Annotated in this window: 107 protein-coding genes, 2 tRNA genes and 4 pseudogenes (2 of these 113 cut by a window edge); 58 read left to right on the plus strand and 55 right to left on the minus strand. The window is 66.6% G+C overall.

What is annotated here, in order from left to right:
- From AU197_RS15545 to AU197_RS15580, 7 genes and pseudogenes are all read right to left on the minus strand, one after another.
- A protein-coding gene (locus tag AU197_RS15545) for an ATP-binding protein (RefSeq protein WP_064403577.1) crosses the window boundary here: on the minus strand, positions 1-1,228 show its 5' portion. 752 nt of this gene lie to the left of the window's left edge; 1,228 of the gene's 1,980 nt are visible here — the first part of the coding sequence; the start codon lies at positions 1,226-1,228; its stop codon lies beyond the left edge, outside the window.
- Positions 1,229-1,342: 114 nt separating this feature from the next.
- Complete coding sequence (locus AU197_RS26830; protein ID WP_353612132.1) at positions 1,343-1,600, minus strand: type IIL restriction-modification enzyme MmeI; 258 nt, start codon at positions 1,598-1,600, stop codon at positions 1,343-1,345.
- Positions 1,601-1,642: 42 nt separating this feature from the next.
- A pseudogene (locus AU197_RS26835) lies at positions 1,643-2,267 on the minus strand (type IIL restriction-modification enzyme MmeI).
- Between the two features lie 89 nt (positions 2,268-2,356).
- Entirely contained in the window at positions 2,357-2,632 is a 276-nt protein-coding gene (locus AU197_RS15565) for a hypothetical protein (protein ID WP_064403581.1), read from the minus strand.
- Positions 2,633-2,651: 19 nt separating this feature from the next.
- The gene (locus tag AU197_RS15570; RefSeq protein WP_064403582.1) at positions 2,652-2,885 is read right to left on the minus strand and encodes a type II toxin-antitoxin system Phd/YefM family antitoxin; all 234 of its coding nucleotides are present in this window, start codon (positions 2,883-2,885) and stop codon (positions 2,652-2,654) included.
- Positions 2,886-2,970: 85 nt separating this feature from the next.
- On the minus strand, positions 2,971-3,411 hold the full coding sequence (locus AU197_RS26305) for a hypothetical protein (RefSeq protein WP_156434435.1): 441 nt from the start codon (positions 3,409-3,411) through the stop codon (positions 2,971-2,973).
- Positions 3,408-4,223, minus strand: a complete 816-nt coding sequence (locus AU197_RS15580) for an RNA polymerase sigma factor (protein ID WP_064403583.1) — start codon at positions 4,221-4,223, stop codon at positions 3,408-3,410. Before AU197_RS15580 ends, AU197_RS26305 begins: the two co-directional genes overlap by 4 nt.
- Positions 4,224-4,431: 208 nt before the next feature.
- On the opposite strand from AU197_RS15580, the gene AU197_RS15585 reads away from it, so the two are divergent.
- A complete protein-coding gene (locus AU197_RS15585) occupies positions 4,432-5,241 on the plus strand; it encodes a CAAX protease (protein ID WP_231744950.1) in 810 nt (269 codons plus the stop codon).
- Positions 5,242-5,472: 231 nt separating this feature from the next.
- On the opposite strand, the gene AU197_RS15590 is transcribed toward AU197_RS15585, so the two are convergent.
- From AU197_RS15590 to AU197_RS15600, 3 genes are read right to left on the minus strand one after another with little or no spacing between them, the layout of a single operon-like run.
- Positions 5,473-8,046, minus strand: coding sequence for a DEAD/DEAH box helicase family protein (locus tag AU197_RS15590; RefSeq protein WP_064403585.1), 2,574 nt, complete (start codon positions 8,044-8,046; stop codon positions 5,473-5,475).
- Positions 8,039-9,706: an Eco57I restriction-modification methylase domain-containing protein gene (locus tag AU197_RS15595; protein ID WP_064403586.1), complete on the minus strand. Its 1,668-nt coding sequence runs from the start codon at positions 9,704-9,706 to the stop codon at positions 8,039-8,041. The genes AU197_RS15590 and AU197_RS15595 overlap by 8 nt, the downstream gene beginning before the upstream one ends.
- On the minus strand, positions 9,703-10,338 hold the full coding sequence (locus AU197_RS15600) for an N-6 DNA methylase (RefSeq protein ID WP_231744955.1): 636 nt from the start codon (positions 10,336-10,338) through the stop codon (positions 9,703-9,705). The genes AU197_RS15595 and AU197_RS15600 overlap by 4 nt, the downstream gene beginning before the upstream one ends.
- A 165-nt stretch (positions 10,339-10,503) precedes the next feature.
- Here AU197_RS15600 and AU197_RS15605 point away from each other — a divergent pair, with 165 nt between their 5' ends.
- A complete protein-coding gene (locus AU197_RS15605) occupies positions 10,504-12,582 on the plus strand; it encodes a GmrSD restriction endonuclease domain-containing protein (RefSeq protein WP_064403588.1) in 2,079 nt (692 codons plus the stop codon).
- A gap of 206 nt (positions 12,583-12,788) precedes the next feature.
- Here the strand turns inward: AU197_RS15605 and AU197_RS15610 are convergent, their stop codons facing one another.
- Positions 12,789-15,911, minus strand: a complete 3,123-nt coding sequence (locus tag AU197_RS15610; protein ID WP_064403589.1) for an MMPL/RND family transporter — start codon at positions 15,909-15,911, stop codon at positions 12,789-12,791.
- 328 nt (positions 15,912-16,239) lie between these two features.
- Positions 16,240-16,875, minus strand: coding sequence for a TetR/AcrR family transcriptional regulator (locus AU197_RS15615; protein WP_064403590.1), 636 nt, complete (start codon positions 16,873-16,875; stop codon positions 16,240-16,242).
- Between the two features lie 104 nt (positions 16,876-16,979).
- Here AU197_RS15615 and AU197_RS15620 point away from each other — a divergent pair, with 104 nt between their 5' ends.
- Positions 16,980-17,849, plus strand: a complete 870-nt coding sequence (locus AU197_RS15620; protein ID WP_064403591.1) for a metal-dependent hydrolase — start codon at positions 16,980-16,982, stop codon at positions 17,847-17,849.
- 130 nt (positions 17,850-17,979) lie between these two features.
- Here AU197_RS15620 and AU197_RS15625 read toward each other — a convergent pair whose 3' ends face one another.
- The 3 genes from AU197_RS15625 to AU197_RS15635 all read right to left on the minus strand — a co-directional run bounded on the left by AU197_RS15625 (position 17,980) and on the right by AU197_RS15635 (position 20,748).
- Complete coding sequence (locus AU197_RS15625; RefSeq protein WP_064403592.1) at positions 17,980-18,870, minus strand: alpha/beta fold hydrolase; 891 nt, start codon at positions 18,868-18,870, stop codon at positions 17,980-17,982.
- A 58-nt stretch (positions 18,871-18,928) separates the two neighbouring features.
- Positions 18,929-19,381 carry a PaaI family thioesterase gene (locus AU197_RS15630; protein WP_064403593.1) on the minus strand — a complete coding sequence of 151 codons (453 nt, stop codon included), beginning with the start codon at positions 19,379-19,381 and terminating at the stop codon, positions 18,929-18,931.
- 170 nt (positions 19,382-19,551) lie between these two features.
- Positions 19,552-20,748: a cytochrome P450 gene (locus AU197_RS15635; RefSeq protein ID WP_064403594.1), complete on the minus strand. Its 1,197-nt coding sequence runs from the start codon at positions 20,746-20,748 to the stop codon at positions 19,552-19,554.
- Positions 20,749-20,821: 73 nt separating this feature from the next.
- Here AU197_RS15635 and AU197_RS15640 point away from each other — a divergent pair, with 73 nt between their 5' ends.
- Positions 20,822-21,418 carry a TetR/AcrR family transcriptional regulator gene (locus AU197_RS15640; RefSeq protein WP_064403595.1) on the plus strand — a complete coding sequence of 199 codons (597 nt, stop codon included), beginning with the start codon at positions 20,822-20,824 and terminating at the stop codon, positions 21,416-21,418.
- Entirely contained in the window at positions 21,415-22,464 is a 1,050-nt protein-coding gene (locus AU197_RS15645; RefSeq protein ID WP_064403596.1) for an LLM class flavin-dependent oxidoreductase, read from the plus strand. The genes AU197_RS15640 and AU197_RS15645 overlap by 4 nt, the downstream gene beginning before the upstream one ends.
- A 48-nt stretch (positions 22,465-22,512) precedes the next feature.
- Here the strand turns inward: AU197_RS15645 and AU197_RS15650 are convergent, their stop codons facing one another.
- The 3 genes from AU197_RS15650 to AU197_RS15660 form a co-directional block, all read right to left on the minus strand.
- Positions 22,513-22,977, minus strand: coding sequence for a DUF6188 family protein (locus AU197_RS15650; RefSeq protein WP_064403597.1), 465 nt, complete (start codon positions 22,975-22,977; stop codon positions 22,513-22,515).
- Positions 22,978-23,055: 78 nt separating this feature from the next.
- Positions 23,056-23,727, minus strand: coding sequence for a TetR family transcriptional regulator (locus tag AU197_RS15655; protein ID WP_064403598.1), 672 nt, complete (start codon positions 23,725-23,727; stop codon positions 23,056-23,058).
- Positions 23,724-24,239, minus strand: coding sequence for a PaaI family thioesterase (locus AU197_RS15660; RefSeq protein ID WP_120271088.1), 516 nt, complete (start codon positions 24,237-24,239; stop codon positions 23,724-23,726). The genes AU197_RS15655 and AU197_RS15660 overlap by 4 nt, the downstream gene beginning before the upstream one ends.
- A gap of 100 nt (positions 24,240-24,339) precedes the next feature.
- Between AU197_RS15660 and AU197_RS15665 the strand changes: the two genes are divergently transcribed.
- From AU197_RS15665 to AU197_RS15675, 3 genes are all read left to right on the plus strand, one after another.
- A complete protein-coding gene (locus tag AU197_RS15665; RefSeq protein WP_013471001.1) occupies positions 24,340-25,032 on the plus strand; it encodes a TetR/AcrR family transcriptional regulator in 693 nt (230 codons plus the stop codon).
- Between the two features lie 478 nt (positions 25,033-25,510).
- Positions 25,511-25,858, plus strand: a complete 348-nt coding sequence (locus AU197_RS15670) for a YegP family protein (protein ID WP_231744957.1) — start codon at positions 25,511-25,513, stop codon at positions 25,856-25,858.
- Between the two features lie 9 nt (positions 25,859-25,867).
- Positions 25,868-26,746: a TIGR02391 family protein gene (locus AU197_RS15675; RefSeq protein ID WP_050597092.1), complete on the plus strand. Its 879-nt coding sequence runs from the start codon at positions 25,868-25,870 to the stop codon at positions 26,744-26,746.
- Positions 26,747-26,815: 69 nt separating this feature from the next.
- Here the strand turns inward: AU197_RS15675 and AU197_RS15680 are convergent, their stop codons facing one another.
- The 3 genes from AU197_RS15680 to AU197_RS15690 all read right to left on the minus strand — a co-directional run bounded on the left by AU197_RS15680 (position 26,816) and on the right by AU197_RS15690 (position 29,698).
- Positions 26,816-28,126, minus strand: coding sequence for a hypothetical protein (locus tag AU197_RS15680; protein WP_030133892.1), 1,311 nt, complete (start codon positions 28,124-28,126; stop codon positions 26,816-26,818).
- Between the two features lie 128 nt (positions 28,127-28,254).
- Positions 28,255-28,587 carry a helix-turn-helix domain-containing protein gene (locus AU197_RS15685; RefSeq protein ID WP_064403599.1) on the minus strand — a complete coding sequence of 111 codons (333 nt, stop codon included), beginning with the start codon at positions 28,585-28,587 and terminating at the stop codon, positions 28,255-28,257.
- On the minus strand, positions 28,577-29,698 hold the full coding sequence (locus tag AU197_RS15690) for a tyrosine-type recombinase/integrase (RefSeq protein WP_030133894.1): 1,122 nt from the start codon (positions 29,696-29,698) through the stop codon (positions 28,577-28,579). The genes AU197_RS15685 and AU197_RS15690 overlap by 11 nt, the downstream gene beginning before the upstream one ends.
- 262 nt (positions 29,699-29,960) lie before the next feature.
- Here AU197_RS15690 and AU197_RS15695 point away from each other — a divergent pair, with 262 nt between their 5' ends.
- Together AU197_RS15695 and AU197_RS26040 are read left to right on the plus strand one after the other, a co-directional pair.
- Entirely contained in the window at positions 29,961-31,196 is a 1,236-nt protein-coding gene (locus tag AU197_RS15695) for a hypothetical protein (RefSeq protein WP_064403600.1), read from the plus strand.
- 120 nt (positions 31,197-31,316) lie between these two features.
- Complete coding sequence (locus tag AU197_RS26040) at positions 31,317-32,201, plus strand: hypothetical protein (RefSeq protein WP_082696697.1); 885 nt, start codon at positions 31,317-31,319, stop codon at positions 32,199-32,201.
- A 14-nt stretch (positions 32,202-32,215) separates the two neighbouring features.
- Here AU197_RS26040 and AU197_RS15700 read toward each other — a convergent pair whose 3' ends face one another.
- The 4 genes from AU197_RS15700 to AU197_RS26655 all read right to left on the minus strand — a co-directional run bounded on the left by AU197_RS15700 (position 32,216) and on the right by AU197_RS26655 (position 35,522).
- Complete coding sequence (locus AU197_RS15700; protein WP_064403601.1) at positions 32,216-32,677, minus strand: hypothetical protein; 462 nt, start codon at positions 32,675-32,677, stop codon at positions 32,216-32,218.
- An 87-nt stretch (positions 32,678-32,764) separates the two neighbouring features.
- Complete coding sequence (locus tag AU197_RS15705; RefSeq protein ID WP_064403602.1) at positions 32,765-34,327, minus strand: AICE element replication initiation protein; 1,563 nt, start codon at positions 34,325-34,327, stop codon at positions 32,765-32,767.
- Between the two features lie 134 nt (positions 34,328-34,461).
- Complete coding sequence (locus tag AU197_RS26045) at positions 34,462-34,659, minus strand: helix-turn-helix transcriptional regulator (RefSeq protein ID WP_082696698.1); 198 nt, start codon at positions 34,657-34,659, stop codon at positions 34,462-34,464.
- A 506-nt stretch (positions 34,660-35,165) separates the two neighbouring features.
- Positions 35,166-35,522: a hypothetical protein gene (locus tag AU197_RS26655; RefSeq protein ID WP_064403603.1), complete on the minus strand. Its 357-nt coding sequence runs from the start codon at positions 35,520-35,522 to the stop codon at positions 35,166-35,168.
- On the opposite strand from AU197_RS26655, the pseudogene AU197_RS26660 reads away from it, so the two are divergent.
- Positions 35,433-35,840 (plus strand): annotated as a pseudogene (locus AU197_RS26660) (tyrosine-type recombinase/integrase); the annotation flags it as partial. The gene AU197_RS26655 and the pseudogene AU197_RS26660 overlap by 90 nt on opposite strands.
- A 209-nt stretch (positions 35,841-36,049) precedes the next feature.
- Here the strand turns inward: AU197_RS26660 and AU197_RS15715 are convergent.
- The 4 genes from AU197_RS15715 to ponA2 all read right to left on the minus strand — a co-directional run bounded on the left by AU197_RS15715 (position 36,050) and on the right by ponA2 (position 41,118).
- Positions 36,050-36,123, minus strand: a tRNA-Pro gene (locus tag AU197_RS15715).
- A 388-nt stretch (positions 36,124-36,511) separates the two neighbouring features.
- A complete protein-coding gene (gene cds1, locus AU197_RS15720; protein WP_064403821.1) occupies positions 36,512-37,618 on the minus strand; it encodes an L-cysteine desulfhydrase Cds1 in 1,107 nt (368 codons plus the stop codon).
- A gap of 11 nt (positions 37,619-37,629) precedes the next feature.
- Complete coding sequence (locus tag AU197_RS15725) at positions 37,630-38,592, minus strand: metallophosphoesterase (RefSeq protein ID WP_064403604.1); 963 nt, start codon at positions 38,590-38,592, stop codon at positions 37,630-37,632.
- A 72-nt stretch (positions 38,593-38,664) separates the two neighbouring features.
- A complete protein-coding gene (gene ponA2 / locus AU197_RS15730; protein WP_064403605.1) occupies positions 38,665-41,118 on the minus strand; it encodes a transglycosylase/D,D-transpeptidase PonA2 in 2,454 nt (817 codons plus the stop codon).
- A 295-nt stretch (positions 41,119-41,413) separates the two neighbouring features.
- Between ponA2 and AU197_RS15735 the strand changes: the two genes are divergently transcribed.
- Positions 41,414-41,770, plus strand: a complete 357-nt coding sequence (locus AU197_RS15735) for a WhiB family transcriptional regulator (RefSeq protein ID WP_064399335.1) — start codon at positions 41,414-41,416, stop codon at positions 41,768-41,770.
- Between the two features lie 21 nt (positions 41,771-41,791).
- Here the strand turns inward: AU197_RS15735 and bagB are convergent, their stop codons facing one another.
- Both bagB and bagA read right to left on the minus strand, forming a co-directional pair.
- Positions 41,792-42,919: an ATPase BagB gene (gene bagB, locus AU197_RS15740; protein WP_064403606.1), complete on the minus strand. Its 1,128-nt coding sequence runs from the start codon at positions 42,917-42,919 to the stop codon at positions 41,792-41,794.
- Positions 42,919-43,938: an ATPase BagA gene (gene bagA, locus AU197_RS15745; protein WP_064403607.1), complete on the minus strand. Its 1,020-nt coding sequence runs from the start codon at positions 43,936-43,938 to the stop codon at positions 42,919-42,921. Before bagA ends, bagB begins: the two co-directional genes overlap by 1 nt.
- 104 nt (positions 43,939-44,042) lie before the next feature.
- On the opposite strand from bagA, the gene sp36 reads away from it, so the two are divergent.
- From sp36 to AU197_RS15755, 3 genes are read left to right on the plus strand one after another with little or no spacing between them, the layout of a single operon-like run.
- Positions 44,043-44,204, plus strand: coding sequence for a Sp36 family protein (sp36, locus tag AU197_RS26310; RefSeq protein WP_156434436.1), 162 nt, complete (start codon positions 44,043-44,045; stop codon positions 44,202-44,204).
- Complete coding sequence (locus tag AU197_RS15750; RefSeq protein ID WP_064403608.1) at positions 44,201-44,656, plus strand: RidA family protein; 456 nt, start codon at positions 44,201-44,203, stop codon at positions 44,654-44,656. The genes sp36 and AU197_RS15750 overlap by 4 nt, the downstream gene beginning before the upstream one ends.
- A complete protein-coding gene (locus tag AU197_RS15755) occupies positions 44,653-45,429 on the plus strand; it encodes an MBL fold metallo-hydrolase (RefSeq protein WP_064403609.1) in 777 nt (258 codons plus the stop codon). The genes AU197_RS15750 and AU197_RS15755 overlap by 4 nt, the downstream gene beginning before the upstream one ends.
- A 31-nt stretch (positions 45,430-45,460) precedes the next feature.
- Here the strand turns inward: AU197_RS15755 and crp are convergent, their stop codons facing one another.
- A complete protein-coding gene (gene crp / locus AU197_RS15760; protein ID WP_064347819.1) occupies positions 45,461-46,135 on the minus strand; it encodes a cAMP-activated global transcriptional regulator CRP in 675 nt (224 codons plus the stop codon).
- Positions 46,136-46,223: 88 nt separating this feature from the next.
- Entirely contained in the window at positions 46,224-46,517 is a 294-nt protein-coding gene (locus AU197_RS15765; protein WP_082696711.1) for a hypothetical protein, read from the minus strand.
- 259 nt (positions 46,518-46,776) lie between these two features.
- On the opposite strand from AU197_RS15765, the gene nth reads away from it, so the two are divergent.
- Genes nth through marP form a run of 4 tightly spaced genes read left to right on the plus strand, consistent with a single transcriptional unit; the run spans position 46,777 to position 50,095 of the window.
- Positions 46,777-47,457, plus strand: coding sequence for an endonuclease III (gene nth, locus AU197_RS15770; protein WP_064403611.1), 681 nt, complete (start codon positions 46,777-46,779; stop codon positions 47,455-47,457).
- A 21-nt stretch (positions 47,458-47,478) separates the two neighbouring features.
- Complete coding sequence (locus AU197_RS15775; RefSeq protein ID WP_064403612.1) at positions 47,479-48,138, plus strand: TlpA family protein disulfide reductase; 660 nt, start codon at positions 47,479-47,481, stop codon at positions 48,136-48,138.
- Entirely contained in the window at positions 48,135-48,911 is a 777-nt protein-coding gene (locus AU197_RS15780) for an NUDIX hydrolase (RefSeq protein ID WP_064403613.1), read from the plus strand. The genes AU197_RS15775 and AU197_RS15780 overlap by 4 nt, the downstream gene beginning before the upstream one ends.
- The gene (marP, locus tag AU197_RS15785) at positions 48,908-50,095 is read left to right on the plus strand and encodes an acid resistance serine protease MarP (RefSeq protein WP_064403614.1); all 1,188 of its coding nucleotides are present in this window, start codon (positions 48,908-48,910) and stop codon (positions 50,093-50,095) included. The genes AU197_RS15780 and marP overlap by 4 nt, the downstream gene beginning before the upstream one ends.
- Here marP and AU197_RS15790 read toward each other — a convergent pair.
- The gene (locus AU197_RS15790) at positions 50,092-51,033 is read right to left on the minus strand and encodes an alpha/beta fold hydrolase (RefSeq protein ID WP_064403615.1); all 942 of its coding nucleotides are present in this window, start codon (positions 51,031-51,033) and stop codon (positions 50,092-50,094) included. The two genes, marP and AU197_RS15790, sit on opposite strands and share 4 nt — an antisense overlap.
- Entirely contained in the window at positions 51,034-51,543 is a 510-nt protein-coding gene (locus AU197_RS15795) for a phage holin family protein (RefSeq protein WP_064403822.1), read from the minus strand. It lies immediately after the preceding gene.
- Between the two features lie 231 nt (positions 51,544-51,774).
- On the opposite strand from AU197_RS15795, the gene AU197_RS15800 reads away from it, so the two are divergent.
- Positions 51,775-52,443 carry a chymotrypsin family serine protease gene (locus tag AU197_RS15800; protein ID WP_064403823.1) on the plus strand — a complete coding sequence of 223 codons (669 nt, stop codon included), beginning with the start codon at positions 51,775-51,777 and terminating at the stop codon, positions 52,441-52,443.
- Between the two features lie 17 nt (positions 52,444-52,460).
- Here AU197_RS15800 and acs read toward each other — a convergent pair whose 3' ends face one another.
- Positions 52,461-54,428 (minus strand): acetate--CoA ligase, encoded by a 1,968-nt coding sequence (gene acs, locus AU197_RS15805; protein WP_064403616.1) that lies wholly within the window; start codon positions 54,426-54,428, stop codon positions 52,461-52,463.
- Positions 54,429-54,554: 126 nt separating this feature from the next.
- On the opposite strand from acs, the gene AU197_RS15810 reads away from it, so the two are divergent.
- A complete protein-coding gene (locus AU197_RS15810; RefSeq protein ID WP_064403617.1) occupies positions 54,555-55,313 on the plus strand; it encodes a Fic family protein in 759 nt (252 codons plus the stop codon).
- 448 nt (positions 55,314-55,761) lie between these two features.
- Here the strand turns inward: AU197_RS15810 and AU197_RS15815 are convergent, their stop codons facing one another.
- Positions 55,762-56,619 (minus strand): HAD-IB family hydrolase, encoded by an 858-nt coding sequence (locus tag AU197_RS15815; RefSeq protein ID WP_064403618.1) that lies wholly within the window; start codon positions 56,617-56,619, stop codon positions 55,762-55,764.
- Between the two features lie 417 nt (positions 56,620-57,036).
- Between AU197_RS15815 and ssd the strand changes: the two genes are divergently transcribed.
- From ssd to AU197_RS15850, 7 genes and pseudogenes are all read left to right on the plus strand, one after another.
- Positions 57,037-58,098: a septum site-determining protein Ssd gene (ssd, locus tag AU197_RS15820; protein ID WP_064403619.1), complete on the plus strand. Its 1,062-nt coding sequence runs from the start codon at positions 57,037-57,039 to the stop codon at positions 58,096-58,098.
- Positions 58,095-59,261 carry a TadA family conjugal transfer-associated ATPase gene (locus AU197_RS15825; protein ID WP_064403620.1) on the plus strand — a complete coding sequence of 389 codons (1,167 nt, stop codon included), beginning with the start codon at positions 58,095-58,097 and terminating at the stop codon, positions 59,259-59,261. The genes ssd and AU197_RS15825 overlap by 4 nt, the downstream gene beginning before the upstream one ends.
- Positions 59,258-60,034 (plus strand): type II secretion system F family protein, encoded by a 777-nt coding sequence (locus AU197_RS15830; protein ID WP_064403621.1) that lies wholly within the window; start codon positions 59,258-59,260, stop codon positions 60,032-60,034. Before AU197_RS15825 ends, AU197_RS15830 begins: the two co-directional genes overlap by 4 nt.
- The gene (locus AU197_RS15835; RefSeq protein ID WP_064403622.1) at positions 60,031-60,600 is read left to right on the plus strand and encodes a type II secretion system F family protein; all 570 of its coding nucleotides are present in this window, start codon (positions 60,031-60,033) and stop codon (positions 60,598-60,600) included. The genes AU197_RS15830 and AU197_RS15835 overlap by 4 nt, the downstream gene beginning before the upstream one ends.
- Before the next feature lie 29 nt (positions 60,601-60,629).
- Positions 60,630-60,830 carry a DUF4244 domain-containing protein gene (locus AU197_RS15840; RefSeq protein ID WP_064403623.1) on the plus strand — a complete coding sequence of 67 codons (201 nt, stop codon included), beginning with the start codon at positions 60,630-60,632 and terminating at the stop codon, positions 60,828-60,830.
- A 41-nt stretch (positions 60,831-60,871) separates the two neighbouring features.
- Complete coding sequence (locus AU197_RS15845) at positions 60,872-61,153, plus strand: TadE family type IV pilus minor pilin (protein WP_082696702.1); 282 nt, start codon at positions 60,872-60,874, stop codon at positions 61,151-61,153.
- Positions 61,154-61,163: 10 nt separating this feature from the next.
- A pseudogene (locus AU197_RS15850) lies at positions 61,164-61,496 on the plus strand (Rv3654c family TadE-like protein); the annotation flags it as partial.
- On the opposite strand, the gene AU197_RS15855 reads toward AU197_RS15850, so the two are convergent.
- Together AU197_RS15855 and AU197_RS15860 are read right to left on the minus strand one after the other, a co-directional pair.
- The gene (locus AU197_RS15855) at positions 61,493-62,521 is read right to left on the minus strand and encodes a PAS domain-containing protein (protein ID WP_064403625.1); all 1,029 of its coding nucleotides are present in this window, start codon (positions 62,519-62,521) and stop codon (positions 61,493-61,495) included. The pseudogene AU197_RS15850 and the gene AU197_RS15855 overlap by 4 nt on opposite strands.
- 159 nt (positions 62,522-62,680) lie before the next feature.
- Positions 62,681-65,008, minus strand: coding sequence for a DEAD/DEAH box helicase (locus tag AU197_RS15860; RefSeq protein ID WP_064403626.1), 2,328 nt, complete (start codon positions 65,006-65,008; stop codon positions 62,681-62,683).
- Positions 65,009-65,285: 277 nt separating this feature from the next.
- Here AU197_RS15860 and AU197_RS15865 point away from each other — a divergent pair, with 277 nt between their 5' ends.
- The 3 genes from AU197_RS15865 to topA all read left to right on the plus strand — a co-directional run bounded on the left by AU197_RS15865 (position 65,286) and on the right by topA (position 69,153).
- On the plus strand, positions 65,286-65,489 hold the full coding sequence (locus AU197_RS15865) for a cold-shock protein (protein WP_006243848.1): 204 nt from the start codon (positions 65,286-65,288) through the stop codon (positions 65,487-65,489).
- 130 nt (positions 65,490-65,619) lie between these two features.
- Positions 65,620-66,210 carry a hypothetical protein gene (locus AU197_RS15870; RefSeq protein ID WP_064403627.1) on the plus strand — a complete coding sequence of 197 codons (591 nt, stop codon included), beginning with the start codon at positions 65,620-65,622 and terminating at the stop codon, positions 66,208-66,210.
- Between the two features lie 135 nt (positions 66,211-66,345).
- Complete coding sequence (topA, locus tag AU197_RS15875) at positions 66,346-69,153, plus strand: type I DNA topoisomerase (protein ID WP_064403628.1); 2,808 nt, start codon at positions 66,346-66,348, stop codon at positions 69,151-69,153.
- Between the two features lie 27 nt (positions 69,154-69,180).
- On the opposite strand, the gene AU197_RS15880 is transcribed toward topA, so the two are convergent.
- Positions 69,181-70,824: an adenylate/guanylate cyclase domain-containing protein gene (locus AU197_RS15880; protein ID WP_064403629.1), complete on the minus strand. Its 1,644-nt coding sequence runs from the start codon at positions 70,822-70,824 to the stop codon at positions 69,181-69,183.
- Positions 70,825-70,912: 88 nt separating this feature from the next.
- Between AU197_RS15880 and AU197_RS15885 the strand changes: the two genes are divergently transcribed.
- Both AU197_RS15885 and AU197_RS15890 read left to right on the plus strand, forming a co-directional pair.
- The gene (locus tag AU197_RS15885; protein WP_064403630.1) at positions 70,913-72,121 is read left to right on the plus strand and encodes a DNA polymerase III subunit delta'; all 1,209 of its coding nucleotides are present in this window, start codon (positions 70,913-70,915) and stop codon (positions 72,119-72,121) included.
- 84 nt (positions 72,122-72,205) lie between these two features.
- Positions 72,206-72,281: transfer RNA gene (locus tag AU197_RS15890), tRNA-Thr, on the plus strand.
- A 12-nt stretch (positions 72,282-72,293) separates the two neighbouring features.
- Here the strand turns inward: AU197_RS15890 and AU197_RS15895 are convergent.
- The 6 genes from AU197_RS15895 to AU197_RS15920 all read right to left on the minus strand — a co-directional run bounded on the left by AU197_RS15895 (position 72,294) and on the right by AU197_RS15920 (position 82,016).
- On the minus strand, positions 72,294-72,665 hold the full coding sequence (locus AU197_RS15895; protein ID WP_064403631.1) for a carboxymuconolactone decarboxylase family protein: 372 nt from the start codon (positions 72,663-72,665) through the stop codon (positions 72,294-72,296).
- Between the two features lie 24 nt (positions 72,666-72,689).
- Complete coding sequence (locus AU197_RS15900) at positions 72,690-74,480, minus strand: hypothetical protein (protein WP_064403632.1); 1,791 nt, start codon at positions 74,478-74,480, stop codon at positions 72,690-72,692.
- A complete protein-coding gene (galE, locus tag AU197_RS15905; protein WP_064403633.1) occupies positions 74,464-75,441 on the minus strand; it encodes a UDP-glucose 4-epimerase GalE in 978 nt (325 codons plus the stop codon). Before galE ends, AU197_RS15900 begins: the two co-directional genes overlap by 17 nt.
- Before the next feature lie 64 nt (positions 75,442-75,505).
- On the minus strand, positions 75,506-76,783 hold the full coding sequence (locus AU197_RS15910; RefSeq protein WP_064403634.1) for a lipopolysaccharide biosynthesis protein: 1,278 nt from the start codon (positions 76,781-76,783) through the stop codon (positions 75,506-75,508).
- Positions 76,780-78,111 carry a M1 family metallopeptidase gene (locus AU197_RS15915; protein ID WP_064403825.1) on the minus strand — a complete coding sequence of 444 codons (1,332 nt, stop codon included), beginning with the start codon at positions 78,109-78,111 and terminating at the stop codon, positions 76,780-76,782. The genes AU197_RS15910 and AU197_RS15915 overlap by 4 nt, the downstream gene beginning before the upstream one ends.
- Positions 78,108-82,016: a Pls/PosA family non-ribosomal peptide synthetase gene (locus AU197_RS15920; protein WP_064403635.1), complete on the minus strand. Its 3,909-nt coding sequence runs from the start codon at positions 82,014-82,016 to the stop codon at positions 78,108-78,110. The genes AU197_RS15915 and AU197_RS15920 overlap by 4 nt, the downstream gene beginning before the upstream one ends.
- A gap of 290 nt (positions 82,017-82,306) precedes the next feature.
- Here AU197_RS15920 and AU197_RS15925 point away from each other — a divergent pair, with 290 nt between their 5' ends.
- Both AU197_RS15925 and AU197_RS15930 read left to right on the plus strand, forming a co-directional pair.
- Complete coding sequence (locus AU197_RS15925; RefSeq protein ID WP_064403636.1) at positions 82,307-83,314, plus strand: TerC family protein; 1,008 nt, start codon at positions 82,307-82,309, stop codon at positions 83,312-83,314.
- Between the two features lie 45 nt (positions 83,315-83,359).
- Complete coding sequence (locus tag AU197_RS15930) at positions 83,360-83,749, plus strand: hypothetical protein (protein ID WP_064403637.1); 390 nt, start codon at positions 83,360-83,362, stop codon at positions 83,747-83,749.
- Positions 83,750-83,831: 82 nt separating this feature from the next.
- Here AU197_RS15930 and AU197_RS15935 read toward each other — a convergent pair whose 3' ends face one another.
- Together AU197_RS15935 and AU197_RS15940 are read right to left on the minus strand one after the other, a co-directional pair.
- Entirely contained in the window at positions 83,832-84,353 is a 522-nt protein-coding gene (locus AU197_RS15935) for a 2-oxo-4-hydroxy-4-carboxy-5-ureidoimidazoline decarboxylase (RefSeq protein ID WP_231744958.1), read from the minus strand.
- Positions 84,354-84,435: 82 nt separating this feature from the next.
- Positions 84,436-84,921, minus strand: a complete 486-nt coding sequence (locus tag AU197_RS15940) for an inorganic diphosphatase (protein ID WP_064403638.1) — start codon at positions 84,919-84,921, stop codon at positions 84,436-84,438.
- A gap of 116 nt (positions 84,922-85,037) precedes the next feature.
- On the opposite strand from AU197_RS15940, the gene dacB reads away from it, so the two are divergent.
- The 5 genes from dacB to AU197_RS15965 are packed head-to-tail and all read left to right on the plus strand — an operon-like array spanning position 85,038 to position 91,256.
- Entirely contained in the window at positions 85,038-86,417 is a 1,380-nt protein-coding gene (dacB, locus tag AU197_RS15945) for a D-alanyl-D-alanine carboxypeptidase/D-alanyl-D-alanine endopeptidase (protein WP_064403639.1), read from the plus strand.
- Positions 86,405-87,475, plus strand: coding sequence for an Rv3626c family coenzyme F420 biosynthesis-associated protein (locus tag AU197_RS15950; RefSeq protein WP_064403827.1), 1,071 nt, complete (start codon positions 86,405-86,407; stop codon positions 87,473-87,475). Before dacB ends, AU197_RS15950 begins: the two co-directional genes overlap by 13 nt.
- Positions 87,454-88,440, plus strand: a complete 987-nt coding sequence (tilS, locus tag AU197_RS15955) for a tRNA lysidine(34) synthetase TilS (protein ID WP_064403640.1) — start codon at positions 87,454-87,456, stop codon at positions 88,438-88,440. The genes AU197_RS15950 and tilS overlap by 22 nt, the downstream gene beginning before the upstream one ends.
- Complete coding sequence (hpt, locus tag AU197_RS15960) at positions 88,427-89,017, plus strand: hypoxanthine phosphoribosyltransferase (protein WP_064403641.1); 591 nt, start codon at positions 88,427-88,429, stop codon at positions 89,015-89,017. Before tilS ends, hpt begins: the two co-directional genes overlap by 14 nt.
- Before the next feature lie 19 nt (positions 89,018-89,036).
- Complete coding sequence (locus AU197_RS15965) at positions 89,037-91,256, plus strand: molybdopterin-dependent oxidoreductase (RefSeq protein WP_064403642.1); 2,220 nt, start codon at positions 89,037-89,039, stop codon at positions 91,254-91,256.
- Positions 91,257-91,292: 36 nt separating this feature from the next.
- Here AU197_RS15965 and AU197_RS15970 read toward each other — a convergent pair whose 3' ends face one another.
- From AU197_RS15970 to AU197_RS15985, 4 genes are all read right to left on the minus strand, one after another.
- A complete protein-coding gene (locus AU197_RS15970) occupies positions 91,293-92,042 on the minus strand; it encodes an SIMPL domain-containing protein (RefSeq protein ID WP_064403643.1) in 750 nt (249 codons plus the stop codon).
- Between the two features lie 16 nt (positions 92,043-92,058).
- Complete coding sequence (locus AU197_RS15975) at positions 92,059-93,078, minus strand: zinc-binding dehydrogenase (RefSeq protein ID WP_064403644.1); 1,020 nt, start codon at positions 93,076-93,078, stop codon at positions 92,059-92,061.
- Positions 93,078-94,040: an alpha/beta fold hydrolase gene (locus AU197_RS15980; RefSeq protein ID WP_064403828.1), complete on the minus strand. Its 963-nt coding sequence runs from the start codon at positions 94,038-94,040 to the stop codon at positions 93,078-93,080. The genes AU197_RS15975 and AU197_RS15980 overlap by 1 nt, the downstream gene beginning before the upstream one ends.
- A 90-nt stretch (positions 94,041-94,130) precedes the next feature.
- Positions 94,131-95,336, minus strand: coding sequence for an IS30 family transposase (locus AU197_RS15985; protein WP_064403645.1), 1,206 nt, complete (start codon positions 95,334-95,336; stop codon positions 94,131-94,133).
- A gap of 243 nt (positions 95,337-95,579) precedes the next feature.
- On the opposite strand from AU197_RS15985, the gene ftsH reads away from it, so the two are divergent.
- The 17 genes and pseudogenes from ftsH to AU197_RS16070 all read left to right on the plus strand — a co-directional run bounded on the left by ftsH (position 95,580) and on the right by AU197_RS16070 (position 112,006).
- Positions 95,580-97,883, plus strand: a complete 2,304-nt coding sequence (ftsH, locus tag AU197_RS15990) for an ATP-dependent zinc metalloprotease FtsH (RefSeq protein ID WP_064403646.1) — start codon at positions 95,580-95,582, stop codon at positions 97,881-97,883.
- A gap of 28 nt (positions 97,884-97,911) precedes the next feature.
- Positions 97,912-98,520, plus strand: a complete 609-nt coding sequence (gene folE / locus AU197_RS15995; RefSeq protein ID WP_064403647.1) for a GTP cyclohydrolase I FolE — start codon at positions 97,912-97,914, stop codon at positions 98,518-98,520.
- A gap of 20 nt (positions 98,521-98,540) precedes the next feature.
- Positions 98,541-99,357, plus strand: a pseudogene (gene folP, locus AU197_RS16000) (dihydropteroate synthase); the annotation flags it as partial.
- Entirely contained in the window at positions 99,358-99,708 is a 351-nt protein-coding gene (gene folB / locus AU197_RS16005) for a dihydroneopterin aldolase (protein ID WP_502687888.1), read from the plus strand.
- Positions 99,705-100,217: a 2-amino-4-hydroxy-6-hydroxymethyldihydropteridine diphosphokinase gene (gene folK, locus AU197_RS16010; protein ID WP_064403649.1), complete on the plus strand. Its 513-nt coding sequence runs from the start codon at positions 99,705-99,707 to the stop codon at positions 100,215-100,217. Before folB ends, folK begins: the two co-directional genes overlap by 4 nt.
- Positions 100,217-100,693 (plus strand): DUF3180 domain-containing protein, encoded by a 477-nt coding sequence (locus tag AU197_RS16015; RefSeq protein ID WP_064403650.1) that lies wholly within the window; start codon positions 100,217-100,219, stop codon positions 100,691-100,693. The genes folK and AU197_RS16015 overlap by 1 nt, the downstream gene beginning before the upstream one ends.
- Before the next feature lie 77 nt (positions 100,694-100,770).
- Positions 100,771-102,087 carry a DUF6779 domain-containing protein gene (locus AU197_RS16020; RefSeq protein WP_064403651.1) on the plus strand — a complete coding sequence of 439 codons (1,317 nt, stop codon included), beginning with the start codon at positions 100,771-100,773 and terminating at the stop codon, positions 102,085-102,087.
- Positions 102,088-102,176: 89 nt separating this feature from the next.
- Complete coding sequence (locus tag AU197_RS16025) at positions 102,177-103,136, plus strand: Rossmann-like and DUF2520 domain-containing protein (protein WP_064403830.1); 960 nt, start codon at positions 102,177-102,179, stop codon at positions 103,134-103,136.
- Positions 103,133-104,065, plus strand: a complete 933-nt coding sequence (panC, locus tag AU197_RS16030) for a pantoate--beta-alanine ligase (protein ID WP_064403652.1) — start codon at positions 103,133-103,135, stop codon at positions 104,063-104,065. The genes AU197_RS16025 and panC overlap by 4 nt, the downstream gene beginning before the upstream one ends.
- The gene (panD, locus tag AU197_RS16035) at positions 104,065-104,472 is read left to right on the plus strand and encodes an aspartate 1-decarboxylase (RefSeq protein ID WP_064403653.1); all 408 of its coding nucleotides are present in this window, start codon (positions 104,065-104,067) and stop codon (positions 104,470-104,472) included. Before panC ends, panD begins: the two co-directional genes overlap by 1 nt.
- A 4-nt stretch (positions 104,473-104,476) precedes the next feature.
- The gene (locus tag AU197_RS16040; RefSeq protein WP_064403831.1) at positions 104,477-105,292 is read left to right on the plus strand and encodes a type III pantothenate kinase; all 816 of its coding nucleotides are present in this window, start codon (positions 104,477-104,479) and stop codon (positions 105,290-105,292) included.
- 102 nt (positions 105,293-105,394) lie between these two features.
- Positions 105,395-106,903, plus strand: coding sequence for a lysine--tRNA ligase (gene lysS / locus AU197_RS16045; RefSeq protein WP_064403654.1), 1,509 nt, complete (start codon positions 105,395-105,397; stop codon positions 106,901-106,903).
- A gap of 121 nt (positions 106,904-107,024) precedes the next feature.
- The gene (gene lsr2, locus AU197_RS16050) at positions 107,025-107,366 is read left to right on the plus strand and encodes a histone-like nucleoid-structuring protein Lsr2 (RefSeq protein ID WP_064347878.1); all 342 of its coding nucleotides are present in this window, start codon (positions 107,025-107,027) and stop codon (positions 107,364-107,366) included.
- Between the two features lie 272 nt (positions 107,367-107,638).
- Complete coding sequence (clpC1, locus tag AU197_RS16055) at positions 107,639-110,182, plus strand: ATP-dependent protease ATP-binding subunit ClpC (RefSeq protein ID WP_064403655.1); 2,544 nt, start codon at positions 107,639-107,641, stop codon at positions 110,180-110,182.
- A 246-nt stretch (positions 110,183-110,428) separates the two neighbouring features.
- A complete protein-coding gene (locus tag AU197_RS16060; RefSeq protein ID WP_064403656.1) occupies positions 110,429-110,647 on the plus strand; it encodes a CbtB domain-containing protein in 219 nt (72 codons plus the stop codon).
- 19 nt (positions 110,648-110,666) lie between these two features.
- Positions 110,667-111,464, plus strand: coding sequence for a CbtA family protein (locus tag AU197_RS16065; protein WP_064403657.1), 798 nt, complete (start codon positions 110,667-110,669; stop codon positions 111,462-111,464).
- Positions 111,461-112,006, plus strand: coding sequence for a histidine phosphatase family protein (locus tag AU197_RS16070; RefSeq protein ID WP_064403658.1), 546 nt, complete (start codon positions 111,461-111,463; stop codon positions 112,004-112,006). The genes AU197_RS16065 and AU197_RS16070 overlap by 4 nt, the downstream gene beginning before the upstream one ends.
- A gap of 36 nt (positions 112,007-112,042) precedes the next feature.
- Here AU197_RS16070 and AU197_RS16075 read toward each other — a convergent pair whose 3' ends face one another.
- From AU197_RS16075 to mhuD, 3 genes are all read right to left on the minus strand, one after another.
- Positions 112,043-113,185 (minus strand): beta-propeller fold lactonase family protein, encoded by a 1,143-nt coding sequence (locus AU197_RS16075; protein WP_064403659.1) that lies wholly within the window; start codon positions 113,183-113,185, stop codon positions 112,043-112,045.
- Between the two features lie 88 nt (positions 113,186-113,273).
- Entirely contained in the window at positions 113,274-114,641 is a 1,368-nt protein-coding gene (locus AU197_RS16080) for a serine hydrolase (RefSeq protein ID WP_502687884.1), read from the minus strand.
- Entirely contained in the window at positions 114,628-114,951 is a 324-nt protein-coding gene (gene mhuD / locus AU197_RS16085) for a mycobilin-forming heme oxygenase MhuD (RefSeq protein WP_064348188.1), read from the minus strand. Before mhuD ends, AU197_RS16080 begins: the two co-directional genes overlap by 14 nt.
- Positions 114,952-115,005: 54 nt before the next feature.
- On the opposite strand from mhuD, the gene AU197_RS16090 reads away from it, so the two are divergent.
- Positions 115,006-115,343: the beginning of an alpha/beta fold hydrolase gene (locus tag AU197_RS16090; protein ID WP_064403660.1), read on the plus strand. 448 nt of this gene lie beyond the right edge of the window; 338 of the gene's 786 nt are visible here — the first part of the coding sequence; the start codon lies at positions 115,006-115,008; its stop codon lies beyond the right edge, outside the window.

Raw genomic sequence — 115,343 nt, forward strand, 5'->3', positions numbered from 1 at the left:
GTTTCAGCAGTCGCGCGAGTTCATCGACACGCGACTTCGGCAGCCGAGCCAGATCGGACAGGATGGGCAAAAGGGCCTCGGGATCGGTTTCGAATGTCTCCTTGAGCAGCCGTAGTGCCATTGCCTTCGACTGCCCGCTCTTGCTTTCGTCGAGCGTCCGTGACGCGGCCAGGGCTACGACCTTGAACGTGTCCCGGGTTGCCACCTCGACAGGAGTCTTGGGCTCCTTCTTGTAGGGCCACACACCCTCTTCGCGCCAACGTTGGATCGTGGCGGCCTCGCGGAGCCGCTGTCTCTCCGCGAGGTGGTCGCGCAGCGCGTCCCGCGCCGCTGCTATTAGGCGACCTCGTGGTGTGTCGGTGTCGTCTTCCAGGCCGACCGGGTCGCCGCTGACGAAGCCATCCCACGTGAGATAAGCGGTGAACTCGGAGCCAGGTGCCTGGATTCGTGCCTCCACCTCGTCGAGGACGCGAGCATCTGCGTCGCAGAGGAATATCGACCGCCGCACGTTCTGCAGGTTCCACTCGATCACTGTGAGGGTGGCTTCGCCTTCCCAGCCCTCAGGGTCAATCAGCGCGATGGCCTTGCGATGCACCTCAACTGACGCTGCGTCGACGTCCTCGCCGAGGAAGCGGATCTGGAAGTCCTTGTATCGCTCGAGGTGAAGCGCGAACTCGGTCAGAATTGCGTGTCGCAGGTCGTCCGGGGCGTCAAAGCTCGACACCGCCGCCGGTCCGAGCTGGTAGACGGTGACGACGGTCCCAGACTCGGTGACGACGTCGGGGTCCACATCGATCGCCTCAATGTCGAAGGTGTCGAGGGACGATCGGTTGCCAGTCACCTGGACGACCCCGAGTCCGCCCTCCACGCGCTCGGATATGGAGACCCAGCGAACCAGGTTCCCCAGCGCGAATGCGGCGTAACGGCCCCGCCCATGCCGGCCGTGGACCACTCGTTGACCGCTGCTGCTTCGAGTGCCCGGCATCAGCTTCCAACTGTCGCCGACACGCGAGAACGCGTGCTCTGCTCGCTCGCGGTTCATGCCGTTACCGTCATCTGTGACGAGGATTTGTTCGATCCCGCCCAAGTCGTTGTACTCGCAGGTCACCGTGACGTGGTGCGCGTCTTCGTCGAAGGCATTCCAGATGAGTTCGGTCAGCCCGGTGGACGGCTTCTTGACATAGCCCTCCAGGATGGACTGGCCCGCTTGGACCTTGACCGTGGTCATGGATGCATCGTTCCACGGGCGACCGACAGCGACGCGGCCTTCGGCTTCAACCCCAGCCGTGCCGTCCCTCCTCCACCACGGCGGCGGGACGACCTGACCCCCGACATCGAGTCCTCAGCCTTTGTTCGCCTTGGCGGTCATCGCTGCGTATCGCTTGAACAGAAGCTGCTGTCGGGCGGTTTCATCAACTGGGCCACCGACCCCGAAAACCGCGTCGATCACCTTGTCCAGCGCCTCGTGCGCAGCGCAGACATCAGCTGGTGTCCGGTCGGGGTTGTACGGGTCAGCCAGTGACATGCCGGGGTGGTTCTCGCGGTTGGCGATGATCTGCGCCGAGGCGTCTGTGACGCTCTGCCGCTGTTCCGCGGTGATAGCTGGAAACGGAAATGTGTTGTATACGAATGTGTTTGAAAATCACAGATCCGACTTGATACGTCCGCCGATGGCACGCATCCACGCAATGAACATTGAGGACGACAACACACCGAGGACGAAGCCATCAGGGTCGGCAGCCAGAAAGTTCGCGTCACTGCAGATGGTGGCGGGGGTGAGTCGGCGGGCAGTGAAGTACCGCCGCTGCTCTCCGACGTGCCGTGGGATCGCGAGATAGTCGACGTCCGGGTGGCGGCGCTCGTCGAACAGGTGCGGTGTTGCGGCCTTCTTCACCGTTGCGGCCTTCGAGCTCGCCTCGCATTTCCTTGACAGCTGCTACCCGATCGCGCAGCACAGGGCTCGCCTTGATGTCTGCCGCTGAAGCTCCCACCAGCCACAGGCACCAGCGCGACAGGTCATGGATGAGCTCGCGTACACCGACGAACTGACGGAGGTAGCGAGCCGCGATCGGATCGCTCGCGACGTCGTCGTGCTCGCCGGGGACGACCACCAAATTGCCGCCGTCAGTTGGCTTATTCCCATATACACGGCGGGCCTGGCGCCCATTGCCCTGAGCTACTACAACCGCGGCCTCTGCAGCTCCTACGTGATCAGTCCGGCCGTGGGACAAATGAGCCGAAAATGTTGGCCGCCGCTTTCGCCACACTGCAGGCGGTCTCTGAACGCCTACTCGCTGCTCTCTGGAGGTAGCGCGGGCGCGGTATGGTGAAGGAAACCCCCTGCGGTGCTACGTGTTCAGATCAGCCGAGGGTCGCCGTCTTCGTCGAGGATGATGTGCCGGTCGCCGCGCTGGAGCGAGTCGAGCGTGAGGTCTATCTCGTGGACGGCGAGATCGGTGATGCGGCTGGGGCCGAGGACGATGATCTGCTCAGCTTGATCAGCGCCTCCGCCGGCCGCGAGTCCGACGTACTCCGAGTTGGGCGCGACGACGAACTGCAGATCCCAGCCGATGTCGCCTCCCACCTTGCGCGCGCGTCGGTCGAGAGCTTGCACGTCGTCGTCAGTCAGCACGCGATGCCCCTCCCCGTCATCAGGTGTTGTAGGAGTTGTTGCGGCGCAGGGTGTTCAGCTCGTCGAGCAGCTGCTGATAGTGCTGGATGGACATGACGACGGCCGCGGGCTTGCCGGCAGTGTCGGCCAGGACGACGTTGTCGGTGCCGGTGGCCACCAGATCGATCAGGTGCTGATGAAGCTCGCGGGCAGGAATCAGCTCACTGGGGACGGCTTGCGCGCCGCCGAGGGCTTCAACGGTGGTACGGATCATGGGATTGCCTTTCAAAAGTGATCGGTCTGGTGTCCCCTCGGCCCGTCGGTCGAGCCGAGGGGACACCGCCGAATCCGGTTGATGCTCAACCGCGTTCGGTGACCGTGGTGTTGGGGTGACGTGCGGCCGTGGAGCCCTTCACGAACTTGCCGGTGACGGCACTGCGGTGATGGGTTCCACTGCTGCGGTTGGCGCCCCGTTCGGTGACCGTGGTCTTGGGGTTGCGCGCCGCGGTGGACGCCTTGACGTAGCGACCGGTGGCCGCGCTGCGGTGATGTCCCTTGGCCATTGTTTTGTCCTTTCGTGTTGTCCGGCCCGGTGTTGAGCCGGATACCGGTCTATAAGTGCGCTGATCGGCTCGACCCCTGAATTTCTCGGAGTCGTCGTGCCTAAGGCCGCCCTCGGCGGCACGCCGGGCCAGTGCGTCGCCTTCGGCGGCGGTCACCGACTTGCGTGCTGCCCGCGCGCCGCGGGTGCCCAACGAGCTGGCGTTGATGAGTGCAGTGAGGTGCTTGATGGTGGTCACGACGTCCTCTTTCGGAGTTGGCGGAGTTGATAGCCGATGAGGTTTTCCACGCTCTTGGCGTCGGGCAGGCCCATCTCCTCGGCGATCTCGTGCTGGGTAAAGCCGTGCTCCTGCATGAACAGCGCGCGCCGCGCCCGGTCGGTGCTCAGCAGCGCCATCGCCTCGGCAACCGAGTCGTTGGCGACGATGGTCTCCTCGATGCCCTTGATAATGTCGAACCGGTCCTCGGGCAGCTCGGCCATCGGCGTGGTGGCCTCCTGGACGCGCTCTTTCTCGGCCCGCAGTGCGCTGCGGTAGATGTTGGCGAACTGATAGAGGCACTGGCCGATGAAGAAGGTGCCCAGCGACGCACCTCCCGAGGACTGCCAGCGGTGGGTCATGAGCACCTTGTCGCGGAAGTAGATCAGCGCGGCGACCACGGTGTCGGTGGCGATGTCGTCGATGGTCTGGTCGTCGGGCCAGCCCTCGATGCGGCCCAGACCGTACCCGGTCAGCGCCTTGGCCTTGCCGTAGATGGTGCCGTGTCGGATCCAGGCCCGCAGCACACCGAGGCCGTAGCGGGTCAGCTCGCGGGAGAACCGTTCCCACAGCCGTCCGGTGAACTGCTCCAACTGCAGCGCCAGCAGCAGCTCCTCATCGGCTTGAAGACGCCGGAGCCGTTCCAGTTCGTCAGCGAGTTCGGCGGCCAGATCAGGGTCGTCGAGCCAGGCACCAACCAAGCCTTCGTCGACGTCCTGGAGGTCGCCCTGGTTGTCCGGTTGTAAGCGCGCGGCATCAACGGGCGGGCCGGGGCGGCGTGCCGGTCGATCCATGGCTACATCTCCAGGAGGCGAGAAAGAGACAACCGATCCCTACGGTTGTCGCTTCCTCTTAAGTCCGCGCGTACCGCCTACCCCTGAAACCTGGAAAAAGTTTTTCCAGGCAAGCGGTCGCGGGCCGTGCTGCGACCATTGTCCCAGGTCGAACCGACAAGTCTCCGCATGGAGGAGGGCCCTGAGGGCCCGGACCACGAGACCGAAGGTGGCCTTTCAGCCGCAGACAGCGCTGTTCAAAGCAAAGAGCCCGGGTCGGTCGCAAGGACCGAATACCGGGCTCTTCCTGGCTTTAACCGGGCACGCGCTACACGTCACACCGGCCTATATGCACTCAATCGTACGTGGAGCCCTGATAGAACTCAACGGTGACGGCACCGGGCCCTGGGTTGAACAATGGTTGAGCCCGCAGCGATTCCACACGTACATGCTCCTGGCCGGTGGGGACCGCACCCGTGCTCTCGACCTGCACGAATGGAACACGCAGCTCAATGCCGGACTGCTGCACGACTTCGCCCACCTCGAAGTTGGCCTCCGCAACTTCTACGACCGGGCGCTCATGAACGCCGTCCAGCCAGGCGAAGCCCATTGGACCGACCCAGCTTCGTTCACCGCGCTATTCCCGGCGGTAACGGGCAACGACGCCCGCACCCACGCCGACCTGGCCTCCGCACGCACCAAGGCCGGCGGCCCGTCCGCCCCTCCCGGAAAAATCCTTGCCGAGCTGACCTTCGGGTTCTGGGTCTTGCTGACCAGCTCGCGGCACACGACGCTCCTCTGGACCCCGCACTTGGAAGCCCTCTACCCGGCCGGTTCGCAGCGGCGCAAAATCCACAACGGCCTCGATGACATGCGCAAGGCACGCAACCGGGTAGCTCACCACGAGCCCGTCCGTGTCTCGGACGTCAACAACCTGATCCGCCGAATGCGCCGCTACGCCGGTTACGTCTCAGCCGATCTTGGGCGCTACATCCGACAGACCAGCACCGTCGACGCGCTGCTCCACTCTCGTCCTTGACGTGACGCATGGCGGGCGAGGGGAGTACAGCGAGTCCGCGACTTTCTGCACTCGCGCAGCAAGGGGACGCTCGGACTTCTTGCTGGCGCCTGACGCGAGGTGCAAAGACGCATCGCGCACCGGACTGGTCGTCGAGATATGAGGTGTTTCGCTGTTGTGCAGAAAGCGGGCGCTAACTGTCGGCGGTGGACTCTCAATCAGGAAACGTTGCGGCAGAGTCGATCGAGGCGACTAAGCCGTCCCTGCGACCTGATCGGCCGCGACTACCGTGTCGTAAAGACCATAGTGGGATAGCCCTTTGTGGGACTCAATCCCGGTGTACGAAAGCGACGAGTCTTCGTAGCGGCGGAAAGCGAATACCGCCTGGTTCATATGGGTCGCGTTGAAGACGCCGAGATTCACCAGTAGGTGGAAATCCGCGACGCTTAGCCCTGTAACTGCCTTGAACAGATCAGGTTCGAGCTTGGTGATGACATCCTGAAGTGTGTTCTCGCGGAAGTCGGTGAGATACATAAACGCCGGTATGCGAGTGGCGAACTTGATCAGCTTCTCCTGGATCTGCTTCCGCTTAGACTTGTACTCTTTCTCCTCAGCGGAAAGTTCCGTCTTCTCTGCCTTTGAGAGATTCTCGCCCTTCTCCTTCTTTGTCTGCTTGACCGCCTCGCTCTTATTGACGACCGTCTCGAAGATGGCGCTCCCGAGCGCGCGGAAACCCTCGATGTTCATTACCGCCGCCATTGCGGCCTCGCTGTTCATAATGCGACGCAGAGTGTCGTTGTCGACGTTCACGAGGATCGCCGATTCCCACTTGCGCGCGAGCAGGGTAGCGGAGGTACCAGCCATCGCGATATCGAGGATGCCGCCGGCGTCGACTTGGGTCATATTCGACCCGTCATACGCGAGCACGGGTAGGAAGCTCACCAACTCCTCTACCGCGTGCTCAGGATTCGGTGTCTCTGGTGACAGGCCTGCGCCGTAGTCGGCGATCTGCCGCAGGGCGCGGGTGGGCGCAAAGTCGAAAACGAAGCAAACGGGCTTCAATACGACCTCGGCGTTGGGGTCATCACCGTCGGGATTCTTGATGGACCAGGGTGATTGGACCCGGAACGCTGCCTGGAAGTACGTCTCGGGGGAGTTGAGATTGCGCAGCATGAGGATCGATGCCCACTGTTTGACGGTGACGCCTGTGGTGAGCTTGCCGCATGACAGGGTGATGGTCTTGGTGTCGTGGCCATCACGGATAGCATCACGCACTGGTGGCAGTGCATTCAGCCCGATACCCGCGTGCGGTCCCGCCACCCTAAGAACCTGATACTCATGCCAAAACACGTTCTGTGGCTCCGCGAGAAGATTTGCCATCGCGTCACACGCGGCGACGTTGGGTAGAAACCAGAACGAATGCTGCATGTAGGGGAGCAGGCGCGCGTCGGAGTAAGGGAAGGGCGGCCGAGTGCTGGCCTTCAAAGCGCCTACTTGCGTGGGCAGGTGCCCGCTGCGGATGATGTCCAGCCACTTTTGGACGTCCGTCTTATGAGTGAAGTGCGCATCCTCACCGGACCCGGTGGCGTCGAAGAAGGCGTTGAGGTCGAACTCATCGAACTCGCCCTGGCGTGCTACCGCGATCAATTCGTCCGGCATTTGGTAAGTGAGGAGACGCATCTCAGGAAGAGCGCCGTAAGGGTTCCACCGGTCCGGATGGTCCCGACTGAACTCTGCTTTGGCGCGTTGCTCGTCGGTATAGGTCCAGTTGAAGATCTGTTCTTCTATGAATTCGCCGGTCGCCAGCGCCTTGAACGGTGTGCCGGACAGATACAGGTAGGCGCGGGTCGTGATTGGGAGGAATGCATCCTCGTCATTGCCGAGTTCGTCGAGTTCTTCTTCGAATGAGTCGAGGCTGTCGTTGTACTCCGCGGCGAGCTCCTTTTTCTTGACGTTCTCGTCTTCCCCTTCGAACAGTTCTTTTGCGTTGTCTCGCCAGGCGCCGAAGTGGTATTCGTCGAATATCACCAGGTCCCAGTTGGCGGTGTGCACCCATTCGTTCTTGGGCTTGATAAGACCGGTCTGGCGATCGCGACCGAGCAGGTCCTGGAAAGAGCCGAAGTAGACCAGGGGTTTTGCGGGGTCGGCTGATGACGGTTCACCGCTGCGATCAGCGGAGAAGTACTGCCAGCCGTCGAAATCTGCATGGGATTCGAGGTCGGTTTGCCAGGCGTCGGCGACCGCTGGCTTGAATGTCACCACCAAGATGCGCTTGGCATCAAGGCGCTTCGCCAACTGGTATGCAGCGAAGGTTTTTCCGAACCGCATTTTGGCATTCCACAGAAACCGCGGTACCGCTTTCGGGTCTTCGGCCCAGATCGACTGGTAATAGTCGTGGGTTTTCTTGACGGCTTGCTCCTGTTCAGGCCGAGGCCGAAACGTTTCGTGATGGGTGCCTGTGAGCTTCTGCCCTGTGCGGAGTTCCGTGATTGCGGTGAGCACGTCCGCCGGGGTGCAGCGGATCCATTCGCGGGCAGATCCGAAGATCGGATTCTCGAAGCCCTTCTCGACGAGCCGTTGGCGTACGTCCGAGTCGCGAAATACGGTGCCGTCGTCTCGCTCGGCCAGCTCGTCGACGTGGAGGGTATACGCCTGCTGCATTTGTCCTTGGGACTGGCGGATCCGCGCATTTACGTCGGGCTTGGTGGTCTGGCCGACCTTGATGAGGCCGGCGTAACCGCTAGGGGGGTCGTTCGGTGACCAGGCATATATCCGCAGCCGGGCCGCGGGCTTCTCTGGCAGAAGTTCCTCGATCGACCTACCCATCGGCGTCCTCGGCGTCGCTGACGTCCTCGCCGTCGTTGGAGTCGGAGTGCTCAGCGACCTGGGACTCGATGAACGCGATCTCCTTTGGAGTCAGGCCGTAGCGTTCGTAGAGCAGCGCATCGGTCCACTCGCGGTCGAGCGGGATATCCGGTACGAATGAGTACACGTCGCGCGTCGCGTGCTGCGTCGACTTGCGCAAGGACACGAGAAAGCGCACCAAGCGGGTGCGGAGGTATCCCGCATACCGGGAAGCTTCCGTCTCAGTGGTAAATCTTCCTGCCACGAGATATGTCTCGCTGCACGCCGTTCCAGGCCCGGCGAGAATCGGTTTCGACAAGAACTTTGTTTCGACGGCCGCGCTTGTACCTTGGACTGCCGTCATTAAAACTTTCCACTCGTCGATCCATGCGTCATTCTGAGGAATTTCGCTTCGGTTTACCCATGAGATTCTGCGCGATCCAAACAGCTGGACAGGCTGATTGAGGCCCCGCGGAGTCGCCTTCCCGTGAAAGTTGGTCGGGAGGCCGAAAGGCTTCCGACTAGATACACGCATTTCCAGCGACGGCTCCTTCTTCGCTCGCACCTTCTCGAGGATCGGGACAGCTTCATTGCGCCGGACAAGGACGTCGTAAGTATCGAGGTAGCGGGCGACCGGTTCGCCGACTGGTTTTCCATCCCACATCGTTTGGACGGTGCATGGTCCGTCGTATTCGCGGTCCCATAGGAAGTACGAGACCCCGCCTCTGATCTTGACCCCGGGGAATGCCTCGTAGAGCTTGGGGTAGTCCACGATCTCGCGCAGCCTGTGGTCACTGAGCATCGACTTTCGATAGTCGTCGAGTCCTTTGCCACCTGCGAACCACCGCGAAGGCGTGACGAAGACTGCGAACCGCGGATCTAGGCCTAGGGCCTTTGTTACGAACATCTGGTAGATCGGGGCAGCCGACGTGCCATATCCACCATCGCTCAGCTGATACGGGGGGTTGCCGATGATGACGTCGAATTGCATTGCTTCTCCAAATATCTCGGCGATCCGAGCCTTGATGTCGTCGGTGTGAATGAACGCGTAGGCGTGTGTTTCGAGGTCCTCGCCGCGTGCGTAGTTTTCTTCGCTGGCGCCGCAGTAGGTGCACCTGCGCTTGGTATAGATGACAATTTCGTCGCCGGTGAGTGGATCGGCTCGGAACTCCCGTGTGCCGCCAGCCCAGGTGTGCTCGGTTCGCTCGAACCAGATATTGCCGTCTTCAGTGTCGAAGGATTTGGCTATGGAGTGCGGGCCGTTGGCGTATTTCGAGCAGTAGACGCTGCGGCGGGCGAGCATACCTGTCAGCCGGGTGATCGCTATGGCATAGACCTGCTTGGTGAGGATGTGGTCGACGCGCTCGTTGAGGTCTGGAATTTGGTTGGCGAGACCGTCGGTGAGGCGCCGGACGATCTCGCGGAGGAACACTCCAGACTTTGTGAACGGGTCGAGGAACTTTACGTTCGGGTTGGCCCAGAGGTCGGCGCCGGCGTTTGCCTGGGCCCAGGATCTCGCCAAGAGATCCAGCATGGCGTTAGCCATCTCGGGCGGGGTGAATACCTCGTCGTTGGAGAGGTTGGCGATGCAGGTCAGAACATCTGGATTGTGGCCCCGCAGAGCAAAGGCGGCCTTGCTCATTCGTATGCCTGCTTGGCGATCTGGTCGACTGTCATGATCGGGTATGTCTTAACGGGGGTGAACAGGTCTTCTTCCTCCAGTTCACCGAAGAGCGTTCCTTCGTACGAGGCGCGCTGGGTGAGTGCGTCATAACGAAAGTCCCGGCGCTGAAACATGCCCTTACCTAGGTAGCCCCACTCGGGGAACGTGATTGGACCACCCGCTAGGTCGGTCATAGTCAGAGCGTCACCTTGGACGATATTTGCGGCGAGAACCACGACGGCGGCCCGCGCCCAGTCGTCTTCGTTGCCGACTCCCAAGAAGCTGCTGAAAACAGCTGCGAGATTATTGCGGCATTCCTGTGCGTTGTCGGCGAGCAGCTCTATGCCGTAGGTGCACATCAGCGAAAACAGTGCGTAGTGACGCTTCTCGAATTCGCTTTTCCCGTACCGGGACTGTACCGACGCGAACTTGCGAACGAGGATAGGGATGAGAAAGTTGCCCGCGCCGCATGCGGGTTCAAGCACCCTTGAGTCGATCCGCTCGGATTCGTGCTTTACAAGGTCGAGCATTGCCTCCACCATCCACCCGGGGGTGAACACCTCACCATGGTCAGCAACGCGTTGTTTGGATTTGACCAGCTGCTCGGCCACTGCCAAGGGGATCGTTACAGTTGCTGCTCCGGCAGTTGGACCGTGTACGTTCACCCGCCGAGCCTACGAGAATGTGTCCTCGGCAGCGCCGCCATCGTTGAACGTGTCCCGATCCGGAGGCGTTCGCATGCCGTATCCACGGTGCACCTGACTATCCTGCGTTAGATGCGTGCCAAGGAGGGGACCTTCCGCGATCTGATGACGCAGGACCGCCAGTTTCAGGTGCCGCTGTACCAGCGGCACTATCGCTGGAAGACAGGTCAGCAAGAAGATCTGTGGCAAGACATCGCCGAACAGGACCGCGCGTTGGCGGACGGGAGCGCGATCCCGAAGCACTTCATCGGCAGCATCGTGGCGGTCGAGAAGGCCGCCGACCCGCTACATGATTTCCGCGAGTTTCGCGTCGTCGACGGTCAGCAGCGTCTGACCACATTGTCGGTCGCGCTCGCAGCTTTGCGCGATGTTGCGGCACTCGACGATCCCGAGCAGTTCGACCGCCTGAACAAGAAGTACCTAATCAACGACACGGAGCCCAAGGGCTCGGCCAGGTGGGCGCGTCTCGTACCGGGCGATGAGGATGCTGCTCCGTACTGGACGGTACTGACCGATCCAGCAAACATGTCCGGACATAGCGCGATCGTGAACGCTTACCGATTTTTCCAGCGCAAGATCAGCGCTCTCCGCGAAGCTGGGGAACTTGTCCCAGAACGGCTCGCGACGACGATCGGTGACCGGTTGGCGCTCGTCTTCGTGACTGTTTCCGAGGGCGAGCGACCCCACAAGATCTTCGAGTCGATAAACGCGACGGGTGTCGGACTGACGCAATCCGACCTGTTGCGCAATTACCTGTTCATGGCGTTGGGGCCGCGCTCGAACACGGTCTACACCCAGCACTGGCGTCCTCTCGAGAAGGCGCTGGGAGTGGAGGGCCTGGAGGGGCTTGTTCGGGATGATCTCCAGTCGACGGGGGATTTCGTCAAGCAAGGCGATGTGTACCGAGCGGCGCGAAGTCGCCTCGAACCGTCAGCAGCGAATCTCGATTTCCTCGAAGATCACGTCAAGAGACTCGCGCGACGAGGTGCCTACTACTCGCTGTTCCTGCAACCGGCAGACCCGAACAACACGGCATCTGATCTCGGTCTCAGCAAGAAGGCGTTGAGGCATTTGGCTTTCTTGCGTGGCTGGGGCGCCAGCACAACTTATCCGTTGCTGTTGCATATCTATGCCGAGGTCGACGCCGGACGCGCAACCACCGCGCAAGCTGAGTCTTGCCTAGAAGCCATCGAGTCGTTCATCGTCAGGCGCTACGTCGTCGATGTACCGACGAACGTCTTGAACCGTCTCTTCATTGCCGTGATCGGCAATCTTCCCCAGGGTGAGCCGATTGACGTGGCCCTGCGTCGAGAGCTGTCACGGGATAAGCGGTGGCCCGACGACGACCGTGTCCGCGACGGGATCGCCACCGTGCACTACTACTCGAATGGGCGAGCGCACCAGCAGCGGTTAGTTCTGCAGCGGCTGGAATCGCATCTGCGAGCCGAGGTCGATCTCGACTTCGACTCTGCCAAGCTCTCGATCGAACACGTCATGCCACAGACGCTCAGTGAGGGCTGGAAGAAGCAGCTGGTTGACGCCGGCCACGATCCGCGCGAGGTCTTTGAGCGACTCGGCCATACTCTCGGAAATCTGACGCTGACGGCATGGAACTCGAAACTCTCGAATCAGCTTTTCGAGCGCAAGCAGGAGATTTTGCAGGATTCCGACCTTAAGCTGAACGAGCATCTCGCTGCCGCTTCCCAGTGGGGAGTCGACGAAATTCAGAAGCGTTCGCAGGTGCTCGCCGACGCTGCGATCGCCTTGTGGTCCGCCCCTGTGCCGGGGGTTGTGACGGCGCGCTCGGGGTTCGACTGGACACGCGTCGACGATGCCGTCGCAGCGCTCCCGGCAGGCTCTTGGACGTCCTACGGCGACCTAGCCGAACTCGCAGGAACGGCGGCACAGCCGACCGCAAACCACATCGCCCACGACCCCGCGGTAACGAACGCTTACCGCGTCCTCAGCGGTGATGGGTCCATCAGCTTCAAGTTCCAGTGGCATGACCCGTCCGACACTCGCGATCCAATGGAGATGCTGATCGGGGAGGGCATCGAATTCGATGACAACGACAAGGCGTCACAAGCGCAACGCCTCGGGCCTCCTGAGCTCGAAGCCCTGCTCGATAGCACGCCTTCTGAAGCGAAGTAGGCATCTTCCGCGCCGCCCAGACCGTCAGACGCGGAATGCATCCCGCCCTCGCGGCCCTCGCGTATTAGTTCTGCCGGGCGTGCCTCAGTCGAATTTCGTCCGTCGGTAATCGACGGATCATACTGGCGCAGGGGTCGTATTCATTCGGGGTGAATACGCCCTCACGCTGGTCGGCATGTAGCGCCGGGTATTGCTCTGTTCGCTTCTCACCTCTCCTGGACCAGCACGTGAGGTGCGTCCTTCATGCCTCCTGCGTTGGTCTGACCACGTCGCGGGTTTGTTGCTTTGGTCGGCCACCAGCTGGCTTCGCGTAGGAGTGTGGCGATGGCGGGCACGGTGAGGGTGCGCACGAGGAAGGTGTCGAGCAGCAGCCCGAAGCCGATGATGAGGCCGGCTTGGATCATGATGGCGACTGAGCCGACCATGAGGCCGAACATGCTGGCGGCGAATATCAGGCCAGCGGAGGTGATGACGGCTCCGGTGTTTGCCACGGTGCGCAGGACGCCGACGCGGATGTTGGTTCCGGATTCTTCGCGGAGCCGTGAGACGAGCAGCATGTTGTAGTCGGCGCCGACGGCGACGAGGATGATGAACGCCAGCAGCGGTACGGGCCAGGCGATTTCGTGGCCCAGTCCCCATTGGAAGACCACAACGCCGATGCCGAGCGAGGCGAGGTAATTGAGCACGACGGTGCCTAGTAGGTAGAGCGGTGCTAGGAGCGCTCGCAGCAGTAGGACCAGGATGACGCCGACGATGATTATGGTGGCCATGGCCAGTTGTGCGAAGTCGGCCCATAGGAGTCGTTGGATATCGGAGTTTACGGCGGGGAAGCCGGCGACGGACACGGTGGCGTCGGCGAGTGACGTGTTGGGTCGTGCGGTGTTGGCGGTGTCGGTGATGCGGCTGGCGAGGTCCATGGCTTCAACGCTGTATGGGTCGTGGCTGCTTTCGATCATGAACCGCGCTGTTTTGCCGTCCGGTGAGAGGAATTGTTCGGCGACGTCGGTGAATTGCCGGTTCTCGAATGCGTTGGCGGGCAGGTAGAAACCGCTCGAGGAGTCGGAGTCGGCCGCTGCGCGTGAAGAGTTTTGTAGTTGGGTGGCGATCTGGCTCATGCCGGACAGCATTTCGATGTTGCTGTCGGCGAGGGTGCGGACGCCGGTGGCGAGTGCTTGGGCGCCGGAGGCGAGCTGTCCGATTCCGTCCTGTAGTCGGCGGAGATTGGTGGCCAGGTCGGCCGGGTCACCGAGGGCTCCGAATGCCTTGTCCAGCGAGGCGACTGCGTTCTGGACGTTGGCGAGGGTGCCACCGACGGTGGCGTTGGTGGCGGGATCGTAGCGGTCCCCGAGGTCGGCGATCTGGTTGAAGAATCCGCTGTCGCGCAGAGTGACCAGGATCTGCACCTGGTCGCGGATTTGGGCGCATTGCGGGGTGGTGGCACACCACGGCGAGGTGTTGAGGGCGCCGACGAGTGGGTCGAGTTGGGTGATCGCGTTTTGGGCTTGGTTGGCCAGCGGTCGTAGTCCTGGGCCGGATTGGATGGCTTGGTCGACGGCGGGGGCAGTGGCGGAAAGTTGTTGCAGCAGCGGCCGGAACTGGTTGACCTGAGTTCCTGCGGATTGGGCTTGGGTGAGGATTCCGGCCAGTGGTGTGAGGGCGGTGCGCACGGTGCTGTCGAGTTGGGCGAGGCCGTCGGCGAGCTGGTCGGCGCCGCCGGTGAGTTTGGCGAGGTCGTCTTTGCGGGAGTTGCCCTCGGCGACCGCGCCGGCCATTTTGTCGCCGATCTGGCCGTTCTGCCAGGCCAGTTCTGCTTGGTCGAGGCGCTCTCCGGTGGGGCGGGTGACTCCGGAAACCTTGGTGACGCCGGGGATCTGGGAGACGCGGGAGGCCATCTCGTCGAGATCGGCCAGTCCTTTCCCGGTCCGCATGTCGGTCGGGTTTTCCACGACGAGGAATTCGCTGATGACGACGTCTTTGCGGAAGTGGCGGTCCAGCAGGTGGTAGCCCTGGTTGCTGGCCGTGGTGTCTGGTTGTCCCTTGCGGTCGTCGTAGCTGATTTTGATGGTTGCGGCGGCTGCCGACAGGGCGAGCAGGATGACCAGGCTGACGATCAGTAGTGGCACGGGACGGCGGACCACGGCGACGGCGACGCTGTTCCAGTAGCGGCGGGTGCGATCGGGTTTGGGCTCACCGATGCCGCGTTTGGCGGCTAGCGACAACACCGGTGGCAGCAGGGTGACGGTGGCCAGAAATCCGAACAGCACGGCGATGGCACACGCGGGGCCCAGGGCGGCGAAGACGCTGAGCCGCGCGAAGACCATGGCCAGGAACGCGAGTGCGACGGTGGCGGCGGAGGCGAGGATGACGCGCCCGATGCTGGCGGTGGCGTGGATGATGGCCTGATCGGCGGGTACTTGGGCGCGGCGCTGTTCGTGGTATCGGCTGATCAGGAACACGGTGTAGTCGGTTCCGGCGCCGAGCAGGATCGCCGTCATGAAGGCGACAGTGAACTGGGAGACCGGCATGCCCAACTCGCCGAGGGCGGACAGCACGCCGCGCCCGACTGCCAGGCTCAACCCGATTACCAGCAGCGGTAACAGCGCGGTGAACACCGACCGGTAGACGATCAGCAGGATCAGGGCGATCACGCCCGCGGTAGCGATTGAGATCAGCAGCAGGTCGTGCTCGGCGGAGGCGATCATGTCGCTGAAGGTCGCCGGTGGTCCCGTTACCTGCACAGTCGTGGTCGAGCCGGTGAACACCTCCGCCGCGATGTCGCGCACCGCGTTGACGGATTCGGCGGCCGTGGGGTCTCCGAGGGTGCCGGTGACGCCGACGGGCAGATACCAGGCTTTGCGATCGGCGCTGACCGCCTGGGCTTCGGTAATCGGATCGGCCAGTAGGTCCTGCACCAGAAGGACGTGGTCGCCTTCGGCCTGCAACCGGCTCACGAGTTCGCCGTAGCGCTGCCGTGCAGTCGGAGTCAACCCATTGGGGTCTTCCATGGCGACGAACACCATGGTTTTCGAGCCTTCTTCGCCGAACGCGGCGCTCATGCGGTCAACCGTCTGCAAGGACGGCGCATCGCGAGGAATGAGGTCCACCGACTGTTGGCGCACCACGGTTTCCAGCTGGGGGAACAGCAGCGCGAGGACCACCGCGGCGCCGAGCCATACCCCGATGACCAGGGCTTTGTGCCGGAGGGTGAATCGGGCGAGCGTCGCCAACCGTTCGCTGTACTCGCGGGTGTCGGCGGGGTCGGGTGATCCGTTGGCCCGCCGGTCACGGCGCGTGGCCTGGCTTGGGGAATCTGCAGTGCCGTCGGTCACTGGACCTCCACTGATAGCGAATGGTAGCGATCGATACTGTCGGTATCGCTACGCTACCGCATGTAGTGCAAGTGGTGACGGCGTCGTAGGACGCCAGGCCGCGCAATGCGCGACTGGGGAAGGACAGGCGGCCGCTATCGAGTCCAGCGCCGGCCGCCGGTCACAGCCGGCAGGGAATGGTCGAACACTCAGTTGGCTTCTGAAGCCAGGCCGACGTTGTTCAGTCGACGGCATTGGCCTTGGATGTTGTTCAGGTCTTGCTGTTGCTGGTCTCGGACGTTGACATCGAGCGCACGGACGGCCACATCGCGTAGCGGGGCCGCTAGCTCTAGGTTTGCGCTTCGGTTGTGGCCGACTGGCCCGTGTTCTGCAGCAGCACGTAATTGCCTAGGCTGCCCAGGAAACCTGCGCAGTGCTGAACGAGTTCATCGGTGGTGAACTCCAGTTCTCCGTCGAGTCGGCGGCGCAAGACTTCGAATAGCCCTCCCACGCCCAAGGTCGAAGCCAAATGGGCAACCCCCACGGCGGAGTCGGGGATGTCGAGGTGGAGTCTGGCCTCGCGCAATACGAGGTCGGTGAAACCGGCCATCAGTTCGCTGCGTAGCTCTCGGAGCAGCGGCTCGGTTGCAGATTCCACGAACAGGATCCGACCCAGCCGAGGGTCGTCGTCGATCATGCTGACCAGCCTGTGGATCGGCGCGTACGCCAGCACCTCCGGTGGCTCGCCGGCATCGGGGATCGCGTCGACTATCACCTCCTGGAAGGTGGCATAGAGCTGCTGGTAGACAGCCCGCAGGAGGGCGTCTCGGCCGGAGAAGTGCTGGTAGAAGTAGCGTGACGTGACACCTGATTCAGCGCAGACGGCAGTCACAGTGGCGGCGGCAACACCGCGCGTGCCGATCAACTCGGTTGCGGCCTCGATGAGACGGGTGCGCCGGTTCCGGTGACGCTCCTCGGCGGACATCCCGCTATACACCCGCGCCGAAACCACGTGGATAGCTTGCCATCTAATTCTGACAAGGCTTAGAGTCAGATTGCCAGCGTGCCCTTGACGAACGGGAGAACAACATGAGCGACGATTCGTTCACTCGGCCCACCACGAGGGTCGTCCCGAAGCCCCGCCGTGTTCGATTCGACATGCCTGCTGGGACCAGTCGGCAGCACTTCGTCGATGGCGACTTGGTGATGAGCCACTTTGTGTCCACCTTGTCGGCCACGTTCCCCGAAGGCGAAGACTTCTTCATCCGGTCAGTCCGCGAGTATCGGGACCACATCAGCGACGCTGACCTCAAGGAGGCGGTCAAGGGATTCATTGCACAAGAGGCCACGCACCGACACCAGCATCGGCTGCTCAACGATCGGCTCCAAGCGATGGGCTATCCCACCGAGGGGATCGATCGCCATATCAAGAAGTTGGTTGGCCGACTTGAGAAGCGTTTTTCTCCCAAGATGCGCCTGGCTGTGACGGCCGCCCTCGAGCACTACACAGCGACATTCGCCGAGATCATTCTCACCAGCGACGAAGCTCAAGAATTGATCGGCGACACCGAAGTGCGGCCTATTCTGCTCTGGCACGCACTGGAAGAATGCGAGCACAAGGCCGTCGCTTTCGATGTCTACGAGACGGTCGGTGGAAGCGAACGCACCAGGGTCTGGGGGATGCGGATCGCCAGCCTCCTCTTGTTCAGCGAGTTGGTCATCCAGACCACCCGCTCTCTGGCCGGTGACCGTGCCGCCTACAACCCGGTGCGGTTGCTGCGCAGCCTTCGAGGTTTCCGTCATAACCCGCTATTCAGCCCAGCAGCAATTGAGCGCTTTCGTTCCTACACCCGCGCCGGATTTCATCCCGACGACTGGGACAGCGCAGAAATCCTCGAACGCTGGACCAAGGAACTCTTCGACGCCGATGGTGGCCAACAAATGCGTAGTAACGTCTAGCTCGACCAGAGCCCGTCGCGGTCAAAGTCGGCCTAAGCGAAGAACAATTCATGGGCTTCGCTCCGCGCGCAGTGAAGTCAAGCCCAGTCCTTTCTACTGGCCGCTCGATGGTGCTCGATCACGTCGCGACCTACAGGAAGCTCCGGCCGAGGAACTCGGTGACGGCGGAGCCGAAGGCGTCGTTGTCGTCGCCGGCGATCATGTGTCCGGTGCCGGATACGTCGACGGTCTCGGCGTGGGGAACCAGTTGCTTGAACTCGTCGACGGTGGCTTGGGAGACCACGTCGGACAACAGACCCCTTACGAGAAGTGTTGGGGCGCTGACCCGTCGGGCTCCGTCGATCAGCAGGCGGCTGATTGCGTCGAATTGCTCCGTTCCCGTGGTCGATTCGTCGCGGAGGAAGTCGAAGTTGGAGTGAATGAATGCCGGGTCCCACCGCCAGATCCAGCGGCCGTCGTGACGCTGCCGTAGCACCTTGCGCAGGCCGTCGACGTTGGCCGGGCGCGAGCGATGGGGGTTGTACGCGGCGATCACCTCGGCGGCGTCGGAGAGGGTGCCAAAGCCATCGGGATGTGCGGCCATGAACGTCACCACGCGACGAGCGCCCTGGAATTCAAGCCGCGGGGTGACGTCGACCAGGACGACCGCCGTCCACGACGCCCCGGATGTCAACAGATGCGTGCCGAGCACGGTCATGCCCCCAAGGGATGCACCTACGACGGCAGGGGCGGTATCGGCGCTGAAGTGCTCACGCACGGCGAGGAGATCGGTCGCGAGTCGCTCGATGTCGTACCTGCCGGCTGGGTCCCAGTCGCTGTCGCCGTGACCGCGGGTGTCGTAGGCGACGACTGTGTATCCGCATGCGTGGAGACGACGCGCTGAAGTGCTCCACGCGTGCCGGTTCTGGCCGCCGCCGTGCAGGAGCAGCACGACGGGACGGGCGTCATCGTGGTCGTAGCAGTCGGCGGCCAGGGTGATCCCGTCCTGGGTTCGGACCCGATGCTGCACGGCGGAGGTCATGACACCTTCCTGGCGAGATCGGAGTCCGCCCGAAGCGTGCGACCGGCTACAAGCGCCTTCATTGTGCGTTGCCCGCGGCGTTCACGATCGTGACCGTGCCCTGGGCTACGCAGACGGCTTTGTCGCCGTTGCTAATGTCGATGCGCGCTACTCCACTGCGATTGCCCAGCGACACGATGTCGGTGACGGCGACACACACACCGGTGGACACGGGTCGCAGCAGGTTCAGCTTGAATTCGGTGGTGGCGACCCATGATCCGGCCGGAATGACGGGGTAGAACACGACTCCGAGACAGTGGTCGACCATCGCCGATAGACATCCGCCGTGCAGGGTGCCGAAGGGTGTGAGCAGTTCGGCACGGGTTTCCATCTCTGCCACCAGCCGACCGGCGGCGAGTTCGGTGTGCCGAAAGCTCAGAAACGTCGACAGTCCACCCGCTGTGTTCGCCGATCTGAGCAGCTGGTCGGCGATCTGCTCATCGAAGTGGGCGAATGTCACTGCCACCACCATGCCCCTGCCTCCTGTCCGGTCATGGGTCGATCACCGTTCGAGCCCGCGAATCGTTTGAGCATGTCGCCGAATGCGCCGAGGTCGCCGTGCGCGCGGAGTGCTCGACATCGACGGCGATGAACCTGGCCGCGCGGTGAAGCACACGACGCGTCGTCGAAGAGGGGCACGGGCTAGACCGGCGTGGTCCAAGTGATTGGCAGCGATGTGTAGCCGCGGATCGGTCCGGACCGCAGCCGCCGCGCCGATTCAAGATCGACCTCCCAGTCAGGCACCTTGTCCAACAAAGCATCCAGAGCGATGCGGGCCTCCATCCGCGCCAGTGCCGCACCCAGACAGAAGTGGATGCCGCGACCGAAGGCGACCTGGTGCTCACTGGTGCGCTCGATGTCGAACACGTCAGGATCAGGGAAGGCACGCTCGTCGCGGTTGGCCGACCCGAACAACAGCAGCACCTTCTCACCTTGACGCATCGTCGTGTCATGCAGGATGACGTCGCGGGTCAGGGTTCGTGAAAGTCCCTGTGCCGGTGAGTCGTAGCGCAGCAACTCCTCGACTGCCGGCCCCAACAGTGTTCGATCGGCGGCCAGGCGTCGGCGGGTCTGCCGATGCTGGGCCAGTACGACCGCGGAGTTCCCCAGCAGATTGGTGGTGGTCTCGTAGCCCGCGACGAGCAGCAGCGCGCAGAAGCCGAGGACTTCCTCGTCGGTCAGTCCGATCCCGTCGACGGTGGCGTTGGCCAACGCCGACATCAGGTCCTCGCGGGGGTTTTTGCGGCGGTCGGCGAGGAAGTCGGTGAAGTAGGCGTAGATCGAGGTGGCGGCGGTCAGTGCGTCGGTGGTTTGTCCGTGGTTGACGTCGACCTGGACCAGTTGGCTCGACCACAATCGGAACTGATCACGATCGGTGGCGGGAACGCCCAGCAGATCGGCGATCACCGCGGCGGGCAGGATCGCGGCGAAGTCGGTCACGAAGTCCGCCGATCCGGAGCCCTCGTCGAGGCGCTCGAACAACTCCGCGGCCATCTGTGTGATGGCGCCCTGCAGCCCGGCCACCCGCCGGGGGGTGAACGCCCGGCTCACCAGGGCACGCAACTGGTCGTGGCGCGGAGGGTCCATCACGATCATCATCGGCAGGAACGAGCCGATGAAGTCCGATCCCGGCGGGGTGGGGAAGATGCCGTCCACCGAGGAGTACGTGCCGTGATCCAGTGCTGCGGCCTGGACGTCGCCGTGCCGGCTCAACACCCAGGTATGGGACTCCTCGGCGCGGTACACCGGAGCCGTGTCACGCAACGACCGATACGTCGGATAGGGGTCGTTGAGGATCGAGGCGTCGAACGGGTCGTAACGAATCTGCACCGAGACCACCAAGACCTCCGACCACCAAAGTAACGACGGTTTAGACTCGCAGTCTAAACCGGCCGACCGGGACAGGGGGGCAATGCGCAAGATTCCACGTCAGATCTCTGACCGGCTTCCCGCCGCGGCGGACTTGTTCGCCGAGAAGGGGCTCAACGACTCCAAGATCGAAGACGTCGCCGCGGTGACCGGTGTGCCGAAAGCGACGCTGTACTACTACTTCGCCGGCAAAGAGGACATCCTTGCCTTCCTGCTCGAAGACCTCCTCAAGGACATCTCCGATGCCGTGACCGCGATCGTGCACACCGACGGCACCGGTGCCGAACGCCTCGAACTCGTCATCCGCGCACAACTGCGGGCAATGGCGCAGCGGCCAGCGGTATGCCGTGCACTCATCGGCGAACTGGGACGAGCGGCCCGCATGCCGGCCATCGCCGAGATGATCAATACCGCCTACCAACAACCCGTCGAAACTCTGCTCATCGAAGGGGCCCGCGACGGATCCCTCGTCGCTCAGCCCGATGCACGATCGACGTCCATTGCGCTGTTCGGCGCGGTCACCATCAATGCACTCATGTACCTGGTCACCGAGAACCACCTCGACGAGACGGTGGTCGCCAGCACCCTCAGCGCCGTCATGTTCGACGGCCTGCGCCCGCGCACAGGAGACCAGTCATGAGCACCTACGGCCTGTCGGTTCTCGGCGGGGATCTGAAGTCACTGGCCCAAACCGCCCAGGCCGCTGATGCGGCCGGGTTCGACGCCGTATGGGCCTCCGAGTTCTACTCTCGGTCCGGATCGATCTCCATGGCCGCGATGGCCAACAGCACACAGAACTGTCGGATCGGTTCCTCCATTCTCTACGGCGTCGGCCGAAGCCCCCTGGTGCTGGCCACCGAGGCACGCGACCTCGACGAACTCTCCAACGGACGACTGGTACTCGGCATCGGCAACGGCACCAAACGGATGATGGGCGACTGGCACGGCGTGCCCGACACCTCCGCACCCGCCCTGCGGATGGAAGAACTCGTGATGCTGCTGCGCCGGATATGGAACCTGCATGAAGGCCCGATCCATCACGAGGGCCGTTTCTACAGAATGAATCTCACCCCGACCGGCGACATGGGACCCTCCAGCCGGCCGATCCCGATCGTCACTGCCGGTGTCCGGCCCCGGATGTGCGAGGCGGCCGGGCGGGTGGCCGACGGCCTGGCCGGACATCCGCTGTTCACAACCACCTACGTCGAGGAGATCGTCCGGCCCGCTATCGCCAGGGGTGCCGCGCACACCGGCCGCGACCCCAATGACGTGGAAATCATTTCCATGGTGATGTGCGCCATCCACGACGACACCGAGGTCGCCAGGCGCGAACTGGCGCAGCAGATTGCGTTCTACTCCTCGGTCAAATCCTACGAGACGGTACTCGATGTGAACGGCTTCGCCAGCGAAGGCCGAACCATCCGAGAAGCATTCGCCCAGCGCGATTTCCCGGCGATGTTCGCCGCGGTGTCCGAGGAGATGATCGACACCATGGGTGTCGCCGGGACGGCACACGAGGTCCGTGAACAACTGAGACGCTACGAAGGCGTCCTCGACCACATCATGCTGTATTCACCATCGGTCGGCATCGCTGCGGAACGCGTGCAGCAAAACTTCGCCAGCATCATCCGGGAATGCTCGCCCGCCTCGATGTCGCCAGGGCGGTCCTGTCCACGTTCAACCTGATCCACGTATTGCCGCCCAAGTCGACCCGTCGCCGCGTCCGCGGCCGCATCAGTGGGTCTGCCGCGCCGACCCCGCCGATGATTGCGTGGCGCTGTTGACGATGTTGGCGTCGTCGGTGTCGGGGAGGTCATGGCGGACCACGCGTACCCGTCCTTGAGGTAGGCAGGCCATGTAGCCGTGGCGCATACCATACAACTCCCACGCTGTCTGTTCAGCGTCGGGATCGACATCGATGCGATGTCCGCGCGAGAAGCTCAGGTGTAGTCCTCCATCGTCGCTGGAACAGGCCTGGGTGCACACTGCGCCGGCGAGGTTCAGCAGTGGGCGTTCGTGGGTCGCGATCCTGAGGGGGTCAATACGCACCGCCTCGATGGGGTAGGTGCCGACGGCAGGAAGGGTCAATAGCAGGGGGCAGGAGATGACGATTTCGTTGTAGTCATCGAAATCCAGAACCAGGCCGCCATGCAGCGAGAGGCGTTGTACAACAAGGTTTTCGATCCATTGGGTGTACATGGCAGTCTCTTTTCGACGCATCGTTGAGCCGTATCCCCAAAGAGTACGCTAAGTAGCGCTGCGATATCAGTAGTATCGTTATCGGTTGGCGGTGGGCCTAGCAGCGCTGGTCACGACGCGCCTGGTGGCTCGGTCAATGCGGTCGCGGGTGTCGGCGGCTGTCGCGCGGTGGCCGCTGAAGGTCACGAGGTTGGCCAACCAGATGTCGGAGATGACCCCAGCGACGTGCAGATCGGTAGGGGTGGGCTCGCCGCCCCTGAGCGTGCGGGCCAGCAGGATCTGGATCTCATCGGCCGCGCGGTCGAGTTCCGCGGCGGCGCGGGTGTCTGCGACGGCGAAGGCCCGTGTCATGGCCGTCGTCAGCCATGGGTCGCGCTGCCAGCGGTCATGCAGATGTGAGGTGAGCCGTTCGAGCCGTTCCAGCGGTGTGCCCTCACCACTCGCCCAGTCGCCGGCCGAGTCGAGTCGACGGAACTCGCGCGTCAGCGCTGCTACCAGCAAGTGGGTTTTCGCCGGGAAATAGCGGTAAAGCGTGCCGACGGCGATGCCGACCCGCTCGGCAACCGTCCGCATCTGAACCGCCTCGTAACCACCCGACGCAGCCACGGCCAAAGCTGCATCCAGAATCGTTTCCCGGCGCCGTGCGGAGGCGCGCGAGCGCGACGCGCTAGCGGTCCGCTTCTCTCCAGCGACCGAGTTCGCTTCCGAGCGTCGGGTTTTGCCGTGGCTGCGAGCCTGAGGGAAAGTCATGATGGCCCCGGGTCGAAACTGCCGCGGCGCGAGAACTGTTCCAGAAGATCGCCGAAAGCGCTGACATCGCCGTGTGCGGCGAAGTGTTCGGGCCTGACTGCGACGAACACTGCATTGGCGGTGAAGCGGGTGATCCCACGCTCACCAGTGCCTGTCGCCGTGACGTGCAGCGCCCGTCCTTCACGAGAGGTGATGTGGGCAGTAATCCGGTGGGGCTGATGCAGCGGCACCGGCCGCAGATACTCCACCGTCAGGCTGCGAGTCACCGCCGGGGTGCCGGCGACCCACAATGTGAAGCCCAAGACGTCATCGCACGCGGCCGCCACGGCTCCGCCATGGGCCAGGCCTGGAGCCCCGATGTGGCGCTCGTCGAAAGTCACATCGGAGTACACCGCGTCGCCGCTGCGGTGCACCACCAAACGCAGTCGGTGGGGATTGTCCGGGCCGCAACCCATGCACGTCGTTGTGTGCGAAGGTAACCGCTCCGGCAGCGATGCGCTTCCTGGCACCATCACGCTCCAATACTGTCGGTTTCGCTTCGATACCGTTAGTACCACACTGCTAGACTGCCAGGACAACATCGCGTGAAAATCGACCGCCCGAGGTGAATGAGTGAGCAACAGTCAGTCAGCGCCAGTCCCTGACGATGACGTGGACCCGCGGCGCATCCGGTCACGCACCCGGCTGCTGGATGCTGCGGCAACGCTACTGAGCACCGGTGGGGTGGAAGCGGTCACTATCGATGCCGTCACCAAAGCATCCAAAGTGGCCCGAACCACGCTGTACCGCCACTTCCACAGTTCGTCGCATCTGCTCGCAGCCACGTTCGAACGCCTACTTCCGCAAGTGACCACTCCGGCACCGACCAGCGGACCCCTCCGTGAGCAGCTGATCGAATTGCTCAGCCGCCAAGCCGCACTCTTCAACGACGCACCGCTGCATGTCACGACACTCGCGTGGCTCTCATTGGGGCCCACCGGCTCCACTAACGAAGCGGATGAGCGCCACACATCCGGGGCGCTACGGGCCCGAGTCGTTGACCAGTACCGTCAACCATTTGACGCCATACTCACCAGCCCGAGAGCACAAGCCGAACTCGACGACTTCGACCGGGAACTGGCGCTCTGCCAACTCGTCGGACCACTCGCCTTCGCCCGAATGACCGGGCTTCGCACCATCACTCACAATGACTGCGCGAACATCGTCGATGACTTCCTCGCCGCCCACCGCAAGACCGATAGCGACGCCAAAGAGTCGAAGATCGCCACCAAGAAGACGGGCCGCCCCGCGCGCTTAGCTCGCTAGGCACAACGAAATCACAGCGTCCAGCCGGCTGGTCTTCGGGCCCTTTTCGCCTTCTCGCAAATCGCGTCGGCGATGGCATCGAAGGACCGTTCGTCGCCATCATCGGCGAGGCCGTGCGCGCAGATTCCATGGGCATCCGCGTGACGATTCGTGCCGGCAAAGTGAGTGCACCACCTCAGTGTTCGGACCGCCGTTTCCCGCGTTGAGAACTCTTCCCCCTACGTCCGTGAGGTGTCTCGCGGGCAACCCCTCGCATCCGCGGTCTCGCAATCCTTGGGACGCGGGGTGTCTGCGCCGCGGATCTTTATCCGGATATCGTCCGTCGTTAAGTGATCGTGCTTATTGGCAGAGGGGTCGAATTCCGAGTGGGGTGAATGCCCAAATCAGAGGTCTGTTCGAGGGCGAGTTTGTTCGCTGCGTCGCAAGCGCTGGCTGTCGGTGTCTCTTGATAAGACTGTTGCGAGCTGACTGCGTACCTGTGGTCAACAGGCAGGAGGATCCGATGTACTTCAAGGTCACGGTCACTGGTGACGCCAACCGCTATCCCACGTGGGCCTTGTACGGCGACAACCATGAGATGGTCGCCTGGGCAGGCGAAGGCTTCGAATCGCAAGCCAACGCCACCAGAGCGGCAAATGCCTTCAAGTCCGGCGGGTCCGCAGCACGGTATGAGACATTCCAGGACGTCGGCGGAAGCTGGCGGTGGCGCGCATGGCGGTCGAGTGACAAAGTTGCCGCCTCAGGTGAGTCGTTCGCCAGCTCTTACAACGCGGAGCGCGCCGCCGAGAACGTGCGGGCGAACGCGCCGTATGCGACTGGGCCCTGAGCTGCGTACATGGGTGACAATGACGATCTGAAGTTGAATCCACGGTTCCTGCGGCGAGCAGCGGAACAGGTGCGCGACTTTGAGCGGGCGTTCAGCGCCCTGCTCGAGCTGTGTCAGTTCACCGCTGGGCTTCGGGCGATGGCTGGTCCCGACCTGCCTGACGAGGTACTTGCCGGCTACGCCAGTCTGCCCGCCGTGACACCGAGATCTGATGTGTCAGACGACGAATGGGTGGCGGCGAAGGGCCGCTGCTCACGGACAGCTGGCCGTATTGCGCATCTTCCCGACATCACCGGTGTGCGGATATCCCGCCCGGGATTCGGCGGTCCGGTTAACCCGTTCGAGATGTGGATAACTGTCACCCAGCCGCACTCGCTCGTACAGCCGGACGACATCCTCGCCGCGTCCGAACACACCATCGGCATCCTTGAATCGATGGTCGACCGTGTCGATGTCACCGGCGACATCAGCATCGAGGATATGCACCCTTTGGTCTGGGGCGCGGCTCGAGGCCAATGGCGCATCGAGTTGTACCGCGAAGCGGTGTCATCCGCCGTGGGCGCTGTCATCGACCACGTCCGCCAGCTCACCGGAAGGACTGACCTCGACGACAAGGACGTTTTCACGCAGGCCTTCTCGCAGAGTCCACCCAAGGCTGGTGCTCCGCGATTGCGCTGGCTCGGAGGTAATCAAGACCAGACCGTCATATCGATGAACCGCGGCTTGTTGAGTTTCTCGACGGGCGTCCATGCTGCGATCCGAAACCCAACCACCCACGACCGGACGCAGCTATCGGCGCAGGAGGCCGCCGAGAGGCTCGCCGCTTTAAGCCTTCTGGCGACTTGGGTGGAGAAGTGCAGGCTCGACAGCGTCGACGCCACGCAGTGAACAATCACTCGCGAGAACTCAAGCGCTGGAACCGCCGCCGCGAAATCCATCTGAGGCACAGCGATACGGTCAGCGGGCTCTTTCGGCGATGTAGGCGGTCCAGTCGCGGGCAGCAAGTCTGGCCCAGTCGGCGGCGTTTTTGTCGGTGAGCCCGAGCAGTTCGGCCAGGACTGGTGCGGGCATGTCGCCGGAGAGGTGGAAGAGGGTCGCTTTGCGGTTCTCGTAGGGCTTGATCCCGATGGCGACGAGCTGGGAGCGGATGTTCTCGGTGGCGAGGTGCGCTGCAGGGTTGCCGCCGCGGAACAGCCAGCCGGTTCCACGTGAGGCGTAGAGGCTTTTGCCGCGGTGCTCGAGGTGCTCACGGATGAGGTCGTCGAGGAGCGGCGGCATCTGGACTGGAATCTTGCTGAAGGTGACGTGCACGGCCCGGTCGTCGGTGATCGCGACCTGACTGGTGCGCATGGCGACGATGCGTGAAAGCGGCTGTGCGAACAGCAATGTGAGCAGGCCCGCAATTCGTGTATAACGGCGCACGGTCGTGTCGTGCAGCAGACGCTCTACGGCCGCCCACCGCTGCGTATCGGAGACGGTTACTGAGGGCGGTGACTGCGGGACGTCGGGGACTCGGAGTTTGGTGTTGGTGCGGGATTGGCGTAGCCAGACGATGAAGGCGTACTCATGGTTCAGCATCCTGCCGACGTGTTCTTGGTAGCGCTCCAACAGATCCTGGGTCGCGGTCGCCGCACTGGCGTCATGGCGGGCGAGGAAGCCCACGAACTCGATCGCGACGCGGATGCGCCGTCGACACGCATCGGCCATCGACTTGGTCAACCGGTCTTCACGGGCGGCCTTGCGCATTCCTCGCAGCACCTGCCAGTGCGCGAATCGGCGAATCAAGGCGGCGTCCTCGGCGGGCAGTTCGGCGACGATGTCTTCGATCCAGGGCAGCATCCGTTCGATGCGGATGTCGAACGGTTCCAGGACACCGACCGCGACGAGAAGACTGCGAAGGTAGTCGTGGGCACGATCCGAGGGCAGGGTGCGGAAGGTGTCGTGGCTGATGTCGACCGCGCCGCAAGCCATCTGCCCGAGAAGTTGGGGGCCGATGCCAGGTTTCTTGCGCAGCCACCACAGCCCTGTTTGTGGGCGTTCGGAGTTCACCAGCTCGTCGAAGACCGGCCGCAATTGGCGGTGAATCTGGCCGGTCGTCGGGTCGGCGAGCAAGTCGCTGAGGCGTTCACGCAGGAAGCATCGCGCGCACCGATTGTGCCCGTAGGGATGGTCTTCGCGCCCGCATTCGCGGCACCCGAAGATCGACTCGACACCGGCACATGACGCGCACACCACCGTCTCGCCGCGTCGCCATGCCAGCGGCCGCACGACATGGCAGCCCGGACAGGTTTCGGGGTGGTAGTGCCGCCTGCGACGGCAGCCGACACAAATGCGACACCCATGCGTCAGCCGGGTCAGGTAGTTGGTGCTTGCGCACTCCCAGCAGGCTCGTCGATTCACTCGTTGTCGCCGGGGCGGCGGATCCTGGCGCGGATCGGCCGCAGGTCGCCGATCCCGGGCCCGCTGTCGTTGACTGCGGGTGCCTCGCGGATCTGTTCTTGGGCGAGCTCGAACAGATCGTTGGGGGTGCACGCCAGGATGTCGCACAGCGCCGCCAGCAGGTCGAGATTGATGCGCTGTGGAGGCTTGGTAGCGATCCGGTGAACCATCTGTCGGGAGATCTCCACGCCACGTTCGTGCAGCGGTGCGACGAGGTCGGTGGTGGCGAACATGCCGTTCTCGGCCATCAGGCGGCGCAGGTTCCACCGGAGGACGGTTCTAGTGCTCATCCTGGCTCCCTTCAGTCGTCGCGGATCCGTAGACGCGGCGCAGCGCCGCCTGCAACGTTTTGGTCTTGAAGTCGTTGGACACCGAGGTGTAAATCGCGGTGGTCGAGGCGTAAGAATGTCCGACCTGCTCGGTAACGAACCGTTCCGGGTAACCGAACTCGATCAGGTGGGTCACATAGGAGTGCCGCAGGCAGTGCAGGGTGAGGTCTTGAGGCAGACCGGCCTGCGCCCGCAAGTAGGCGAATCGCTTGTCCATTTGCTTGGTCGCCACCCGCTGCCGACGCTCAGTCAGCCACAACTCTTGACGGCTGCCGGGACTCAGAAGCGGCCGGGCTTGATCGACCCATTGGCGCAGTCCGTCGATCACCCAGTCGAACTCGGGAACGGCCAGCACCGTGCGACGCCGAGGGGCGCTGCCGCGGCTGGACTTGGCATACCGGACGTGGACGGCGCCGAACGTTCCCCACGCCGGCATCCGCGGGTTGGGACGCAGGTCGGCCACGTCGAGGTAGCACAGCTCTCGACGGCGTAACCCGAAGGCGTAGGCCGTCTTGATCATCTGCGCGTCGCGCAACGCCGCCAACGCGCCTTTGCGACCCGAACGCGCAATGATGTCCACTCGATCGGCAAGGAACGCGAACAACGTTTCCACCTCGTCGTAGGTGAACGGCCGGCGGGCGGGCTTGCCCTCGTATTCGACCAGATGCGCCGCGGTGTTGAAGTCATGGCAGACCTGCGACGGGATCCTTTCGAACCGCTGCTCGCACTGCGAGATCCAGCCATAACGGCCATCGAGTAGGTAGTCACAAAACAACCGCAGCGTCATGTGGTAGCCGCGAATTGTCGAGGGCGCCTTGCGGTTGTTTCCCGACATCAGAGCCGCCGTGAAGTCCTCGACATCGCCGGCCGTCCAATCCCACGGATGCGTCTCGGCGAACGCAGCGAACCGTCGCACGAACGCCAATCGCGATTCGATCGTGGCCTCGGCAAGCAGCCGGGACTTCTGCTGGCGTCGCCACCCCGACAGCATCGCTTCAAAGACCGCGGACGGTTCATCAAGATGGACCACGCCCGCGGCGAGAACGAGGTGCGCCGAACCTGGAACGCTCAACTGAAGGCCTCCAGACGGTCAACTCACAGTTGTCAATGTCAACGGCAAGTTACCACGATCTGGGCCGAAATCGCTCATCAGCACAAACGGGAAATGGTTCAATGGCGGCTTGGCGGCTCTCGCCCCAAGCGCCACCCGCGTGCGTCAACTTTAAGTTGATTGGCGATCTTCTGGCCCGGAGTGCAAGAGGTGTGTGGATCCGACTTTGAGCAGGGACTTGATGTGATGCGGCAGCGCCGAGGTGCATTGACCCTGCGGCAACGTGGCAGAGGATGAGGCGATGAGCGCCCGCGAGTTCCGCGACGACGACACCGGCTACATGGAGTGGCTCACCGAGCACCCCGCTGGCTACGTGATCAACATCAGGCGTAATCACAATCCGACCGACGCGCGCGTTCACCGTGCGGGCTGCTCGACGATCAGCGTCCGGCAGCAGAGCGGCAAGGGATCATGGACTGACCAATACGTGAAAGTCTGTGCGGAGCACGTGATCGGAATCGAACAGTGGACGGCCGAACACGTAGGAGAGCCGATCTCGAGGTGCAGGACGTGCCGTCCTGGCCAAGACGTGCCTCCGCGTGTTCTCGACACGGAGACAAAGACCGCAGCTTCGAGCTCTGATCACGCAACCCGCTTTGAGATCCACGGACCGGACGGTGAGGTCGTCCAGGCGTGGGCCGATGACTACATCCGATTCGAGCGCCAACATCGGCCTGAGTGGCAGGAGCGCTTGCGTTCGGCTATCAAGTCCCGTTGCAGGCAACTGGAGCCTGCAGGCGGACAGGTGCTACACGCCACATTCTTTGGCGAGAAGGACGACAGGGCGGACGTCGAAAACGTCGTGCTCTACGGCATCGACTCCTTCGCAGTGGCTGGCGCCAACGGAATCCGCTTCGAACTCGCTGGTGCCGCGACACCAGCTCCGGATGGTGCCGTGTATCCGTTTGGGTACCGCTACGCACTTCGGTCGCGGTCTTGCAGCTTCGACGGTTGGCAGGAGGGTCGGCAGCTCGCAGCGTTCGGCTGGACGGACCTGGGCGCGTTCGCGGGCGAAAAGCTGGCAGCACAGGTGTGGTTAGCGGTTGTCCGCGGACAGGTCAAGGTGGCCGAGTCCGTCTGCGATCGAGGGACGGCTTTCGCGGTCAAGGTCGAGGTGCGACCTCCGCGTAGGCATCGGCGCGTGTTAGGCAATCTGGTCAAGGGGGTCGTGGACGGTGTGGTCGCTGCATTCCAGGCCCACACTGACACGACGATCCTGCACGAGGTCGCATCGCGGCTCGCAATGAGTCTCGCAGCCGACCCCGCAGACATAGAACGCCACTTGCTTGATCAACGCCGCGCTGTGCTCGGCTCGGTGCCGCGACTCGTCCGCTTGTCTAACGATGGTGTCGTTTGGGCACCTGCCGACGAGTTCTGCGTCGCCGGCGAGCTACTCCGGGTTGAACCGATAGATGAGCACTGGGCGATTCGGGGCGAGGTCGTCGAAGTCTCCCGCTGACATCACCGTGATGCAGGTTGCTCGGGCTTCGTAGGTCGCCCTGCCGTGGGTCTCGGACTGTCTTTACGAATGTGGCTGTGGTGGTGGACTTATCCGGCTGCCAGTTCATAGGTTGCAGACATGGGCGCGAATGAGAAGCTTCTTGCGCGGCGCCGGGCATGGGAAGCGCAGCGAAAGAAGAGAGAGGAGCGGGTTCGCCGTGATCGAGCCAACGCGGCCGGTGCCGAGGAGATCCGGGCAATTCTCCATAGAATCGGCACCGTTGATACCTGGGAACGCAAGCGCTTCGACCAGGCCGCCGAGAACATCCGTGCTGATGCGGTGAAGAGGCGGGCTGCTCACTTTCGTGAGCTGCAGGCTGTGGTCGACCAGATGCGGGCTCGCGGCCAAACCTTTGCGCAGATCGCTGAACTCGTCCGCTTGGATGTCCGCGAAATTCAGACTGTCCTGCGCCGCGCGCGCACCGGAGATCAGGGTGGACGGGGTTCAACGGCTTCGGCGGCAGCGAGTCCGAGACCTGTTGATGCATTGGGTCCGAACACCGACTCAGTCAGCGTCGATCCACTGCCAGAGGATGTAACCCGGGGTTCGCCCGGTGCGGGTGTTGGCGGTGGCTACGATCCGACTCGCTGTGTCCGCTGCGATGCGGTGATGCTCGATGAGGACGCCGCTCCTCGGCGTGGCCGTCGCCGATTGTATTGCTCGGACACGTGTCGTCGAGACGCGTCGTCGGCGCGCACAGCCGCGCAACGCTACGGCGCACCGATACGTGTCGTCGAAGTGCCGAAAGTCACTGCGTCGCAGGAGCAATCTGAGCCGACAGGCCGACGGAACGAGCCTGTCGTGCAGGTGGATGCCGTAGGAACTGCGCTGGGTGACGCCGGGGTGCTGTGTGAGTTGCTCACACGTGTGGCAGAGCAGGCTCGGCTCAAGAAGCTCGATCGGGCAACTCTGACGGCCGCGCGGGATCTATCCAATGCCGTTCATCCGCACCGTAGCTGGTGAGAAGGTCAGGCGAATCAGCGGCTCATGTGTCTCGACCTCCGCCGGGAACGTCGTCCGGCGGGACTGCACCCAGTCATACTCGCGACGGTCCGGCCCGCAGTGTGGATCGCACTCTGCGCGAGGTCATCTGACAAATATTCGATACTGGCTTGCAACTCGTAGACGGCATCCTCTCGCGCTTGAGCGATCGTGGATGAAGCGTCGTCCTGACTGGGCTGGCACCCGTACTGGTGGCCGACGCCGTCAATCACGACGTCGATCAGGTCGTCGAACCGGCTAACCAATTGTTGCGCGTCCATTTCGGCGTGCTCCTCGATGAACTCGTCACGCTCGTCGGGAGTCCAAGATGGCGGGAACGGCAGATGTGTTCGGTAGAGGTCTCGAATCGCGGCGTCGAGACGGCCCGATAATGCGATCTCCGGCCAATTAGTTGCCGCGGCGGTGGCCAACCGCTTCAGATCGTTATCGAGATTCATGTCAACTGGCCTTCCCGTGTACGTCCTGATAATGCCCTCCGGACCCGACAGAACAACTCGCGATTACGCAGAACGACGCAGGCACTGCTACGCGGGTAGGTCTTCGCGGCTCTCATCGGTGACCGGTGCAACCGCGATCTCAGGATTACGCAGCGTGGTGGTGCTCGACGGTAGCAGCGAGGGACGCGAGGATTGCGAGGCTAGTTGAGCCACCACATCTTTGTATGGCGGATAGATGGTCCATAGCAACACGTTCCGATGGTTACGCGCGCCGTCGTCGTCGATGACCCATCCGAGGCTCCGCAGCGCCGGTGCGTGCCGCCTCAGACTTGCTGTGACATCTCTGCCGTTCTTCGGCCATTCCTTGGGGCGTCGCCAGTGGTCGCTGACCGGGGTGACCATCGTCAGGAGGTCGCCGCCAGATTTCCCGACGAGTGGTTCACGGGCGTGCCGCCGCAGTTGTTCAATAAATGGGTCGGCAGACAGGCTGTCCTCGGAGAGCTGATCGGCGCGCGACAAGTAGCGACGCAAGCCATGGGTCGACAACGCCTCGTCCACGGCCGCCAGGGTGCGGCCAAAGTCCGCCATCCGTGGCGCGTTGTCGACCACGATGGTCGCCAGGCGCCGATGCACAGCGCAGGCTAAGTCGAGCAATCCGCCTAAAATTCCTGGTAGAGACTCCATCCACATCTGTCGCATCGTGGCCTCCGGTTGTCGCATGTGGTGATCGATGCGTCGTAGGTCGACCGTCGCGAGTCGCTCGGCGAGGTCGGGACGTACCGCACCGACATCGATGCCGTTGATGATGACGCAGCGGCGGAACTTCACAACCGCGAGATCGGCGTCGGTGTAAAGCGCACGTTTTACGTTGCCGTCGCCGGTGGCGGCGCGGCACAGCGAGTCCGACAACCACGACGGGATGGCGGACAGGTTGTCCAGTGCGACTACCCACGAGCCGGAGGCAGCGGTCACCCAGGAGTCGGCGTCGCGCGGCGCCTGGCGCAGCGGGACCGGCGACGGGTCAATGAGGTCGACCAGCATGCGTGTCGTCGTGCTCTTGGCGCTGCCTTGCTCCGCGAAGAGTGCCAACACAGGATGCGGCACGTCGCATTGGATCAATGCAGCGACGAGCGCCGCGAGCAACACGGGCCGGTCTTCGACGGCGACATTGACGAAATCCCATAGCCGCTCCAGATCACCATCGGCCAGAGGTAAGGGCATGGCTGCGGTCAGCCTGGTTCGCGAAAACCGCACCGGCGCGGAGTCGAGGACCGTCCAACGGCCCGAGCCGATGCGAATGACCTTGCCATCGGGTCGTCCGGTATCGATGTAGCTCGCCCCGTGGTGCTCGGCAACGCGCAGGTGCAGCTTCTCCGGGGCCTGGGCAGCTGCCAGGCCTTCAAGGATCAACGTGGCGTCGGTGAGTGCTTGACCGCCGGCGACTGCGCCGGTCTCGGCGAAGTATCGGGCGGCAAGGTCGGCACGCAGCCCTGTTCGGCCACCGCGAAGGAGCATCGCAATATGCGGACGCGTACGTTCGGCGCCAAACGGTTCGCCGTCTTCCGACACCCCGAGAAGGTAGCGTTCCTGCGCCATGCCGACCAGGCGGGCGGCAACTGACCGCTTGTCCGCTTCTTCCTTGGCGCTCATAGGATTTCCTGCCCGTGCTGCTTCTGCAGGCAGGCATGGCGAGCTATTCTCATAAGGAACTTCCGTGTGTGAGGTTCGGGTGGTTCGAACGAAAAGCCTCGGCTAGTCCCCGGGGCTTTTCGCTTGGATGGTCGTCATGCCGCGTCGCCGCCTCCTCGACGGGTTGCATTCTCCCGCTGCGATATCCACCGCAGTACCTCGTCGCGCCGATAGACGACTCGGCGTCCGAGCGTGAAGCTCGCAGGGCCGATATCCGAATGGCGCCAGTACCGCAGCGTCCCGACCGGAACTCCTGTCAGCTCCGATACCTGTTTAGCTCCAAGCAGTTCCATTGTGATTCCTCCTGGATCAAACTTGCTCCGTACGGATCTCACCCTGCTGGTGGCCTTATCAATCTGTCCACCAGTAGCGTGGAATTCACGCTGAAATTGGTGCCGGTCGGTTCTTCTCACCGACTGTCGGTGGTCGGTGCCAGACTTGCGTTGGCAGAGGAGCAGCTATGCAGAGACGTAATCGCCGTGGCGGCGTGGAGGACCGCTGGCGGCGGGCAGACGGTGGCCCTACTGCGCGGGCAGGCAAGGGGCGTCGCTGGCTGGCACGTTATGTCGACGACCAGGGCCAGGAGAACACACGGTCCTTCGAGCGGAAGGTGGATGCGCAGGCCTGGCTCGACGAGATCACAGCCATGCAGGTGACGGGCGCTTACGTCGCTCCGAAGGCGGGACGCGTCAGCGTCGGCGAGCTCTACGCGAAATGGCTTGGGACGCAGAGCCATCTCAAGAAGACGACGGCATCGACGCGGCGATACACGTGGCCGGTGTACGTCGAGCCTCGGTGGTCAGCTGTAGCTGTCGCCGACGTGCAGACGACCGACGTCCGGACGTGGGTCCAGTCGCTGACGTCTGCCGGTGCCGGCGCGGCCACCATCGAGAATGCTGTGGGAATTTTGCGTCAGGTGCTGGAGATGGCGGTCGAGGACCGCCGTATCGCACGCAATCCGTGTGTGGGAATCAAGCTTCCTCGCCGCAAACGGCGGCCGCGCGGTTACCTGACTCACCGGCAGGTTGAGCAGCTCGCGATTGAAGTCGGGACGGATGCGACGGTCGTGCGTTTCCTGGCCTACACCGGATTGCGCTGGGGAGAGATGGCGGCACTGCGTGTCGGTGACGCGAAGATGCTTCGACGTCGCGTCCACGTGCGTGAGTCCGTCACGGAGGTCGAAGGTCAACTCGAATGGTCATCACCCAAGTCCTATGAGCAGCGGATGGTGCCCTTTCCCGCATTCCTTGCTCACGAACTGGCCGCACTGATGGTCGGGAAGAAGCCCGATGACCTAGTCTTCGCCGCGCCCGAGGGCGGAATTCTGAGAGTGTCGAACTGGCGACGCCGAGTGTTCAACAAGGCGGTCAAGCGGCTCGTCGCCAAAGATGCAACCTTCCCGGTGGTGACCCCCCACGATCTCCGTCACACCGCCGCGTCTCTGGCCATCAGCGCCGGCGCCAACGTCAAGGCCGTTCAGACCATGCTGGGGCACGCCTCGGCGGTCCTCACGTTGGACACCTACGCCGATCTGTTTCCGGATGACTTGGAGATGGTTTCGGCGGCTCTCGACGAAGCTCGAACTCAATCGCTGGAAGCTGCTGCGGACCAGCTGCGGACTGGAAAGGACGAAGGCCCCGACCAGTACAACCAGTCAGGGCCTCTTACCTGCGATAACACGAGTCGGGGTGGCGGGATTCGAACCCACGACCTCTTCGTCCCGAACGAAGCGCGCTACCAAGCTGCGCCACACCCCGCGTGAAGCCACGACAGCGTATCGCACCAGCAGGCCGCCAAGCCAAACGCCTAGGGGCGGCGGCGCTCTGCACGGTCACTCGCTTTCCCGTTCGCGAGACGTACACCAGGGCGGTATCTCAGGCGGTACCGCGACCGTGGTGTACGCCTCGCGAACGCGACAAGAACGCGGCCACGGTAAGGAACCGATCCCAACGTCGGCGAGACGTGATTTGCGACACGCCGCGGGAAGCAACCGGATGTCGGTGGCGTTCTCCATCATGTAGGCAACCGACGAAGCGAGGACGAGATGACTGGTCTTGGCGCATCCATCTACCTGGGTTTCTTCGTTCTCGCCGCGGTGTGGCTGTTCCTCACCTCAGACGGCCCGCTGATCGGTGGCGACGACGATCAGGGCCAGCATCCTGAGCGCTCGAAGACGTCCAACACCGACGCGAACTCCGAGGGGTCCAACCCCTGGCTGGTCAGCCACTCGTCGCAGAAGTAGGTGTCCGAATAGCGGTCGCCGCTGTCGGCGAGCAGTGTGACCACCGATCCGCTGCGACCCTCATCCCTCATCTCCGCCAACAGGCCGAACGCGCCCCACAGGTTCGTCCCGGTCGACGGCCCGACCCGTCGGCCCAGCACAGCGCTGGCGTGTCGAGCGGCGGCGACCGAAGCGGCATCTGGCACGACGACCATCCGGTCGACCACGCCGGGCAGAAACGACGGCTCCACCCGCGGACGGCCGATCCCTTCGATGCGCGACGACACACCGGTGACGACGTCACCGCGGTTCTGCGCATAGGACGGGAAGAAGGCAGAGTTCTCCGGGTCGACCACACAGAGCCGAGTGGCGTGGCGGCGGTAGCGAATGTAGCGGCCGATGGTGGCGCTCGTCCCGCCGGTGCCCGCGCCGACCACGATCCACTCGGGCACCGGATGCGCCTCGTCGCGCATCTGCTCGAAGATCGACTCGGCGATGTTGTTGTTGCCGCGCCAGTCGGTGGCCCGCTCGGCGTTGGTGAACTGGTCGATGTAGTGCCCGCCGGTGGCCTCGGCGAGCCGTTCGGCCTCGGCGTAGACCTGACTGGACTCGGCGACGAAATGGCAACGGCCGCCCTGAGATTCGATCAACGCGATCTTGCTGGTGCTCGTCGAGGACGGCATCACGGCGATGAACGGCAGACCGAGCAGTGCCGCGAAGTACGCCTCGGACACCGCCGTCGACCCCGATGACGCCTCGATGATCGTGGTGTTCTCGTCGATCCACCCGTTGCACAGCGCGTAGAGAAACAGCGACCGCGCCAGCCGGTGCTTGAGGCTGCCGGTGATGTGGGTGGACTCGTCCTTGAGGTACAGCTGCAGATCGCAGCCGTCGCACCAGGCCGACGGCAACGGATAGCGCAACAGGTGGGTGTCGGCGCTGCGGCGCGCGTCGGCCTCGATCAACCGGATGGCGTCGTCGACCCACGCGCGCGGGCCACTACGGCTTGCGGTGAGGGCCCTGTCGTTCACCGCACCGTCGGTCACCGCACCGCGACGCTCGGATGGGACGTGCCCGCCCGAGCGTCGGCGTCCCGGCCCCCGGTCGGCGCGGCGACCAGTGTCAGCAGCGTGGCCTCGGGACGGCAGCAGAACCGCAGCGGGGCGTACGGCGAGGTGCCGATGCCCGCCGAGACGTGCAGTTGGGTGTGCGCACCCCAGCGTGACGGACCCTTGACCCGCGACCGGTCCAGGCCGCAGTTGGTGACGAGGGCGCCGTAGAACGGCAGGCACAACTGGCCGCCATGGGTGTGGCCCGCCATCACCAGCTGATAGCCGTCGGCCGCGAACCGGTCGAGCACCCGCGGTTCCGGCGAATGGGTCAGCCCGAGCGTGAGGTTCGCGGCGGGACTGGCCGGGCCGGCGACGGTCTCGTAGCGGTCGCGTGACAGATGCGGGTCGTCGACGCCTGCGGCCGCGATGAGCTGACCCCGCACCTCCAATTCGCGCCGGGTGTGGGTCAGGTCCAGCCAGCCACGCTCGGTGAACGCCGCGCGCAGGTCCTGCCACGGCAGCGGTTCACCGTGAATGCGCTGGCCGGGCCGGGTGATGTAGTTGAGCGGGTTCTTCGGCGTCGGGCCGAAATAGTCGTTGCTGCCGAACACGAAGAATCCCGGCACCGACAGCAGATCCGACAGGGACTGCACCACGGCGGGCACGGCCTTGGGGTGAGCGAGGTTGTCGCCGGTGTTGACCACGAGATCGGGCTCCAGGGCGACCAGCTCGCGCAGCCAGGCCTGCTTGCGCCGCTGTCCGGGCCGCATGTGGATGTCGCTGATGTGCAGCACCTTCAACGGTGACGACCCGGGCGCCAGCACCGGCATCGTCACTTCTCGCACCACGAAGGCGTTGCGCTCGATCACCGCTGCGTAGCCGATGCCGGCGACCAGCGCACCGGCGGACGCCGCGGCGGAGTTCTTCAGGATCGTCGTCGAACGGGCGGACATGCTGCAGAGCCTACTGCCAGTGGTGCCGACGCAGCGGTCTCGACCGCTCGGTCGTAATCAACTCCACATCGATCACGGTGGCGGTGGTGGCGCAGGCGGAGGGGGTCCGAGCACCGGCACCGTGATCGGCGGGAGGCCGGGAATCTCGACCACCGTCTGCCCGACTGGGGCGGGAAGGCCGGGTATCGCGCCCGGGGGCGGCGGCGGCGGTGCCGGCGGGATGCCGTTGGAGACCTGGATCGTGATGATCGACCCCGGCACCGTCTGCCCCGCCGGCGTCGTGCCGACGACGGAGCCGCGGGGCGCGTTGCTGTTCACCGACGACGCCTGGTCGGCGACCTGGAAGCCGGAGTCGCGCAACCGCTGGCGCGCGGCGCTCTCGGTCAGGCCCGACACGCTGGGCACCCGCGAGCCGGGGCCGCCCTCGACGTAGCGCGGGTCCGTCGGGGGCAGCCGGACCTCGCCGAAGTTGTTGGCGATCGGCTTCATCGCCGCGAACCACGTCCTGGCCGGTTCGTTACCGCCGTACAGGTCGCCGTACCCGCACTTGCGCAGCGGGAACGAGCACAGTTCGCCGGGCGCGGTGGAGTCGTCGTAGATGTAGTTTCCGGCGGCGAGCGTGTTGGTGAAGCCCAGGAAGGCCGACGAGCGGTGGGCCTCGGTGGTGCCGGTCTTACCCGACATCGGCAGGTCCCACCCGACCGAACCGGCCGCCCCTGCGGCGGTGCCCGCCCCTTCGTCGTCCTTGCTCATGGCGTTGGCCAGCGTGTTCGCAAGGCCCTCGGGCACCGCCTGCTCGCAGGTCTCGGTGGTGACCGAGACCTCCTCGCCGTGCCGGTCGATGACCTGGGCGATCGGGTTCGGCGGGCACCACACGCCCCCGGAGGCCAGCGTCGCTCCGACGTTGGAGAACTCGAGCGCATTGACCTCGATCGGCCCCAGCACGAACGAACCGAGGTTCTGCCGTTTGATGAAGTCGGCCAGGCTCTCGTTGCTGCCGGGGTCGTAGTCGCGGGCGGTGCCGGGCAGCGCGTAGGAGCGCAGCCCCAGCCGGACCGCCATGTCGACACTGCGCTGCACACCGACCTGCGAGATCAGCTTGGCGAAGGCCGTGTTGGGCGACGTCGCCAGGGCGTCGGTGATGTTCATGGCGCCGCGGTAACCGCCTGCGTTCTTCACACACCACGTCGCGGCCGGGCACCCCGGGGTGTCGCTGCTGCCCAGCCCCTTGGCCTGGAACTGGGCGGGCACGTCGAGCTGGGCGTTGATCCCCATCCCCATCTCCATGGCCGCGGCGGTGGTGAACAGCTTGAACGTCGAACCGGCGCCGTCGCCGACCAGGGAGAACGGTTGGGGCTGCATGGTCTCGCCCGCGTCGAGGTTCAGCCCGTAGGTCCGGCTGCTGGCCATCGCCAGCACCGGATGCGATTCCTTACCGGGCTTGATCACGCTCATGACGCTGGCCACACCGTCGAGGTCCGGCCTGGCGAACTGGTTGACCGCCGCCTTCACCGGCCCCTGGACGTCGGGGTCCAAGGTGGTCCTGATCAGGTATCCGCCCCTGGCGACCTGTTCCTTGCTGATGCCCGCGCGCGCCAGGTACTCCAGCGCGTAGTCGCAGAAGAACGCGCGGTCGCCGGCGGCAATGCAGCCGCGGGGCAGTTCCTTGGGCTGCGGCAGGACGCCCAGCGGCTCCTCCTTGGCGGCGCGCAACGCGGCCGCTTCCTCGGGGATGTTCTGGATCATGGTGTCCAGCACCAGGTTTCGCCGTGCCAGCGCACCCTCGGGGTTGGTGTAGGGGTTCAGCGTGCTGGTCGACTGCACCATGCCCGCCAGCAGAGCGGCCTGCTGCCAGTTCAACTCCGAGGCGTTGACGCCGAAGTACGTCTGCGCGGCGTCCTGCACACCGAAGGCGCCGTTGCCGAAAGACACCAGGTTCAGATAGCGGGTCAGGATCTCGGACTTGGTGAACGTCTTGTCCAGCGTCAGCGCCATGCGGATCTCGCGCAGCTTGCGGGCCGGGGTAGTCTCGATGGCGGCGCGCTTCTCGGCGTCGGTCTGGGCGATCACCAGCAGCTGATAGTTCTTGACGTACTGCTGCTCGATCGTCGAACCGCCGCGGGTGTCCAGATTGCCGGACAGATACCCGGACAGCCCGGTCAGCGTGCCCTGCCAGTCGACGCCGTTGTGTTCGGCGAACCGCTTGTCCTCGATCGAGACGATCGCCAGCTTCATCGTGTTGGCGATCTGATCGCTGGGCACCTCGAAGCGGCGCTGGTTGTAGAGCCAGGCGATGACGTTGCCCTTGGCGTCGACCATCGTCGAAACCTGCGGGACCTCACCCTCGACCAGTTGCGCCGAACCGTTGGCCACCACGTCGGAGGCCCGGTTGGAGACCAGGCCGAAGCCACCGACGACCGGAAACAACAACGCCGCGGTGATGACGCTGGCCAACAGAACGCACCAGGCGAGCTTGATCACCGTCACCGTCCGCGGAGGCGGAGTTGGCGGTGGACTGTCCGGCATGACCTACAGACTAACGACGTCGCAAAACGCGGGCTCGCCACGGGCGATCGGCGGACCGCGAAACCGCGCCGAGCGGCGCGGAGGTCGGTTTTGCCGACTGACGGCACGGTCGTCCCAAAAAAGTGGGGTCGTACGTATTGCGCAACACGACTGTGACCATCTAATTTGATCGGACAGTGCGATACAGGTCACACTGACCCCTCGCAATGTGACGTAGATCGCATCAGCGCTCTACTACCAGGGATCGCGCCGTACCGGTGTTGACCGGGGGGCGGTTGGAACGGAGGGAATCCTGGTGTCAGCTACGAGGCCCGCGGCGCGCAGAACCGCGATGACGTCGTCGGCTCACAGTGTCGTCCACGGTGCCGAGGCCGAAGCCCGCATCGCCTGGGTGTCGCAAGCCCGATGCCGCCAAACCGATCCTGATGAGCTGTTCGTCCGGGGGGCCGCACAGCGCAAGGCCGCAGTGATCTGTCGGCATTGTCCGGTGATCCTCGAGTGTGGCGCCGACGCGCTCGACAACCGGGTGGAGTTCGGGGTCTGGGGTGGAATGACCGAACGGCAACGCCGCGCCCTGCTCAAGCAACATCCCGAGGTCGTGTCCTGGGCGGAGTTCTTCAACGCCCAGCGCAAGCACCGCAACGCGGTCTAGGCCGCGCCCACATCTCCGTCGCTACGCGGCGGTCTCGCCGGTGATCTGATCGGCGATCGCCCGCAGCGCCTCCAGGTCCGAGACGTCGAACGGCAGCGAGGGCACGCCCACAATCGACACGTGCGGGTTGGCCCCGGTGAAGCGCGACAGCAGCCGGATCTCACGTTTGGCGGTCATGGCCCGGTCGGCGTGAATCCGCAGCACCGCAGCCGTCACCGATTCAGGATCGTTCTTCTCGATGGTCTCGGCGGCCTCCTCGGCCTTCTCGGCGTGCAGATCACACAGCATCGGGTGGGTGCGGTTGAGGATCAACCCCGCCAGCGGCATGTGCTCCTCGGAGAGCCGGTCGACGAAGAACGAGGCTTCGCGAAGGGCATCCGGTTCGGCGGCCGAAACGACCACGAACTGCGTTCCGCGCCGCTTGAGCAGTTCGTAGGTGCGGTCGGCCTTCTCGCGGAAGCCGCCGAACGTCGAGTCCAAAGACTGCACGAAAGACGCTGCGTCCGAGAGCATTTGCGATCCGAGAACCGTCGACAGCGCCTTCATCGCCAGTCCCATGGCGCCCGTGACCAATCGGCCGATACCGCGGCCGGGCCCCAGCAGCAGCTTCCAGAGTCTGCTGTCCATGAAGCCGCCCAACCGCTTTGGCGCGTCCAGAAAGTCCAACGCGTTACGTGACGGTGGCGTGTCGACGACGACCAGATCCCACCGGTCCTCGGCGAGGAGCTGGCCGAGCTTCTCCATGGCCATGTACTCCTGAGTGCCGGCCAGCGAGGTGGCCACCGTCTGATAGAACTGGTTGTCCAGAATCTCCTGTGCCCGTTGAGTTCCCGAGTACTGGATGACCATCTCGTCGAACGTGCGGCGCATGTCGAGCATCATCGCGTGCAGTTCGCCCGACACCTCGGGGGCGAGCGGAACCCGCTGCGGGGTGTTGCCGAGGGTCTTGATGCCCAACGCCTGGGCGAGCCGCTTGGCCGGGTCGATGGTCAGCACGACGACTGTCCTGCCGTACTCCGCGGCGCGCAGTGCCATTGCCGCAGCGGTGGTGGTCTTGCCGACACCACCCGCGCCGCAGCACACCACGACGCGGTTCGACGTGTCTTTGAGGATCGTGCCCATGTCGAGGGCCGGTGGAGTCGCACTCATCATCGCACTCCCTGGCGTTCGAGTTCTTCGGCGAGTTCGTACAGGCTGCCGAGATCGACGCCGTCGACGATCTGCGGCAGCTGCAGGCGCGCCACATCGAGCGCGTCGAGTTGTTCGGCGCTCTCGGCGCGCGCCTTGATCCGGGTCGCATGCTGGATCGTCTCGGTCAACAGGCCGGCGAAATCGGAGTCCGCCAACGTGATTCCAGCCTCGGCGAGGTCCGCGCGCACGGTGTCGGCGTCGATGTCCCCTTCGGCGGCCTTGGTCAACGCGTCGGCGGGCAGGTAAGCGGGGATGTTGCGGTTGACGATGACGCTGCCGATGGGCAGGTCGAGTTCCTTGAGCTCGTCGATCGCCTCCAGGGTCTCCTGGATGGGCAGCGCCTCGAGCAGCGTGACCAGGTGGATGGCGGTCATGTCCGAGTGCAGCACCTTGACCACGCTTTCGGCCTGACCGTGCACCGGGCCTCCCTTGGCCAGATCGGACACCGCCTTGGTGACGTCGAGGAACCGCGCGATGCGACCCGTCGGCGGGGAATCGACCACCACCGCGTCGTAGACCGGTTGCTTGCCCTTCTCTGCGCGGGTCACGATCTCGCGGATCTTGCCGGTCAGCAGCACGTCGCGCAGACCCGGTGCGATCGTGGTCGCGAACTCGACGGCTCCGATCCGGCGCATCGCGCGCCCGGCAAGGCCCAGGTTGTAGAACATCTCGAGGTACTCCAGGAACGCGGCCTCGGTGTCGATGGCCAACGCGTTGACCTGACCGCCGCCTTCGGCGGTCGCGATCTTGACCTCCTGATAGGGCAGCGGCGGCACGTCGAACAACTGCGCAATGCCTTGGCGCCCTTCAACTTCCACCAACAGCACCTTGCGTCCACCCGCTGCCAGCGCCAACGCCAGTGATGCTGCGATCGTGGATTTGCCGGTGCCACCCTTGCCGGTGACGAAGTGCAGTCGAGCCTTGCTCAGCCGAGAGGGCCAGCCGACGGATCTACCGCCATTGGTAGTGGATGCCACCCGTGCATGCTAGCCAACGGGCGTTTCGCCCTCCGCGGGTCTGCGGCCTCGAAGCGGTGCGGAGATAAGCTCGGGCGCATGACCGGAGAAACCAGGTGGGCTGCATGAGCGAAACGAAAAAATGGGAATACGTCACCGTCCCGCTGTTGACCCACGCCACCAAGCAGATCCTCGATCAGTGGGGTGAGGACGGCTGGGAGCTGGTGTCCGTGCTGCCGGGCCCCACGGGTGAACAGCACGTCGCCTACCTCAAACGTCCCAAGTGACGCCGTCCGCGCGGCTGGCGGAGCTGGGCATCGAACTGCCCCCACTGGTCGCGCCGCTCGCGGCCTACGTGCCCGCCGTGCGTACCGGCAACCTCGTCTACACCGCGGGTCAGCTGCCGATCCGCGACGGTGAACTGCTTCTCACCGGCAAGGTCGGCGGCGGGGTCGCCCCCGAGCAGGCCTACGCGGCGGCCCGGGTGTGCGCGCTCAACGCGCTGGCCGCGGTGCACTCGCTGGTCGGCATCGACGCGGTCACCCGCGTGGTCAAGGTCGTCGGGTTCGTCGCCTCCGCACCCGGATTCCACGGTCAACCCGGCGTGATCAACGGCGCCTCGGAACTGTTCGGTGAGGTGTTCGGGGAGGCCGGCGCGCATGCCCGGTCCGCGGTCGGGGTGTCCGAGCTGCCGAGGGACGCCCCGGTCGAGGTCGAAGTGATCGTGGAGGTCGCGTGACGCCGGAGCATCCGGCGTACGGGCGGCTTCGTCCGGTCACCGACACCGCCTCCGTGCTGCTGTGCGACAACCCCGGCCTGTTGACGCTGGACGGCACCAACACCTGGGTGCTGCGCGGCCCGGGCAGCGACGAGATGGTCGTCGTCGACCCCGGACCCGATGACGACGAGCACATCGGGCGGATCGCGGAGCTCGGCAGCATCCCGTTGGTGCTGATCAGCCACAAACACGAGGACCACACCGGCGCCATCGACAAGATCGTCGACCGCACCGGTGCGGTGGTGCGGTCGGTGGGCAGCGGATTCCTCCGCGGTCTGGGCGGCCCGCTCACCGACGGTGAGGTCATCGAGGCCGCGGGCCTGCGGATCACCGTGATGGCCACGCCGGGGCACACCGTGGATTCGGTGTCGTTTCTGCTCGACGATGCGGTGCTGACCGCCGACACCGTGCTGGGCCGCGGGACCACCGTCATCGACAAGGAGGACGGCAGCCTGGCCCACTACCTGGAGTCACTGCAGCGGTTGCGGGGCCTCGGGCGGCGCACCGTGTTGCCCGGGCACGGCCCCGATCTCGAAGACCTCGAAGCCGTGACCGACATGTACCTGGCGCACCGCGAGGAGCGGCTCGGGCAGGTGCGCGCGGCGTTGCGGGTGCTCGGCGAGGACGCCACCGTGCGTCAGGTCGTCGAGCACGTCTACACCGACGTCGACGAGAAGCTGTGGGACGTAGCCGAATGGAGCGTCCAGGCCCAACTCGACTATCTGCGCGCCTGAGCTACCTCGCTCGGTGCCAGATGCTCGCTCGTCACCTCGCTCGGCGGGCCAGCCGTTCCGAGTCCGAGATCAGAACGCTCTTGCCCTCCAAGCGAATCCAGCCGCGATGGGCGAAATCGGCGAGCGCCTTGTTGACGGTCTCCCGGGACGCGCCGACGAGCTGGGCGATCTCCTCCTGCGTGAGGTCGTGGGTCACCCGAAGCGCGCCGCCCTCCTGGGTACCGAACCGCTGCGCCAGCTGAAGCAGCTGTTTGGCCACTCGGCCGGGAACATCGGTGAAGATCAGGTCGGCGAGGTTGTTGTTGGTGCGGCGCAGCCGGCGGGCGAGCACGCGCAGCAGCTGCTCGGCGATCTCGGGGCGGTCGGCGATCCACGCCCGCAGCGCATCGCGGTCCATCGACACCGCGCGAACCTCGGTGATGGTGGTCGCGCTCGACGTCCGCGGACCGGGGTCGAAGATCGACAATTCACCGAACATGTCCGACGGGCCCATGATCGTGAGCAGGTTCTCGCGACCGTCCGGCGAGCGGCGTCCGATCTTGACCTTGCCGGAAATGATGATGTAGAGCCGATCGCCGGGCTCACCCTCGGCGAACACGGTGTGTCCACGGGGGAAGTCGACTGGCTGCAATTGCTTGGTCAGCGCGGTGACGGCGCTGGGTTCGACCCCCTGGAAGATTCCGGCCCGCGCCAGGATCTCGTCCACGTTGCCCCTCTTAAGCTGTTAGGTGAAGCCGACCTCTATCGGTAAGCGACATAAGTCTAGAGGTACCCGAATTCGTGACCAGCCCACGCTACACACGATCGGCATGTCGGGTCTGCTGAAATTCGGGATTCACCCCGAGCTGGGGATATCGCCGAACGGGCAGATCCGCGTCGCGAAAATGCGCCGTCGACCCGCTGGTGACCGCGTGCGCGGCGTGTTGGCGATGGCGCAGACCATCCAGTGCGCGGCTCATCCCGTCCCGCGCCAGCGTGTCGACGTCCAACGGCTCGGCCCGCTCGAAGAACTGCGCCACATCGGTGGCCGAGACCGTGTCGCGGTGCAGGCCGGCCTCCAGGCGTTGCAGCCCGAGCGTCGCAGCCATCAGCAACCCCGGAATGAGGCCAACGAGCAACCACGACACAAGGCAGAAGTAAACACGCCGAAAGTCTCAGCGGGATCACGAATCGTCACCGGTCCGCAGTAGTTGCGTCAGCGCCGTCGCGCTGGCTTTGTCCAAGGGCCTCAGTACGCTGGCACTCGTGACCGTAAGTGAGGCGTCGGCAAAGAAGGCGGGCACGCCCAAGCGCGCCCGGAGTCGGGACGGCGAAACGCGGATTGGTCTCGTCCGACGCGCGCGGCGCATGAATCGCACTCTGGCGCAGGCGTTTCCGCATGTGTACTGCGAGCTGGACTTCACCAACCCGCTCGAGCTCACGGTCGCGACGATCCTGTCGGCCCAGAGCACCGACAAGCGTGTCAACCTCACGACACCGGCGCTGTTCAAGAAATATCGCACCGCCCTGGACTACGCGCAGGCCGACCGCACGGAGCTGGAGGAGCTCATCCGCCCCACCGGGTTCTACCGCAACAAGGCGAATTCACTCATCCGGCTCGGCCAGGAACTCGTCGAGCGGTTCGACGGCGAGGTACCGGCGACCATGGAGGAGCTGGTCAGCCTGCCGGGGGTCGGGCGTAAGACCGCCAACGTCATCCTCGGTAACGCGTTCGGCGTCCCCGGCATCACGGTCGACACCCATTTCGGCAGGCTCGTTCGCCGCTGGGGGTGGACCACCGAAGAGGATCCGGTCAAGGTCGAGCACGCGGTCGGTGCGCTCATCGAGCGCAGTGAGTGGACCGACCTGAGCCACCGGGTGATCTTCCACGGCCGCCGCGTCTGTCACGCGCGCAAGCCGGCGTGCGGGGTCTGCGTGCTGGCCAACGACTGCCCCTCGTTCGGTATCGGGCCCACCGACCCCCTGACCGCAGCGCCGCTGGTCAAGGGGCCCGAAACCGAGCATCTGCTGGCCATGGCCGGCCTGTAACCGGCACCGGGCCCCTCGACCGTGCGTACCTCGACCCGCTGGACCGTCGTGGTGCTGGTGATCCTCGTGGCGCTCGGGTGGGCGCTGTGGTCGCAACTGGACCGCGACACCGACTCCACGGGGGCGCCGTCCGGGCACAGTGCGCGCGACCGCCGGGCCGCCGACACCGCCGAAGCGCTGGCGGGCCCGCGGGCCGAGGCCGAGCTGCCTGCGTGTCCCGCACCGGGAGCCGGGCCGGGACCCGAGGCGTTGCGCGGAATCACGCTGGAATGTGCGGGCGACGGGGCGATGGTCGACGTCGCCAAGGCACTGGCCGGCCGCGTCGTCGTGCTCAACCTGTGGGCGTACTGGTGTGCGCCGTGCGCCGCCGAGCTGCCCGCGATGGCCGAATACCAGCGGCGCATGGGGTCGACCGTGACCGTGCTGACGGTGCACCAGGACGAGAACGAGACGGCGGCGCTGCTGCGGCTGGCCGAACTCGGCGTACGACTACCCACGCTGCAGGACGGCAGGCGGCTGATCGCCGCCGCGCTGCGGGTACCCAACGTCATGCCCGCAACCGTGGTGTTGCGCGCAGACGGTAGCGTTGCTGACGTCCTGCCGCGCTCGTTCACCAGCGCCGATGAGATCGCCGCAGCGGTGGGGCCGCAGGTCGGCGCGAGGACGGGAGAGCCGGGGTGAGCTGGGTCAGCGAGGGCAGCGGTCTGACACCCGACGCCGCGCCGGGCTGGCTCAAACCTTTGCTGGACAACGCCGGCGACATCAAACGCGCCTACCGCAGGCGGGTACCGCCCGAGCTGCTGGCGATGGTCACCAGCGAAGGGAAACCGGCGCAGGCCGACGCGCGCGAGGCGGCGGTGCTGGTGTTGTTCTCCGGACCCGCCGACTCCTCGACCGGCGGTGTGCCCGACGACACCGACCTCTTGGTCACGGTGCGCGCGGGCACGTTGCGTCACCACGCAGGTCAGGCTGCGTTTCCCGGCGGGGCCGTCGAGTCCGGCGACCACAGCCCGGTGCAGACGGCGCTGCGCGAGGCCAACGAGGAAACCGGGATCGACACCGAACGCCTACATCCGCTTGCCACGATGGAGCGATTGTTCATTCCGCCGTCGGGGTTCCACGTCGTACCGGTGCTGGCCTACTCGCCGGACCCCGGCCCGGTGCGGGTCGTCGACGAGGCCGAGACCGCCCACGTCGCCCGGGTCCCGCTGCGTGCGTTCATCAACCCCGAGAACCGAATCATGGTGTACCGCAGGGCAAACACCCGGCGATACGCGGGTCCGGCGTTCCTGCTCAACGAGATGCTGGTGTGGGGATTCACCGGCCAGGTGATCTCGGCGATGCTCGACGTCGCCGGGTGGGCCCAGCCGTGGAATACCGACGACGTGCGCGAACTGGAGGACGCAATGGCGCTCGTCGGCCGCGGCGCCGGTTACGGTGATGCACAACCATGACATCGTCACAGTGGGTGGACCTCGTCGTCCTCGGCATCGCCTTCGTCGCGGGCATTTCGGGCTGGCGCTCGGGTGCGCTGGGCTCGATGCTGTCGTTTCTCGGGGTGGTCCTGGGCGCCGTCGCGGGCGTGCTGCTCGCGCCCCATCTGGTCGCCAACATCGACGGGCCGCGCACCAAGCTGTTCGTGACGCTGTTTCTGATCCTGGCGTTGGTCGTCGTCGGCGAGATCGCCGGCGTGGTGCTCGGCCGGGCGGTGCGCAGCGCCATCCGTAACCGTTCGCTGCGGGCGGTCGACTCGCTGATCGGTGTGGCGATACAGATCGTGGCCGTCCTGGTGGCCGCGTGGATGCTGACGTACCCGCTGCAGTCGTCCGACCAGCCGAACCTCGCCGCTGCGGTGCGTGGCTCGCAGGTGCTCAAGGAAGTCAACGATCTGGCGCCGGGATGGTTGCGCGAGGTGCCCAAGCGGCTCTCGGCATTGTTGGACACCTCCGGCCTGCCCGACGTACTGCAACCTTTCGGCCGCACCCCGATCGTGGCCGTCGACGCGCCCGACGCCGCGCTGGCCGCCGACCCGGTCGTGGCGTCGGCCCGCCCCAGCGTCGTCAAGATCCGCGGGGTCGCCCCCGGATGTCAGAAGGTCCTCGAAGGAACCGGCTTCGTTGCCGCCAGCAACCGGGTGATCTCCAACGCGCACGTCGTCGCGGGATCCGAGAGCGTCACCGTCGAGGCCGACGGACAGACCTACGACGCCTTCGTCGTGTCCTACGACCCGCAGGCCGACATCTCGATCCTCGACGTGCCGGACCTGCCGTCGGCCCCCCTGTCGTTCGCCAACACCCCGGCCACCACCGGGACCGACGCCGTGGTGATGGGGTATCCGGGGGGCGGTAACTTCGTCGCCACGCCGGCGCGCGTCCGCGAGATCATCGAGCTCAGCGGTCCCGACATCTATCGCACCACCACCGTCGAGCGCGAGGTCTACACCATCAGAGGAACTGTGCGCCAAGGTAATTCGGGCGGCCCGATGATCGACCGGGAGGGCAACGTGCTCGGCGTGGTGTTCGGTGCCGCAGTCGACGACGCCGACACCGGCTTCGTGCTCACCGCCGACGAGGTGTCGGCGCAACTGGCCAAGCTGGGCAACAGCGAACGGGTGCCGACCGGCGCCTGCGTCGCCTAGCCGTAGACCTGCCCCGCGAAGCGCGACAACTGGTCGTTCACCGAGTCCGGTGCCTCCTCATGGCCGAAATGTCCTGCCCCGTCGATGGATACGTACCTACCGTGCGGTGCGTAACGCTGTGTGCGGGTCACCGGATCGGCCAGGACATACGGGTCGGCGACACCGCGCATGTGGAGAACCGGCACGTTGATCGGCCCCTTCATCGAGCGCATGAACCGCCGGCCCTCGCCGCGAAGCTGGCTGCGCACGGCCCACCGCTGGTACTCCAGGGCCGAATGTGCGGCGCCGGGAATCTGAATGGCACGCCGCATGTGCGCGATGGTCTCGGAGAAGTCTTCCGTGGCAAGCCATTTGTCGCCTGCGCGGCTGCGGACCAGGCGTTCCAGTTCCGCGCCGTCGTCGCGGGTCAACGCCCGTTCCGGCCACATCGGCACCTGGTAGCGCAGCATCCACGGCAGCAGCGCGCGACCCTGGTCGCGGCGGCGCAGCGCCGAAGCGCGCAGCGCGGCCGGATGCGGTGAGCTGACCACCGCGATGGCCCGGACCGCACGCGGATGCAGCACGGCGGTGGCCCAGCACACCAGGCCGCCGTCGGCATGTCCGACCAGCGTCGCACTCTTGTGGCCCAGCGCGCGCACCAGCCCCGCGGTGTCACCGGCGAGCGTCCAGCCGTCATAGCCGCGCGGGGGTTTGTCGCTGCCGCCGTAACCGCGCAGGTCCACGGCGACCACGCGCGCGCCGGTCAAGCCGCGCAATTGGTGGCGCCAGGACCACCAGAACGACCCGAACCCGTGTAGCAGGATCACCAGCGGCCGCTCGGTGCCCGCTGCCGCGTCGACCTCCGCCTCGACCACATGAAAGCGAATTCCGTTGGCGTGCACCTGCAGATGCCGCCACGGCCCGTCGATGCGGACGACCGACGGTGCGGGTGGGGGCACTTACCAGCCCGACGGGTCGGCCGTCGACGCCGGCTTTCCGTCGCCCGCGGCGAGCTCCTTGGTTCTGTCGTGGCCCGGCGTCAGCGCCTCCGGGATCTCCTTGACCGATTCGATCGTCTTCTGCGGGCCGCGGATGCGTCGCACCTTGAGATAGCCGAGGAAGGCGAATATGGCGGTGACGACGACCATCAGGCCGAACACGATGAGGTACGCCGCCCACTTCACCAGCCACAGGTCCAGCAGCTCACCGAGGAAGAAGAAGAAAAAGAACGTCGAGTAGAACAGCACGACCAGCGCGAGGATGAAGAAGACGCTGCCGGTGAGGCCCTTCTTGACGTCGCGGGTGATCTCGGCCTTGGCCAACTCGACCTCGGCGCGCACCAGCGTGGAGACCTGCGCGGTCGCGTCTTTGACGAGGTCACCGATCGACGGGTCGGCCTTGGGCGCATGGGGGTCGACCAACGGTATCGACGTGACGGTGGTCGGCGCCCCATTCCTGCGATCGCTCACGACGGTTCCTCCCGCATAGGCCGGATCGCCGGATTCCCGGCGGTTGTCCCACTGCCGGCGCCGCCGGCGATGGTGTCGGTCGCGACTCATGTTGCCATGTGACGTGCGCTCAAACGATCCCGGCCGACGATAGACTGGCGAGATCAGTGGCAGGGCGGGTCGGGGCACGTCGATAGGGGAAACGTTCACGTGAAGACCAGCGGCCTGTTGCTGTGCCGTCTCGCCACGACCATCGTCGTCGCGGCAGCGGCACTTTTCTTCACGTCCGCCGCGGTGCACGCTCAGGGGCTGGTCTCGCTCGGTGGCGGCTCGGGATTGGTCGTCAACGGTGAGACGCTGTGCACGCTCACCGCGATCGGCAACGACAACCGGGGACGACTGGTGGGCTTCACCTCCGCACACTGTGGTGGTCCCGGCGCGAAGGTCAGCGCCGAAGGCGTCGATGCCGCCGGCGTGGTGGGCACGATGGTTGCGGGCAACGACGCCCTGGACTACGCGGTCATCGAGTTCGATCCGCAGAAGGTACGCCCGGTCAACAACGTCGACGGCTTCCAGATCGACGGCCTGGGACCCGATCCGGTCGCCGGTGACATCGCCTGCAAACTCGGGCGCACGACCGGGTACTCCTGCGGCGTGACGTGGGGGCCGGGCGAGGAGCCGGGCACCATCGTCAACCAGGTGTGCGGTCAGCCCGGCGATTCGGGTGCGCCGGTCACCGTCAACAACCGGCTGGTCGGCATGATCCACGGCGCCTTCTCCGAGGCCCTGCCGACGTGCGTCATCAAGTACATCCCGCTGCACACCCCCGCGGTGACCATGTCGTTCAACACGCAGTTGGCCGACATCACGGCCAAGAACCGGCCGGGGACGGGTTTCGTCCCCGTCGGCGCCGCCGCCTGAGCCCGCGGACCGCTGACCTAGCTTTCGGTCTTGCTGGCGCGGATCGCCTCGAACACGTCCGGATCGACCAGTGTCGACGTGTCGCCGAGTTCGCGGCCCTCGGCCACGTCCCGCAGAAGCCGTCGCATGATCTTGCCGCTGCGCGTCTTGGGTAGTTCGGGCACGACGTGAATCTCCCTGGGCCGGGCGATCTTTCCGATCTCCTTGGCGACCTGTGCGGAAAGTTCCTGCACCATGTCGTCGCTGTCGTCAGCGTGCGACTCGAGGATGACGAACGCGCAGATGCCCTGGCCAGTGGTCTCGTCGCTGGCGCCGACGACCGCGGCCTCGGCGACATGGGAGTGCCCGACCAACGCCGACTCGACCTCCGCGGTCGAAATGCGGTGTCCCGATACGTTCATCACGTCGTCGATGCGGCCGAGCACCCAGATGTCGCCGTCGGAGTCGACCCTGGCGCCGTCCCCGGCGAAGTACCAGCCCTGCTTCTCGAACCGCTTCCAGTAGGTTTCCTTGTACCGCTCCGGGTCCTTCCAAATGCCGCGCAGCATCGCCGGCCACGGTTGATCGAGGACGAGGTAGCCGGTGACATGCTCGGCGCCTTCGGCGTCGGGCGCCAGATCCTTGCCCTCGTCGTCGACGATCTTGGCGGTGATGCCCGGCAGTGGCGCCATCGCCGCACCCGGCTTGGCCGCCGTGACACCGGGGAGCGGGGAGATCATGATCGCGCCTGTCTCGGTCTGCCACCACGTGTCGACCACCGGAGTCCGGTCGCCGCCGACCACCGTGCGGTACCACCGCCAGGCCTCCGGATTGATCGGCTCACCGACCGACCCCAGCAGTCGCAAGCTCGACAAGTCGTGGGCGTCGGGGATCTCGCGGCCCCACTTCATGAAGGTGCGGATCAGCGTCGGGGCGGTGTAATAGATTGTCACACCGTACTTTTCGATGATCTCAAAGTGGCGGTGCTGGCTCGGGGAGTTGGGCGTGCCCTCGTATACGACCTGTGTGCACCCATTGGACAGTGGGCCGAACACGATGTAGCTGTGCCCGGTGACCCAGCCGATATCGGCGGTGCACCAGTACACGTCGGTTTCCGGCTTGGCGTCGAACACGTAGTAGTGGGTGTAGGACGACTGGGTGAGGAAGCCGCCTGAGGTGTGCACAATGCCCTTGGGCTTACCCGTGGTGCCCGAGGTGTACAGCAAGAACAGTGGATGCTCGGAATCGAAGGCCTCGGGAGTGTGGTCGGTGGAGGCGGCGTCGACGATGTCGTGCCACCAGACGTCGCGGCCCTCGGTCCACGGCACGTCGATGCCGGTGCGTTCCACCACCAACACGTGCTCGACGGATGTCTGGCCCTGCACCGCTTCGTCGGCGGCGGTTTTCAACGGCACCGCTTGTCCCCGGCGGTACTGGCCGTCGGTCGTGATGACCAACTTGGCTTCGGCGTCCTCGATGCGGGCCGCCAGCGCCGAGGATGAGAATCCGGCGAAGACCACGCTGTGCAACACCCCGAGACGCGCGCACGCCAGCATGGCGACGATCGCCTCCGGGATCATCGGCATGTAGATGGCGGCCCGGTCCCCCGCACGCAGCCCGAGGTCGGTCAGCGCGTTGGCGGCCTTGCAGACCTCGTCTTTGAGTTGGGCGTAGGTCAGCGCGTGCGAGTCACCGACCGGCTCGCCCTCCCAATACAGGGCGACCCGGTCGCCGTGGCCGGCTTCGACGTGCCGGTCGACGCAGTTGTAGGCCACGTTGAGTTTTCCGCCGACGAACCATTTGGCGAACGGGGCGTCCGACCAGTCGAGCACTTCGCCGAACGGTGTCTCCCAGTCGAGCCGATTGGCCTGCTCGGCCCAGAACGCCAACCGGTCCTTCTCGGCCTGACGGTAAAGGTCCTCGGTCGCGTTCGCCTGCTCGGCGAATTCCGGAGACGGGGGATAGACGGACTGACCGTGAGCGTTCTGCGCCGATGACTCTGCCATATCTGTGAGGGTAGTCACCTTGGCGGGCTCACACGTTGGCATGCCACAGTCCACTCCGCCGACGGTGCGTCTGCAGCGGTGAGCGTCGTGGCTCGCGGGGCCAGCGGTCGGCTAGCCTGTGCTGCCGTGACCGGTGGCTTCGCGAAGGACCCGTTAGCGCCGCTGGCCCAACTGCCCGGCGTGGCCGAAGCCGCCGAGGAGGCCCGCGAAGCGCTGGGCCGTGCCCACCGGCACCGGACCAACCTTCGGGGCTGGCCGAAGAGCGCCGCTGAAGCCGCACTGCGGGCCGCCCGGGCGTCGTCGGTGCTGGATGGCGGTGCGCTTCAGATGTCCGAGGACGGAACCCCGGACCCGGTGCTGGCCGGTGCGCTGCGGGTGTCGGATGCGGTGGAAGGCGGGGCGAGCACCTTGGTCGGCGTCTGGCAGCGCGCCCCGCTGCAGGCGATCGCCCGGCTGCACGCGCTGGCGGCCGCCGACATCGCCGACGACGAACGGTTGGGTCGCCCGCGCCAGGACGCGGATGTGGGCACGCGGCTGACCCTGCTGGCCGACATCCTCACGGGAGGGACCCGGGTCCCCGCGCCGGTGCTCGCCGCCGTCGTACACGGCGAGCTGCTCACACTTGCCCCGTTCGGTGCGGCCGACGGTGTGGTGGCGCGGGCGGCCTCGCGGTTGGTGACGATCACCACCGGACTGGATCCGCACGGGCTCGGCGTGCCGGAGGTTCACTGGATGCGCCGGTCCGGCGACTACGACGCCGCGGCCCGGGGCTTCTCGTCCGGAACCCCCGACGGTCTGACCGCGTGGATCCTGTTGAGCTGTCAGGCATTGCATGCCGGCGCCCGCGAAGCGCTGTCGATCGCGCAGGCGGCCGCGTCGTCCTGAGGCGTTACTGGAACGGGCGGCCATCACCGGCCATCAGCCTGCCGCTCATGCGAAGCGGGCGACGCTCCGAACGTGGTTCGGCTCGTCGCCCGCTAGCACGGAGACCGGTTACCAAGCGTGCTCTGGTGGGCTGCGTGGGTGGCCTCGGCGTCTTGTCGATGCGCCTCGACTGCAACCCCACCCAAAGGGCCGCTATAGTCGTCCGCTCTTCGCAAATACGCAGGCCCGCAACACTTTTGCCTATTCCGCGGCATGTGCTCCGCGTGGGTGCCGGGTTCCGTGCTGGGGAGCCTGAAGCGGGAGATTCGAGCCTTCTCTTCCGACTCGATCTTGGCCTCTCCAAGCTTCCGTGACTCCTTTGTACCCCGTGACCGCGATCACATCAAGGGCCAAATCGGCAGTAGTCCGGATCGTTACGCTGACCCCCGCTCGACGGGCGAAGAGTGGGCTAAAACGCGAAGCGCCGCAACAGCGAATAGGTCAGCGCGCCGGCGGCCAGGGCGCTGATACCGACCGCCGCGGTGGTGGCCATGGCGGCACCCGACGGGGCCGGAATCCGGTCCCGCAGCGACACCGGCCGGGAGAAGTCGAGCACCGGCCAACCCCGGGCCGTGGCTTCTTTGCGCAACGCGCGGTCGGGATTCACCACATTCGGATGCCCGACGGCCTCGAGCATCGGTAGGTCGGTGATCGAGTCGGAGTAGGCGTAGGAATGCTCGAGCGCGTAGCCCTCGCGCGCGGCCAGTTCCCGGATCGCGGCGACCTTGCCCTCGCCGTAGCAGTAGAAGGCGATCTCCCCGGTGTATTTGCCGTCCTCGACGACCATACGGGTGGCCATCGCGTGTGTGGCGCCCAGCGCCCTGGCGATCGGCGCGACGATCTCCTCGCCGGAAGCCGACACCATGACCACGTCGCGGCCACACAGTTTGTGGTCGGCGATCAGCTCTGCGGCCTCCGCGAAAACCAACGGGGTGACGACGTCATGCAGGGTTTCGCCGACGATCGACTTCACTTGTTCGACGTCCCACCCGGCGCACATGTTCGTGACATAGGCGCGCATGCGGTCCATCTGGTCGTGGTCGGCGCCGGACATGAGAAATACGAATTGGGCGTACGTCGACTTCAGCACCGCCCGCCGATTCATTAGTCCTTGCTCGAAAAAAGGTTTGCTGAAGGCCAGAGTGCTGCTTTTCGCGATGACCGTTTTATCGAGATCGAAGAAGGCGGCGGTGCGAACGGGACCGTCCGTCGGGGCGGCCGCCGCCGCAGCGTCCGGCGCCTCGGCCGTCGGACCAGATGCGCTCACAGCGCCAGCATAGGGGCCCGCGCGTGACAAGAGCCGGGCGGATGTACAAAGTGGCAGGTTATGACAGGTGTCGGAGATACGACACTTCCGTAAATTGGGGGGTTTTCCTCAGTGCGCAGCACTTGCGCCGAAGCCGACTGCCGTGTGTATAGTGAGCCTTACCCGGCTTATGTCGGGTGTGCATCAGCCCGACCCCCCGGGGCTGATACACGACGACCTCCGCCTCCTCCCCCCCTGGCGGGGGTCGTCCCTTTTTCGGGACTTTTCGCAATCCGGATATGTGCTGCCATTCACGGTGGTTGCGGAACGCCGTTTTCGTTTGCGGTCTCTCACCTGGTCCATTCACAAGATCGTGGTAATGCACAGATCGGGCGTTGTCGGTAGCGCCGCCGTGCGCCCGGAGCACAGGGTGAGGGAGTGGCTTCGCCAAATGGATATCTCGCGCTGATCGCCGACCCCGCGCTTCGGGCCGACGTGGACCGGGTGTGTGCAGCGGCCGGTGTATCCGTCGTTCACGCCTCGGAGCCCTCCAGCCGCAAGGTCTGGACCGAGGCGGCCGCCGTCGTGCTCGACATCACAGGCGCCCGTCGATGCGTGGCCCGGGCGTTGCCGCGACGTGCCCGTGTCGTTCTGGTGGGCCGCGCTGAACCCTGCGGAGCCGACTGGCAGGCGGCCATCGCGGTCGGCGCCCAGCGGGTTCTCACCCTGCCCGAGCAGGACGACGAGCTCATGGCGGACCTGGCCGAGGCCGCTGAAGGGCTGCGTGAGGAAGAAAATCGCGGTGCGGTGGCGGCCGTCATCGCAGGCAAGGGCGGCGCAGGCGCATCAGTCTTCGCGACCGCACTGGCGCTGACCGCTCACCAGACCCTGTTGATCGACGGCGATCCGTGGAGCGGTGGTATCGATCTGCTGGTGGGAGGGGAAGCCGAATCCGGCTTGCGCTGGCCAGATCTGCGGCTGCAAGGCGGACGGGTGAGCTACGCGGCGTTACGTGACGCGTTGCCTCGCGTACGCGGCATCGCGGTGCTGTCTGGCAGCCGCGCCGGGTGCGATGTCGACCCGGTACCGCTCGGCGCCGTGATCGACGCGGGCAGTCGCGGCGGTGCGACCGTCATATGCGACCTCCCGCGGCGGTCGACCGCGGCGGCCGAGACCGCCCTGGCCGCAGCCGATCTCGCCGTCCTCGTGACACCCGCCGATGTGCGGTCCTGCGCGGCGGCCCACACGGTTGCCCGGTGGGTGTCGTCGCTCAACCCGAACTCGGGGGTGGTGGTGCGCGGACCCGCGCCGGGCGGGCTGCGCTCGTCGGAGGTCGCCGAGATCGTCGGTCTCCCGCTGTTAGCCGGGATGCGGCCACAGCCCGGCGTCGCCGTCGACCTCGAGCGGGGCGGACTGCGGATCGGCCCTCGGTCACCGCTCGGCCGCGCGGCGAGCAAGGTGTTGTCGATCCTGCAGCAGCATCCGAGCCTCGCCGCATGAGCGACTCGTTGATCGACCGGGTTCGCGAGCGCCTGGCGGCCGAATCGGCGCCGCTGCGGCCTGCGGTGGTGGCCGCGGCGATCCGCGCCGAGTCCGGCGGTGTACTCGGCGACAGCGAGGTGCTCTCCGGTCTGCGCCTGTTGGAGACCGAACTGACCGGTGCGGGTGTGCTCGAACCGTTGCTGTCGGCCGCCGGCACCACCGATGTTCTGGTCACGGCGCCCGACGCGGTGTGGGTGGATGACGGTAACGGGATGCGCCGCACCGGGATCCGGTTTCCCGATGAGAACTCCGTGCGCAGGCTCGCGCAGCGGTTCGCGCTCGCGGCCGGACGTCGCCTCGACGAGGCCCAACCGTGGGTCGACGGTCAGTTGACCGGGCTGGGCACCGGCCAGTTCACGGTGCGACTGCATGCGGTCCTACCACCGATCGCCTCGGCGGGGACGTGTCTGTCGCTGCGGGTGCTGCGGCCCGCCACGCAGGACCTGGCGTCGCTGACCGCCGCCGGCGCGATCGACCCGGCCGCCGCCGGCCTCCTCGACGGCATCGTGCGCGCACGGCTCGCCTTCCTCGTCTCCGGAGGCACGGGGGCGGGTAAGACCACTCTGCTCGCCGCCCTGCTCGGCGCGGTCCGCGCAACCGAACGCATCGTCTGCGTCGAGGACGCCTCCGAACTCGCTCCGCCCCATCCGCACCTCGTGAAGCTCGTGGCGCGCTGCGCCAATGTCGAAGGCGCGGGCGAGGTGACGGTGCGGGACCTGGTCCGGCAGGCGTTACGGATGAGACCTGACCGCATCGTCGTCGGTGAGGTCCGCGGCGCCGAGGTGGTCGACCTACTCGGCGCGCTCAACACCGGCCACGAGGGCGGCGCTGGAACCGTGCACGCCAACAGCCCGGCCGAGGTGCCCGCCCGCCTCGAGGCGCTGGCCGCGCTCGGTGGACTCGACCGCGCCGCCTTGCACAGCCAACTCGGAGCCGCCGTGAAAGTGGTGATACATGTCGGCCGCGACCGCGCGGGCATGCGCCGGCTCACTGAGATCGCGGTGTTGAGCGCCGGCGCCGACGGCCGGGTCAGTGTCTCGACGGCGTGGCGTTTCGGGCACGGCTTCGGTTGCGGCGCGCAGCGCCTCGACGGCCTCATCGGTGAGCGGGGTGGCGCGTGAGTGTGGCCGCGCTGGCACTGGCTTTGGCGTTGCTGACCGCACCCGGCCCGCGGCGACGATGCGCGGCGGCGGCACGCGCACGCCGCCGCACGTTACGAATTCCGCTGGTGCTGTGGCTGCACGCCGTCCTGGCCGCCCTGGTATTCGTCGCGCCGCTCGGGGTGGTGGTGGCGGCGTTGATCGCCGCGGCCACCGTCCAAGCGCGGAGCCGGCGCAGGCGCAGAGCGCGGAAGCGGGCCGAGGAAGCCGCCGCACTGGAGGCTGCGCTCGACGTCCTGGTCGGGGAACTGCGGATCGGCGCCCATCCGGTGACCGCCTTCGACACCGCGGCCGACGAAGCCGACGGTGCGGTGTCGACAGCACTTCGCACGGTGGCGGCCAGGGCGCGGATGGGAGGTGACGTGGTGGCCGGGATGGTCAGCGTGGCACGACGATCGGAGCTGCCCACGTATTGGCAGCGGCTCGCGGTCTGCTGGAATCTGGCGCAGTCGCACGGCTTGGCCATCGCCAGGCTGATGCACACCGCGCAACTGGACATCGCCGCGCGGGAACGCTTCTCGGCTCAGGTGAAGGCCGGAATGGCCGGTGCCAGAACCACGGCCACCGTGCTTGCCGTGCTGCCGTTGTTGGGCATCGGGCTCGGCGAGTTGATCGGGGCCCAACCGCTGCACTTCCTGTTCTCGACCGGCCAGTGGCTCCTGACCGTCGGGGTGGCACTGACATGTCTGGGGTTGGTGTGGTCTGACCGGATCACCGGCGGGGTGGTCGGATGACTCTTTCCGCGCTGCTTCTCGCGATCGCCGCGCTCATCGGAGGCGGCGAAGGCCGAGCGCGTATCGGGGCCGCTCGCAGCCCGAATCCTGGATTGCAGCAACGAGTCCTGACGAACGATCCATTGGCGTTCGCCTCGGCGCTCGACGTGCTGGCCACCTGCCTTCATTCGGGTATGGCGGTGGCCGGCGCCGCGGCGGCCGCGGCGCCCTCGGCACCGCCGCCGGTAGCGCGGGTGTTGACCCGCGCTGCGGATCTGCTCGCCCTGGGGGCCGACCCCGCGACCGCGTGGGCCGATGCACCCGCCGGAGATCGCAGCGTCGATGCATTGTTACGGCTGGCCCGACGGTCGGCATCCTCGGGAACCGCGCTGGCGCAGGGGGTCAGCGCGCTGGCAGCCCGATCGCGCGACGACGCCGCGGATACCGCGCGCGGCGCCGCCGAACGTGCCTCCATATTGATCGCAGGCCCACTGGGAACGTGCTACCTGCCGGCGTTCTTCTGTCTGGGCATCATCCCGGTCGTCGCGGGTCTGGCCGGAGACGTGCTGCAGTCGGGGATTTTGTGAGGGACAACGAGTGGGGAGGAAAAATAGTGATGGGCAACAGGATTCGAGCGGTCCATGCGCGACTGACGATGCTGATCGTCGCCGACGACGGTATGTCGACCGTCGAGTATGCGATCGGCACGATCGCGGCCGCGGCGTTCGGCGCGATCCTCTACACGGTCGTCACCGGCGACTCGATCGTCAGCGCGTTGACCAACATAATCAGCCGCGCGCTCAACACGAACGTCTAGCCGGTGAGCGCGGCGGCGCCACGGTCGAAGCGGCGTTCGCGGTGGCAGCGCTGGTCGCGGTCCTCGTTGTGTGTCTGGGCGGGCTCACGGCGGTGTCGATGCACATCCGCTGTGTCGACGCCGCGCGCGAAGCCGCACGCCTGGCGGCCCGCGGCCACGACGGTGGTGCGACGGCACGCGATCTCGCGCCCGAGGGAGCCACCGTCGTCACCCGCCGCGACGGAGAGTTCGTCACCTCCATCGTCAGGGCACGCTCGCCGATCTTGCCGGGGTTCACCGTCGAGGCGCGAGCGGTGGCGGCGCTGGAACCGGGTTCGGGCTGAGCGCGGTTCTGCCAGCCTCATTGCCGCAGCGATGATCGCGATCGTGGTGACGATCGCTGTCGGCGCCGCTTACGTCGGTGTGGCGGTGACTGCGCGACATCGCGCGCAGGCCGCCGCAGACCTGGGCGCGTTGGCCGCCGCCCACCGCGTGGCGGCCGGTGGCGATCACGCGTGCGCGTGGGCGGCCGCGGTCGCCGATGCCATGCGGACCGAGATCGCGCGGTGTGAAGTCAGTGATCTCGATGCCGTTGTGGTCGTTGAGGTTCCGGTCACTTTGGGCCGCTTCGGTGTGGGCGCCGCGCGAGCGGTGGCCCGCGCGGGCCCGGCGGACACCAACACCTAGGACGTGCGTCGTTCCGCTTCGGCGATCTCGCTGGCGTTGGGGCGGCGTAGCGTTGCGAGCGCGGCATACACGTCGTCGTCGAGCTCGACCCGGTTCACCGTCACATGCACCGGTTCCCACTCCTGGCCACCGACGCCGGTCATTCTCAGCACACCGGTCGCGATGCCGGTGCTGAAATCGACGGCCATCTGCTCCATCTCGGCGCGATCGGCGGGATGCACCGCATGCTCACCTGCGAGGCTCACCCGCCAGTCGAAGAACGGGGCGGGGTCGTCGAGCCACTTCAGCAGGGTCCAGTTCGTCGGGTCGACGAGCGCACGGTGCATGCCCGGTTGTGCCAGCCCGTTGAGAATTCGCTGAGCGAGGCGGTCCTGTTGCGGAGGTTCTTGTTCGCGTTCGCTGCGCCAGTTCATCGCGCGGCACATCAGCCGATCGGGACCGCCGTCCTCCTGGGGCTCCAGCACGGTCCGCGTGACGAAGCCGACGCTGATCGGCTCACCGCGATGATCGGTGACGTCCCAGGTGCTGCAGAACGTCGTACCCGGCTCGCGTTTGATCGCCATGGTCAATACCTTGGCTTCGCTCGGGTTGAGCTCGCGCATCGGCAGATCGTCGGCGAATGTCCGGTTCTGGGTCGGCTCCTGATGCGAATCCCAGCCACTGTTGGCCAACGACTCCGGCGTGGCCGTGGCGGTGCCGGTCTCGAGGTCCCACACCAGCGGGCCAGGAACCGGCCGCTCCGGAGGTTCCATGTCGGGTGGCCCGATCCACACGTGCACACCGTGGATGCGGCCGTCGGTCATCTGCACGACCTCGGTGCGGATGACGCGGTCGTTCTTCGGGGTGATGCTGCTCAGACCCTGTCGTGCGCGCACCGTTTCGCCGACGGCGGTCTGCACCGCCATCAGATGCGGATTACGCCGCAAGAAGGTGCCGATCGGGATCAGATTCTGGGTGCGACGACCCTGCGCTACCACTGCGGGCTCGCTGCCCAGCGTCTCCACGAGCAGCCAGTCGTGGGTCATGGGGGCCATTTTAGCGGCGTGCGGGAACGCGATCGCCGCACTGCCACCACGGTTGCGATGCCCTCTCCGGAGGCGGTAGCTTTCGTCTGCACAGGGCCCCAGGGCCCGGTTCGCGGACATGCGTAGGGCGGTCGTTCGAGGGGTCGATCGCCGCGGCCGTCAGCGCGTGTGAGCGGATATCTCGCTCAGGACCAGCCGCAACACACGAACCGCACCCTGCTTGTCCAGCGGGTCATTGCCATTGCCGCATTTGGGCGACTGCACACACGACGGGCATCCGGCCGGACACTCGCACGCTTCGATCGCATCGGCGGTCGCACCCCACCATGTGGTGAGCCGGTGAAAGCCGCGGTCGGCGAACCCCGCACCGCCGGGGTAGCCGTCGTACACGAAGATCGTCGGCAACCCCTGGACGGGTCCGACCGCCGTCGACACCCCGCCGATGTCGCCACGGTCGCAGCTGGCGACCAACGGCAGCAGCCCGATCGCGGCGTGTTCTGCGGCATGGAGCGCGCCGGGCACGCGCAGCAAATCGATGCCGTTGTGCTGTAACGCCTCTGGCGTGATCGTGCACATCACCGCCATGGTCTCCAGCGTGCGGGTGGGCATCTCGAGTTCGACGAAATCGATCACCTCGCCCGTCAGTTGCCTGCGCAGATATCCGATCACCGTGTTCGTCACCGACACCGGTACCAGCCCAACGGTGGCCGCGCCGAACGACTTTCGCTCACCGTGACCAGTGACCGAGATGTCGGTGATCTCGCGGGCCGACGTGGTGTAACCCGGGTCGTCGGCGTGTACGAAAGCCACACCGTCCTCGAAGTCGAGTGAGTCGACGATGTAGGTCTCGCCCTGGTGCAGATACACCGCGCCCGGATGTATCGAAGCGGGCGCCTGGCCCGCCCCGGTGCTGCCGAGCATGCGGCCCGTTCCGGACTCCAGTATCGCGATCTGACCGCCGGAGGACCCCCGGATGTCGACAGTCGGGTGCGGATCCATGCCGGGTGTGGGGAAGTAGCCGCTGGCCCGTCGCCGCAGCAGTCCGTCGTCGACGAGCGTCGCAGCCACGTCCTCGGCGTTCCACATCCGCACCTCGGCGTCGGTCAGCGGAAGTTCGGCGGCCGCGCAGAGCAGTTGTGGTCCAAGCACATACGGGTTGGTGGGGTCGATGACGACGCGCTCGATCGGCTTGTCCAGCAGCGCTGACGGATGGTGCACCAGGTAGGTGTCGAGCGGATCGTCACGTGCGATCAACACGATCAAGGCTCCCTGCCCCCGCCGTCCCGACCGGCCCGCCTGTTGCCAGAACGACGTCACGGTGCCCGGAAACCCGGCGAGGACAACGGCGTCCAGACCGGCGATGTCGACGCCCAACTCCAACGCATTCGTCGTCGCCAACCCCCGCAGTTCGCCGTCGGTCAGCGCGCGCTCGAGCGCGCGGCGATCCTCGGACAGATACCCGGCGCGGTACGAAGCCACCCGATCGGCGAGATCGGGCGCCCTTTCGGCCAATCGGGCTCGCGCCCCCAACGCGGTGAGCTCGGCGCCGCGGCGTGAGCGCACAAATGTCAGCATCCGGGCACCCTCGGCGACCAGATCGGCCATCACGCTGGCCGCCTCGGCTCCCGCCGAACGCCTTACCGGGGCACCGTTTTCACCCACCAGGTCCTCGAGCAGCGGCGGTTCCCACAGCGCCACGGTGCGGGCACCCTGCGGCGACCCGTCCTCGGTGACCTCGGCGACCGTTTGACCGATCAACTCGGAGGCGGTTTGCCCCGGCGAGGCCGTCGTGGCGCTGGCGAAGATCACGGTGGGCACACCACCACTGGGCGAGTATCGGGCGCACAGTCGCAACAACCGGCGCAACACCAGCGCCACATTCGAGCCAAAAATGCCGCGGTAGTAATGGCATTCGTCGACAACTATGTAGCTCAGGTTGCGTAGGAACACGGCCCAGCGAGCGTGGTTGCGCAGCAGTGACAGATGGATCATGTCGGGGTTGGAGAAGATCCAGCGCGACCGTTCCCGCGCGAACCGCCGCACGTCGCTGTGACTGTCGCCGTCGTACGCACACGGCGCCACATCGGACAGCCCCACCGCCTCGGTCAGCGCCACCGCGGATCGCAACTGGTCATGGCCCAGGGCCTTGGTCGGCGACAGATACAGCACGCGGGTCCGCGAATTTGCCTTCAGGTCTGTCAATATCGGCAACTGGTAGGCGAGCGACTTACCCGACGCCGTGCCGGTGCACAGCACGACATGGCGTCCACCATGGGCGAGGTCTGCGGCGGCCACTTGATGCGACCAGGGGGCCTCGATGCCCCGATCAACGAACGCCCGCACCACATCTGGGTGGGCCCAGCACGGCCACCTCATCGGGCGACCCCGTCGCGGTGGAATGTCCGCCACGTGGCGCAGCGGATTTTGGCCGCCGCCGACCGTGCCCTCGACCGCGCACGCGAGCAGCTCGCGGCCGAAATCAGGCATCGATCATCCTTCCCGAGACACCTCTTTAGGCGAATTGTTCCCCATTTGAAACGCCGAGACTGTCGCCGCAGCCACGAACGTGATTGACTTATCGCGGTCGCAGCTTCTGTGTTCGTGTATCAGCACTCGCAGGAACGACGTTGCGATCGCGGTTCCTGCGAGGGTTGTAGGTCGGGTTGAGTTCCGAGCTTCCACGAAGGAGAGCGGTCGGAACGGGCCCGGTGTACCGAAACACGGTGGACCGCACCCGGTGAAAAAGAGAAGGAAACAACAGGAAATGCCACAGGGAACTGTGAAGTGGTTCAACGCGGAGAAGGGCTTCGGCTTCATCGCCCCGGAGGACGGCTCCGCTGACGTTTTTGTCCACTACACGGAGATTCAGGGCAGCGGCTTCCGCACCCTGGAGGAGAACCAGAAGGTCGAGTTCGAGGTTGGCCAGAGCCCCAAGGGGCCGCAGGCCACCGGTGTTCGGGCCGTCTAGCGCGACCAGCACGATCGAAAGGCAACACCCCGCGAGCGTCGAGAACCGGCCGCCGCGGGGTGTTCGCTATTCCGGCGCGCTTCGGCACGGCCGCCACGGCTGAGACCGGTACCTGGCTTACTGTCGATTTGTGAGCCAGCTGTCGTTCTTCTCGGCGGAGTCGGTGCCCCCCGCGGTGGCCGACCTCACCGGGCTGCTCGCCGGACCTGGCCAAGTCGTCCTGGTGGGTTCGGGCGCCCAGCAGGGTGCGCGGCTGTCGGTCGTCGTCGACCGTCAGTGGCGGGCCGAGGCGCTCGCCGAGATGATCGTCGAGGCCGGTCTGGAACCCGAGATCGCCCGCACCGACGAGAACACCCCGCTGGTGCGCACCGCGGTCGACGCCCGACTGGTCGAGATCGCGGCGGGTTGGACCCGGGGTGCGGTCAAGACCGTCCCGCCCAACTGGCTGCCCGGGCCGCGCGAGCTGCGGGCGTGGACCTTGGCCGCGGGCACGCCCGAAGCCGACCGCTATCTGCTCGGGCTGGACCCGCACGCACCGGACACGCATGCGCCGCTCGCGTCGGCGATGATGCGGGTGGGAATCGCGCCGACGCTGATCGGCACCAGGGGGTCGCGCCCGGCCCTGCGGATCAGCGGCCGACGCCGGCTATCGCGCCTGGTAGAGAACGTGGGGGAACCTCCGGGCAGTGTGGAGGCGTTCCAGGAATGGCCACGGGTCTGACGGCTGTTTTGAGGGGGGTCAGTTTGCGTCGGTTGGCGCGGGGTGCGAAATTGTCAGTTGCCGACAGGGTTGATTCGCCGCCGGATGCGGAATTCTGCGCTGTAGGCGACCGAAGAAGTGGAGCGTAAGTAAAAGGTGGCAGATGGGGACCGCGGCAGCGGCCGTAACGGAAGCGTCCGGCGGCTCGTCATAGTCGAGTCGCCTACCAAGGCGCGCAAGATAGCCGGCTACCTCGGCTCCAACTACATCGTCGAGTCATCCCGTGGGCACATCCGCGACCTGCCCCGCAACGCCGCCGACGTGCCCGCCAAGTACAAATCCGAGCCGTGGGCCCGCCTCGGGGTGGATGTCGACCACAACTTCGAGCCGCTCTACATCATCAGCCCCGAGAAGAAGAGCACGGTCGCCGAACTGAAGGATCTGCTCAAGAACGTCGACGAGCTGTATCTGGCCACAGATGGCGACCGCGAGGGCGAGGCCATCGCCTGGCATCTGCTCGAGACGCTCAAGCCGCGCATCCCGGTCAAGCGGATGGTGTTCCACGAGATCACCGAACCGGCGATCCGCGCCGCCGCCGAGGACCCCCGCGACCTGGACAACGACCTGGTCGACGCGCAGGAGACCCGCCGCATCCTGGACCGGCTGTACGGCTACGAGGTCAGCCCGGTGCTGTGGAAGAAGGTCGCGCCGAAGCTGTCGGCAGGCCGCGTGCAGTCGGTGGCGACGCGCATCATCGTGCAGCGCGAACGCGAACGGATGGCCTTCCGAAGCGCGGGCTATTGGGACGTCACCGCCGAACTCGACGCCAGCGTCTCCGACCCGCAGGCGTCTCCCCCGACGTTCACCGCCAAACTGAACACCGTCGACGGGCGTCGCGTGGCCACCGGCCGTGACTTCGACTCGCTGGGCCAGGTCAAAAAGCCCGACGAGGTGCTGGTCCTCGACCAGGCCGCCGCCACGGCGTTGGCGGGCGGTCTGCGCGGGGCGCAGCTGGCGGTCAGCTCGGTCGAGCAGAAGCCCTACACCCGCAGGCCGTACGCGCCGTTCATGACCTCGACGCTGCAGCAGGAGGCGGGCCGCAAGCTGCGGTTCTCCTCGGAGCGCACGATGAGCATCGCGCAGCGGCTCTACGAGAACGGCTTCATCACCTATATGCGCACGGACTCCACGACGTTGTCGACGAGCGCCGTGGAAGCCGCCCGCAACCAGGCCCGTCAGCTCTACGGCGAGGAGTACCTGCATCCGTCGCCGCGCCAGTACACCCGCAAGGTGAAGAACGCCCAGGAGGCGCACGAGGCCATCCGGCCCGCGGGTGACGTGTTCTCCACGCCCGGCCAGCTGCACGGCCAGCTCGACACCGACGAATTCCGGCTCTACGAGCTGATCTGGCAACGCACCGTGGCCTCCCAGATGGCCGACGCGCGCGGAACGACGCTGAGCCTGCGGATCTCCGGAACGGCGAGTTCGGGCGAGCAGGTGGTCTTCAACGCCAGCGGCCGCACGATCACCTTCGCCGGCTTCCTGAAGGCCTACGTGGAGAGCATCGACGAGCAGGCCGGCGGCGAGGCCGACGACGCCGAGAGCCGGCTGCCGAATCTCGAGCAGGGCCAGCGCGTGGACGCCAAGGAGCTCACCGCCGACGGCCACAACACCGCGCCGCCCGCCCGCTACACCGAGGCTTCGCTGATCAAGGCCCTCGAGGACCTCGGCATCGGCAGGCCGTCGACGTATTCGTCGATCATCAAGACGATCCAGGACCGCGGTTACGTGGTGAAGCGGGGCAGCGCGCTGGTTCCGTCGTGGGTGGCGTTCGCCGTCATCGGGCTGCTCGAACAACACTTCGGCCGCCTGGTCGATTACGGGTTCACCGCGGCGATGGAAGACGAGCTCGACGAGATCGCCGCCGGAAACGAGCGACGGACCAACTGGCTCAACAACTTCTACTTCGGTGGCGATCACGGGGTCGAGGACTCGATCGCCCGCTCGGGTGGGCTCAAGAAGCTCGTCGGGGTGAACCTCGAAGAGATCGATGCTCGACAAATCAACTCCATCAAGCTTTTCGACGACGATCAGGGCCGGCCGATCTATGTGCGGGTGGGCAAGAACGGTGCCTACCTGGAGCGGATGGTCCCCGCCGACGACGGCGAGCCCGGAGAGCTCAAACCGCAGCGGGCCAACCTGAAGGACGAGCTCACACCCGACGAGCTGACCTTGGAGCTCGCCGAAAAGCTTTTCGCCACACCGCAAGAGGGTCGTTCACTGGGCGTCGACCCCGAAACCGGGCACGAGATCGTCGCCAAGGACGGTCGTTACGGACCGTACGTCACCGAGGTGCTGCCCGAACCGCCCGACGACGGCGAGGCCGGGTCGGCGGCGAAGAAGGGTAAGAAGCCGACCGGTCCGAAGCCGCGCACCGGATCGCTGTTGCGGTCGATGGATCTGGAAACGGTGACCCTGGAGGATGCGCTGCGGCTGCTGTCGCTGCCCCGCGTCGTCGGCGTCGATCCGAACACCGGTGAGGAGATCACCGCGCAGAACGGTCGTTACGGCCCATACCTGAAGCGCGGCACGGATTCTCGGTCGCTGGCCACCGAGGAGCAGATGTTCGACATCACGCTCGACGAGGCCCTGAAGATCTACGCCGAGCCCAAGCGCCGCGGCGGTCAGCGGGCCGCGGCCCCGCCGTTGCGTGAGCTGGGCGAGGATCCGGCGACCGGCAAGCCGATGGTGATCAAGGACGGCCGGTTCGGCCCGTATGTCACCGACGGGGAGACCAACGCCAGCCTGCGCAAGGGCGACGACGTCCTGTCGATCACCGACGAACGCGCCGCCGAACTGCTCGCCGACCGCCGCGCGCGCGGCCCGGTGAAGCGGACGAAGAAGGCGGGCGCGAAGAAGACCGCCAAGAAGGCCGGCGCCAAGAAGGCCGCGAAGAAGGCCTAGCCCGCGCACGTGAGCTGGTGCTCGGGATCAGCGCGATTCCTCGGTGATAGCTTCACGTTCGGCGTCGTGTTCAGCGTCGGCGTGATCGGTGTCGGTCTGTTCGTCGCGCGCCGCGGCGGAGCTGAGCAGGTTCAGCGGCCGCGCCAACTGTGTCGGTGCGACGCGACCACGGAGTTCGACGATCTCGCCGACGTCCCAGCACAGGGCTTCGGCGTCCAGGGCCCCGCTGACCGCGATCGCCGAGGCCAGGACGTGACCCTCCTCCAGCTTGGCCAGCTCGGTCAGCCGCGCCGCTTCGTTGACCGGATCGCCGATCACGGTGTACTCGAAGCGGGCCTGGGCGCCGATGTGCCCGGCGATCGCCCGGCCCGCCGACACCCCGATACCGAACTCCGTCTGGCCCAGCACCTCGATCAGCTCGTCGTGCAGTTCGCGTGAGGCCGCGAGCGCGCCGCCGCACGCGTCGGGGTGCTCGATCGGTGCGCCGAAAATGGCCAGCGCCGCATCGCCTTGGAACTTGTTGACGAAGCCGCCGTGCCGGTTGACCGTGTCGACCACCACCCGGAAGAAGTCGTTGAGCAGGTTGACGACTTCGGCCGCGGGGATGGTCGCGGCCAGCTGCGTCGAGCCCACCAGGTCGACGAACAGGACCGCGACGTCGCGTTCCTGCCCGCCGAGTTCGGTGCCGCGTTCCAGCGCCCGCCGGGCCACGTCCTCGCCGACGTAGCGGCCGAACAGGTCGCGCAGGCGCTGCCGTTCGGCCAGGTCGCGCACCATGTCGTTGAACCCGGCCTGCAGCAGGCCCAGCTCGCTGGCGTCGTAGATCTGCATGTGAGCGTTGTAGTTGCCCCGCTGCACCTCGCCCAGCGCCCAGCGCAACTGGCGCAGCGGGTCGGCGATCGACATCGCCACCAGCACGGTGCCTGCCAGGCCGACCACCAGCGCGGAGATCGACAGAATCAGGATCGGGGTGGTCAGCCGGTCGGCGGGCGCGGTCAGGATCTCGAACTTGCTGGCCACGACGGCCAGCACGATCGCGATGATCGGAACCGCGGTGGACAGCACCCACGTCATCACCTGACGCGCGATCACCCCGGGCGCGCGGAAGTTTTCCGGCACACCGCCGCGCAGGGCGGCCACCGCGACGGGCCGCAGCACCCGTTCGGACTGCAGGTAGCCGATGATCGCGGTCGCCGTGGCGCCCAGGCCCGTGGCGACGGCCACCACCGGCGCCGACTTGCTGGCCACCGGCCAGCTCGCGACGATGAACACCACCGAGCCCAAGAACCAGTTCGCGACGTTGATCACCGACCGGTAGAAGGGCATCTTCAGCGCGCGGGTGCGCGCCACCTCGGTGTCGGCCGGGTCCCGGTCGCCCAGCAGCATGTCGCGGCGCTGCCAGCGCATGACGGGGATCAGCAGCCGCAGGCTCCAGTAGGCGGCGATGGTGAAGGACACGAACAGGAAGCCGAGGAAGACCGCCAGGTTGAAGGCGGGCAGATCCTGCAGTTGGATGCGGTCCTCGGGCGGCAGACCGAACCTCAGGAAGCTCAGGACCAGCAGGGCGCCGATGATGTCGGCCTGCACCATGCCCAGCGTGAACACCGGCCATGGGGTGCGCGCCGCCCACCGGACGAATGCGCTGATCCGCCCGATCGGTCGTTCTCCCATGGCCACGCGTCAACCGTATCGGGCATCGGCGACGGGTACGGGTGCTGTGAGACGGACGTGTCGGTTCGCAGCACTACTGTTATCTCCGATGGGCGGTGTTTTCTCGCGTCTGGTGGGCCAGCACGCTGTTGAGGCCGAGTTGGTGGCCGCGGCCCGCGCCGCACGTGGTGAGGCGGCTCACAACGGCGCGGTCATCGGGTCCATGACACATGCGTGGCTGATCACTGGCCCTCCCGGTTCGGGCCGTTCGGTGGCGGCGCTGTGCTTCGCCGCTGCGCTGCAGTGCACCTCCGACGGTGTGCCCGGATGCGGCGAATGCCGGGCCTGCACGACGACGATGGCCGGCACCCATGCCGACGTGCGGCGGATCATCCCCGAGGGGTTGTCGATCGGCGTCGACGACATGCGCGCGATCGTGCAGATCGCGTCGCGGCGGCCGGGTACCGGACGATGGCAGATCGTGCTGGTCGAAGATGCCGACCGGTTGACCGAGGGAGCGGCGAACGCCCTGCTCAAGGTGGTCGAAGAGCCGCCGCCGTCGACGGTGTTCCTGCTGTGCGCTCCGTCGGTGGATCCCGAGGACATCGCGATCACGCTGCGCTCGCGTTGCCGGCACGTGGCGCTGGTGACCCCGACCGTGGATGCGATCGCGAACGTGCTGATGGAGGGCGACGGGCTCGCGGAGGCCGATGCGCGGTGGGCGGCTTCGGTCAGCGGCGGCCATGTCGGGCGGGCCCGGCGGCTGGCCACCGATGAGTCGGCGCGGGAGCGCCGCAAGCGGGCGTTGGGACTGGCGCGGGACGCGGCGACACCGTCGCGCGCCTATGCCGCGGCCGAGGAGTTGGTGAAGACGGCCGAGGACGAGGCGCTGGCGCTGACGGTGGACCGTAACGAGGCCGAGACCGAGGAACTGCGCACCGCGCTCGGCGCGGGGGGCACCGGCAAGGGCACGGCCGGTTCGCTGCGCGGAGCGGCGGGTGCGCTCAGTGCCCTTGAGCGACGGCAGAAGTCGCGCAAGACACGCGCTTCGCGTGATTCCCTGGATCGCGCGTTGATCGATCTGGCGACGTACTTCCGCGACGCGCTGCTGGTGGCGTCCGACGCCGGAGACGTTGCGCACAACCACCCCGATATGGCGGAGGAGATCGCCAGGCTGGCCGCGCATGCGCCACCGGACAAGCTGCTGCGCTGCATCGAAGCCGTGCTGGAGTGCCGCGAGGCCCTGGCCGTCAATGTCAAGCCGAAGTTCGCGGTCGACGCGATGGTGGCGACGGTCGGCCGGGCGCTGCGCGACTGAGTTGGGTCGGCGGCGGGCCCTGCCGTAGACTCGTCCCGCCCCCGCGGTCGTCTGCTCTTCGCGCAGCGCTCATCGCGGCGGCACGCCACCTTAGCTCAGTCGGCAGAGCGGCTCACTCGTAATGAGCAGGTCAGGAGTTCGATTCTCCTAGGTGGCTCCAGCTCACAGAGCCTCACGTCGCCTGCAACACCTCCTTGGCGATCTTCATTGCCGAGTTGGCTGCGGGGAAGCCGGTGTAACCGGTGCAGTGGTAGATGACCTCGGCGATCTCGTCGTCGGTGAGGCCGTTGGTGCGCGCGATCTGGACGTGGATACGCAACTCGTCCTCGGCGCGCAGCGCGATCAGGATGCCGAGGGTCAGCAGGCTGCGGTCGCGACGGCTCAGACCTTCCCGGGTCCACAGCCGCCCGAACACGTTGTCCATGGCCAGGCCGAGCATCTCGCCGCCGAAGGAGTCGGTGGGCAGTTCGACGTCACCGTCGGGAAGGACGCCGGGGAGCAGTTCGCGGAAGACCTCGAGGCCTTGTTCTCGGATGTCGGTCATCCCGACAGCCTGGCACGCCCGCCGCTATCTCGGCGCCAGGAATCCGACGGGGCCCGACGCGATACACACCGACAACGCGGCCGTGTTCGCGCGGACGTCGATCGCGTCGCCCGCCCCGGGCAGCCGGACGAACACCTGGTTCAGGCCCGGTCGCACCGGCACCTTGACCTCGCGCCCCTCCGACAGCGACATCGTCATCGAGCCGTCGCTGTTGGCCAGGTAGTTGATCTCCGCCGTCCAGTCCGCGGGCAGCAGCGGACCGTCCAACGGCATGCGGGCCGGAACCTCCGGTTGCACCAGGTATCCGCAGTCCGGGTGTGGGCCCTGCGCGATGGTTCGCACCCAGGTCACCTTCGCATCGACCACGCGGCCGCTGTGATCGAGCATGCGTAGTTCGCTTGTGGCCGCAGAGAATTCGGGACGCTCACGGACCAACGCGAACATGTGGCTGGCGCGGTTCTCGGGTCCGACCACCCGTTGCAGAACCATCGGGTCGACCTCCTGGTCGAGCATCGGTGCATCCGACATCCGGCTCGCCTCGGCCAAGCCCGACAACGCGTTCTGCAGATAGGCCTGTGTCGGGTTGTCGCGCCACACTGTCAGGAACGTAGCGGTCGAATACAGACTGCTCGCCACGAATGCCGCTGTGAGCGAACAGATCACAGCTGTTCGGGACCGCGACGCATCCAACCACCGCGTTCCCTCCCGATTCGGGGCGCACAGTCCAACCGCCGCCAACAACGCCAGCACGATGACGAGGTCGGGCAGATAGCGCAGCGTCTGGGCCAACTCCAGGGCGGTGAACTGTGATGACCGCATCAGATAGATGGGGATCTGGCAGGCGATCGCGTACCCCGCGGCCACCAACCACACCGCGGCGATCCGTTGCTTGCGCAGCACACTCACTGTCACCACCGCGGCCAAGCCCACCCAACCCAGCACCATCACCGCCGCGGGCGGGGTGGCCCACGGTGACGCGGGCGCCCACCGTTGCCAGTCCCACGGGCCGCCGACCAAACCCGGCACGATCCCGTGCGTCACCGACCTCGCGAGCAGGTCCCACGTCATCGCCAGGTCAAGGCTCCACCGTTTCTGGTCGACCACCATCAGGTACACGCCGACCCATCCCGCCGTGACCGCCAGCGACGGCACCCACAGGCGAACTCCGTGACGCCACACCGCTTTCGCCGAGCCGGCACCGGTCACGTAGAACAGAAGGGCCGTCACCGCGAACGCGACGAACGGAATCACCGCCGCCTTCTCGAAGAACAGCAGACCGCCGACGTAGACCAGCAGGCCCGTCACCGCGTAGCGCTTGTTTCCCGTGCGCACCAGCAGGATCGCGTCGCCGCAGACCCACGCCATCGCCGCCAGCATCGGCAACGAGTTCAGCGCCGCCGCCCACCAGGCGAACCCCGGCACCGCCAGCGGCGTGAACAACGCGAAGGTCAACGGCAACAACAGGACTGGGCGCCATCCGAGGATGATGTGCAGTGTCCGCAGCAGTGCCAGGGACACCAGCAGTTGCAGAACGACCAGGCTGATCGCCGGCCCGATCCAGTTCAGCGGCGCCAACAAGGTGATGCCTCCGGCGACGAGGAACGCCCCGGGCATGACGTGACCGTCGTGGTCGTCGAACAGGTATGCCGGCGAGAACAGCGACTGGGTACCCGCGCGGCCGATCAGGATCAGGTCGTCCCAGTAGAAGTAGCCGCCGAATGCCAGTACCGCCCGGATCGCCAGCTGCACGACGATCAGGACGGCGGCGGTGCGCGCGACCCAGCTGGTCAGCGCGAAGTTACCGCGGATAGGCATCCCCTGCTTGCCGGCGCGCGATCCACGCCGAGCGCACCATCTCCTCCAGCGAATGCCGCATCCGCCAGTCGAGGTCGCGCTCGGCCAAGTCACCCGATGCGACGATGCGGGCGGGGTCACCGGGCCGGCGGGGGCCGACAACCGGCTCGAAATCGAACCCCGTCACATCGCGGATCGTCGTCATGATCTCCCGCACCGAGGTGCCACTACCGCTGCCGAGGTTGTAGACGGGCTCGATCGGGTCACCGGCCTCGAGCCGCCGCGCCGCGGCGACATGCGCCAGCGCGAGATCCGATACGTGGACGTAGTCGCGCACGCAGGTGCCGTCGGGGGTGGGGTAGTCGGCGCCGTTGATGCGCGGCGTCTCGTCGCGGCACAACATGTCGAACACCAGTGGGAAAAGGTTGTGCGGGCTGACGTCGAACAGGTCCTCTGACCCCGAGCCCACGACATTGAAGTAGCGCAGGCTGGTGTGGCGTAATCCGGAGGCGCGGGCCGCGTCACGAATCATCCACTCGCCCACCAATTTACTGACACCGTACGGGGATTCCGGCGACGTGGGCGTCTGTTCGGTGACGGTGTCGACGTCGGGGGTGCCGTAGGTGGCCGCGCTGGAGGAGAACACCATCTTGTCGGTGCCTGAGGCCTCCATCGCCTTGAGTAGCGTGACCATCGCCGAGACGTTCTGCTCGTAGGTGTGAAGCGGGCGTTGCACGGAGACACCGGCGTACTTGAACCCCGCGATGTGGATGACGCCACTTACGCGATGCTCGTCGAGCGTGCGGGAGACGAGCTCACCGTCGAGCAGGGTGCCCCGAACGAACGGGACCGTCGCCGGGACGAATCGCTCGAGGCCGGTTGACAGGTCGTCGATCACGACGACCGGCATGTCGGCGTCGGCCAGGGCTCGCACCACATGGGAACCGATGTATCCCGCGCCGCCGGTCACCAGCCAAGTCATCCGCTCTTCCTCACCTCGAACGGGGGCCAGCATACGGATCGGCGACCCCGGCTCCGAACCGGTGTCATGCCGCAGGCCTGCGTGACAGCGCGGACAGGTGCACGGCGATACCCACCACCGGACCGCACAGCAGCGCGACCACCGTGCGCGTGCCCAGGTCCAGTGGTAGCAGAAGCAACAACGTCGACGCGACGGTCGCCGAAACCCAACCCAGCGCGTATGCGCGGTGCAGCGCCGCCGCCACCGCAGCCGCGCCGGTGAGCGTGAGCAGCGAGACGGCGATCGCACCGCCTGTCAACCAGGCCAGCAGTGCACCGTCGGCGCGGTATTCGGCACCGAATGCGCTGCGCAGCAGCCACGGTCCGGCCGCCCAGGCGATGAGCACACCGAGCACACCCACACCGGTGACGATCACCGCCGGAGCGACCAGGGCACGCAACCGGTGCGCACGCTGGTCGACGAAGTGGGCCACGAGGTTGCCCTGCATCGCCGTCAGCGGCACCAGTAGCGGGGCCCTCGTCAGCGTGACGGCCAGGATCACGATGCCGCCCACCGCGCCGAGATCGTCGGAGGTCGCCTGCAACAGCACCGGAAACCCCATGACCAGGATGGCGCTGGCACCCGCCGCGGTGATCGAATGCGATGCGCCCCGCAGGAACTCCGCGGTGCTGACGGGAGTCGACAAGCCCGCGGCCCGTCGCGTGGCGGGCGAGACGATCAGCATGATCAGCCACGCCACCGCGCCGGCCACCGTGGCCCACAGGTAACCGGCCAGGCCCCAGCCGACCAGGAACGTCGCGACGGCCACGAGCAGACGCAGGCCTGCGTCGGTCACCATCTGCGATCCGTACGCCGTCCACCTGTTGAGCCCGGCAGAGATGCCGAGCAGCGTTGAGTGCAAACAGAATCCGGCGAGTCCGACGGCCAGCAGCGTCACCGAGAGCCATCGCGACTCCACGAACACGTGCCCGGACCACAGCGGGGAGCTGACCGCAATCGCAGCGGCCGACACGACGCCCACGAGCGCGCCCACCCACATCGGACGGCTACGGGGCCCCTCCGCCGGCTCGACATGCGCTGCGGACCGCACTTCCCTGGTGGCCTCCTGCAACAGCCCGCCCGTCGCCCCCGACACCAGACCGAACGCCCCCCAGAACACCGCGAACAACGAGAACCCGGCGGGCTCGAGGTCGCGGGCGGCCAGGTAGAGCACCGCATAACCGCACACGGCGATCGCGGCGGTGGCCAGCCCGACCCGGCCCACGCTGCCGCGCGCGGCCGGACCGGCCGGGGCCGCACCGCTCGCCGTGACCGGATCGAAGGGCGCTCCCGCGTCGGTCACGGTGTGTCCAACTCCGGGAGTTCGGTGCCATACAGCCAGGCCTCCCACAACGGGCGCAACGACTCGTCGGCGTAATGCGATGCCAGGCCGGTGAAGTCGTCGGTCACCACGGTGCTGTGCCGGTGGCGCGACGTCCAGTCCCGCAGCAGCGCGAAGAAGTTGTCGTCGCCCAGGTGCCGGCGCAGCACGTGCAACGTCATCGCCCCGCGCTTGTACACCCGGTCGTCGAACATGGCGCGCGGACCGGGGTCGGCGAGCACGAGGTCTTGCGGCGAGTCGGCGAGCCGCTGGTAGTAGTGGTGGGCCCAGTCCTCGGCGCTGCGGCCGCCCGAGTTCTCCGACCACAGCCACTCGGCGTAACAGGCGAACCCCTCGTGCAGCCAGATGTGGCGCCAGCGCTTGGCGGTCACCGAGTTGCCGAACCACTGGTGTGCCAGTTCGTGTGCGATCATCCGTTCGGACCTGCCGGTGCCGTCGCAGTGGTTGGCGCCGAAGATCGAAATCCCCTGCGCCTCCAGCGGGATCTCGAGGTCGTCGTCGGTGACCACGACGGTGTACCCCTCGCTGAGCGGATAGTCGCCGAACAACCTGACGAACAACTTCATCATCTGCGGTTGACGATCGAAGTCGTGCTCGAAGTTGCGCCGCAACCGGTCCGGAAGCGCCGCGTGGATCGGGACCCCGTTCTTGGCCAGCCGATGACGTTCATACAGTCCGATCTGCACCGTGACCAGATAGGTCGAGGTGGGTTCGGGCAGCTCGAAGGTCCATGTCGTCATGCCGGCCCGCGCGCGCCGAGACACCAACTCGCCGTTCGCGATCACCCGATACGGGCTTTCGGCGGCGATCTGCAGACGGAAGCTCGCCTTCGCGCTGGGGTGATCGTCACAGGGGAACCAGGACTGTGCACCGTTCGGCTGGCCCGCCACCAGAGCCCCCTCGCTGAGCTCCTCGAAACCGACATCGCCCCACAGTGAGCGGATGGGCCTGGGGGCCCCGCCGTAGCGCACGACGATGGTCATCGCCGCCCCGGGGGCCAGCGCGTCACGCAACGCGATGTGCAGCTTGCCGCCGGACGTGCGGAACTGTTGCGGCCGTGCGCCGTTGACGGACACCTTCGTCACCGACAGCGTGTCGGCGAGGTCGAGAGTGAAGGTGCGCAACGCCGCGAGCGTCACCGCGGTGATCGTCGCCGTACCCGTGAGCCGATTGATCGCGACCTTGTACTCGATGTCGAGTTCGTAGCGCGATACCCGGTAACCGAAGTTGCCGCTCGACGGCAGGTACGGGTCGATGACCGGTGTCGACTTCTTCTTGCCTCTCGTCACGCGGCGGTTTCTCTGGTCGAAGGTGCCGACGTGTCTGCGCGCTTCTTGCGGGGTGCGTGCCACGGCGCAATGGGGTTGCCCTGCCACCGGGTCGATGCGGGTACCTCGTCACCACGCATGACCAGAGAGGCCGGGCCGACGGTGGCTGCAGCGCCGATGCGGGCCGCGGGCAGCGCGACACCGTGCGCACCCAATGTCGAACCCTGCTCCAGCACAACGGTGTCCATCCGCATGATCCTGTCGTGGAACAGATGCGTCTGCACGACACAGCCGCGGTTGACGGTGGCACCCTGCTCGAGGGTCACCAGATCGGCCTCGGGCAGCCAGTACGTCTCGCACCAGACGCCGCGCCCGATCCCGGCGCCCAACGCGCGCAACCACAGATTCATCACCGGCGTGCCGCTGGCCGCGCGGGCGAACCACGGGGCGGCGACGGTCTCGACGAAGGTGTCGTAAACCTCGTTGCGCCAGACGAACGCCGACCAGAGGGGGTGTTCGCCGGGCTCGATGCGGCCGACGACAAGCCATTTCGCGATCACGGCGGCCGCCCCTGCGATCACTCCGCCGACCAACAGCACGGCTCCGGCACTCAGCGCGGCCCACCCCCAGCCGGCTTCCACGGCCAACCACTGCAGGGTGAGCAGCACCGCCACCCCGATCCCGTACGTCACGATCAGCGGTACTATCCGACACGTCTCGACCAGACCGCGCAGCAGCTTCAACCGCGCGGAGGGGTGGAAGGTGCGCAGCGCATCCGCCGCGGTCGGCTTGCGGCGCAACCGAACCGGCGGGCTGCCCAGCCAGGACGAACCGGCCTTGGCCTTGTGCGGGGTCGCCGACAACACCGCCACCAAGCCGTCGTCGGGAACCTTGCGACCCGGTTGGGTGATGCCGGAATTGCCGAGGAACGCCCTCTTGCCGATCGTCGCCTTCGCGACATGGATCCAGCCGCCACCCAACTCATAGGAGGCCACCATCGTGTCATCGGCCAGGAAGGCGCCGTCCTCGACGACGGTGAACTTCGGTGTGAACAGCGCCGTCGAGATCTCGGTTCCCCGGCCGACTTTGGCGCCGAGCGCCCGCAGCCACCACGGCGTGAGCAGGCTGGCGTAGATCGGGAACAGATAGGTGCGTGCGGCATCCATCAGCCGTTCGGTGGCCCAGATCTGCCACCCCGTCCGGCTGCGCACCGGGTGATAACCCTCGCGCAGCCCCAACGAGAGCAGGCGCACCCCCACCACCGTCAGCACCGCATAGCTGACCGCGGCGACCAATGTCGCGGCCGGAGTCCACAGCGCCGCGGGTACGACTGCATCCACCACCGAATTGGATTCGCGCACACCGTATCCGATCACCGCCAGGCCGGTGGCGATCGCAAGCAACGGCAGCCCACCCAAAACGATCGAGGTGAGCCCGTAGACCGCCACCCACACCGGCGCCCGCGGTGGGCGGTGTTCGGGCCAGGGGTGACGGGCCTTGCCGGACTTCACCGCGGGCGAACCCTTCCAGTACTGACCGTTCTTCACCTTGCCGACGACACCGGAGCCGGGGGCCACATCGGCGTTCTTGCCGACGACGGCTCCGGGAAACAGGGTGGTCCGTGCGCCGATCGTGGCGTCGTTGCCGACGGTGATCGGCCCGACGTGGAAGAGGTCACCGTCGACCCAGTGGCCGGACAGGTCGACCTCGGGTTCGACCGAGCTCCGGTGCCCGAGCTTGAGCATGCCGGTCACCGGCGGAGTGGAGTGCAGGTCCACACCCTTTCCGACCTTGTTGCCCAGTGCTCGGGCGTAGTACACCAACCACGGTGCGCCCGCGAGGTTTTCGGCACCGCCGGCCTCGGCTAGACGTTCGGCCAGCCACACCTTCAGGTGCTCGGGCCCCCCTCGCCGGTAGGTGCCCGGCGCCAACCCGTCAAGCAGGAGCCGGGCGCACAGCGCCGCGATCCCCATCCGGCCCAGCGGGGTGACGAACAGGACGAAGCCCACCCCGACCCACCACCAATTGAGCGGTGCGGTCCACGGGACGAAACCGGCCAAAACGTTGTTGGCCACCGCCAGCCACACCACCCACTGCAGTCCGGTCAGCGTGGCCAGCGGCAGCGACAACGCCACCTGCACGGCCTGCGTGAGCCGCGATGTCGGCTTCACCGTGCGCGGACGCACCCGCGGCGGCGGATCGAGCTCGTCGAGGAAACCCGCGAGCGACCCGAGTCGTGGGTGGTCGTACAGGTCGGCGACGGTCACCTGCGGATGGCGCCGACGCAGGGCGGCGACCAGTTGCGCCGCCGACAGCGAGCCTCCGCCGAGCGCGAAGAAGTCGGCTTCGGGACCGTCCACCGGCGCGGCCAGTACATCGCGCCACAGACCGGCGAGCCAGCCCATCGTCCCGGTCAACCCCGCTCCGCCGTCGTCCTCGCCGACATCGACCGGCCACGGCAACGCCTCGCGGTCGACCTTGCCGGAGGTACGGGTCGGCAGTTCGTCGACCAAGACCAGCCGCGGCACCAGCGCCGCGGGCAACGTCTCGGCCAGCGACACTCGCGCCTTGGCCAGATCGAAAGTCGGGTCGGCGCTGGCGATGTAACCGACCAACAGCGGCGTGCCGCCCGCCGTGCGGCGGACTGCGGCGGCGCCGCCGCTCACCCCGGGAAGGTTGACGAGCGCGGTGTCGACCTCGCCGAGTTCGATGCGCCGCCCGCCGACCTTGACCTGGTCGTCGGCACGGCCCACGAAGTAGAGCCCGTCGGACTCCAGCCGCACCAGGTCCCCGCTGCGGTAGGCGCGCTTCCAGCCGAGCGTCGGCATCGGCGCGTACTTCTCGGCGTCCTTGTCCGGGTCGAGGTAGCGGGCCAGGCCCACGCCCCCGATGACAAGCTCGCCAACCGCGCCATACGCCACCGGCTCACCGTCGGAGCCGACCACGGCCAGGTCCCACCCGACAAGCGGCAGCCCGATGGCCACCGGGCCACCTCCGGACAACCGGGCGGCGCACGCCACCACGGTCGTCTCCGTCGGGCCGTAGGTGTTCCACACCTCCCGACCGTCGACGGCGAGCCGGTCGGCCAACTCGGGTGGGCAGGCTTCGCCGCCGAAGATCAGCAGCCGCACCGCCTCGAGCGCCTCGGCGGGCCACAGCGCCGCCAGCGTCGGCACGGTCGAGACCACCGTGATGTCGCGCGCCACCAGCCACGGCCCGAGGTCCATACCGCTGCGCACCATGGAACGCGGCGCAGGGACCAGGCAGGCGCCGTGCCGCCAGGCCAACCACATCTCTTCGCACGACGCGTCGAACGCGACTGACAACCCGGCCAGCACCCGGTCGCCCGGCCCGATGGGATTGTCCTGCAGGAACAACCGTGCCTCCGCGTCGACGAACGCGGCCGCGCTGCGGTGGGTGACCGCGACGCCCTTCGGGGTGCCGGTGGAGCCGGAGGTAAAAATGATCCAGGCGTCGTCGCGGCCCAGTGGCGCCGCGGCCCGCCAGCCCCGCGACGACCCCGGCCCGCGCGACAGGCCGGCTTCGGTGATGACCGCCACCACGTTGGCCTCGGTGAACACCAGCTCCGCCCGCTCTTCGGGGTCGTCGGCGTCCACGGGCACGTACGCGGCGCCGGAGGCCAGCACGGCGAGAATCGCGACGTAGAGCGCGTAGCTTCCCGACGGCATCCGGATGCCGATCCGGTCGCCGCGGCCGATGCCCCGTGCGGCCAGCCACTGGACGCTGTCCTCGATGTCGGTGATCAGTTCGCCGTACGTCAGCTGGACGTCACCGTCGTCGATCGCGGGCGCCTCCGGATACCGCTTGGCGGTCTCGTAGAGGATGTCGATCAGCGTGCGCGGCTCCGGCGCGAGCGGGGACAACAGATATTGAGGTGGAATCTCCCGCCGCAACTCCCCAGTCACGGCTACAAAGCTACTCAGCCCGCCCCGCGTGCCGCCCGAGCCGCAGGCGGCGTCGCGATCACGATTCCGACACCGCCCGCCGGGCATCGACAAGGGCCGCATCCGGAGGTTTGATTTCCCCCGCTACCGGTCATCCGCCAGTACCTGGCAGAATCGCCTGCGGAGGGGAGTATTCCTTCGCCGCGGTGTCGTCATCACGTCGGCCGTCATCGGACGACCGGTGCTGCGGGCCGACACGAATGATCGTGGCGGTGGAAGAGACCTCCGGCGTTTTGACGACCGGAGGTTAAGTGAACGTTTCCACCACCGAATGGGTCATCACGCTCAGCGTGACGATCGCCATTCTGCTGTTCGACGTCATCGTGATCGGCCGGCGGCCGCACGAACCGTCGAAGCGGGAAACCGGCACCGCGCTGACGATCTACGTGAGCCTGGCAATCGCATTCGGGATCTGGACCTGGTTCTTCCACGGCAGCCAGTACGGCGTGGAGTTCTTCGCGGGCTGGCTGACCGAATACAGCCTGTCGGTGGACAACCTGTTCGTCTTCCTGATCATCATGGCCAGCTTCAATGTGCCCAGGAAGTTCCAGCAGCAGGCGCTTCTGGTCGGCATCATCCTGGCGCTGATCTTCCGCGGCATCTTCATCGCGCTCGGTGCCGTGGCCATCAACCAGTTCTCGTGGGTGTTCTACATCTTCGCCGCGTTCCTCATCTACACGGCGATCAACCTGGCCCGCGACACCGACCACGAGGACGATGGCGACAACATCGTGGTCAGGTTCGCCCGCAACCACCTGAGCATGACCGACAAGTGGGACGGCCTGAAGCTGTGGGTCAAGGAAAACGGCAAGCGTCTGATGACGCCGATGTTCCTCGTCATCGTCGCGCTCGGCACCACCGACCTGATCTTCGCGCTCGACTCGATCCCCGCGATCTACGGACTCACGCAGGAGCCGTACCTGGTCTTCACCGCGAACGTGTTCGCGTTGATGGGCCTGCGGCAGCTGTACTTCCTACTGGGCGACCTGCTCAAACGGCTGGTGTACCTGTCGCAGGGCCTGGCGTTCATCCTGGGCTTCATCGGCGTCAAGCTGCTTCTGCACGCCCTGCACGAGAACGAGGTGCCGTTCATCAACGGTGGGGAACACGTACCGGTGCCCGAGATCCCGACCCTGCTGTCGCTGGGCGTGATCATCGTGACGCTGCTCATCACCACCGCGGCGAGCCTGTACAAGACCCGGGTGCACGACGTGAAGAAAGCGGCCGGCGACTCCTCGAAATCGTTGGATTCGCGCTGAGCGCAACGCTCGATCACCCCGCGAGCCATCGCCTAGCCTTGCCGGGTGCGCCTCTTCGTGACCGACGCCCCCGACGGCTGGGATGAACTGACCGACGGCGGCCGACCGCCCGTGCGCATCGCGGCCAAGGACCTGCAGCATGCGCGGCGGGTGCGCGCGCGGGTGCGCTCCGATCGCGACGTCGCGGTCATCCTGGACGTCGCGGTCGCCGTCGCGGCCGATTTCCGGTCCGTGCGCGACGCCCTGGACCCGGCCGAGGGCGTGTCTTACGCCGGCACCCTCGAGGGGCTGGCCGGCCTCATCGCCGACATCGAATCGGCCGAGGTGGCCGACGGCGTCACGCTCGTGCCCCTGTCGCCGCGCGACGACGTGCACGCACTGGGGCGCGCGGTGCTGCGGAGCCTCGAATTGCGCAGTCAGGCCAAGGCCTCGTAGATCAGCCGGGCGTATCGGTTGGTGCGTTCGGTTCCCGTGGTTCCCGGACCCTGGAAGACGGCGTAGCCCGACGGGCGGTTCGTCACCAGTTGTCGTAGCCGCCTTCGGGTCCCAGCATGCGCTCGAGCCGGGTGCGGTTGATGCGGGCCAGTTCGTTACGCACGATCTTGCGCTCGGTCTCGATGTCGTTGTGCAGCCGGTCGGTCATCGTCGCGAGCACCTGCCCCGCGTCGTAACCGTTGACGAACATCACGAAGCCGAAGCCGAAGTGTTCGAGGTAGCGCTTCGAGGCGGTGGCCAGCCGCTCCATCAGCTCGGGCTGGTCACACCAGATCGCGCACTGCTCGGCGGCCGACTTCTCGCTGCCCGGCCGCCGCCCGATGTCCGGGTAGGCCTGCAGGATGGTGTCGATGGAGTCCTCGCCGAGGCTGAACAGCAGCGCGTCGGCTTCCCGGAACAGCGAGTCGTGGTCGGCGTACGGTCGCCCGCGCGCCAGATCGGCGGCCAACGGCACGCTGTAGCAGCATTCGTACACGGCGTGGACGGCCCTGCGCATCGGCATCGCGTTGAACGCTTCCAGGCCGATCCCCTGATGCATCAACACGACAGCAATGATCGATCCCGGGGAGAACGTCCGGGTTACGCCGTGTTACGGCGAGGAAAAATCAGCGCCCGCGTAAATCGGCTCAGTGGCCGTTCTTGAACCGCTCGACCGACGCCTGGACCTCGGCCTCGGCCTCGGCACGGCCGACCCAGTCGGCGGCCTTCACATACTTGCCCGGCTCGAGGTCCTTGTAGTGCACGAAGAAGTGCTTGATCGCCTCGAGCTCGTAGGAAGGCACGTCGCCGAGGTCCTGGATGTGCTCCCAGCGCGGATCGTCGGCAGGAACGCACAGGACCTTGTCGTCGCCGCCGGCCTCGTCGGTCATGCGGAACATGGCCACCGGGCGGACATCGACGATGCAGCCGGGAAACACCGATTCGGGCAGCAGCACCAGGGCGTCCAGGGGGTCGCCGTCCTCACCGAGGGTGTTCTCGAAGAATCCGTAATCGGTCGGATAGGCCATCGACGTGTACAGGTAGCGGTCCAGTTTCACCCGGCCGCTCTCGTGGTCCACCTCGTACTTGTTGCGCGAACCCTTGGGGATCTCGATGACTGCTTCGAACTGCACGGCCGTGGCTCCTTGCCCTGTGCTCTTGTCGGGGGTCGTCCGGTGATAACGCGGGTCAACCTTAATGGAGGGATACGCTGCCTGTACGGGGGCGGTCCAGGTTGAGCAGGAGGGTTATGCGGCCCAGTCAGTGGCGGCGATCCACGCACGTGGCGGTTTCAGCGGCGGTGCTGCTGCTGGTCGCCGTGGTCGTGGCGGTGGCCGCGGTGCTCACCACCGGTCGGTCGACCGAGGCTTCGGCGGGTAAGCCGACGCCTCCGGCCGCGACCGCGAACCCCGGCGTCGTGCCGGTGGCCGACTCGGTGCCCAGGCCTGTCCCGGACCGGCTGGCCGCCAGGCTGGCCCCCGTGCTGGCCGACCCGAACCTCGGTGACCTCACCGGCCGGGTCACCGATGCGCTGACCGACACGGTGCTCTGGGAGCAGCGCGCCGATGTGCCGATGCAGCCCGCGTCGACGAACAAATCGCTCACCGCCGCCGCGGCCCTGCTGACGCTGGACCGTGACGCCCGGCTCACCACCCGGGTGTTCAGCGGGGCAAGGCCCGGGGTGGTGGTGCTCAAAGGAGGGGGCGACCCGACGTTGTCGGCGGCGCCCGACGGCGTCGAGACCTGGTACCGGGACGCCGCGCGCATCAGCGACCTGGCCGAGCAGGTCCGGGGTAGCGGCATCGAGGTGACGTCGGTGCTGGTGGACACCAGCGCCTACAGCGGGCCGACGATGGCGCCGGGGTGGGATCCGCTCGACATCGACGGCGGCGACATCGCGCCGATGGAGTCGGTCATGCTCGACGGCGGCCGCACCCAGCCCGTGAGCGTCGACTCCGCGCGGTCGCGCACACCCGCGCTGGATGCGGGCCGGGCGCTCGCGGCCGCGCTGAAGATCGACCCGGCCAAGGTCACCGTGCAGCCCGGAAGCGCAAGCGGCGGAATGGAACTCGGCGCGGTCCAGTCGCCGCCGCTGATGTCGCGTCTGCGCGACATGATGAACGCCTCCGACAACGTGATGGCCGAGGCGATGGGGCGCGAGGTCGCCGCGGCACAAAACCGTCCGCAGAGCTTCGACGGCGCCGCGCGCGCGGTCCTCGACGCCCTGGGCGACGCCGGTATCGACGTCACCGGCGCGAGGATCTTCGACTCCAGCGGCCTGTCCGTCGATGACCGGCTCACCGCCGACACGCTCGACGAGGTGGTGCAGGCGGCGGCCGGAGACGGCCACCCCAGGCTGCGGCCGCTGGTCGACCTGCTACCGGTCGCCGGGGGCAGCGGCACACTGTCCAACCGCTATCTGGACACCCCCGTCGTCAAGCCCGCCGCCGGTTTCCTGCGCGCCAAGACCGGCTCGCTGACCGGAACCAACTCCCTGGCCGGCATCGTCACCGACTCGAGCGGGCGGGTGCTCACCTTCGCGCTGATCTCCAACAACGCGGGCCCGACCGGGCGCATCGCGCTCGACAACCTGGCCGCCACCCTGCGAGCGTGCGGATGCAGCGCGTGAGCCCCTCGGCCAAATCCTCGCTGTCGGTCGGTCGCGCCGTCGACTGGGACTTCGCCGCCACCGTCGGGGAGAAGCTCGCTCGGCCCGGACCGGCGTCGACCGACTACACGCGCACGCAGGTGATCGAGCAGCTGGCCGAGGCGTCGCGTTCGGCTGAGCTGCCGGTGCGCGAGGTCACCGGCATGACCGAAGGCGGTGAGATTCCCGAGGCGCGAATTGTGGACCGTCCGCAATGGATTCGCGCGGCCACCCGGTCGATGCGCGTGATGACGGGGGGATCGGACAAGCCGGCAGGCGCCATCAGCGGACGCATCACCGGGGCGCAGACCGGAGCGGTGCTCGCGTTCATCTCCTCGGGCATCCTCGGCCAGTACGATCCGTTTGGGCCCGACGGCGGCGAACTGCTGCTGATCTACCCGAACGTGATCGCCGTGGAGCGCCAGTTGCGGGTGCAGCCCTACGATTTCCGGCTGTGGGTCTGCCTGCACGAGGTCACCCACCGGGTGCAGTTCCGCGCCAACCCGTGGCTTGCCGAGCACATGTCCGGTGCGCTCGCCGTGCTCACCGAAGAAAGCTCCGACGACATCGCCGAGATGGTCTCCCGGCTGGCCTCGTTCGTGCGCAGCCGCCGCGATGACTCGAACGGCGCTGTGTCAGATGTCAATTCGAACGGGATGATCGGGCTGTTGCGGGCGGTGCAGTCCGAGCCGCAGCGTGAGGCCCTCGACAAACTTCTCGTGCTCGGCACGCTTCTGGAAGGCCACGCCGACCACGTGATGGACGCCGTCGGTCCCGCAGTGGTGCCCTCGGTGGCCACGATCCGCAAGCGGTTCGACGAGCGGCGGCAACGCAAGCAGTCGCCGTTGCAGCGGGTGGTGCGCATGCTTCTCGGCATCGACGCCAAGCTCAGCCAGTACACCCGCGGCAAGGCGTTCGTCGACCACGTGGTGTCCGCTGTCGGTATGAACCGGTTCAACGCCGTGTGGACGGGACCCGAAACCCTGCCCCTGCCAACCGAAATCGACGAGCCTCGACGATGGATCGACAGGGTGCTGTAGCCGGGGTCCGGGCGGCGGTCGAGTCGTTCGACAGCGACTTCGACGTCGGTGACCGCTGGTGCGTCGCACTGTCCGGAGGCCCCGATTCGCTGGCGTTGACGGCGGTGGCGGCAGGCCTCAAACCGACCACCGCGCTGATCGTCGACCACCAGCTGCAACCGGACTCCGCCGCCGTGGCTCAGACCGCGCGCAAGCAGGCCATGTCTGTGGGATGCGTTGCCGCGCAAGTGATCACCGTCGACATCGGGACCGTTGGTGGGCCGGAGGCCGCCGCGCGCACCGCGCGATACCGCGCGCTGGACGCGGCGCGGGACGGAATGGCGGTGCTGCTGGGGCATACGCTCGATGACCAGGCCGAGACGGTGCTGCTGGGTTTGGGGCGCGGCTCGGGGCCGCGGTCCATCGCCGGCATGCGGGCCTGGGATCCGCCCTGGGGTCGGCCGCTGCTCGGTGTGCGGCGGGCGGTCACGGGGGCAGCGTGCGCCGAGCTCGGTCTCACACCGTGGCAGGACCCGCACAACGTCGACCGCAGGTTCACCCGGGTTCGCCTGCGTGAGGAGGTGCTGCCGCTGCTCGAAGACGTTCTCGGCGGTGGGGTCGCCGACGCGTTGGCCCGCACCGCAGGCGCACTGCGCGCCGACACCGACACCCTCGACGAGCTGGCCGAGAGCGCACTGTGCGGACTACGCCACGATGACGCGCTCGACGGTATGGAATTGGCCTGCCTTCCAGAAGCTTTGCGGCGCAGGGTGATTCGCCGTTGGTTGCTCGATGGCGGTGCCACCGGGCTGACCGACAAGCAGATCCGCGCCGTCGACGCCCTCGTCACGGCGTGGCGGGGCCAGGGCGGAGTCGCGGTCGGCTCGCCCCTGCGCGAACGACGGCTGATCGCGGGCCGCCGGGGCGGCATGCTGACCCTGCACACGGAGCCGGTGCGAACCATGAAAAACTGTGCCCGTGCCTGAGCGATCCGCCGATTTGTACACCGGTGACATCAAGTCGGTACTGCTGTCGTCCGACGAGATCCAGGGGAAGATCGCCGAGCTCGGCGCGCTGATCGGCGAGGAGTACCGCGACGCCGTCGCCGCCAACGGCCAGGATCTCCTGCTGGTGACCGTGCTCAAGGGCGCGGTCTTCTTCGTCACGGACCTGGCGCGCGCGATCCCGCTGCCGACCCAGCTGGAGTTCATGGCGGTCAGCTCTTACGGTTCGTCGACGTCGTCGTCGGGCGTGGTGCGCATCCTCAAGGACCTCGACCGCGACATCAACGGCCGCGACGTGCTGATCGTCGAGGACATCGTCGACTCCGGGCTGACGCTGTCGTGGTTGCTGCGCAACCTCGCGACCCGCCATCCCCGCTCGCTGCGGGTGTGCGCGTTGCTGCGCAAGCCCGACGCGGTGCGTGCCGACGTCGACATCGCCCACGTCGGGTTCGACATCCCCAACGAGTTCGTCGTCGGTTACGGCCTGGACTATGCCGAGCGCTACCGCGACCTCGACTACATCGGAACCCTGGACCCGAAGGTGTACGAGCAGCACTGAACGGCGCAAGATGACGGGTATGCGCGAAACAGCCCTTCGCATCTGCCCCCTGTGTGAGGCCACCTGCGGCCTGGTCCTCACCATCGACGACGGTCGTGTCACCGGTGCCCGCGGCGACCGCGACGACGTGTTCAGCCACGGCTTCATCTGCCCGAAAGGCGCCAGCTTCGGCGAACTCGACAACGATCCCGACCGGTTGGTCCGGCCGATGGTCCGCCGCGACGGCGTGCTGACCGAGACGACCTGGGAGGAGGCGTTCGCGGCGGCCGCCGACGGGCTCGGCGGTGTCGTCGCCGAGCATGGCGGTGCGGCCGTCGGCGTCTATCTGGGCAACCCGAACGCCCACACCATCGCGGGTGGGCTCTACACCCCGCTGGTGGTCAAGGCGCTGGGCACCCGACAGGTGTACTCGGCGAGCACGCTGGATCAGATGCCCAAGCACGTCGCATTGGGCCTGATGTTCGGCAGCCCCGCCGCGTTCACCGTCCCCGACCTCGACCGCACCGACTATCTCGTGGTCATCGGTGCGAACCCCCTTGTCTCCAACGGCAGCCTCGCGACCGCCGCCGATTTCCCCGGCAAGCTTCGCGCGCTGCGCAAACGCGGCGGCCGTCTCGTGGTCATCGACCCCGCCCGCACCCGTACCGCCGAACTCGCCGACCGCCACCTGGCGCCGCGGCCCGGTACCGATGCGGCGCTGCTCCTGGGAATCGTCCACGTGCTGTTCGACGAGGACCTCGCCGACCTGAAGGACCTCGAAGGGCATGTCGACGGTGTGGATGTGGTGCGTGCGCTCGCCGCCGACTTCTCACCGGACACGGTCGCGACCCACTGCGGGGTGCCCGCCGACGACATCCGCACGCTGGCACGCGAACTCGCCGCGGCGCCGTCGGCCGCCGTGTACGGCCGGATCGGCACGTCCACCGTCGAATTCGGCACCCTGGGCAGCTGGCTCGTCGACGTCGTGAACGTTCTCACCGGCAACCTGGATCGCCCCGGAGGCGCGATGTTCCCGCAGTCGCCGATCGCGCCCGCGGCACGGCCGCCGAAGCCTGGCCGGGGTTTTTTCACCGGGCGCTGGCACAGCCGCGTGTCGGGTTATCCCGAAGTGCTGTCGGAGTTTCCGGCCGCAGCGTTGGCCGAGGAGATCGAAACCCCCGGCGACGGGCAGATCAGGGCCGTCGTCACGATCGCGGGCAATCCGGTGCTGTCGGCGCCCGACGGTGACCGCCTCGACAAGGCCCTGGACAGCGTCGAGTTCATGCTGAGCATCGACCCGTATCTGAACGAGACCACCCGGCACGCCGACGTGATCCTGCCCCCGCCTCCGCCGTCGCGCAGCGCGCACTTCGACATCGCCCTCAACGCGCTCGCGGTGCGCAACAACGCGCGGTATTCACCGCCGGCCCTCCCGCTGACCGACCGGCCCGACGAGGCCGAGATCCTCGCGCGCATCGCCCTGATCCTCTACGGCCTCGGCCCCGACGCAGATCCGATGCTGGTGGACGATCAGGTGATCGCCGCGACGTTGGCGAAGGAGACCGCCGACCCCGACTCGCCGGTCGCCGGACATTCCGTCGACGAGATGACCGCGATGCTGCCGACGGCTCCCGGCTACGAACGGCGCCTCGACATGATGCTGCGCCTCGGCGCCTACGGCGACGCGTTCGGCGCCAACCCCGACGGACTCACGCTGGCCAAGCTCAAGGCCGCACCGCACGGCATCGACCTGGGACCGTTGCGACCGCGCCTGGCCGAGGTGCTGCGAACGCCGTCCGGCCGGATCGAACTCGCACCGCCTGCGCTGACGGCCGACGTCGCCCGGCTGCGGGATGCGCTCGGCGTGCGCGTCGACGGGTTCATGCTCATCGGGCGACGCCACCTGCGTTCCAACAACAGTTGGATGCACAACCTGCCCGCGCTGTCAGGTGGATCCAATCAGTGCACCCTGCGAATCCACCCCGACGACGCCGCGGAGCTCGGGCTGACCGACACCGCGGTCGTCAAGGGACCGGGAGGTGAGCTGCTGGCCCCGGTCGAGATCACGCCCGAGATGCGCCGCGGTGTGGTGTCGTTACCGCACGGTTGGGGCCACGACCGCGACGGCACGGGTCAACGGGTCGCGGCCGGTACGCCCGGCGTGAACGTCAACCAGCTCAACGACGGCAACCATCTGGATCCGCTCTCGGGCACCGCGGTGCTCAACGGCATCCCGGTGGACATCGCGCCCGCCGGCTGAGCCGGCAATACAACAGAAGCCGGCTGAACCGGCAAGCTAGGTCAGCTGGTAGACCACGGTGACGTTGAAGCCGACGGCCTGCTGGCCCGGCTCGATCGGCACCGCCGCCATCTCCGCGGCCGGGCCGCGCGGAGTCGGATACGGCGTCGGCGGAGACGAGGCGGGCACCTCGGATATCGAGATGACCTTGCCGAGGTCCAGTTCGGCCAGCAGCGCGTACTGTTCGGCCCGGCTCTTGGCGTCGTTGAAGGCCCGGGCGCGCGCTTCGCGCACCAGCTGCGAATCGTCCTCGATGGCCAAAGTGACGTTGTTGATTCTCGTGGCGTTGCCGCCCCTACCCGCGATGATCCCGAACACCTGCGGGGCTGTGTTGAGCGCGCGGACCTTGATGTCGACGGTGTTCGTCGCCTGGTAGCCGTTGATGGTCGAGTTGTCGCCGCCGGCGTACTGCGGCTGCACGCTCACCTCGGAGGTGTTGATGTCCTTGCGGTCGATGCCCGAGTCGACCAATGCGTCGATGACGGCACGCTGCAGTTGGCTGGTCTGGTTCAGCGCGCCGGCAGCATCGGCGGCGACGACCTCCATCCCCGCGTTGATCGTCAGCGTGTCGGGTGTGCCGAGCACCTCACCGGTGCCCACGACCGTCACCTGCCGCAGTGCGCTGTCGTCGTCGTTGGTGAGGACGGGGGCGGCCGTCGCATCGCAGCCCGAGAGCAGGGCGGTGAACCCCACCGCCACGGCTGCGAGGATTCGGGTGGGCGTCTTCGGCCGGGCAGCGATTGGCATGGCTGGCACCCTACCGTCAGGGGGTCACCATGATCTTGCAGTGCGTGTCGGGGTCGGCGAGTTCGTCGAACGCGGCGCCGACCCCGTCGAGGCCCACCTCGCCGGTGATGAGCGGGGAGACGTCGATGCGCCCGTCGGCGATGGCGCGCAACGTCTCCGCGAACTCGTGGTAGTCATACGAGTTGACGAACTGGACGTTGATCTCCTTGGCGATGCCGAACAACGGCGTGACGGTGTCGGGCTGCATGCACACCCCGGCCACCACCAGGCGGCTGCCCAACGGAGCCCTGCGCATCACGTCGTCGATGATTCCGGGGACGCCGACGGCTTCGAAGATCACCGCGGGTGTCGCGGTGTCGAACGGCGAACCCTGCGCGGGATCGAGCGTGACGTGCGCGCCCATCGTCGCTGCGAGTTCCCGCCGCCGCACCGAGAAGTCTGCTGCCGCAATGTATTCGACGCCCTTGAGCCGTAGCCCGGCGATGATCGCGATGCCGATCGGGCCGCACCCGATCACCAGCGCGGCCTCGCCCGGGGCGACGGAGGATTTGTTGACCGCGTGCAGCCCGACGGCCATCGGCTCGGTCAGTGCGGCGTGGCGAGGATCGACGCCCTCGGGCACGCTCAGCAGCAGCGGCACCGACAGCAGCATCCTCTCGGCGTACCCGCCGAGCACCGTGTTGCTGGACATGATCGGTTCGAAGCCCTTGGGAGACAACAACACAGGCAGTGATGTGACAAGAGTTCCCGGAGCGGGCGCCTCGGTGCCGGGACCGGCCTCGAGGACCTCGGCGGCGAATTCGTGGCCCATGAACACGTCGCTGCCGAGGTCGACGGGAAGGCCGCCCTGCACCGGCATACCGGTGATCTCGCGGGTGAGCCGCACCATCTGATCACCATGCTTGGCGAAGTGCAGATCGGAGCCGCATATCCCGCAGGCGCTGACCGCGACCAGTACCTGACCCTCTTGCGGAACCGGCTCGGGCACGTCGTCGCGGACCACCATCTGCCCGGCTCGCAGCACCGCAGCGCGCATCACCAATCCAATCGGTTCAAGAAGTCCCGCAGCGCGGCGTTGACCGCGGCGGGCCGCTCCTGCGGCAGCCAGTGTCCGCCGTCGATCATCACCTCGCGATAGTCACCCGTGACCAGCTCACGGGCGCGGTGGCGGGGGGTGTAGGCCATCGTGGGATCCTCGGTGCCGCCGATGAACAACGCGGGCACGTCGATCGTCGCTGACGGCGGGCTCTCGGTCAGTTCCCAGTTGCGATCGAAGCAGCGGTACCAGTTGAGCGCGGGGGTGAAGCCCGTGCGGCTGAACTCCTCGATGTAGTAGTCGACCTCCTCCTGGCTGATCCAATCGGGCAGGTCGCCGGGTTCGGGTATGCGGGCCAGGAAACCCTCCGGCCCCGGCGCGGTCATCCGCTGACCCATGAGCCCGTCCCTGGGAGCGGTGGACGAGCCGATGAGCTTGCGGATGGTGACGGCGGGGTCGCGGTTCAACTCCGCGTCGGCCGGGCCGGGCTCCTGGTAGTAGAGAACGTAGAAGAACTTCTCGCCGAAGATGCGGCGGAACGCCTGGGTCGTGGGCACCCGCGAGCGCGGTACCGGCGCCGCGCATATGCCCACCGCGCCGGCGAAGCGGTCCGGGTGCAGCAGCGGTGCGCCCCACGCCACGGCGCCGCCGAAGTCGTGGCCGACGATGACCGCCCGGTCGGCGCCCACGTCGTCGAGCAGGCCGACGATGTCGGCGCTCAGGTCGACGACGGTGTAGGCATCGACGGCCTCGGGTTTGGACGACCGCCCGTAGCCGCGCTGATCGGGAGCCAGCACGTGATAGCCGGCCTCGGCCAGAGCGGGCAGCTGATGGCGCCAGGAGAACCCCAGTTCGGGGAAGCCATGGGCCAGCACCACCAGCGGGGCGCCCGGCTCGCCGGCCTCGAGCACCCGCAGGCGGACGCCGTTGGTGTCGACGAACCGCTCGGTGAAGGTCATCATGATCACCAGCCAAGCACTTCGGCGGCGCGAGTGTGGGGCTAAAGCACGTCGCCACGGTCCGAAGTCAAGTGGTGAGTGCAACATTGGGGTTCATGCTGCTGCTTGGGTGATGAGTGCGTTGAGGCGGTCTGCGGGGGTGTCGAGGTTCAGGGTGGGTCGGGGTCGTTTGTTGAGGGTGTCTTGGATGCGTTGCAGATCGGCCTTGGAATGCACGCGCAGGTCGGTGCCCTTTTCGAACCAGAACCGTAGTAGCCGGTTGGTGTTCTCGTTGCTGCCACGCTGCCAGGGCGAATGGGGATCGCAGAAGTAGACCGGGGCCTGCAGTTGCAGGCTGATGTCTTGCCAGCCGGCCATCTCTGAGCCGCGGTCCCAGGTGATGGTGCGGCGAAGGTGGGCCGGCAGCTGGCTCATCGCCGCGATCATCGCGGTGGCCACTGATTCGGCGGTGTGATCGTTGGGCAGGTGCAGCAAGATGGTGAACCGGGTGCTGCGCTCGACCAGCGTGCCGATCGCACTGCCACAGCCGCTGCCCAAGATGAGGTCGCCTTCCCAGTGCCCGGGTACGGCCCGATCATCGACTTCGGGGGGACGCTTGCTGATGGTGAGCACATCGCTAAACGGTGGGCGTCGCGGCGCGGCATCGCGTGATTTACGTGCTGCACGTTTGGTGGAGAGCCGCTTGTGCAGATCAGCGCGCAGCTGCCCGCGGCCTTGGACGTAGAGGCACTTGTAGATGGTTTCGTGACTCACCCGTGCCAGCCTGTCATCGCGGTGATCGCGGGCCAACACGTCGGCGATCAGCTTGGGGCTCCACCCCTGGTCCATCCACATCTGGATCCGCGCGCACAACCTGACGTCGTTGAGCTTGAACCCTTTGGGCCGCCTAGCCTTTTGCGCTGCACGGCTGTGCGCCATACGGGCGTGGTAGTCCCCATCAGCATTACGGTTGCGGCGCTTTTCGCGCCAGACAGTGCTGCGATCACGCCCGATCTGCTCGGCAATGGCAGCATCGCTGAGCCCGGCATCAAGGCCACGCATGATCGCGATGCGCTCATCCAAACTCAGGCGATGTCCCTTACCGCCAGGTCGATCGGGATCACCCGGATCCACGACGCCATGGCCAGCACGATTGTTACCCCTCAATAGCTGCATCGCTCCAGCTTGACGCCACCACAGCGTCGCCGCAGTCGTTGACACACCCATCTCCTGGGCTGCTCGCTCGACTCCCACGCCCTGACACACCCGATCAAACAACTCCCGACGCGTCGACCGCGGATGCGGATAACCACTTGGCATGTGCAACCTCCAAATCCAGGGATGTTGCACTGACCGTATGAATCTGCGCGGCCGGCAGCGTGCGGGTAACCCACGTTCGGCGGGATGTCGCGGAAGAACCGTCGGGAACCTTGGTTCGTTGGTCTAGCGGTAGCCTGAACTATTCCAACTGCGCACTTGTTGGAAGCGGCTCAGAAGGCAGAAGTGGTCGCTGACGGCCGGGGACAACGGCCCGCCACGCGACCGGACGACGACGGATAGTTGATGAATCGGAAAAATGTCATCCGCACGCTGACCGTGATAGCGGTCGTGCTGTTGCTGGGCTGGTCCTTCTACTACTTCAGCGATGACACGCGGGGTTACAAGCCCATCGACACCTCGGTGGCGGTCGCTCAGGTCAACGGCGACAACGTCAAGAGCGCGCAGATCGACGACCGCGAACAGCAGCTGCGGCTCGACCTCAAGAGCGGCAACGGCGACACCGAAAACAGCGACAAGATCATCACCAAGTACCCGACGGGGTACGGGGTCACGCTGTTCGAGGCGCTCCAGGACAAGAACGTCAAGACCAACACGGTGGTCAACCAGGGCAGCATGCTCGGCTCGCTGCTGATCTACCTGCTGCCGCTGCTGCTGCTGGTCGGTCTGTTCATCATGTTCTCCCGCATGCAGACCGGGGGCCGGATGGGCTTCGGGTTCGGTAAGTCCAAGGCCAAGATGCTCAACAAGGACATGCCGAAGACCACGTTCGCCGACGTCGCCGGCGTCGACGAGGCCGTCGAAGAGCTCTACGAGATCAAGGACTTCCTGCAGAACCCGTCGCGGTATCAGGCGCTGGGCGCCAAGATCCCCAAGGGCGTGTTGCTGTTCGGGCCGCCCGGCACCGGTAAGACGCTGCTGGCGCGCGCCGTCGCCGGCGAGGCCGGGGTGCCGTTCTTCACCATCTCGGGCTCGGACTTCGTCGAGATGTTCGTGGGCGTGGGCGCCTCGCGCGTGCGCGACCTGTTCGAGCAGGCCAAGCAGAACAGCCCGTGCATCATCTTCGTCGACGAGATCGACGCCGTCGGCCGCCAGCGCGGCGCCGGGCTGGGCGGCGGCCACGACGAACGCGAGCAGACACTCAACCAGCTGCTCGTCGAGATGGACGGCTTCGGCGACCGCCAGGGCGTCATCCTGATCGCGGCCACCAACCGGCCCGACATCCTGGACCCGGCGCTGCTGCGGCCCGGTCGTTTCGACCGCCAGATCCCGGTCTCCAACCCCGACCTGGCCGGGCGCCGCGCCGTCCTCAAGGTGCACTCGGCGGGCAAGCCGATCGCCCCGGACGCCGACCTGGACGGGCTGGCCAAGCGCACCGTCGGGATGTCGGGCGCCGACCTGGCCAACGTCATCAACGAGGCCGCCCTGCTGACCGCCCGCGAGAACGGCACCGTGATCACCGGCCCGGCGCTGGAGGAGGCCGTCGACCGCGTCGTAGGCGGGCCGCGCCGCAAGAGCCGCATCATCAGCGAGCAGGAGAAGAAGATCACCGCCTACCACGAGGGCGGGCACACGCTCGCCGCGTGGGCGATGCCGGACATCGATCCGATCTACAAGGTGACGATCCTGGCCCGGGGCCGCACCGGCGGCCACGCGATGGCGGTGCCCGAGGACGACAAGGGCCTGATGACCCGCTCGGAGATGATCGCGCGGCTGGTGTTCGCCATGGGCGGACGCGCCGCCGAGGAACTGGTGTTCCGGGAGCCGACCACCGGCGCGGTGTCCGACATCGAGCAGGCCACCAAGATCGCACGGGCGATGGTCACCGAGTACGGCATGAGCTCCAAGCTGGGTGCGGTGCGCTACGGCACCGAGCACGGCGATCCGTTCCTGGGTCGCACGATGGGCACCCAGGCCGACTACAGCCATGAGGTCGCCCAGACCATCGACGACGAGATCCGCAAGCTCATCGAGGCCGCCCACACCGAGGCCTGGGAGATCCTCACCGAGTATCGCGACGTGCTCGACACCCTCGCCGGCGAGCTGCTGGAGAAGGAGACACTGCACCGGCGTGAGCTCGAGGAGATCTTCGGCGACGTGAAGAAGCGCCCGCGGCTGACCATGTTCGACGACTTCGGCGGCCGCGTTCCGTCCGACAAGCCGCCGATCAAGACGCCCGGCGAGCTGGCGATCGAGCGCGGTGAGGAATGGCCGAAACCGGTGCCCGAGCCCGCCTTCAAGGCGGCGATCGCCGCGGCCACCAAGGCCGCCGAAGCCACCAAGGTCGCTGAGGGCGGGCCGAACGGCGCCAACGGCAGCGGTAACGGTTCCGCCGGCCCGACGCAGCCCGACTACGGCGCCCCCGCGGGGTGGCATGCACCGGGCTGGCCGCCGTCACCGCAGCAGCAGCAACAGCCCCCCGTCCAGCAGCCGCACGGCTACTGGTACCCGCCGCCGCACCAGGGTTGGCAACAGCAGCCCTACCCGCCGTATCAGCCGTATCCGCAGCAGGGGCCACCGCAGCAACAGGGTGCGCCGCCGCAACCGAACGAGGACACGGGTCAGGACCACAGCCGGCGCAACGGCTGACAGGCCGACCGGCTCACAGGAGGCTCCATTGGCGCAGTCGCAGCACAACTCTGTCACCTTCACCCCCGCGAAGTTCGACCAGCCGCGCGCTGAGGCGGCGGTGCGCGAACTGCTGCTCGCGGTGGGCGAGGACCCCGACCGCCATGGCCTGGAGTCGACGCCCGCGCGGGTCGCGCGGGCCTACAAGGAGCTGTTCGCCGGCCTCTACATCGATCCGGATTCGGTGCTGGACACCACCTTCGACGAGCAGCACGACGAGCTGGTGCTTGTCAAGCAGATCCCGATGTACTCGACCTGCGAGCACCACCTGGTGTCCTTCCACGGCGTCGCGCACGTCGGCTACATCCCCGGCCAGGACGGCCGCGTCACCGGATTGTCCAAGATCGCCCGCCTGGTCGACCTCTACGCCAAACGACCGCAGGTGCAGGAACGGCTCACCGGTCAGATCGCGGACGCGATGATGCGCAAGCTCGATCCCCGGGGCGTGATCGTCGTGGTCGAGGCCGAGCATCTGTGCATGGCGATGCGGGGGGTGCGCAAGCCGGGCGCGGTGACGACCACGTCGGCCGTGCGCGGGCAGTTCAAGGTCGACGCGGCATCGAGGGCCGAGGCGCTGGACCTGATATTGCGCAAGTGAACTCGACACGGGTGCGGGTCATGGGAGTCGTGAACGTCACCGACGACTCCTTCTCCGACGGGGGGCTGTTCCTGGACCGCGACCGCGCCGTCGAGCACGGACTCCAGCTCGTCGCCGAGGGCGCGGCGATCGTCGACGTGGGCGGTGAGTCCACCCGCCCCGGGGCCACGCGCATCGACCCCGACGTGGAGAAGTCGCGGGTGTGCCCGGTCATCGCCGAGCTCGCCGCCCAGGGCGTCACCGTCAGCATCGACACCATGCACGCCGACGTCGCGCGCGCGGCGCTGGAGAACGGCGCCCAGATCGTCAACGACGTCTCCGGCGGACGCGCCGACCCGAACATGGCGCCGTTGCTCGCCGACGCGAAAGTGCCTTGGGTGCTGATGCATTGGCGGTCGGTGGGCGCGGACCGGCCGCACGCGGTGCCCGCCTATCGGAACGTGGTCGACGAGGTCCGAACCGAACTGCTCGCCAGCGTGGACGCCGCGGTGGCCGCGGGCGTCGACGCGACCAACCTCATCATCGATCCGGGGCTGGGCTTCGCCAAGACGGGCGAGCACAACTGGACGCTGTTGCGAGCGCTCCCCGAATTCGTTGCCACGGGCATCCCGGTGTTGGTCGGCGCGTCGCGGAAACGCTTCCTCGGCACGCTGCTCGCCGACTCCGACGGACAACCGCGACCGCCAGACGGCCGCGAGACCGCGACGGCGGTGATCTCGGCGCTGGCCGGTCTGCACGGCGCCTGGGGTGTGCGGGTGCACGATGTGCGAGCGTCGGTCGACGCGGTCAAGGTGCTCGAGGCGTGGTCGCATGGCTGACCGAATCGAGTTGCGCGGCTTGCGAGTTCGCGGCCATCACGGGGTCTTCGAGCATGAGCGTCGCGACGGCCAGGACTTCATCGTCGACATCACGGTCTGGATCGACCTCGCGGCCGCCGCGGCCAGTGACGACCTCGCCGACACCCTGGACTACGGCGCCTTGGCGCAGCGGGCGGCCGACATCGTCGCTGGGCCACCGCGGGACCTGATCGAGACGGTAGCCGCAGAGATCGCCGACGGGGTCATGGACGACGAGCGCGTGCACGCCGTCGAGGTGGTCGTGCACAAGCCCGCGGCACCGATCCCGTTGACGTTCTCCGACGTCGCGGTGGTGGCGCGTCGATCGCGGCGAGCTCGGGGTGGGCCGTGACCACCGCGGTTCTGTCGATCGGGTCGAATCTCGGCGACCGGCTGGCGATGCTCCGGTCGGTCGCCGACGGGCTCGGTGATGCGCTGCGAGCGGCGTCGCCGGTGTACGAGACCGCGCCATGGGGCGGCGTCGAACAGGGGCCGTTCCTCAACGCCGTCATCATCGCCGACGATCCCGCGCTCGACGGCCACGGTTGGCTACGGCGCGCCCACGAGTTCGAACGATCCGCCGAGCGGGTGCGCGAACAGCGATGGGGCCCGCGCACGCTCGACGTCGACATCGTCACCTGTCGAAACGGGGGACGAGACCTGATCTCGCAGGACGCCGAGCTGACCCTGCCGCATCCCCGCGCCCATGAACGCGCGTTCGTGCTCGTGCCGTGGCTGGCGGTGGAACCGGACGCGGTGCTGGCCGTCGCCGGCGAACCGCACCGGGTCGACGAACTGCTCGGCGCGCTCGAACCGGCGGAACGCGACGGCGTACGCCGCACCGAGCTGGTGTTGCGCTGATGGGCCCGACGCGCAAGCGCGATCTCGCGGTCGGTGCGGTGCTGACCGCCGTCGTGGGTTATTTGCTCGTGCTCGCGTCGTACCGGTGGTTCCCGCCGATAACCCTGTGGACGGGTGTTTCCCTGCTCGGCGTCGCGGTCGCCGAAGCCGGGTGGGCATTTCACGTCCGGGCCAAGATCAACAACGGCGAGATCGGCGTGGGCTCGGGCCGGCTCAACCCCCTCGCGGTTGCGAGGTCCGTGGTGATCGCCAAGGCCTCGGCGTGGGTCGGCGCGCTGGTGTTCGGTTGGTGGGTGGCCGTCCTCGTCTACCTGGTGCCGCGACGCTCCACTCTGCGCGTCGCCGCCGAGGACACCGCGGGCGCCGCGGTGGCGGCGGTGTGCGCACTGGCTCTGGTGCTGGCCGCGTTGTGGTTGCAGCATTGCTGCAAGTCTCCGGGCGAGCCGCCGGAGAATCCCGATGGGGCAACGGATTAACGAAGTTCGGCGGACGCGAGAACGAATCGCCGACGAGGCGACACGCGGAGTGACCTGTGACAGGTACAGTCGCCCCCATGACCGATCCGACCCGTAGCGCACGCTATCGGCGTGCCGGCCGCAGGCCGGGTTGGATGCTGTTGACCGCGTTGCTGGTGTTGGCGATCGCGGCCAGCTCGGCGCTGGTGTTCACCGATCGGGTCGAGCTGCTCAAGCTTGCGGTGATCCTCGCGTTGTGGGCGGCGGTGGTTGCGGCGTTCGTCTCGGTCATCTACCGACGGCAGAGCGATGTCGACCAGGCCAAGGTGCGCGACCTCAAGCTCGTGTACGACCTGCAGCTGGACCGGGAGATCTCGGCGCGGCGCGAATACGAGCTGTCGTTGGAGACGCAACTGCGCCGCGAACTGGAAGCCGAGGTGCGCGCCCAGGCCGCCGACGAGATGGCGAGCCTGCGGGCAGAACTCGCCGCGCTGCGCGCCAACCTGGAGATCCTCTTCGACGCGGACCTGTCGCACCGGCCCGCCATCGAGCCCGAGCGTACGACGGTGCGCGCCTACAGCGACTGGGCGCGGGACTCGGAGACCACGGGCCGCGTCAGCAGCAGCCGCATCGACGAGTACCGGCCCGACATCGAGGAGCGCACCGAGGAGAGCGCGATCATCGACGTGCCCGCCGAACCCCAACCGCCCGAGTTCGATTGGCAGCCCACCGCCGAGCGCGGCGGGGCGCACCGCAGAGCGTCGGCCGCCGGCTGGAGTCACCAGCCCCCGCAGCAGCCTGCCGCATGGTCGCCGCCACCGCCCCCGCAGCAGCCGCAAACACCGCCGGCCGAATCCGTTGCGCCGCCACCGCCGCCGGCCGAGCCCGTCGCTCCACCGCCCCCAGAGCCGCCGCCACCGCCGGCCGAGCCCGTGGCGCCACCCCGGGCCGAACCCGTCGCACCCCCGCCGCCGCCGGCGCCCGAGCCGGCGCCTACAAGTGACTGGCAGCCCGCACCGGCGGACGGGCGCTGGATTCCGCCAGGCGCCCCGGGCAGCAACTGGGTGTCGGGCGGCAACGGATCGACGACCGAGTACGTGGGCAGGCGTCGGGCCCCGGAACCCGAGGAAGACCTCGCCCGGCCGCCCGCCGAACCCGACGTCTCGCCACCGTCGCCCGAACCGCGACGCGGCAGGCATTCGGTGTCACCGGGAAGCGGTGATCCGGGGCGCCCGGAGCAGCAGATCGCGCCCGCAGAACCGTCGGAGCCGTCGCCGGAATCACCGGCTCCGGCAGGGCGGCGGCACCGCAGCGCCGACGACGCCGACACCGCCGGCCAGTCCGTCGCCGAACTACTGGCCCGGCTGCAGGCGAGCCCCACACCGGGCGGGCGTCGCAGACGCCGCGAGGAGTGAGTTAATCTCGTAGCGACCGTCCGGTACCCGCACCGCAGGACCGGAACGTACACACATCAACTCGCAGCGAGGTCGACTTCATGGTCGCCATGGGGACCCCACCTGGCGGATTCCGCCCGGCGCGGCTCAGTGTCGGCATCGTTTCCGCAGGTCGCGTCGGTTCCGCGCTGGGTGTGGCACTCGAGCGGGCCGAGCACATCGTGGTGGCGTGCAGCGGGGTCTCGCGTGCGTCGCGCGACCGCGCCCAGCGCCGGCTGCCCGAGACCGCGGTCCTTCCGGTCGATGAGGTGGCAAGCCGCGCCGAACTGCTGGTTCTCGCGGTCCCGGACTCCGAGCTCCCGAAGTTGGTGTCCGGTCTGGCTGCCACCCGGGCGGTGCGGCCCGGCACGATCGTCGCGCACACCTCCGGTGCGAACGGCATCGGCGTGCTGGCACCGCTGACGTCCCAGGACTGCATACCGCTGGCGATCCACCCGGCGATGACCTTCACCGGCACCGACGAGGACATCGACCGCTTGCCCGACACGTGCTTCGGGGTGACCGCCGCCGACGAAGTCGGGTACGCGATCGCCCAATCGCTGGTGCTCGAGATCGGTGGGGAGCCGTTCCGGGTCCGCGAGGACGCGCGCCCGCTCTATCACGCAGCGCTGGCACATGCCAGCAATCACGTGGTGACGGTGCTGCTCGACGCGGTCGAGGGGTTGCGGTCGGCGTTGTGGGGCCAGGAACTGCTCGGTCAGGAACTGGTCGGTGACGCGCCGGGAGGTCTCGCCGAGCGGGTCATCGGCCCGCTGGCCCGGGCCTCGTTGGAGAACGCGCTCCAACGCGGGCAGGCGGCGTTGACCGGCCCGGTGGCACGCGGGGACGCCGCCGCTGTGGCGCGTCATCTGGAAGCCCTGACGGAGGTGAATCCCGAATTGGCGCAGGCATATCGGGCGAACTCGCTGCGCACGGCCCAGCGAGCGCACGCCCCGGACGAGGTGGTCGCTGTGCTCACCGCCGATTCGGACGGGCGGGGGAGCACGCGTTGGATGGAGACGGGTCGATGACCGCGCGCAAACCGCAGTTCGCGGCGGGCGAACTGAACGTCTACTCGAAACCCGGTGATGTCTCGGCGGTTACCAAGGCGCTGCGCGCCACCGGCCGCCGCGTGATGCTGGTCCCGACGATGGGCGCGCTGCACGAGGGGCACCGCATGCTCATCCGCTCCGCCAAGCGCGTCCAGGGCGCCGTCGTGGTGGTGTCGATCTTCGTCAACCCGCTGCAGTTCGGGGCGGGTGAGGACCTCGATGCGTATCCGCGCACGCTGCCCGACGACCTCGCCGCCCTGCGCGAGGAGGGGGTCGAGATCGCGTTCACCCCGACCGTCGCCGACATGTACCCCGACGGCACACGCACATCGGTCCATCCCGGCCCGTTGGGCTCAGACCTCGAAGGAGCTTTTCGGCCAACGCATTTCGCGGGTGTGCTGACGGTGGTGCTGAAGCTGCTCAACATCGTCCGGCCCGACCACGCGTTCTTCGGGGAAAAGGACTACCAGCAGTTGGCGCTGATCCGGCAGATGGTCGCTGACCTCAACGTCGACACCAGGATCGTGGGTGTTCCGATCGTGCGCGAGGCCGACGGCCTGGCGATGTCGTCGCGCAACCGCTACCTGGACAACGAGCAGCGTGAGCAGGCGGGCGCCCTGTCCGCTGCGCTGCTGGCCGGAATGTACGCCGCGGGGGAGGGGACCGCGGCCGCTTTGGACGCCGCACGCGCGGTACTCGACTCGGTGCCGACCATCGAGGTCGACTATCTCGATGTGCGCGACCCGATGCTCGGGCCCGCACCCGAGGTCGGGGCGGCGCGCATGTTGGTGGCCGGCCGTCTGGGGCCCACCAGGCTGCTGGACAACATCGCCATAGATATCGGAGTGCCGTCGGGGCCGGGCCCCGACGTCGCGTTTGACGAGCACGAACTTCCTTGGAGGAACTGATGTTACGGACAATGCTGAAATCGAAGATCCACCGCGCGACGGTGACGAATGCCGACCTGCATTACGTCGGTTCGGTGACCATCGATGCCGACCTCATGGAGGCCGCCGACCTTCTCGAGGGTGAGCAGGTGACGATCGTCGACATCGACAACGGTGCTCGGCTGGTGACCTATGCCATCACCGGTGAGCGTGGCAGCGGTGTGATCGGGATCAACGGTGCGGCAGCGCATCTCGTGCATCCCGGGGACCTGGTGATCCTGATCGCCTACGGCACCATGGAGGATGCCGAAGCCAGGGCGTACCAACCGCGGATCGTTTTCGTCGATGCGGACAACAAGCAGGTCGACCTCGGCCACGATCCCGCTTTCGTGCCGGCCGATGCGGCTGACCTGGTGTCGCCACGGTGAGCCCGTGTTACTAGCCATCGACGTCCGTAACACCCACACCGTGGTGGGTCTGGTCTCGGGTTCGGCAGAGCACGCGAAAGTCGTGCAGCAGTGGCGGATTCGCACCGAGTCGGAGGTCACCGCCGACGAACTCGCGCTCACCATCGACGGGCTGATCGGAGATGACTCCGAACGACTGACCGGGGCCGCCGGGCTGTCGACCGTCCCGTCGGTGATGCACGAGCTGCGCGAAATGCTGCGTCAGTACTGGCCGTCGGTGCCACATGTGCTGATCGAGCCCGGGGTCCGCACGGGGATCCCGTTGCTGGTCGACAACCCGAAGGAGGTCGGCGCCGACCGCATCGTGAACTGCCTCGCGGCCTTCCACAAGTACGGCACCGCGGCCATCGTCGTCGACTTCGGCTCGTCGATCTGCGTCGACGTGGTCTCGGCGAAGGGCGAGTTTCTCGGCGGCGCGATCGCTCCCGGTGTCGAGGTGTCTTCCGACGCCGCCGCGGCCCGGTCGGCGGCGCTGCGTCGCGTCGAGTTGACCCGGCCGCGTTCGGTCATCGGAAAGAACACCGTCGAGTGCATGCAGGCCGGAGCGGTGTTCGGGTTCGCCGGCCTGGTCGACGGCCTGGTGCAGCGCATCCGCGACGACGTCGACGGCTTTGCGGGCACCGACATCGCCGTCGTCGCCACCGGGCACACCGCGCCGCTCCTGCTGCCGGATATGCGAACGGTCGAGCATTACGACGAGCACCTCACCCTCGACGGATTGCGGCTGGTGTTCGAGCGGAATCGTGACAACCAGCGCGGGCGCCTCAAACAGGCCCGCTGACGGCTCGCGAGCGAGCACCCTCGTACGTTCTCGGGGGCCGATGCGGCCACCGGCAGACTCACCTTCGAAGCCGGCTGAGCCGCGCCGTTAAGCTCGCTAGTCGTGACCTCTGCCGATTCACCCGACCCCGACATTCCGGAGCAGTATCGGATCCGTCAGGCCAAGCGTGAGCGGCTGCTCGCCGAGGGACGCGAGCCCTATCCGGTACAGATCGCGCGCACCCATTCCCTGGCCGAGATCCGCGCGGCCTATCCCGATCTGCCCGCCGGCTCGGAGACGGGTCAGATCGTGGGCGTGGCCGGACGGGTGATGTTCGCCCGTAACTCCGGGAAGCTGTGCTTTGCCACGCTCCAGGAGGGGGACGGCACGCAGCTGCAGGCAATGATCAGCCTCAACAAGGTCGGACAGGAGTCACTGGACGCGTGGAAGACCGACGTCGATCTCGGTGACATCGTTTTCGTGCGCGGTGAGGTGATCAGCTCCCGCCGTGGCGAACTCTCGGTGCTTGCCGACTCCTGGCAAATGGCTTCGAAGGCGCTGCGGCCGCTGCCGGTGGCGCACAAAGAGATGAGCGAAGAGGCGCGGGTGCGACAGCGCTACGTCGATCTCATCGTGCGGCCCGAGGCCCGGACAATCGCGCGTCAGCGGGTCGCGGTGGTCCGCGCGGTGCGCTCAGCGCTGGAACGGCGCGGATTTCTCGAAGTCGAAACGCCGATGTTGCAGACGCTCGCCGGCGGTGCCGCAGCACGACCGTTCGTCACGCACTCCAATGCGCTCGATGCCGACCTATATCTGCGTATCGCGCCGGAACTGTTTCTCAAGCGTGCACTGGTCGGTGGATTCGACCGTGTCTTCGAGTTGAATCGGGTGTTCAGAAACGAAGGCGCTGATTCCACCCATTCCCCGGAATTCGCGATGCTCGAGACATATCAGGCTTACGGTACGTACGACGATTCGGCCGTCATGACCCGAGAGATTATTCAAGAAGTCGCGGACGAGGCGATCGGAACACGCGAGGTGCCATTGCCCGATGGCACGATCTATGATCTTGATGGCGAATGGCAGTCCGTCGAAATGTATCCGTCGCTGTCGGAAGCTCTCGGCGAGGAGATCACCCCCGAAACACCGGCCGAGAAGTTATGGGCCATCGCCGATCGTCTCGGGGTCGAGATCCCGCGCGACCGGGGTTACGGTCACGGGAAACTGGTTGAGGAACTGTGGGAGCACACCGTCGGGAACACCTTGTGGGCACCCACGTTCGTGCGTGACTTCCCCGTCGAGACAACCCCCCTGACGCGGCCACACCGCAGTATTTCTGGCGTCACCGAGAAATGGGATCTGTATATCCGGCGTTTCGAACTGGCGACGGGCTATTCCGAGCTGATCGATCCCGTAATCCAACGCGAAAGGTTCGAAGCCCAGGCGCGGGCCGCGGCCGCCGGTGATGACGAGGCGATGGTTCTCGACGAGGATTTTCTGGCAGCCCTGGAGTACGCCATGCCGCCGTCCACGGGAACCGGAATGGGTATCGACAGATTGTTGATGGCCCTGACTGGACTGTCGATTAGGGAGACGGTTTTGTTCCCGATTGTTCGACGCCACGCCAACTGAACGCAGTGCTATAACGCGGAGGCGTACGATCTTTGTTGTATAGCGCACACACATATGGCACATTGGTGCCGGGTTCGATACTTTACTGCGGTCCTGTGATCGCTCAGAAGGGCGTGTTTAAATGGCGAAGAAAGTTACCGTCACCTTGGTCGATGATTTCGACGGCGAAGGTGCGGCCGACGAGACTGTTGAATTCGGCCTCGACGGGGTGACCTACGAGATCGACCTTTCTTCGAAGAATGCCGCGAAGTTGCGCGACGCCCTCAAGCCGTGGGTCGATTCCGGCCGCAGGGTCGGCGGCCGCCGGCGTGGACGTGCCGCCGGGTCGGGCCGGGGGCGCGCGGCGATCGATCGCGAGCAAAGTGCGGCGATCCGGGAGTGGGCCCGGCGTAACGGACACAATGTGTCGACCCGCGGGCGCATCCCGGCCGATGTGATCGACGCCTTTCACGCCGCCACCTAGCGGCGCCCGTCACGGGCCAGGGTCCGTGTTCGCTAGCCGCGAAGCCGCCGGGGCCCGTTCGGGAAACGAATCGGGCCACCGATGCGTTGCTCTCCCGTAGCGGCGGGTAATCGATCCCGTGCGCGTCGATGCCCCGGGTGTCCGCTCAGAGCAGACCGGCGGGCGGGACGCGCCGCCCTACTGCCCACTAGAGTGGACGGTGGTGCGGTGCGTACTCGAGACCGTTGGGCGCGCGTGGCACCGACCAATTGATGGAGAGCAGGTAACCACCGATGTTTGAGAGATTCACCGACCGTGCCCGCAGGGTCGTCGTCCTGGCTCAAGAAGAGGCCCGGATGCTCAACCACAACTACATCGGCACCGAGCACATCCTGTTGGGACTCATTCACGAGGGTGAAGGCGTAGCGGCCAAGTCGCTGGAGTCGCTGGGCATCTCGCTCGAAGGCGTGCGCAGCCAGGTCGAGGAGATCATCGGCCAGGGCCAGCAGGCGCCGTCGGGCCACATCCCGTTCACCCCGCGCGCCAAGAAGGTGCTGGAGCTGAGCCTGCGCGAGGCGCTGCAACTCGGCCACAACTACATCGGCACCGAGCACATCCTGCTCGGCCTCATCCGTGAGGGCGAGGGCGTCGCCGCCCAGGTGCTGGTGAAGCTGGGCGCCGAGCTGACCCGCGTGCGTCAGCAGGTCATCCAGCTGCTGTCGGGCTATCAGGGCAAGGAGACCGCGGAAGCCGGCACCGGCGGCCGCGGCGGCGAAGCGGGCAATCCCTCCACCTCGCTCGTGCTCGACCAGTTCGGCCGCAACCTGACCGCGGCGGCGATGGAGGGCAAGCTCGACCCGGTCATCGGCCGCGAGAAGGAAATCGAGCGGGTGATGCAGGTGCTGAGCCGGCGCACCAAGAACAACCCGGTGCTGATCGGCGAGCCCGGCGTCGGCAAGACCGCCGTCGTCGAGGGCCTGGCGCAGGCCATCGTGCACGGCGAGGTCCCGGAGACGCTGAAGGACAAGCAGCTCTACACGCTGGACCTGGGGTCCCTGGTGGCCGGCAGCCGATACCGCGGTGACTTCGAGGAGCGCCTGAAGAAGGTCCTCAAGGAGATCAACACCCGCGGCGACATCATCTTGTTCATCGACGAGCTGCACACGCTCGTGGGTGCCGGAGCCGCCGAGGGCGCCATCGACGCCGCGTCGATCCTGAAGCCGAAGCTGGCCCGTGGCGAGCTGCAGACGATCGGTGCGACCACACTCGACGAGTACCGCAAGTACATCGAGAAGGACGCCGCCCTGGAACGGCGCTTCCAGCCGGTGCAGGTGGGCGAGCCCACCGTCGAGCACACCATCGAGATCCTCAAGGGTCTGCGTGACCGGTACGAGGCACACCACCGCGTGTCGATCACCGACTCGGCGATGGTCGCGGCGGCCACCTTGGCCGACCGTTACATCAACGACCGGTTCCTGCCGGACAAGGCGATCGACTTGATCGACGAGGCCGGTGCCCGGATGCGGATCCGGCGCATGACCGCGCCGCCAGACCTGCGCGAGTTCGACGAGAAGATCGCCGACGCGCGCCGCGAGAAGGAGTCCGCGATCGACGCGCAGGACTTCGAGAAGGCGGCCAGCCTGCGCGACAAGGAGAAGCAGCTCGTCGCGCAGCGTGCCGAGCGCGAGAAGCAGTGGCGCTCAGGGGATCTCGACGTCGTCGCTGAGGTCGACGACGAGCAGATCGCCGAGGTGCTCGGCAACTGGACCGGTATCCCCGTGTTCAAGCTGACCGAGGAGGAGACCACTCGGCTGCTGCGCATGGAGGAGGAGCTGCACAAGCGGATCATCGGCCAGGAGGACGCCGTCAAGGCGGTCTCCAAGGCGATCCGGCGTACCCGTGCCGGCTTGAAGGACCCGAAGCGTCCGTCCGGTTCGTTCATCTTCGCCGGGCCGTCCGGCGTCGGTAAGACCGAGCTGTCCAAGGCGCTGGCCAACTTCCTGTTCGGCGACGACGACGCGCTCATCCAGATCGACATGGGCGAGTTCCACGACCGGTTCACCGCTTCGCGGCTGTTCGGCGCCCCTCCGGGCTACGTCGGCTACGAGGAGGGCGGCCAGCTCACCGAGAAGGTGCGGCGCAAGCCGTTCTCGGTCGTGCTGTTCGACGAGATCGAGAAGGCCCACCAGGAGATCTACAACAGCCTGTTGCAGGTCCTCGAGGACGGCCGCCTGACCGATGGTCAGGGGCGCACGGTCGACTTCAAGAACACCGTGCTGATCTTCACCTCGAACCTGGGCACGTCCGACATCTCCAAGGCGGTCGGCCTGGGCTTCTCCCAGGGTGGTGGCGAGAACAACTACGAGCGGATGAAGCAGAAGGTCAACGACGAGCTGAAGAAGCACTTCAGGCCGGAGTTCCTCAACCGCATCGACGACATCATCGTCTTCCACCAGCTGACCCGCGACGAGATCATCCGGATGGTCGACCTGATGATCGGCCGGGTGTCCAACCAGCTGAAGGCCAAGGACATGACGATGGAGCTGACGGACAAGGCCAAGGCACTGCTGGCCAAGCGCGGGTTTGATCCCGTGCTGGGTGCGCGGCCGCTGCGGCGCACCATCCAGCGCGAGATCGAGGACCAACTGTCGGAGAAGATCCTGTTCGAGGAGATCGGACCCGGCCAGCTCGTCACGGTCGACGTCGACAACTGGGACGGCGAAAGCTCCGGAGAGGACGCGGTGTTCACGTTCAAGGGCACCAAGCGGCCCGCGCCGGTGGCCGAGCCAGACCTGGCCCAGGCCGGTGCGGCAGGCGCTGCAGGCCCAGCCGAATAACGGCACTACGCCAACGAGAACGGGCGGTACCCACAAGGGGTGCCGCCCGTTTTCCGTCTGATCCCGCTACCGCTGGACCGAGTGGATAGGATGTGCGATGTTATCGGCGGGCGAAGGAATCTGGTGAGAATCCAGAACGGTCGCGCCACTGTGTCAAGTCAGACCCGACGCTCGCCGTCACCTCGGCACGATGCACGGCCCACCGTGCGTGGAAACGGGACGCGAAATCCCGGAAAGGACACCGACATGACCTCACCCGACGCCCGCAGAAGCGTTGCACCCGCGCTCGACCTCTCCGCCACCGGCGCGGCCGTGTGGCTGTCGGCAACCACCTTCCTGGCTCTGTTGGTGCTCTACTTCATCGGCTTGGACCAGGGCGCGACTTCGGTGTTCGGTGCAGACAACACCGCGATCCACGAATTCGTGCACGACGCTCGCCACCTGCTCGGCTTCCCCTGCCACTGACGGGCAGGGGTAACCGAACATGGAAAAGCAGATCATCTGGCGTGGCCTGCTCGCAGGTGCCGTCGCCGGCGTCCTCGCGTTCGTCTTCGCACGCGTCTTCGTCGAACCTCAGATCGAACGGGCCATCGCCTACGAGGACGGCGTCGGGGCCGCGCACGAGGCGTTTGAACACGCCCACGGGGCGGGCCACAGCCACGGCGAGGGCGGCGGATTCGAGCGCGCCGTTCAGATGAACATCGGTATGGGACTGGGCGTGTTGCTGTTCAGCCTGGCGATCGGCGCGATCTTCGCGGTGATCTTCACCGTGGCCTACGGTCGCGTCGGCGACATCTCGGCACGCCTGCTGTCGGTGTATGTGGCCGGCGGGATGCTGTTGAGCCTGTACGTCGTTCCCGCGCTGAAGTATCCCGCCAGCCCGCCGGCTCTGAGCCTGGACGAGACCATCCGCCAGCGCACGTTGTTGTACCTGCTGTTGGTGGTGCTGTCCGCGGCGCTTCTGATCGGCGCGGTGTATCTGGGCCGACGGCTGGTCGCGCGCCTGGGGGCATGGAATGCGAGCCTGGCCGCTGCCGGGTCCTACATCGCCGCGGTGGCGGTAGTGATGCTCGTGCTGCCGGCCATCGACGAGACACCGGGACCGTTGACCGACGATGCCGGAAACATTGTCTACGAAGGCTTCCCAGCAGATGTTCTCTACGAGTTCCGGCTGTACTCGTTGGGCACCGAGATCGTCGTGTACGCGACGATCGCATTGGTCTTCGGTGCGATGGCCGCACGGCTGCTCGAAGGTAACCGGCGGGAGAGCATTCCTGCGTGAGTGAGGTCGTCCGGCTGACGCTCGTATCGCACGCGCTGACCGATGCGATGTCGGCCGGACGATTTCCCACCGACGAGCCGCTGAACCCGACCGGACACCGGCAGGTCGATGCGTCGATCAACCTCGGTGTCGTCGACGCGGCGCTCTGCGGCCCCGAGAAGCGCACCCGGCAGACCGCCGAACTGCTCGGTCTGCAGGCCGAGGTGGACGGTCGGCTGGCGGACCTGGACTGCGGCCGCTGGCGCGGCGACGTGCTCAGCGGAGTGCGACCGGCGGATCTGGCGATCTGGTTGACCGACCCGGCCCGCGCGCCGCACGGCGGCGAATCGGTTGTCGAGCTGATCGATCGGGTCCGCGACTGGATGGACTCGGTGACCGACCGGCGCAGCAGGCTGGTCGCGGTGACACACCCGGCGGTGATCCGCGCGGCGATTCTCATCGCGCTGGACGCCCCGCCGAAGTCGTTCTGGCGCATCGACATTGCGCCGGTAACTCGAACGGTGATGCACTTCCGCGCGCATGCGTGGACCCTTCGCCAGTAGCCGGTGCGCTCGGCTCTTGACGGTCTCGCACGGACGCTACGACAGCCCTTTGCGCAGTTGCTGTCCCAATTTGCGGTTCTCGACAGGTTCCCCGAGATAGGGGGCGGCTCGCGCGATGGCCAGTACCGCGGGAGGACGAGGCGGGATCTTGTAGAAGCGGTTGCCGATCACCAACCAGCCGCCACCGTCACTGCCGGCGCCGCCCATCAGCTGCCCGACGAGATCAGGCAGGCGGGACGCGTCCCAGCGAAACGTCCGGCCGATCACCGAAACGGTGTCCTGAACCTGGTTGACGGCGTAGATACGGGATCCATCCGGCGTGACCACCACGCCACTGGGACCGTGCACATCGATGGTGTCGATGAGCGTGTTGGTGGTGGTGTCGATCACCGAGACGACGCCGCTCCAGTCAGCGGCCGCACTCGCGACGAAGACCCGCGAACCGTCGGAATCGACCGCCATTCCCGCGGGCGGCCAGAAGTCCCCTGGAATGGTGACGGTGGCCGCGACATTCCCACTGGCGGTGTCGATCACCTTCACCGCCTCCGCCTTGAGCCCGTTGGCCCATGAGGTCAGGATGCTCGCGAAAATCCGTCCGCCATCGGGGCTGAGGACGATCGCACCTGGTTGTCCACCGACGGTGATCGAATCGACAACGGCGTTGGTGGTGGTGTCGATCACCAGAATCGTGCCCGCGTGAATATGCGATACGTACAACCGGGCGCCGTCGGGGGTCACCGCGGGCCAGTACGGATCTTGATCGGTGTCGATGGTTCCGGTGACGGTGTTGGTGGACGTGTCGATCACCGTGACCGTGTCGGTATCCGTGTCGCCGCCCGCCGCGTAAACCGTTGTGCCGTCGGGATTTATCGCCAACCGCATCCACGAGTTCCCGACGGGAATTTCGGCGACGACCACCTTTGCCGTGACGTCGACAACCGAAACAACGCCGAGTCGGGACACGTACAACCGGTCGCCGTCCGGGTGGACGACCGCGTGCATCAGGTACGCCGGATCATCCGCGACGGCGATCGTGGCGGTGACGGAGTTGGTCGCGGTGTCGATCACCGAGATCGTGTCGCTGGTGTTGTTCAAGACGTAGGCGCGGGCACCGTCCGCACTGATCGCGATCCAGCCCGGCGTGAGCCCAACCGGGATGGTGGCTAGCACACCCAGCATGACGACCCCTTCGCCAGTGAATGCCGGACTATCAGCGGAACTCTAGACCCGGCCCGGTCGGCTTTTGGGGTTTCGGTCGAACCGCTGATCAGCCGATCGGCACCAGGTCGAAGGTCTGGCGCACGATCGACAGCAACCACCCCGCGGCCGTGGGGCTGCGGTACCGGGGCCAGTTCAACTGGAAGCTGACCACCCACGGTTGTCCGGTGTGGTCCACGGCGTACCAGCTGAACGTCAAGTCACCGGGCAGGTTTCCGCCCTTGGCGCCGATGTACCCCCACTTGGATCCGTCGAGGTCGATACCGGGTATCGCCGAGAGGATGTCCTTCACCGGCGCGGCCTCGCCCACAGCGGCGGCCTGCAGGGCGACGTGCACACGGCAGATGTCGGCGGCGCTGCCGTACCACTCCGCCCCGAAGTTCGACGCCGGGGTATGCGTCCGTTGTGGATCCGGTTCGTAGGGGCGCGAATTCGTCTGCTGGAGAAGTCGCGCCCGCCCCTGCGGGCCACCCCTCTCGACGGCCTGGCGCCACTGCTCGCGCAGATCGGGTCGCCCCCAGCCGACCGAGAACATCTCGTGCATGGTCGGAAACGGCGTCATGCTGGCCGGGTCGTGGTGACGGGCCAGCACCAGCGCACGTTCCACCGCACCCGTGCCCAGACGCTCGATGAGAAGATCGGTGGCCATGTTGTCGCTGGCCGAGATCATCTGCTGCGCAGCGGTTCTCACCGATACCCGGGCACCGGCAGGGAGCTCTTCGAGGCCCGCGGACCCGACCGCCTTGGCCCGCTTCGTGATGGTCAGCGGGTCGGTCCACTTCAGGGTGCCGGCTTTGACGGCTTCGGCGACCGCGAGCAGCACGTAGAGCTTGAAAATCGACGCCAACGGCAACGACAGTTCGGTGTTGGTTCCGGCCACCACGTCGCACCTCGACTGGTCGGCAACCACCCTCGACACCTGATAGGAGTAGCGCGCACCCGACTTCGTGATCTCGGCGTCGACGTCGGCCCAGTCGTCGATCTGCGGCGGGCGCAGCGTCACGTCGAAGCGGTCGACCATGCCCGCCTCGTCGGTGCGAAGGTCGATCTCCTGCGCGACGCCATACGACGTCAGCACCCCGACCTCGGCATGCCCGGCCCGGATGTCGACGTCGGTCACCTTGAACGGCCGGTCCCACCAGATTCTGTCGAGCTTGGCGACGATCTCGTCGACCTTCTCGGGCACCGCCATCGTGCGCACGCCCACGGGGCCGATCGGCCAGTCGGAGTTGAGCATGTCCAGCGTCTGCTTGGCCCGCAGCCCCTGGGGCGTGTTGATCTCGATGGGCGCGCCGTACGCGGCGTCGGCCGGCGCAGGCCCGACGTCGGCGCAGCCGCCGACGGCGACGGCCAACGAGGCCGCGACCGTCAGCGCGAGCGTCCGGCGCGCGATGAGCGAGCCTCTACTTGTCAGCACCCGCAACGTCGAGGACGACCTCGAACTCGAGCAGTGACGCACCGGTCGCCACCGGGTTGGCCTGCTGGCCCTTGTGGGCTTCGATGGCCGGGCCCGTCGCCCAGGCCTGGAACGCCTCCTCGGACTCCCACTGCGTCACCACGAAGTAGCGGTTCTCGCCCTTGATGGGCCGCAGCAGCTGAAAGCCGAGGAAACCGGGCTGGTTGTCGACGGCGTGAGCCCGATGCGCGAAGCGCTTCTCCAGTTCGGGACCGGCGTCCGGCGGGACCTCGATCGCGTTGATCTTCACCACGGGATTCTGGCTTGGCATGCGCATCAGGCTACCGAATGCACCCGGGCCACCCGGAGGCACGATGATGTCGGGATGCAGGCACCAGGCGGTACGCGACCCCCGCTCACGCACCGCGGCGGCAGGGGCCGACCGCTCGTCCTGGTGCACGGCCTGATGGGCCGGGGCAGCACATGGTCGCGCCAGCTCCCGTGGTTGACCCGGCTGGGTGAGGTCTACACCTACGACGCGCCCTGGCACCGCGGCCGCGACGTCGCCGATGTCCGGCCGATCAGCACCGAGCAGTTCGTCGCCGAACTCGGTGACGCGGTGGCCGGTATCGGTGCACCCGCCGTCATGATCGGCCATTCGATGGGCGGACTGCATTCGTGGTGCCTGGCCGCTACCCGACCCGATCTCGTGGACGCGTTGGT

Origin of the sequence: Mycobacterium sp. IS-1590 (assembly GCF_001500025.1) — a bacterium.
Taxonomy (GTDB): Bacteria; Actinomycetota; Actinomycetes; order Mycobacteriales; family Mycobacteriaceae; genus Mycobacterium.

Bases quoted from the DNA above. Each gene is read 5' to 3' on its own strand.
- AU197_RS26045 (WP_082696698.1), bottom strand. From the start codon at position 34,659: ATGGAACTGCTTGGAGCTAAACAGGTATCGGAGCTGACAGGAGTTCCG.
- AU197_RS15835 (WP_064403622.1), top strand. From the start codon at position 60,031: ATGACTCTTTCCGCGCTGCTTCTCGCGATCGCCGCGCTCATCGGAGGC.
- AU197_RS15650 (WP_064403597.1), bottom strand. From the start codon at position 22,977: ATGTACACCCAATGGATCGAAAACCTTGTTGTACAACGCCTCTCGCTG.
- AU197_RS15965 (WP_064403642.1), top strand. From the start codon at position 89,037: ATGCGCGAAACAGCCCTTCGCATCTGCCCCCTGTGTGAGGCCACCTGC.
- AU197_RS15725 (WP_064403604.1), bottom strand. From the start codon at position 38,592: ATGTCCGCCCGTTCGACGACGATCCTGAAGAACTCCGCCGCGGCGTCC.
- AU197_RS15860 (WP_064403626.1), bottom strand. From the start codon at position 65,008: ATGCCTGATTTCGGCCGCGAGCTGCTCGCGTGCGCGGTCGAGGGCACG.
- panD (WP_064403653.1), top strand. From the start codon at position 104,065: ATGTTACGGACAATGCTGAAATCGAAGATCCACCGCGCGACGGTGACG.
- ftsH (WP_064403646.1), top strand. From the start codon at position 95,580: ATGAATCGGAAAAATGTCATCCGCACGCTGACCGTGATAGCGGTCGTG.
- nth (WP_064403611.1), top strand. From the start codon at position 46,777: ATGAATCGCACTCTGGCGCAGGCGTTTCCGCATGTGTACTGCGAGCTG.
- AU197_RS15645 (WP_064403596.1), top strand. From the start codon at position 21,415: ATGAGCACCTACGGCCTGTCGGTTCTCGGCGGGGATCTGAAGTCACTG.
- AU197_RS15765 (WP_082696711.1), bottom strand. From the start codon at position 46,517: ATGGCTGCGACGCTCGGGCTGCAACGCCTGGAGGCCGGCCTGCACCGC.
- AU197_RS15580 (WP_064403583.1), bottom strand. From the start codon at position 4,223: ATGGATCGACCGGCACGCCGCCCCGGCCCGCCCGTTGATGCCGCGCGC.
- AU197_RS26040 (WP_082696697.1), top strand. From the start codon at position 31,317: ATGGGCGCGAATGAGAAGCTTCTTGCGCGGCGCCGGGCATGGGAAGCG.
- AU197_RS15615 (WP_064403590.1), bottom strand. From the start codon at position 16,875: ATGTCCGCCGAGGAGCGTCACCGGAACCGGCGCACCCGTCTCATCGAG.
- bagB (WP_064403606.1), bottom strand. From the start codon at position 42,919: ATGAGTGCGACTCCACCGGCCCTCGACATGGGCACGATCCTCAAAGAC.
- AU197_RS15640 (WP_064403595.1), top strand. From the start codon at position 20,822: ATGCGCAAGATTCCACGTCAGATCTCTGACCGGCTTCCCGCCGCGGCG.
- AU197_RS16015 (WP_064403650.1), top strand. From the start codon at position 100,217: ATGGGCCCGACGCGCAAGCGCGATCTCGCGGTCGGTGCGGTGCTGACC.
- AU197_RS16075 (WP_064403659.1), bottom strand. From the start codon at position 113,185: ATGCTGGGTGTGCTAGCCACCATCCCGGTTGGGCTCACGCCGGGCTGG.
- lsr2 (WP_064347878.1), top strand. From the start codon at position 107,025: ATGGCGAAGAAAGTTACCGTCACCTTGGTCGATGATTTCGACGGCGAA.
- AU197_RS15605 (WP_064403588.1), top strand. From the start codon at position 10,504: ATGCGTGCCAAGGAGGGGACCTTCCGCGATCTGATGACGCAGGACCGC.
- AU197_RS15970 (WP_064403643.1), bottom strand. From the start codon at position 92,042: ATGCCAATCGCTGCCCGGCCGAAGACGCCCACCCGAATCCTCGCAGCC.
- AU197_RS15985 (WP_064403645.1), bottom strand. From the start codon at position 95,336: ATGCCAAGTGGTTATCCGCATCCGCGGTCGACGCGTCGGGAGTTGTTT.
- AU197_RS15660 (WP_120271088.1), bottom strand. From the start codon at position 24,239: ATGGTGCCAGGAAGCGCATCGCTGCCGGAGCGGTTACCTTCGCACACA.
- sp36 (WP_156434436.1), top strand. From the start codon at position 44,043: ATGAGCGAAACGAAAAAATGGGAATACGTCACCGTCCCGCTGTTGACC.
- AU197_RS15855 (WP_064403625.1), bottom strand. From the start codon at position 62,521: ATGACCCACGACTGGCTGCTCGTGGAGACGCTGGGCAGCGAGCCCGCA.
- AU197_RS16065 (WP_064403657.1), top strand. From the start codon at position 110,667: ATGGAAAAGCAGATCATCTGGCGTGGCCTGCTCGCAGGTGCCGTCGCC.
- AU197_RS15840 (WP_064403623.1), top strand. From the start codon at position 60,630: ATGGGCAACAGGATTCGAGCGGTCCATGCGCGACTGACGATGCTGATC.
- AU197_RS16020 (WP_064403651.1), top strand. From the start codon at position 100,771: ATGACCGATCCGACCCGTAGCGCACGCTATCGGCGTGCCGGCCGCAGG.
- AU197_RS15570 (WP_064403582.1), bottom strand. From the start codon at position 2,885: ATGATCCGTACCACCGTTGAAGCCCTCGGCGGCGCGCAAGCCGTCCCC.
- AU197_RS15975 (WP_064403644.1), bottom strand. From the start codon at position 93,078: ATGCGCGCTGCGGTGCTGCGAGCCGGGCAGATGGTGGTCCGCGACGAC.
- mhuD (WP_064348188.1), bottom strand. From the start codon at position 114,951: ATGCCAAGCCAGAATCCCGTGGTGAAGATCAACGCGATCGAGGTCCCG.
- AU197_RS15895 (WP_064403631.1), bottom strand. From the start codon at position 72,665: ATGACCGACATCCGAGAACAAGGCCTCGAGGTCTTCCGCGAACTGCTC.
- dacB (WP_064403639.1), top strand. From the start codon at position 85,038: ATGCGGCCCAGTCAGTGGCGGCGATCCACGCACGTGGCGGTTTCAGCG.
- marP (WP_064403614.1), top strand. From the start codon at position 48,908: ATGACATCGTCACAGTGGGTGGACCTCGTCGTCCTCGGCATCGCCTTC.
- AU197_RS16060 (WP_064403656.1), top strand. From the start codon at position 110,429: ATGACCTCACCCGACGCCCGCAGAAGCGTTGCACCCGCGCTCGACCTC.
- AU197_RS15950 (WP_064403827.1), top strand. From the start codon at position 86,405: ATGCAGCGCGTGAGCCCCTCGGCCAAATCCTCGCTGTCGGTCGGTCGC.
- AU197_RS15880 (WP_064403629.1), bottom strand. From the start codon at position 70,824: ATGGGAGAACGACCGATCGGGCGGATCAGCGCATTCGTCCGGTGGGCG.
- AU197_RS15900 (WP_064403632.1), bottom strand. From the start codon at position 74,480: ATGCCTATCCGCGGTAACTTCGCGCTGACCAGCTGGGTCGCGCGCACC.
- AU197_RS15980 (WP_064403828.1), bottom strand. From the start codon at position 94,040: ATGATGACCTTCACCGAGCGGTTCGTCGACACCAACGGCGTCCGCCTG.
- AU197_RS15625 (WP_064403592.1), bottom strand. From the start codon at position 18,870: ATGACCTCCGCCGTGCAGCATCGGGTCCGAACCCAGGACGGGATCACC.
- tilS (WP_064403640.1), top strand. From the start codon at position 87,454: ATGGATCGACAGGGTGCTGTAGCCGGGGTCCGGGCGGCGGTCGAGTCG.
- panC (WP_064403652.1), top strand. From the start codon at position 103,133: ATGACCGCGCGCAAACCGCAGTTCGCGGCGGGCGAACTGAACGTCTAC.
- AU197_RS15705 (WP_064403602.1), bottom strand. From the start codon at position 34,327: ATGAGCGCCAAGGAAGAAGCGGACAAGCGGTCAGTTGCCGCCCGCCTG.
- galE (WP_064403633.1), bottom strand. From the start codon at position 75,441: ATGACTTGGCTGGTGACCGGCGGCGCGGGATACATCGGTTCCCATGTG.
- AU197_RS15700 (WP_064403601.1), bottom strand. From the start codon at position 32,677: ATGAATCTCGATAACGATCTGAAGCGGTTGGCCACCGCCGCGGCAACT.
- AU197_RS15685 (WP_064403599.1), bottom strand. From the start codon at position 28,587: ATGAGCACTAGAACCGTCCTCCGGTGGAACCTGCGCCGCCTGATGGCC.
- AU197_RS15655 (WP_064403598.1), bottom strand. From the start codon at position 23,727: ATGACTTTCCCTCAGGCTCGCAGCCACGGCAAAACCCGACGCTCGGAA.
- AU197_RS15865 (WP_006243848.1), top strand. From the start codon at position 65,286: ATGCCACAGGGAACTGTGAAGTGGTTCAACGCGGAGAAGGGCTTCGGC.
- AU197_RS15595 (WP_064403586.1), bottom strand. From the start codon at position 9,706: ATGAGCAAGGCCGCCTTTGCTCTGCGGGGCCACAATCCAGATGTTCTG.
- AU197_RS15590 (WP_064403585.1), bottom strand. From the start codon at position 8,046: ATGGGTAGGTCGATCGAGGAACTTCTGCCAGAGAAGCCCGCGGCCCGG.
- AU197_RS15675 (WP_050597092.1), top strand. From the start codon at position 25,868: ATGGGTGACAATGACGATCTGAAGTTGAATCCACGGTTCCTGCGGCGA.
- AU197_RS15630 (WP_064403593.1), bottom strand. From the start codon at position 19,381: ATGGTGGTGGCAGTGACATTCGCCCACTTCGATGAGCAGATCGCCGAC.
- AU197_RS15885 (WP_064403630.1), top strand. From the start codon at position 70,913: ATGGGCGGTGTTTTCTCGCGTCTGGTGGGCCAGCACGCTGTTGAGGCC.
- AU197_RS15620 (WP_064403591.1), top strand. From the start codon at position 16,980: ATGAGCGACGATTCGTTCACTCGGCCCACCACGAGGGTCGTCCCGAAG.
- AU197_RS16025 (WP_064403830.1), top strand. From the start codon at position 102,177: ATGGGGACCCCACCTGGCGGATTCCGCCCGGCGCGGCTCAGTGTCGGC.
- AU197_RS15825 (WP_064403620.1), top strand. From the start codon at position 58,095: ATGAGCGACTCGTTGATCGACCGGGTTCGCGAGCGCCTGGCGGCCGAA.
- clpC1 (WP_064403655.1), top strand. From the start codon at position 107,639: ATGTTTGAGAGATTCACCGACCGTGCCCGCAGGGTCGTCGTCCTGGCT.
- ponA2 (WP_064403605.1), bottom strand. From the start codon at position 41,118: ATGCCGGACAGTCCACCGCCAACTCCGCCTCCGCGGACGGTGACGGTG.
- acs (WP_064403616.1), bottom strand. From the start codon at position 54,428: ATGGCAGAGTCATCGGCGCAGAACGCTCACGGTCAGTCCGTCTATCCC.